We start from the raw sequence: 101,755 nt of genomic DNA, 5'->3' as shown, positions 1-101,755 counted from the left end.
AACAGGACTTGACAATTTCTTCTGCAAATGTGAGATGTTGAGAATTGTCAAAGATGTGTATAAAGGGTAGGGCGTTGCCCTGGGCTATGTGCTTCTGCCCCTTCGGGGCGTGCTGCTTAGACTTTTGACACACCCTCTTTTATTTCCTCGCGAGGGAAAAATTGTTTCCTCGCGTAGTTGCAATTGTCCGTTCGCTCGGCTTTGCCGCTTGCCTTAGCAAGAACTTCCATCCATCGTAGATGGATTAACTTCTTCTTAAATTCCAATAACTCCCATTTATTTACCCTTCACGATGCCAATCATTCGTTCGCGGTCCTTGTAGACATTGCTGTTGGCAGGTGCATTGTACAGATATTTCAGGGCGCGTGCCGCCTGTTGGTCGTTGGCGTTGGGCGCAATGCCCAGTATCTGTGCCACTTCCTTGCGTATGCTCTTTGTCAGTCCGTCGGCAGTTATGGGGCTTTTCCCGTTGTGCCCGATGTTGAGACGGCACGAAAGTATCTCGCCAGTGCGGGGATGAACAGTCTTTTCGGATGTCACGCCTTTCTTGCCAAAGTCGTAAGCCACAACAATAGCCTGCTCAACGGCTTTCGTTTGCTTGCCCAAAGGTTTTGCTGTAAGCCGCTTCTTCACTCCCGCTTTAGCCAAAACCGAGTTCCACGACTCAATGCCTTTTACTACAGCGCCTCGATATTGTTGAGGCATCAGCGAGTCGATGTAGAACACGCACGGAACATTTGTAGCCCATCTCACCACCAACGAATCCTCAATCATAGTGTAAGGATTCTGCGAGTAGTCGTTCAGATGAATAGTCTGGGCTGCAATATCCCTTGCACACAGTCGTATAGGTTCGCCGTTAGTGGGCAGCAGATTGAAGTAGTAGCTCGTCAGCAGCGGTTTGCTGGCATTGGGAAGTATTATCGCCATACTGTTGAACGAGTATTGTTCGGCTTCTGTCTCATACTGTCGTTCTATGCTCATAGCCACGCCGCTGGCAGAAGCGTGTACTTCGGTCAGTCGGCCTGACCCCTCTACGAGCGAGCGTATTGCGCTATACTGCGAGCAGTCGAACCATTCCATGCCGTACTCCACCAATTCGGTTATGTCGACAATGGGATTTCCCTTGTCCGATACAACTGCAGCGCAATACGTTCGTCCTACAGTCGGACCGTTGGAGAGATTGAAAGCCTTGGTCAGCGGGCTGTCGCTATCCAGTATACGGTCGTGATAGAAAGGCTGATTGAGTACTACTGTAGCCGAGTCGGGCACTGAAAGCTTAACGACTCCAATCGATTTCACAGCCCTGTCAATCAGTCCGAATCCGCAGTCGATTTGTCCTCTGAGTTCCATCTCGCGTCCGTCGAGCTGCCGGTCGAACTCCATATACACACGGTTGTCGTGCTGATATATTGGCAGAACGCCCTCGGCGAGCTTCGTTCCGGTCTTGACGAGATTGCTATAGCTTATAGGTTGCGGCTGAGCCATTGCCAAAGTGGCTGTCATAAGCCCCGCTATTATTAATGTATTCTTCATTCCTTTGTTTTGTCTTTAGTACCGTTCCCTATCAGTTTGTTCCACTTGTCTTGTACGTATTTGTTCAGTTCGGCATCGTCGCCAGTTGTGCCAAGCGCCGAAAGCGTACTTTCAATCGACTCGACAAGTTCGTCTTTGGTCATTACATCCTTTGCATCGGCAGGCTGTTTAGCCATAAGTTCCAGTGCGTAACGCATCGAATCCATGCACGATTTGTACAGCTTGTCTATAGACTCTTGTCGGTCGGCGTGTACGGCATCAATGATTTGCCTGTCAAACAGCCATGTCGGTGGCGTGAACACATAGTCTTGCAGAAAGTGCACAGCCTTGCGGCAGTATTCAGCCGACTCCAGTTGCTGTTTGCCGTCAACATAGCGGCAGCCTCCAAGGTGTGCAGTCACGTGTCCTACCCAATGTCCGTAATGCTCAATCATAGCCTTGTAGCGTTCGCGCATAATCTGTTCTTCGACCACAGACTTCGTTTTCCAGATGTCCTTAAGGCTGCACAGGTACTTCAGGTTTTCTATGCCTTGAGTGTTTACAGCCACATGGTCGTTGCCAAGGTCCTCCTGTTGCGATCGGACATCGCGCAGATCGTAGAAAGCGAGTTCCGGATTGTCCTTCTTCTGTTGTTCATACCATCTGCGCCGGTTCTGCTCCTGCTCTTCAGGAGTGTCGCCTGGGAACATGCGGTAGCCCCATTCTATAGCCCAACGGTCGTATGCTCCTATTTGTATACGACGATTGGCGAGCTTCACTTTGTCGCCAGGTCGGAGGGCATAGTTGAATCGCACGTAGTCCATAATTGAACTTCCAATGCCGTGACGCGACAGATATTCGTTGTCGCGCAGATTGTCTATAGACGCATGACTGCTTCCGCTGTGGTTGTGTTCCAGTCCGAGCGAGTGTCCGATTTCGTGGGTTATCACCAGTTTCAGCAGTTCGCATTGCAGCCATTCGGGCAGTATCGGCTTGCGTGCTACGGGGTCTACGGCACCACATTGGACGAAATACCAGTTCTGAACAACCTGTAGCACACTGCTGAACACGCCAACGTGACACGCTGTAATCTCGCCCGAGCGACCCTCGCAGGGCGAAGGGCCGTAAGCGTTAGCCATTCCCGATGTCTTCCATGAGATGTAAGGATAGCGGCTGTCGTACATGCAGAAGTCGGGGTCTTCCTTTGGCGTGGGTGCCAGTCGGGCATCGATGGCGTTCTTGAATCCTGCCTGTTCAAATGCCTGGCGCCACTCTCGCACAGCCTCAATGATACTCTTCTGATACAACTTGGGGAAGTTACGGTCGACATAGAACACTATCGGATTGACAGGTTCTACCAATTCGCCCTTGAAGTATCGCTCGCGGTCTTCTGGACGGATGTCCAGTCGCCAGCGTTTTATTATAGGCATACGTGTCACACGTCCGCTGTCAGCCATGATTCTCTTGCTGATTTCGAAGTATGTCTTGCCGTCGCCACGCTTCATAGGTATAGGAGTCTTGGGCATAAGACTGATGCATACGCCCGTCTTCCAGATGCCTTCGTACGACGGAATAGTCTTGCCGGGAGTAGGGCGGAGCGCAGTCATATTGCGATAGGTGCGCGATATGAGCAGCAATATGCAGTCGTTGCATCCCTTGACGTCTTCTATCGTGTCCCTTTTTGCGTCGCGTGCGCTTATCTTCATGTCGTAATAGGCAGGCTCAAGGGCAAACAGAGTGAAGTTCTTCAGCGTTGTTCCAATCTCGACGAGCGTCATTCCGTTGCTCTCTGCCACTACAGGCAGACTGCGGTAGGTGCGTTCTGTTGGTGTGAGCTTGGCTATACGGCCTATGTCTCCGGCTCGGTCGGTAATGATGAGGCTGTGCTGCGGGTCGGCAATAATCAGTTTGCCGTCACGCTTATGCAGCGCCATATACATCGGACCAATCAAGTCGCCGGCATATCCGTATTTGGTTTCAGATTTGCGGTTGGGACTTTCGGGAGCTTGAAGTATTGTTGTTGTGATGCTGTATTCACGGTCTAACAGCGAGTCGGGTATCGCCCAGTACATATTTCCGTCCGATTCGTACGTGTCGAACATTCCATACGTTATGCGAGGTGGGCTTTTGAAGCAGTTGTCAAACTGATGTTGCCCGCTCGCTGTGAGCGAACAGGCAGACATCAGTAATGCTGTTAGACAGTATTTGTATTTCACTTTCATTCGTTTTTGAGAAGTGCTTATTCGTGATTGTACGAGATGTCAACGATTTTGCCAAACGGATTGGCTGCATCATTGAATATAAATACGCTGCCTTCGGCTCGGTCGACGTCGCCGGCAACGTTGAGTTGCAATTCTGCCATAACGCCCTTTGCGTCGGATGTATTGATTGCAATGCCCAATACCATTCCGAGCGACTCCTCAGAGCTTTCCGAATCGCGGAATTTAAGGCAAGCTATCTTTGCGTTTTGGTCGGCATCGTAGGTGTAGATGGTCTCAATCTTCTGACGGTCGAGGTCTATACGATATACGCTGTTGCCCGCTGCCATGAAGACGAAGTGAGTAGAGTAGGCTGCCGAGGCTGCAAAGCGTGCCGAACTGAGGTCAACGTCGCCTGGCAGTTGTACAGTTGCCTTGCTCTTGCACATCGGATCGTCCCAATCTGCGCTGAAACTGAACACCGTCAGACTGTGTGAGCCGTCGCCCATGACTGCATAAGCGTAGTTGCCGTTGTCGCCTCCGCACACAATGTCGAGCAATTGCAATGAAGAACTGACGTTGTTGGGGTCGAAAGCGTATGTTCCTTCCGCGTCATCGTTGATATCTCTGAACACGAGTGGCTTCACATCTCTCCATGTCGAACCTTTTCTAATATATTGCGAGCTTTGAAATGAAGTCATATAATCCATCATTCCTGAGAAGGCGTTGCCCAAACGGAAACGATGAGTATCCTCGTTGTATGCCAACACATAGCTGCCAAACGTAGCGAAGTGAGTCGGCAAGAAGATAACGTTCTTTGTTCCTTCATTGTTAGCTTGCGTGTCGGATACAGAGTATGGCACACACCATCCGTCGTCGTATGCAAAGTAGGCCTTCGAGTCGGTCACGAACATCTCGCCCTTCTTGTCCATCTTGTAATAAGACAGATTGACAGGCTTGTTGTTCATTGCGTGTTCAAACATTATTTTGTTTGTGCCATACTTCATAGAGAGTGTGCTCGGGTCGTATGTAGCAATCTCGTTGCTTGTAGCAATGGTCAGATTGGCAAATCTTTTTGTACCCATTGGAAATAAACTGGTATTTCCGTATTTGCCTTTTGCAGCAATTGCCAAAGGTTTTCCGTTGAGTGCGAACGACTCACCGGTTTCCGATTTGAACACATCTGAGTATGCGAAGAATCCGTTGGCATCGCCTTCGACAGCGCCAACAACGCTTCGCTGCTCCGGTGTTTCCTGCAATACGAACCAGGCAGGGTTGAGCGGCTTTATAACGGTAACCTTGCCCAGCTCATACCATTTCTGTCCTGTCTCCTCGTTGCTGACGATAAGCATCATGCCGATGCTTTCGGGATTGTTGGGTTCTACCTCAACGTTGCACACTTTGCCCGTAGAATACTTGTCGTAATCTTTGATTTGTTTCGACCCCAACTTCGCGTCAGCCTTCAGACGCAGCCATTCGAAGGTGAGGTTGTCCTCGTTTTGCGCCATAGTCTGCGACAGTTCGGGCGTCAGAGTGACGCTCTGCGCCTCTGTCTTAGGCATACGCACCTTGGCTTCGGGTATTTCTATCTTGATGTCGTTGACGTCGTGATAGTCGTAGTTGCCTTTGTCTTCGTAGCATCCTTGTAGCAATGCCACCGACGCAATGCCCAATATGTATGAATATATCTTTTTCATATTGTTTCGTGTTTATAGTTTATTATTCATCCGGGAAAATATCGTTGCCGTTCTCGTCGAGTATCGGACCGTGCTCACGTTTGTATTCCTCGTAGGCAGCGCCGACCTTCTCCATTGCCTCGTCGTTCTCCTGATCGGTTGTTATCTTGTCGAACGTATATCCCAGCACGTCCATTATGTAGCAGTATTTGGTTACGCTGAAGTCGCCCCAACCCGTCCATGAGTAGTCATACCAGTTGTCTGGTATTTCAATCTTCCAAACGTAGTTCACCTCGGCGTAGCTGTCGCTTACTATGCCTTTAAGGAACTGGTGCTTGGGGTTGTCGTTGTCGAATACAATATTGCAACCGTAGGTCTTGTTGCCGGGCTTGTATGCAGGACGTTTCACCTTGAAATAGAACTTCTGTTCTACTCCGTCAAGCTTGCTGAACGTATATTTGTCGTCTATCAGCAGTTCGAGCGAGTTCTGATATTCGCTGTTGTCGCTCTGCTTGACGCAAAGGTCGCGGCTGGATGTGAGCAAATCGCCCTGTATTCTCACTCGGAAGCTGTCCACACGATACGGGTCGGTCTTCATCTTTACATAGTCGGTGTCGGTGAGTTCGCCGTATACTATACTTTGATTGAAGTTGATGCGTGGCTCCTGGTTGTACATCTCGATTTTCTCTTCAGAGCAACTGATGTAGCTGCAAGCCAAAACAACGGTCGCTATAAATAAAAGTATATGTTTCATAGTTGTTCTTACTTTTTAGAGTTGTTGCCGAATATCTTCTCGTTGTCGGGCAAAGGCATCTGATATTGCTTTGCAGTCATACCATCGACGTTGCATCCGTAGTATCTGCTATAGGCGTGATTCTTGAGGAAGTAGAACAGTTGTCCCTCGGCGAAGTACTCCTTGCGATACTCCTTCATGATTTCGTTGATGCGGCGTGTCTGCTCCTTGTTCTCAGCCGATGCGACGTCTGGCTGGTCATATCCGTTAGTGAATATCTCGTCGCTGTACGAAATGCCGCGTGCGAAGCGTACGGTGTTGAGTGCGTTGACACTTGTCTGAGCGTCGTCGGCACACTCGGCTATGATGTAGTACATCTCCGGAAGACGTATGAGCGGTATGGCATCGGCGCCCTGATAGCCGTATGCGCTGAGCAGCGGAGCTTGATTATACTTCTTGCAGAAGGCGTTGGCATGGCTGTCGTCCCACGAGAATGCCACGATGTTCTGGCGCCAGTCGGAAGTGAATCCCTCGTAAATCTGGTTCATCATCTGCTCGGTCAGTCCGAAACGTCTGTTTGTAGCAGAGTTGTAAGAGTCGAGATCCATCATCATGAAGTTGTTGTCGAGCAATGTAGACAACTCGTGTACGCTGAGTCCGAATATCTGTTCGCCATAGCGTATAGAGTTGTAGTTGGATGCAGTCTGGCTCTTGTAGAGGCTGAATATTTTGGAAGCATCGATCACTTCCTGCGCCTTCTGCACGGCAAGGGGCTTTTCTCCGGCATAGCAATACACACGTGCGAGCATAGCCTTGACAGCATACACGTTCATACGGAACTCGCGGTTGCTGAGGAATGCGGTACGGTCGTTCTCATCGGTGAAGAAGTCGCGTGTGTCGTGAGCTTCGAGCAGCTGCTCGGCAGCCTTCAGGTCGTCTACAATCTTAGCCACAACCTCATTGGCAGGCAACACCGGAGTGGGTTCGGTGTCGAACGTTGTCTTGTAGGGGATGGCAGCATCGGTAGGATGCTGGCTGTAGATGGGGCCGTAGAGACGCAGCAAGTCGAAGTAGAGGAAGGCTCGCAGACCCAGCGCTTCGCCCTTTATCACCTCGTAATAGTGGGGCGATGTGAGCACTTCGCGATGACTCTCCAGTCCGGTCAGCAAATTGTTGATGTTGGAAATGACGTTGTACTGTGCCTCGTAGATGCCGTTGCGCTTGTCGAGGAATAGGTTGTCGTAGTCGAAAACCGTCGACTGATTGAACACGTTCGAATTGTTGCGCTCGGGATAGTCGCTGTACAGACCTGCCATTTCGTCAAGATAGGCGTATGTGAGGTCGCCTGCGTAGAGGCTGGTGGTGCCCATTCGGAGATAGATGCCGGTGAGAATATCCTTGAAACCCGACTCCGACTCGAACATCTTGTCGGCTGGAATATATTGCTTTGGCGATACGTCAAGCCAGTCGTTGCACGAAGACAGGCTTCCCGTCAGCACGGCTATTACCAATATATATATGTATTTCATAATTATTGCGTGTTAGATTGTAATTAGAATGCTACGTTCAGAGAGAATGTGAACTGGCGTGAGAACGGATAGTCGAGACCGCGCTCGCGCTTCACCGACGACAGATAGAACAGGTCCTCCATAGTAAATCCGAGTTTGGCGGAGCTGAGTCCCCAGTTCTTTATGAATCGGGCGTTTTTCGTATCCATGCGATAATAGAACGACAGAGTGCTGCCCTGGAAAACATTCTCGTCCATAACGAATCGCGATGTGGCCTTGGTGCCGGCTCCATGAGGATTGAGTGCGCGGAACATGGCGTGGTCGCCAGGTTTCTGCCATCTGAGTTGGGTGACGCGTCGGTCGGCATTGTATGCCAGGTTGGCGTTCTCCACCTTGTCGACGAGTGTCTGGTTGTACACCTGTCCACCAAATTTGTAGCGGAAACTAACGTCAACGCCCAGACCCATGTAGGTGAACGACGAGTTGATATATCCCTGCCATGTAGGCTCGGTATTGCCGTAGGGCACAGCGTCGGTGCCGCTATAGCCGGCCTGGTTGGTCAGTTCGCCATTGCGCTTGACGAGTATTTCGTCGCCGGTAGCGGGGTCGATGCCCAGCGAAGGCACAACCCAGATGCTCGACATGGAGTATCCCTCCTGGTATCTTGGCAGCGGACTGTCCTTCAGTTCGTTAGTGCTCTTCTCGTTGATGTGGCGCATAGCCTCCGAAATCTCAACAAGCTTGTCCTTGTTGTGCGACCCGTTGAGCGTGACAGTCCAGTAAGCCTGCTTGGCAGGGTTGCGATAAGGTATTGCCGAGAGGCTGATCTCCCAACCCTTATTCTCAATCTTGCCAAGGTTTTCGGGATAGGTTGTAAATCCGAGTGAGGGTGCAAGCGAGATGTTTGTGATAAGGTTGTTGGTCACCTTATTATAATGTTCGATGCGGGCTGTAAGTCGATGGTCGAACAGTCCGAGTTCGAGCGCGAAGTTGGTGTTGCGTGTGGTCTGCCACTTCAGGTTCTCGTTGTGCATGGCGAGGATGTTGGCGCCGGTTCCGTCAGACGACAGATAGGGCAGCAGCAAAGAGTAAGTGTAGTAGCTGTGAGCCTGATAGGGCGAGAAACCCTGCGAACCCGTGGTTCCGTATGTGGCGCGCAGCACGAGGTCGGAAATGAACGACACGTTCTTCATGAAGCTCTCCTTCTTCAAGTCGTAGCGCAAACCGGTCGACCAGAAAGGTGCCCAACGGTTGTTCTTGCCAAACTCTGACGAGCCGTCGAGGCGTATGTTGAAGTCGACAGAATACTTGTACTTGTAAGAGTAGCCGCCGCTGAGTACCCATCCGATAGAGCGGCTTGTGCTCTCGCCACCCGTCACCTTCTCGTTATACTTCTTGCCGAAGAGTATGTCGTCCATGTTGTCGTTAGGAAAACCGGTCACGTAAGCGCCATACGTGTCGGTACTGTTCTCCTGAATGCTCATGCGGGCATTGGATGTGATGTAGTGGTCGTTGAGCTGCTTGTTCCAGCTGGCTGTAAGGTCGACTCCCCAGTTGACCGACTCGTTCTGTGTGCGTCGGTAATCGCCCTTGAGTGTCGGGTCGCTGATATTGTCGAAGTCGGTGTGCTGGGCCGGACGGAATATGTCGTGGTGTCCTACACTCTTCGAGAGCGAGAATGCACCCTCAAGACGCAGGTCCTTGGTAGGAGTGTACTCCACCTTGAACAGCTCGCGCACGCTGAAGTTCTTGCTGCGGTTCTTGCTGTTGAATGTAGTGTTGTAGAGCGGATTGGCATATTGCGACATTCCCATATTGGTGCCGGTGAAGTCGTCCATGTTCTTCTGCAGATTGCCATTCTCGTCGTAGGGTGAGAGATACGGGTTGAGCTTGGTGTACTGGCTGAAGCTGCCATAGTTGGATTCGTCGGCAGTAGAATTGTCGATAGTGATGCTGTTCTTGAGCAACACCTTGTTGAGATGATACTGGAAGTCGAGCATACCGGTGAGCACGTCGCGTCCGCTGTTCTTCATCACACCCGGCGAACTGTTGTAGCCTACGTACATACGGTATCGCAGAGCGTCGTCGCCGCCTTCAAGTGTGACGGTGTGGCGCTGCTGAACCGATGTGCGCAGCGGCTTGCTGAGCCAGTAGGTGTCAACGCCCGAGAGCACGTTCTTCAGCTTCTTCTGGTACAGTTGCCACTTGTCAACGGTTTCGCCACCCTCAATATATACTCCAGCCTTAAGTTCGGCATCGAGCTTTTCCTGTGCGTTCATGAGGTTGTAGCCCGTCAAGTCGGGAGCCTCGATACGCATTTCGCCACCGTAAGTCACCCAGATGCGGCCCGGTTTCGGAGTCTTGCTTTCGATTACTATAACGCCATTGGCAGCACGCGAACCGTAGATGGCTGTGGCAGCTGCGTCCTTCAGAATGACGATAGACTTCACGCGGTCGGGGTCAAGGTCGGCAAGCGTCTGTATGGAGATTTCAAAACCGTCCATGATGAGCAACGGCTGGTTGGCGTAAGTCTCGTACTCGCCCTGCACGGTGAGCACGTCCTGGCTGGTGCCGAGGTCCATATTTGCACCGCCACGCATACGCATGTCGGGCAGGTTGTTAGGATTAGAGCCCGAGAGATTGTTGTCCATTATGTTAAGTCCGGGCGACATGGCGGCAATAGACTTTGCAACGTTGTTGGTACTGAATTTCTTCAAGTCCTCGCCCTTGATAGTTACTGCCGAACCGGTAAATCCTTCCTTCTTACGATTGAACATACCCGTAACCACAACGTCGTCGAGCAGCTTGCTGTCCGACTGCAGCGTCACCTTCATCTGAGCCGAAGGCGATACCGTGGTGGTAGTCATTCCGATGTACGAGATTTTCAGTTTGCTGTCCGATGCGACGTTTGTCAATTCGAAACGTCCCTCGGCGTCAGTCATGGTCTGCAGCTTGCTGCCAGCCACCTGGATGCTGGCGCCAATTACGGGCAGTCCGTCGTCAGCCGACAATACGATACCCTTTACGGATGGAATTGTTTTGCGGACACCATTCTCCACTTTTGCTGCCTGGTTGGCATCGTGCTGTTGCGCCCAAACCGTCTGTGGCGAGTTGGCGCATGCGAGCATAGCCAATGCAGCAACAATCATCTTGCGTTTTCTCATAAGCAAATTAATGGTTTCTGTATTTATAATGTTATTTTATTGTACTTTTGTTGATATTCTCTATCTGTAAAATCCTTGTTTTCAAGTAGTTGTGCAATGCGTTTTCAAAAGGAGTCCTTTTGCATTGCAAAAGTAGCCCTTTTGACCTGTAAAAGGAGTCCTTTTGGAGTGTAAAAGGAGTCCATTTGCAAGCCAAAAGGGCTACATCTGAAATATCACGATATTCTCATCGGTTTTTTTGTCATAAAAATTCACCTTTTTAGGTTTTTGTTTTGCAAAGATATTGATTTTTTTATAATTATGTCACCTAATCTAAAATATTTCTTAAATTAATTTTTCGATTAGCTTATAATTTGTACTTTTGCATTATGATACTACCTATATATACTTACGGTCAGCCCGTGCTTCGCAAAGAGGCGCAGGACATCACCCCAGAATATCCCGAGCTTTCGACGCTCGTGGCCAACATGTTTGAAACTCTTACTGCCAGCGACGGCATCGGTTTGGCAGCTCCACAGATAGGTCTCGACATTCGTCTTGTCGTCATCGACCTTGATGTGCTGAGCGACGATATGCCCGAATACAAGGACTTCCGCCATGTCTATATCAATCCCTACATACTCGAATACGACGAAGATTCGAAGAAGGAGACAATGGAGGAGGGATGCCTGTCGCTGCCGGGAATACACGAGAGCGTGACACGCCCCACACGTATACACGTGAAATATCAGGACGAGAACTTCGTAGAGCACGACGAATGGGTGGACGGCTATCTCGCACGCGTCATGCAGCACGAGTTCGACCATCTCGGTGGCAAGATGTTCATCGACCGCATCTCGCCAATGCGCCGACAGATGGTGCGCGGCAAACTGAAGAATCTGCTGCTCGGACGCTTCCGCTGCGCTTATCGCACCAAGGCCCCCAAGAAGTAAAGGGAGAGTGTGTCAAAACAGAAGTTAGAGGAAGTTTGGGCTTTGCCCGTAGTTAATAGAAGTTCTTGCTAAAGCAAGCGGCAAAGCCGAGCGAGCGGACATATGTATAAATTGCTGAAAGACAAAGCATTTGTCCGTTAACTTCCATTCATCGTAGATGGATTAACTTCTTCTTAACTTCCTCTAACTCCTATTCTGACACGCCCTTATACCAACAATAATCGTATGACCATTTCACGAATAACGAAACTCCTGTTGCATCACAGCAATGCCCGCTCCATAACGTCACACACATGGCGCTATGGAGCGGCACTCGTGGCAACAGTGCTGTTTGTGCTCATGCCCCAGCGCACCTCAGCCCAATTCAATACCGACCGCCTTATGGTGTCGGGACGCAGCGCGCTGTACTATGAAGACTACGTGCTGTCGATACAGTATTTCAATCAGGTGCTCACGGCAAAGCCATATCTCTACGAGCCTTGGTTTTTTCGGGGCCTTGCCAAGTTCTATCTCGACGATTTCGGAGGAGCCGAATCAGACGTGACGCACGCCATAGGGCTCAACCCATATATATATAATATGTATGAGCTGCGTGGACTTTGCCGCATACGACAGAAGAATTACGCTCAGGCAATAGCCGACTATGACGCTGCAATACGCCTCAATCCGCAAAACCAAAGCGCATGGTACAACCGTGTGCTGTGCCGTGTTGAGGGCAAAGACTACAAACGCGCACAGCTCGACCTCGACACCGTCATAGTGAAGTGGAAGAAGTTTGCACCGGCCTATTCGCTCAAGGCACAGGTGTATCTGGCGCAGAAAGACACCACGCAGGCCGACCAATGGCTCGACAGGAGTCTTGAAGTAGACCCGTTCGATGCCGATGCATGGAACACACGTGCCATGATATCGCTCTCAAGAAGCAAGTGGCGCGATGCCGATACATATCTGAGCAAGTCGATACACCTCAAACCCAAGAATGTAGGCAACTACGTCAACCGTGCGCTGGCACGATATAACGTGAACAATCTGCGTGGCGCCATGGCCGACTACGACACGGCGCTCGACCTGGATCCCGACAACTTTCTGGCTCATTACAACCGTGGACTGCTGCGTATGCAGCTGGGCGACGACAACCGCGCTATCACCGACTTCGACTATGTGATACGTATGGAGCCCGACAACGTTCTCGCCATATACAATCGTGCCATCTTGCTCGACAAGACGGGCAATCTGCGTGCTGCCATTCGCGACTATACACGCATGATCAACGAATATCCTAACTTCTGGACGGGTCTGTCGGCACGCGCCAGCTGCTACCGCCGACTCGGCATGACAGCCAAGGCTGAGATGGACGAGTTCCGTATCATGAAGGCACAGATGGACAAGCACCTGGGCATTCAGCCACGATGGAACAACAGCAAGCGCAAGCAGATGCGCCGACGCAGCGAAATCGACCCCAATAAGTACAACCAGATTGTTGTGGCGGACGAGAACAATGCCGAACATGAATACAAAAGCGAATATCGCGGACGTGTGCAGAACCGGGCAACAGGCCTTGACGCACAGCCGATGTTCCACCTGTCGTTTGCACCCATGGTGAGCGACGTTCACACCTATCACGCCTTCGCACAGAAGGTGGAGGCTTTCAACGCCGCACATCCGCAACTGCGACTCTATGTAGTGTGCGGAACGGCTCCTATGGACGAGGCTGCTTCACGACGGATGTTGCAGCGAGTAGACTCGCTCACAGCCGTGGTAGATGCGGCGCGAGGACAGCAAAAGCTTGCAGCCGCACTCGTGCAGAGGGCTGTTGCCGAAACTTTAGCGCAGAACTATGAAGATGCTATCTCCGACCTTGAAGCCAGTCTCGGCATCGACTCTACGTCGGTAGTGGCTCTGTGGCAACGGGCTTATTGCCAGACTATGATGAACGAGTTTGACAAACAGGCACGCAACGCCAAGGGCGACGCTACAGCTGCATCGCTGAAGTCGGCACGTATAATGTCCGATCTCGACCAGGCTATACAGGCAGACAAGGACAATCAGTATCTGTACTACAACCGCGGTTGTACATACATGGCCGAACGTGACTATACACACGCCATCGACGACTTCACACGAGCCATTAACATCGACCACAATCTGGCAGAAGCCTACTACAATCGTGGACTGGCACGTGTGCAGAACGGACTGAAGAGCGAGGGCATAGCCGACCTTAGCAAGGCAGGCGAACTCGGATTATACAAAGCATACAGCGTAATCAAAAAAATATCCAATTCAAAGAAATGATTAGAAAAATCCTTATGCTGGTGCTGATGATTGTCAGCACCGTATTTTATGCTACTGCCGATAGTTATACTCCACGCAAACGAGAGTTCCGCGGAGCTTGGATACAGTGCGTAAACGGACAGTTTATCGGAATGTCGACGCAGAAGATGCAGCAGACGCTAAGCTATCAGCTCGACGAGTTGCAGAAGGATGGAGTCAATGCCATCTTCTTTCAGGTACGTGCCGAGTGCGACGCGCTGTACAAGAGCGACCTCGAACCGTGGAGCCGATTTCTCACTGGCAAGCAGGGTCAGGCTCCTTCGCCTTACTGGGATCCTCTGCAGTGGATGATAGACCAATGTCACAGTCGTGGTATGGAGCTGCATGCGTGGCTCAATCCTTATCGTGCCAAGACCAAGACGACGTCGGCTTTAGCGTCCAATCATGTTGCCATGAGACATCCAGGCAGCGTGTTTGCATACGACGGACTGTTCATTCTGAATCCGGGACAACCCTCTAACCGCGACTATATTATTAAGGTGGTCAACGATATCGTGACGCGTTATGACATCGACGGAATTCATATGGACGACTACTTCTATCCTTATCCGGTGGCAGGACTGCAAATTCCAGACGACCGCGAATTCAAGCAGTACAACAACGGCATTACCGACCGTGCTGATTGGCGTCGCGACAACGTCAACGTATTTATCAAGGAGTGTGGCGAGAGCATACACAAGATAAAGCCTTGGGTTAAGTTTGGCGTGTCACCGTTTGGTATCTACCGCAACAAGCGCGCTGGCGTTGAGGTGGGCAGCAACACAAACGGCACGCAGAACTACGACGACCTCTATGCCGACATCCTACTGTGGGTCAACAATGGTTGGGTAGACTACAGCGTGCCGCAGCTCTATTGGCAGATTGGACACAAGGCAGCCGACTACAAGACGCTCATAGAGTGGTGGGGACGTTATGCTTCTAAGCGCCCGCTGTTTATCGGCGAGGACGTAGAGCGTACTGTTAAGTTTGCCGATATTGACAATCCCAACATCAATCAGATGCCTGCCAAGTTTGCATTACACCAGCAGCAGCCTTACGTTCAGGGCACAGTGCTGTGGTATGCAAAGGCAGCTGTGGACAATGTAGGCAACTATGGCACTATGCTGCGCAACAACTATTGGCGCTATCCGGCTCTGCAACCACGCATGCCGTTCATCGATTCGAAGGCTCCGAAGAAACCTAAGAAGCTGGCAGTGGTATGGACTAATGACGGACCGGTGCTGTTCTGGACCAATCCTAAGGCCAAGAAGTGGGGCGACGAGGTAACGAAGTCGGTGGTATATCGCTTCAAGAAGGGCGAAAAGATTAATCTTGACGACCCGTCGAAGATTGTAGGCATCACGGCCGAAACCATGCTCCGTCTGCCATACGATGGCGGTAAGCAGAAATATACTTATGTAGTTACATCGCTCGATCGCTTGAGCAACGAGAGCAAGGGTGCCAAGAAGAAGGTGCGCTTGTAGTATTTTAAACCCAAAAACAACGGACATTCAAAACGGAAATTATTAATACCAAATATTCTTGTGTTCTTAATAATTGGTTGATTTTTCTGTTTTGAATGTCCGAAATTGTATTTTTCTCCCTTTCCCTTTTGTCATCTTGTTTTTTTTACCTTACTTTGCAAGCAGATAGTAAAGCGAATATATAACAATAATCACTTAACTGTCAGATTGAAGAGATAACAACATAATATATAAAGGTAATAAAAATTAAGTATTCGGAATTATGAAAAAGTTAGCAACACTTTTTGCTGCCGCAATGCTGACGGTGTCAGTTTCGGCACAGACTGTTCAGGAGAGCAAGACATTTGACAATGTTTATCTTGGCATAAACGCTGGTCTTGCAACCAAGACAACCGATCATGCTTCATGGGCAAAGGACCTTACACCCAACTTCGGCGTTCGTCTTGGTCGTAACTTTACTCCGGTATGGGGTCTCGCAGTTGAGAGCAACATCTACTTCAAGACTACAAATGGCTTCACAACTGGCACTTTCGTTAACTTTATGAACACAAGTCTTCTTGGTACAACCAACTTCAGCAACTGGTTTGGCGGATACAAGGGCGAGCCACGTGCGTTTGAGGTCTCAGCTGTTTACGGTCTCGGATGGGGTCACATGTTCACCAACAACCGTGAGGAATTTGGCAAGATGAACAACCTTACTTCAAAGATTGGTCTTGACTTTGCATTCAATCTCGGTCAGCAGAAGGCATGGCAGATATATGTTGAGCCTTCGTTGAACTACGCTCTCAATGGCGATGGCTATCAGGGTGTACAGTATAACATCGACCGCTCTGCATTCCAGCTCAATGTAGGATTGGTTTACAAGTTCAAGAATTCTAACGGCACACACAACTTTGCTATTGCTACAGGCCGCGACCAGTCGGAAATCGATGCACTCAATGCCAAGATCAACAGTCTGCGCAGCGACTTGAACGACCAGGATGCTAAGAACAAGCAGACAATTGCTGACAAGGACAAGCAGATAAGTGACCTGCAGAAGGCTCTTGATGACTGCCAGAACAAGCCAGCTCCTAAGGCTGCTACCGTTACTAATCTTCAGCCTACAGTAATCTTCGGTCAGGGCAAGTCGTCGGTTGACGCTGCTCAGTATGCTCCGATTGAGCTTATCGCCAACTATATGAAGAACCATAAGGACGCTAAGGTAGAAATCAAGGGCTACGCTTCGCCTGAAGGTTCAAAGGAAATCAACGAGAAACTCTCAGTAGCTCGTGCTGAGGCTGTGAAGAACATTCTCGTTAAGCGTTACAAGATTAGCGCCGACCGCCTCACAACTAAGGGTATGGGTGCTACCGACAAGCTCTTCGAGCAGGTAGAATTCAACCGCGTTGCTACATTCAACGACGTTACAAAGGATTAATATCGACGTTATAAAGGACTAATAACGACATTACCGGTTAGCTAATATCGATGCTCTGAATGAGGAATGTCGATGTTATAAAGTAGTGAGTTGATGGCTATGGCAATAATGTCGTGGTTGAATCAATCAATCGGAATTAATCAAGCTACACTTGGATTAATTATTATAGCAAAAACCAAAAGAGGCTATGGCATCAGCGCCATAGCCTCTTTTTATATCTGTCAGATTCTCTTTCGATCAGAACCTGTCGTGCAGTTTCTTCGAAGTCATTTTGTATACCAATGTACCACCATTCATAATGGCAGCGTGGTTGATATAGTTCTTTGAGAGTTTCTTGCCGTTGAGCGTGATGCTTGCAACGTATTTGTTGGCCTCTGACAGTCCGTCGGCTATGACGGTGAATGTCTTTCCGTTCTGCAAGTGAACAGTTATCTTCTTCATCTGAGGTGCTCCGAACACGTATTGGCCGCTCACTGGGTTGACAGGATAGAATCCCATAGCCGAGAGCATATACCATGCTGACATCTGACCGCAGTCGTCGTTGCCGCAAAGACCGTCTACAGTAGGACGATACTGAGTGTCGAATATCTCGCGAATGAGTTCCTGAGTGCGTGACGGACGACCTGCCAATGCATAGAGATAAGCCACGTGATGACTCGGTTCGTTGCCGTGAGCGTACTGTCCGATTAGTCCTGTCACGTCCGAAAGATTACTTTCAAGTTTCAAGGTGAAGAACTGGTCGAGCTTCTTAAGGAAAGGTTTCGGTCCGCCAAACAGCTTGATGAGTCCCGGAATGTCGTGCTGCACCTGCCAGGTGTATTGCCATGCGTTGCCTTCGGTATAATCGCCGCCTATGCTTTCGGAATGTGCGAGGTTGCTCGGGTCGAACGGTGTCTTCCATGTTCCATCTGAAAGGCGCGGACGCATAAACTGTGTTGATTTGTCGAAGAGGTTCTTGTAGAACTGTGAACGACGTGCAAAGTACTGCTCGTCCTGCTTCTTGCCCATAAGTCGAGCCATGTCGTAGGCGCAATAGTCGTCGTACATCGACTCCAATGACGATGAAACCGACTCGGCTTCGGTAAGGTTGGTTGGCAGATAACCGTATTTCATATAGTTTTCCCAGTCGCTCTTGAGCTTGTGCGAAACGGTCTGTGTCTTCTTTATGGCTTGGAAAGCACGTTCGGCATCAAATCCGCGGAAGCCTTTATGATAAGCTTCGGCAACTATAGACACAGCATGGTTTGCCACCATACAGTAGTTCTCCTTGCCCCACAGTCCCCAAATAGGAAGAAATCCCTGCACTTCGGCTTGTTCAACAAGCGAGTTGACCATACCATCAACACGGTCGGGCATTACGATAGTGTAGAACGGGTGAGCTGCACGATAAGTGTCCCAGCACGAGAAGGTAGAGTAGAAGTTGCCGCCTTGTGCCTTTACAACCTTGTCATCAGCGTTGCGGTACATTCCGTCGACATCGGCTATCTGGTTGGGCTGTATCAAAGCGTGATAGAATGAAGTGTAGTAGTTCTGCTTCTGTTCCTCGGTACCGTCAATGTCAATGCGCTTCAGATATGCGTTCCAGTCGTCGTGGGCGGCAGTCTTGACGGCTGCAAAGTCCCAACCCGGCAATTCTGCCTGAAGATTCTTCTTGGCTCCGTCGATGCTTGTAGTAGACATGGCTATCTTCATGAGCAGCTGTTCGCCCTGGTCGATGTCGTCGAATGTAGCAACAATGCGTTCGCCCTTCTCCGTATCGGCAGCCTTGGCAAGAGTAACGTGGCTTGCTACGGGACGGTTGAACTTGATAACGAAGTAGTAGTCTTGCTTCACCCATACGGTATTCTGCACATGTCCTACAAGAGTGTTGGCATCTTCCCAACGGGTTTCGCACAGATTTACCTGCGAGTGATACTGCTTGTCATTCCACGACGGGCCATGTTGCAGGTCGATTAGTACAGATGTAGAGTCGGCTGAGTCGTAGGTGTAGCGGTGGAAAGCCACATGTGGTGTAGCGGTAAGCTCAGCCTTCACCTTGGCATCAGAAAGATACACCGAGTAATAGCCAGGTGTGGCAAATTCCTGTGTCTTCACATAATGCGAGCGGTACTGGTCCCACTGTCGTGTGCGGCTTCCTGTAGACGGCATGACGAGAATGTCGCCAAGATCCATACATCCCGTTCCGTTCAGATGGTCTTGTGTAAAGCCCCATATGATAGAATCGCTGTAGACATACTCGGCACAATAGCGCCATCCCACACCGCCAGTTACCGGACTGGTCTGTATCATTCCGAACGGTCGGCATGCTCCGGGGAATGTGTGTCCGTTGTCGGCATTGCCTACGAATGGGTTGACATACTTGGTGTAGTCAGTCTGTTTGTCGGCAGCATGCACGCCGGTCGATAACAGGCACAATGCTGCAATAGGCAGACTGAATAAGAAGCCTTTTGTTTTGTTCATTGTTTATGATTTATTTAATATAGTTTTTATTTAGGTTAAATGTGGTGATGCAAAGTTAGTGCTTTTTGTTGAAATGGCATAAAAATAGGGTATGCCATTTTCGGCATACCCTTACATATTTATAATAATTAATGTACAAATAAGTATCAGACTCTTTGTTTTCTTGGTATTGGTCTGAACATTGTATAGCGCATTGTTGCATATTTGAATAGCAGGTACATCAAATATCCTACGCACATTCCAGTTATTCCTCCGCATACTACGTCGCCCAAATAGTGTACGCCGAGGTAGATTCGCGAGTAGCTGACTATCATAGCGAGTGAGAACATGAAAATCGTGAAGTAGCGTTTCTTCACAATCTTCGAGCCGAATACAGCCGCTCCGAATGCGTTGGCAGCGTGGCTCGACATGAATCCGTATGAACTGCCGTGATAGTTGTTGACATAGTGCAGCAGACTGGCTATCTGCAAGTTGTGCGACGGACGCAGACGTGCTATCCACGGCTTGAACAATGACGATGCTATCTGGTCGCACAGGGTGATGGTCAAAGCAAGTACAAGTACTGTCAGTACCATCATTCGCCAGTTGCGGGAGTGCTTGAATGTATAATATAGGAAGAACAGAGCTATGGGCACCCAAATAAGGCGCGATGAAAACGTCCAGAATGTAGCGTCGGCAATGTTGCCCATGTTGTTGTTCAGATAAACTGTGGCCGACTTGTCAGCCGAGTCGATTGTTTGAATGATGTCCATAAATGCGCTAAGAAAGTTCTAAAGAGTCTTTTCGGGCGCAAAGGTATAACAATTTTCGCTAAAAGTGTACTATTTAAGAATTGTTTTTTGTTTTATTAGTATAAAAAAGGTTCAAATTGAAAAGGGGTCCTTTTGGGTTGCAAAAGGGCTACATTTGCATTGCAAAAGGAGTCCTTTTAGAAGGCAAAAGGAGTCCTTTTGAAGTCTAAAAGGACTCCTTTTGCAGAGGCGCAATATAAATGCTGTTTTTATATAACATAAAAGTTGGTGAGCCTTATATAAGTTCTCCCTTATGCTCAATGCAGAACCGTTCGCCCAATGCAAAGCCTTCTTCGTACAGGCGTTCAAGTTTGGCGGTGTCCTTTTCCATTCGTGTCACCTCCATCGGTCGTTCGGGACGGATGCATATAATCTTTCCTTCATCCTCAAGTTTTTCCACCAGTTCCAGTTGCTGACGATAAGCCTCAATCCTTCGGCTCAAAGCTACGCGCAGACGTGGGTACTTCTTATATATAAAATGTGGAATCTTGTGGTCGCGTCCGCTCGGTCGGTAGCCCCGGTTGCGTGTCAGCACGAGTACGTTCTTGCTGTGTCCCGTCTCAATGGAGTGCATCACGGGTATAGAATCGACAATGCCGCCGTCGAGCATAGGCGTTCCGTCAACGTTGACAATCTTGCATACGAAAGGCAGCGAGCTTGAAGCGTGGGCTATGTCAGTAAGACGCTGGCGGTCATGATGCTCCTGCAGATATTCGGCACGGCCCGTAAGGCAGTTGGTAGTGACCATCTCGAAGGTGGCGTCGCTGCCGAAGAAGGTATCGTAGTCGTAAGGGATATACTCGTTAGGGAATTTGTCGTAAAGCAATTTGGCATCCAATATGCAACCTTGCGTTACGAAATGGCGCATACCGATATAGTCGTAGCGCGCCAGATAGTCGATATTTGACACGCGGGCACGTCGCGGCTGGTGGCTCATATACGACAGACCATTGCACGCACCTGCCGAAACAGCCACTACATGTTTGAAGTAAAGGTCGTGTTTCATAAAGCCGTCGAGCACGCCACTTGTGAAAACTCCTCGCATGCCACCGCCCTCAAGCACCAGTCCTGTATTACTGTCAATAGTCATAATGTCCCTTTCTTTGATGTTTTTCGTCTGCAAAAGTAGTCAATTTATGCCATATTGCCAATATGTTTGTCACAAAAAATGACAATATGTAAATTTAATCCGAAATGCTGTTATATCTGTATCTTTATCTCATAATAAAACATAAAAAGCCTGTTGCGTTTTGGTTATTCTTTCGAATTTATTAACTTTGCAATGCATTATTATCATATTTGTAACCTAATAGTATAATTATGTTTGACAAGGCAACCTACGTGAACCGCCGCGCCAAGCTTAAGGAGCTTGTAAAGAGTGGCATTATAATACTGTTTGGCAATAACGAGTCGCCGTGTAATTTCCCAGCCAATGGCTATTATCCGTTCCGTCAGGACTCTTCGTTCCTGTATTATTTCGGACTTAACCGTGACGGACTTGTTGGTGTCATCGACATCGACAACGACATCGAGACGCTTGTTGGCAACGACATCGACATAGAAGACATTGTGTGGTATGGCAGTGTTAACAGTGTGCACGATATGGCTGAGAGCGTCGGCGTGAAGAATACTGCGCCCATGAAGAGCCTCAAGACCATATGCAACGATGCCATGCGCCAGAAGCGACGCATCCACTTCCTCCCGCCTTACCGCCACGACATCAAGATACAGATATTCGACCTGCTTGGCGTTCATCCCGTCCAGCAGAAGGAGGCAGCCAGCATGGATCTCATCAAGGCTGTCGTAAAGATGCGCTCTACGAAGGAGGCTCAGGAGATAGAAGAGCTGGAGCGTGCCTCGGTGATTGGCTATAAGATGCACACTACGGCTATGCGTCTGACCAAGCCCGGACTCACCGAGAAGTATGTAGCAGGACATGTTGACGGCACAGCCAATTCTTATGGCGCAATGGTCAGCTTCCCCACCATATTCAGCCAGCATGGCGAGATAATGCACGGAAGTCCGTCGATGGCAGAACTCGAAAGCGGTCGACTCGTATTGTGCGACTGCGGTGGCGAGACCATCAACAACTACTGCTCTGACCATACACGTACATTCCCTGTCAACGGCAAGTTCACACAGCGTCAGCTTGAAATCTACAGCATAGTTGAGGCTTGTCACGACCACGCACTCGACGTAGCCAAACCCGGTGTGAAGTATATGGACGTACACTTCTCGGTGTGCCGCCTTATGACCGATCGCTTGAAGGAACTCGGACTGATGAAGGGCGATACAGAAGAAGCGGTTGCTGCAGGTGCTCATGCCATGTTCCTGCCTCACGGACTCGGTCACATGATGGGTATGGATGTGCACGATATGGAGAGTCTCGACCAGATAAACGTAGGCTTCGACGAAGAAACTCGTCCTCGTCTTGACCAGTTTGGCACCAATTGTCTGCGTATGGGACGCCGCCTTGAGGAAGGTTTCGTCGTAACAGACGAACCTGGTATCTACTTCATTCCGGCACTTATTGACGACTGGAAGGCTTCAGGACACTGCGCCGAATTCCTCAACTTCGACAAGATTGAGGCATACAAGGACTTCGGAGGCATACGTATTGAGGACGACATACTCATCACCAAGGACGGATGCCGATTCCTTGGCGAGCACCGCATACCTTATCATCCAAAGGATGTAGAAGAGTTTATGGCACAGAACAAATAATAATAACGTGCTGAACAAATAATATAAGGTGCCGTACAAATTATTATAAGGTCCGGACCAAATAGTATAAGGTCCGGAACCCTATATATAATAAGGTGTAAAATCAATACTGTAAAATAACAATAATAAAACCAAACAATTCCGAGAAATGAAGAAAATCTTTACTCTCGCCCTTCTCGCTCTCGTAGCAGTAGGCGCAAGTGCAGACACTAAGAAGGATGCTGCACAGAGCAACAAGCCGGTCTTCACGACAATCAAGGCCAATCCTATCACAAGTATCAAGAACCAGAACCGTAGCGGTACATGTTGGGACTACTCAACTCTTTCGTTCTTCGAGGCTGAAATCCTCAAGGCTACAGGCAAGACATACGACCTCTGCGAGTCGTTCGTAGCCAACAAGAACTACATGGATCGTGCCGTTCAGGTAGTACGTTTGCATGGTGACTGCCAGTTTGCGCAGGGTGGCTCGGCTTACGACGTTCTCTATGTACTCAAGAACTATGGTATCTGTCCTGATAATGCAATGCCTTTCCCTGGCTCATTGACTGGCGACTCGCTCTACAACTTCAACGAGTTCTTCTCAATGCTTGAGCCGTATGTAGCCGCTATTTCAAAGAACAAGGCAAAGAAGATTTCTGGCCAATGGAAGGTAGGACTCCAGAGCATCCTCGACGCTTACCTCGGCAAGTGCCCAGAGAAGTTCACTTACAATGGCAAGGAGTACACTCCGAAGTCGTTTGCTGCAAGCCTCGGCCTCAATTTCGACGACTATGTATCAATCACAAGCTTCTCACACAAGCCTTACTATACACAGTATCCGGTAGAAGTGCAGGACAACTGGCGCAATCCGTTGTCATGGAACCTTCCTGTAGAGGATATGGCTCGCATCATTGAGAACGCCGTTAAGACCGGTTACACAGTAGCTTGGGGTGGCGACGTTAGCGAGGATGGCTTCACACGCGACGGTCTGGCTTACTTCTATGACAACAAGGCTATGGAGAGCATGGCTGGTAGCGACATGGCTCATTGGCTCAAGCTGACTCCTGGCAAGCGCATCAGCCTCATCGACTCACTCGGTTGCAAGGTTCCTGAGCTTGCTCCTACAGCAGAGCAGCGCCAGCAGCGTTTCGACAACTGGGAGCTCACCGACGACCACGGTATGCTTATCTACGGTATCGCAAAGGACCAGTATGGCAAGGAATACTATATGGTGAAGAACTCTTGGGGTGAGACTGGCAAGTACAAGGGCATCTGGTACATGACCAAGAACTACATCGTAGCCAACACTATGGACTACTTGGTTAACAAGAAGGCTATCCCTGCCGACATTCTCAAGAAGATGGAGAATGCAAAGAAGAAGCAGACTATTGCCGACTAATAAATATAGAAGTCAAAGCAGCACGCCCCGAAGGGGCAGAAGCACATAGCTCAGGGCAGCGCCTTGGGTAAAAGTATCGCAAATAACAATGCGCCCTGTAAGGGCAAAAGCGTTAATTATCAATGCTTTTGCCTTTACAGGGCGTTTTGCTTTTATCTATATGTACACCCAGGACGCTGCCCCGGGCTATGTGCTTATTGGACTTTCAGCTCGCTTTGTTTATGTTCTCGATACACCATGCGAATGCCTTAGCCGTGCGTTCGGCTTCTTCGCCAAAGTGTCCTCCGTTGTTCCATTCGAGTGTCGTGGCGGTTGTTCCAATCTGTTCGGTAAGCGTGAGGTGTTCATGGCGCACGCAGTCGCCTATGCGAGCCATACATTGGTTGCGGCAATGCTCCTCACGATTGCCCAGACTGACGTAAGCCAACTGTGCGTTGAGGCTACGGTTGTCTGCAAAGTCAGCCCATCCCTTTATCCATAACGAAGGCGATGCAGCTGCTACAGCGCAGAAGGCAGCTGACTGACGTGCTGCCCAAAGTGCAAACAGTCCGCCCAATGAGTAGCCGCCTATTATACATGGCAGTTTGCCGAAACGCTCATGCAGCCATGGCACAAGGCTTTCTTCTATATAAACTAATGTGTCCTGTGCATGCATGCCCACCTCTTCGTTGCGCGACACCGCCTCGTCCTGCCATGGCATGAGTGCCTTAGCCCACTCCACGGTATCGAAGAATACTATGGCAAATCCTTTAGTGGCGGTTGCTGCCAGCACCTTCACCTCTCTGTTTATGCCGTCGTTCTTGGTCTCATGTCGTGCCGACGGCTGTATAAGCAGCACCTCGGGGCGTTCGGTGGCGAAGACATTGCAGTTTAGACCGTCTATGGTAATGTTTTTGTTTTGTATGATTGTAGTCATAATATTAATGTGGTTGTAGCTACAAAATTACTTCTTTTGCTGCTGATGCGAAAATATAGCCAATGGTTTTTCTGTGTTTTTGTTAATTTGTAGTATTTTTGCGATGCTGTGCAACTTATTCAGTCTGCATAGCGTCAAACCATTGTAATTAAAAAAAGAAAAAACTACAGAATATGAAAAAGATATTATTCTCACTTGTAGCAATCATGCTTTTGGGCAGCACGGTGCCCATGGAGGCACAGCGCCACCGACACACTCCGCGCACAACAGTAGTAGACGACACGAAGGCCGACAATGGCATTGAGGCTTATTCCGACACCTCGTCTACAGCCGAACAGTTAGACACAGCTGATTACAGCACTACTGCCGATACCGACGACGTAAACGACAGCAACCGGTATGATCCGAGCAGATTCTCCGACCCGTTCTCATGGTTTGCCTTTCTTGGCACTTCGGGTTTTGTAGGCATACTGATAACCGTACTCTTGATAGGTGTGGTACTCCTGTTTCTCTTCATGCCGCTCATCATCGTATTGCTCATCATACGCTATCTGGTGCGTCGCCACAATGACCGTGTGCGTCTGGCAGAGAAGGCGATGGAGCAGGGACAGCCGCTCGGCGAAAGTGAAATGCCACTCAATAAGAAGTCGCCCGACTATCTGTGGCGTCGTGGAGTGCGCAACGTTTCAATCGGTGCAGGCTTGGCTTTGTTCTTATGGTTTCTCGGTGCCGACAGTCTTGTAGGCATAGGATTGCTTGTGGCGTGTCTCGGTGTGGGCCAGATGTTCATGGTGCGCTATAACTATAACAGTAAGTTCGGACGCAAAAAGGAAGAACCGAACGACGATTTTGGCAATATTGACAGTGACATCACCGATATAGATTTCGGCGACAAGGATAATAAATAAATGAAGCAAAACAACGATCTCTCTCTCGTCTCTCAGGTGGCTGAGTTTCACGACCGTGCGGCTTTCGACCGTTTGGTTGTGAAATATCAGTCGCCGATAAGGCGCTTCTTCTTGCACCAGACATTGGGAGACGTACAGTTGAGCGACGACCTTGCACAGGACACGTTTGTCAAGGCTTATGTCAACATATCGAAGTTTCGCGGACAGGCAGCGTTCTCTACTTGGCTCTATCGCATAGCCTGCAATGTGCTGTACGATTTTCATCGCCGTCTGCGTCCCACCGATGATGTTGACAACTCTATAGAAGCCTCGCGACGTGGTGCCGACCATGCCGACAGCAACGTGAAGCTTGACGTTTACGATGCCTTAAGACGTTTGGGCGACAAGGAGCGCACCTGCGTCACGCTGCAACTTGTCGACGGTTATCCCATTGATGAGATTGCCCAGATAACGGGAATGGCAGTGGGAACGGTCAAGTCGCATCTGTTTCGTGGCAAGGAAAAGCTAACGCGGTTTCTGCGGCAGAACGGTTATGGATAAAGACTTGAATCACAGTGCTTTGTGCTAACGGTTTGCTTGCAGCTTGAAAAGGACTCCTTTTAGCTTGCAAAAGGACCCCTTTTGGAGTGCTAAAGTTGTCCTTTTGGAATGCAAAAGGACTACATTTGAAAAATCATTGAATTCAGACTAACGGAAAGGCTGGCAAAATGGAAAAAGAAAAGGATTTGATAATGAATAATGGTACTGTCGACGAAGAGCTTCTGCGTGGGTTCTTTGCCGGCAGTGTGCGTATGCATATAGCCGACAACGGGTTCTCGCATAGCGTCATGAAGCGTGTGCAGGAAGAGATGCCGGCACGTGGACGCTTCTGGTATAATGTATGGACGGCAGTGTGGATGGTGGTTTGCGTTGTGTCGTTCTTTGCGAGTGGAGGTTTGGGAGTGATGCGCCGATGTCTTGGCAATGTTGCCGACAGTCTACATACGATTGCTTCCGGCTGTCTGCCACAATTGTCGATAGACTCGCTACTGCCACAAACAAATACAGTGGGCACTACCTTACTGATGGTAGTGCTCACTGTATGGGTGCTGAGTTGCGTCATGCTGTACGACTTCTGGGAGTCGCAGAAGAACGCTTAGTTTATATAGAAGTCTTCCTTCTGGTCTTTATTGGCCGAGGAAGGCTTTTTTGTTTTTGCGGGTTGTTTGCTTGGTTTGCCCTCTTTGTCAAACAGTCCGTAGGTGGTTCTAAGCACGGAGAATTCGGTACGGCGGTTGAGCTGGTTGCAAATTTCCTGCTTTGCCTTGTCGAGTTTTTGTATGAATTCCTCGCTGAGCACGTCGCCCTCCTTCAGCCAGTTGTATTTTTCGGTGAGTTTCTTGCGTATGGTCTTGGGTTTCTCCTTGCCATAGCCCACGGGTGTAAGGCGTTCGCGTGCTATGCCTTTGCCCACCAAGTATTGCACCACCGACTCGGCTCGGCGTTGCGACAGGGCCTTGTTGTACGCAGCCGAACCCTTGTAGTCGCAATGGGCGGAGAGTTCGATGGTCACGTTAGGATTCTCTTCGAGTATCTTCACGAGAGTGTCGAGAGCCTGAGCTGATTCTGGACGCAGAGTAGCCTTGTCGAAATCGTAGAATATATTGCTTATCAGCACAGGTGCTGTTATCGATGCGAGCGGAAATTGCAGCACGTATTCGTGCGACTCGCTGCGTTGCGCCACCGCCACCTCTTCCTTATGATTCAGAAAACCTTTGCATGTGGCAAGGAAAATATAGTCGGTGCCGGGTTTCAGTATGCGCTCAAACGAGCCGTCGCCACCCACGCTCAGTTTCTCGTTGGTGCCGTCGCTGCCCACCATATACACCAGTGCAGAGGTCAGTTCGTAGCCGTCTTTTTCGTACACCCATCCCTTCACGCTCTGTATAATCTCAGGATTTTCAAAACTATATATGTGGTCCCATCCGCGGCCGTCGTTGCGGTTTGACGCAAAGAAGCCACGGTTGTGCACACCCTCGAACGTCATACCGAAGTCGTCAGCCTGCGAATTGAGCGGATAGCCGGGATGTTCTATGTGGTATTTGCCGTCCTTGCCAACGGTGGCAATGAATATGTCGAGTCCGCCCATGCCCGGATGGCCGTCGCTTGAGAAGTAAAGGTCGCCGTTGGGGCGGAACGTCGGAAACATCTCGTTGCCCGGAGTATTTATGGGTTCGCCAAGATTCTCCACGCCACCCAGTCCGTTCGATGTCAACCGCACGCGCCAGATGTCCATTCCACCCATTCCTCCAGGCATGTCGCTTACGAAGTACAGCCATTGTCCGTCGGGCGAAATGGCAGGGTGGGCATAGCTCGACAGCGTGTCGGACGTAAGTTTCAGTTCGCTCACCTTGCCCCATGCAGCGTCCGCACGTGCTGAGGTGACAATCTGTGCAAAACGTGGATAGTCGGGATTGCTGGTGCATTGTGTCAGATACATTGTGCCTTGGTCGGGCATAAGGGCACAGGCACCCTCGTCGTAGTCGGTGTTCAGCCCGCCCTCTACGGCTTCGGGCTTGGTCCAATGGCCACGGTCGTCCTTCTGCGATACGAATATGTCGCCTGCCTTGGTGCCAGTGATGCCGCTGAGTTCAGAACCTTGAGCCTCGTTGCGGGTTGAAGTGAAGTACAGGCGGTCGTGCTGGTCGCCTGCAAGAACGGGCGAGTAGTCGGCGCGTCGTGAATTGAATATGTCCATACGCTTCACCTTATAGCGCGAGCCTTCCTTCTTCCATGCGGGTGCTTTCTGTGCCGAAATGAGTCCGTTCTTGGTAAGAATGTCGTCGGGCATCGAGTCGAGCACAATCTTGAACTGCTGCTCCGCCTGACGGTACTGTCCGTTTTTCAGCAACTGTCTGGCGTAAGCCAACCGGTGCTGGGGCGTGGCTTGCTTGTAGCGTATGGCGTTGGCATAGGCAGCAGCAGCCTTCTGCGATGCGTTGATGCGCTCGTTGCACAGTGCCACTTTAAGCGCAATCTGTCCGCGCTGGGTACGTTCCTTAGGCGGAGTCTTGGTGTAAGCCTGCTTGAATTGGTTGGCAGCGTCGTAGTATTCGCCTATGGCAAGATACTTCTCGCCACGCTTCATGTTCTTGTCGGCTCCGCATCCCGTCAGCACAAAAGTCATGACTGCTATGCAGGCTGCCATGGCAATGGCGGTGTATCTGGTTGATGATTTGTGTAATGGTGTGTTCACTTGTATATGTAATAATGTGTGTGATAGTGCATAAACAATAAGTATAACGCAAGTTCAATGTCTTTATTGCTTAAAAAATATAGTGTTTTTGTGGCGTATGCAGTCTTGTTTCAAGAAATAATTAGTACATTTGCAGTTACCAATAACATAAAGAAAAAGTAAATTTACTCGAAATAGAATATAATGAGACTGAAAATAATCGTACTTTTCGTGATTATCTGCGGTGGAACTTACGCCCTTACCAAGTCGTTGAGCATTACGGCTGGTGTGGCAATACTTCTGTATGTGGCAGATAGCTTGCTGGCTGTCTGGGCCGACCGCAAGAACCGCGAGTATTTCAATGGCGATAAAGCCACTACTAACAATTCTGCCGACGAAGCCGAAGGCAGCAATAACAAAGACAACAATGGAGAAACTGACCGAACTATATAATAAGTGGCATGGCTCTATGCCCGAGTCGGCCGAACGCCTGGCTGGTGCAGGCAGCAACCGACAGTACTATCGCTTCACAGCCGAAGACGGAACTACCGTAATAGGCGTTGTTGGCACAAGCCGCGACGAGAATCACGCTTTTGTTTATCTTGCTCGGCATTTCGAGCAACGTCAGTTGCCCGTGCCGCAGGTGTTGGCTGTCAGCGACGACGGACTGCGTTATCTGCAGACCGACCTTGGCTCAGTATCGCTCTTCGATGCCGTGCGTGGCGGACGTGAAGCGGGCGGACGCTACAATCTTGAGGAACAGGAACTGTTGAAGCGAACAATACGCCAGTTGCCCAACATACAGATACGCGGAGCACGCGGACTCGACTGGCAGAACTGCTATCCGCAGCCCGAGTTTGACGAGGACAGCGTTCTGTTCGACCTCAACTACTTCAAGTATTGCTTCCTCAAACCTTCAGGACTCGATTTTCATGAACTGAAGCTTGAGGCAAACTTCCGCCTAATGGCTAAGGATCTCACTTCGGAGCAGGTCGACTCGTTCCTCTATCGCGACTTCCAGGCTCGCAACGTAATGCTCGATGCCGAGGGCAATCCTTACTTCATCGACTTCCAGGGCGGACGTAAGGGTCCTTACTATTACGACCTTGCCTCGTTCCTATGGCAGGCGTCTGCACGCTACAGCAACAAGTTGCGCCGCGAACTCGTATTGGAATATTACGAAGCGCTGAAGTTGTACATCGAGGTGCCAAGCGTGCGTCACTTCGTTACTCGTCTGAGTCTGTTTGTGCTGTTCCGTACTCTGCAGGTGCTCGGAACCTATGGTTTCCGTGGCTACTTCGAGCGCAAGAAGCACTTCATCGAGTCTATTCCGCCAGCTATGGACAATCTGCGCGAATTGCTGAAGATGGGCGAAGACGTGTTCCCCTATCCGTATATGATGGACATGTTGCGCCGACTGACCGAGCTGCCGCAGTATGCGCATATCGAACAGCCAGCCGCATCGCGTGCCGATGGCTACAAGACAGCCGACCGCAACGTGTATGTTGCACATCCGCAAGACGGTCCGGCTACATTCTCCAAGTACGACGGCAAGGGTCCGTTGCGAGTACGTGTATTCAGTTTCTCTTACCGTAAGGGCATTCCTGAGGACAGTTCGGGCAATGGCGGAGGATATGTGTTCGATTGCCGCTCTACACATAATCCCGGACGCTATGAGCCGTACAAGAAGCTCACAGGACTCGACGAACCCGTAATACGATTCCTTGAGGACGACGGCGAGATTCTTACCTTCCTCGAAAGCGTATATAAGTTGGCCGACGCTCATGTACAACGCTATATCGACCGTGGATTTACCGACCTTATGTTCTCGTTCGGATGTACTGGCGGACAGCATCGCAGCGTCTACTCGGCACAGCATCTGGCAGAGCATATACACAACAAATTCGGCATCGAGGTGCACGTATGCCATAGAGAACAAGGCATAGAACAGACGCTGCCGAGCACGTCGAAAGACTGAGTTCGAGCTGCAATCAGAAGACAAAAGCTATATTAATAGCTACATTTATACACAATCCCGTTAAAAAGTTGAGGCAAGCTTTACTTTTTAACGGGATTTTCAGTAACTTTGCATAACAACTTTACATCCTTAAATATATGATGCAAGCAATGATTTTCGCGGCTGGATTGGGCACACGCCTTAAACCGCTCACCGACACAATGCCTAAAGCTCTGGTGAGGGTAGGGGGTGAGCCGCTCATTAAGCGCGTCATCATGAATCTTGCTGCGGCTGGCGTTGACCGTATTGTAGTCAACGTGCATCACTTTGCCGGGCAGATAATCGACTATCTTAAAGACAATGATAACTTCGGACTCGACATCCGCATTTCTGACGAAACTGCCGGACTGCTCGAAACAGGAGGCGGCATAAAGAAGGCAGCACCATTGTTCGACACCACTGATCCTATACTTATTCACAATGTAGATATTCTTAGCAATGTTGATTTGCGGGAGTTCTACCAGATTGCTTCACAAAGTGAAAAAGGAAAAGTGAAAAGTGAAGAATCCGAATGTGGAAGTGAAAAGGGAAAAGTGGAGAACGAAGAGGGAAGAGGGAAGAACGAAGAATCCAATTGTTGTGATGCTGTCGATGCTGTATTGCTTGTCAGTTGGCGTAAGACCAAGCGCTATTTGCTCTTCAATGACGACATGAAGCTCGTGGGATGGACCAACATCGAGACGGGCGAAGTGCGAAGCCCTTATCCCGAACTCAACCCGAAGGAATGCCGAATGTATGCCTTTGCCGGAATACACGCATTGTCGCCACGTCTGCTTAAGATGATGGACGAATTCCCCGACCGATTCGGAATAATCGACTTCTACCTTAAGGCGTGCGCCACGCATAACATAAAAGGTTATGTCAAGGACGACTTGAAGCTGATGGATATTGGCAAACTCGACACTCTTGCACAAGCTGAAGAATTCCTTGAGGAATTACGAGTTACGAATTAGGAGTTTGGAATTACGAGTTCTTGAATTAGGAATTTCGAGTTAAGGGTTTCACCCTAATTAAATATTAATCGTTAATCATTAAACATTAATAATTGAACATTAATCATTAAACAATATAACAAATGCAACAGAAGATTATAATTCTTGATTTCGGTTCGCAGACCACGCAGCTCATCGGCCGCCGTGTACGCGAATTGGACACCTTCTGCGAGATTATGCCTTACAACAAGTTCCCTAAGGACGACCCCAGCGTTATCGGTGTCATCCTCAGCGGAAGCCCTTATTCGGTACACGATAAGGAGGCGTTCAAGGTTGATTTGAGCCAGTTTGTAGGACGCATCCCGGTGCTTGGCATCTGCTATGGCGCACAGTTCATCTCTTACGCCAACGGTGGAAAGGTTGAGGCAGCCGACTCTCGTGAGTACGGACGCGCCAATCTCGAGCACTTCGATGCCGAGAATCCGCTGTTCCACGGATTTGTTGAGAACTCGCAGGTGTGGATGAGCCATGGTGATACCATCACGGCCATCCCAGAAGACTACAAGTGCATCGCATCGACAGCCAATGTCAAGTTTGCTGCTTATGCTTCTACCAAGCAGCCGGTATGGGCTGTTCAGTTCCATCCCGAGGTGTTTCACTCATTGCAGGGTACACAGCTCCTCAAGAACTTCGTAGTAGACATCTGTGGAAGCTGTCAGGACTGGAGCGCCGACTCGTTCGTTGAGACAACCGTAGCTGAACTTAAGGCTCAGCTGGGCGACGACAAGGTAATACTCGGTCTGTCGGGTGGTGTTGACTCAAGCGTTGCCGCTGTACTCCTTAACAAGGCTATCGGCAGCAACCTCACATGTATCTTCGTTGACCACGGAATGTTGCGCAAGAACGAGTTCCGTGATGTAATGGAGGATTACAAGTGTCTCGGTCTGAACGTTATCGGTGTTGACGCATCAGAGAAGTTCTTCAACGACTTGGCTGGTGTAACCGATCCTGAGGAGAAGCGTAAGATTATAGGCCGTGACTTCGTTGAGGTGTTCAACGCTGAGGCTAAGAAACAGACTGGTGCCAAGTGGCTTGCACAGGGCACTATCTATCCTGACCGTATCGAGTCGCTCAACATCACTGGTAAGGTTATCAAGAGCCACCACAACGTAGGCGGTCTGCCTAAGGAGATGAACCTCCAGTTGTGCGAGCCGTTGAAGTGGCTGTTCAAGGACGAGGTTCGTCGTGTAGGTCGCTCAATGGGCATGCCCGAGCACTTGATTACACGTCATCCGTTCCCAGGTCCTGGCTTGGCAGTACGTATTCTTGGCGACATCACTCCCGAGAAGGTACGCATACTTCAGGATGCCGACGACATCTATATCCGCGGTTTGCGCGATTACAAGGTGAAGTTGAGTGGTGAAGACGCACGCCGTGTACTTGCTGCTGGTGTTCCTGCCGATATGCACGACGGTGAGATTGAGGTTTCGCTCTACGATCAGATTTGGCAAGCTGGTACAGTATTGCTCTCTACCGTACGTTCTGTAGGTGTTATGGGCGACGAGCGCACATACGAGCATCCAGTTGCTCTGCGTGCCGTTACATCTACCGACGCTATGACAGCCGACTGGGCACATCTGCCTTACGACTTCATGGCAAAGGTTTCTAACGAGATCATCAACAAGGTACGTGGCGTTAACCGCGTATGCTATGACATCTCGTCAAAGCCACCATCAACAATCGAGTGGGAATAGTTGATATACTTTTCAATCCCTTTGGGAATAAGGAAAAGTTTGAATCAATTCATTTATAATCAATGGTTTACAAGGATAATTGATGTAACTGTCTGTTACTCAGTTATCCTTTTATTTTGCCCGATATTTGAAATATGGACACCACTATGGACACCCGTGGACACCATACAATTTGATTGTGGACACTTAATTATTGCTAAAGGATTTGGCAATAACAGGAGTTAACGGTATCTTTGCAGACGTAAACATTAAACAATTAAAAGTTATCACAATATGGAAGATTTCAAAGTAACGTTTAACTTCAATCTGTTAGTCAAGAAGGCAACAGATGAAATGTGTGCAGTTAGACTGATTGTCCGTTGGGGTAAACCTGTCAAGGAGGTCAAGGTATCAACAGGCATCAAGGCTGCAAAAGCAATGTGGGATAGCAAGTCACAACGTCTGTTTACATCAGATGAAAAATTCACGGTAAGGGCAAACAGGGACGCAAAGAAGACTAACAAGCAATTAGATGAAATTGCCGATTCAATTACATCAATGGTTAAACAGTCAACTTCAAATGACCGCATTTATGATGATACGGATGCAATGAAGAATGAAATTACCGCACGTCTGAATAACCTTCAAGGCAAACAGCAAAAAGAAGAAGACAGACAGAAACAAGGTGCAACGGAATGGATGCTGAAGTACATTGACAGTGACCGCATTGACCCTCACACAATGCGTTATGTCGCTGAAAGAACAAAGATTCATCAACGTACCGTTGTCCACCGTTTCCAAACTTTTTTGACCGATTGCAAGTTGGCAGATAAGTTTGAGACCTTCACATCAAAGGACTTTGAAAAACTTTATACCAATTGGTGCTACAAGATGAAGAACTACAAACAGAACACCGTTATTGCATCATTTGGAGTTCTTAAGCCATTGCTCAATGCTGCAAAGAAAGATGGCATTGAAATAGATGATTCATATTACAAGGAGTTGCAGGGCAAGGGCAAAGATGTAGATAACATCTATTTGACAGAAGAAGAGATAAAGAGGATTTATGACTTGGATATTCCACGTCTTAAAGAGCAAGGTGAAATAGATGAAAAAAGCAACATTGAAGCAACAAGAGACCTTTTCATTATCGCTTGTTGGACAGGTCTGAGACGTTCAGATATAAACAAACTCAATGATGGTGTTTGGCGCGTGAAGGATGGTGAAGACTTGTTATATGTCACAGCCGAGAAAACAAAAAGACAGGTTGTAATACCCCTTCATCCGATGGTCAAGGCGATTTATCAAAAATATAATGGTGTCCTTCCAAAACTTGGAGACAAGGCAAACACCAACAACCATTTGCGGAATCTTGGAAGATTGGCAGGTATAGATGAAATTGTTCCGGTTGTTGAAAACCGTGGAGGCAAGGTCAATACATACCATTACAAGAAATATGAAATGATAGGAATGCACACGGCGAGACGTTCATTTGCGACAATTATGTATTTAAGAGGGATGCCAACAATTGCAATAATGCAGCTTACAGGGCACACAACAGAATCCAATTTCTTGAAATACATTAAGGTGACAGCAGAACAAAATGCAATGATGATTGCAAAGATGATGAAGAAATTTAATTGGTAAGGAAAAAAATAAAGGTGGGCAATAATGTCCACCTTTAATCATATAAAACTAATTTAAAATTTAAATATGAAACTTTTTGAAAGTTACTATCTATATATAAATATTCCCAACATTACAAATATACTACTTTTAATTGTCCTTTTTAACATTTCCGTGCAAAATGTTGTGACATTCACGGCACAGACAAATAAGGTTGTTGGGGGATAACAGTCTTCTCATTGCTTCAGCGTGTGACAATCCATATTCAAACGGTGAAAGTATGTGGTGAACGTCTTCCGTAATTGCATCATTGCAGCGTTGGCAAATTGGATTTTCCATCCTCATATATTGACTTAATGCCTTCCACTGTTTGTTATTATACAATGATTGACGTTGCTTTTTTCTGTCAGATGGTTTTGGTTTAGGTTTGTTTATAAATGGCATCCGTTTTTATATTAATCCATTATTTACACATTGATTTACAGGAATGAACATTGTTGGTATTTTCTTTTTGCTTGGGTTAGCTGAATATTCTATGTCATTTATGTACCAATTCTTTATAGTAACCTTATTCATATTTAATTTATCAAGGTCAAATATATAATATTCCTCATCATTCACTATTGAAATGTAAATCGGTTTTTCACCTAACTTGCAACTTTCAATGATGTTGCAGTACTTTTGAACCGTCAAGGGTAATGTGTCATATTCTTCCATATTTTGCCGTCTTGATTTTATCTCTATATGATAACGGTATAGTTCATTATTATTGTCGGTAAAGTACATCTTTGCATCAAACACACATCCTTTTGCCATCATTGAAAAGTTTGGTTGATAGGATTTGAACAGTCTTGATAATATTTTCACTGTCATTTGATAGTCTTTTAATTCTTGTACATCGGTTTTTTCATTGTCAATGATATTCATTTGGGTTTAGAAATAGAATTATTATTCAATTCATTTTCCGTATCCCAATACTATTCCCAACCTTATGATATCACATTATATAATGTACACGTACATCTATTTATATATACTTGGTATTGTCTGAAATAGACTATCAGCCTTCATTGTCATTGATTCTTGATTTTTCAACGTTGGATAATCCTTTGCATTTTGATTACATTGTTCAATTTGCTGCAATGTATCATTTACCTTTGATATTGAACAGGCATTAATAATCATTGTTGATATGAATGCGATAGCGACAACGGCATCAAGTATAACGTTATATAGTGAATTGTACTGTTTCATTTTTAGTTCCTTTCTTAATTAGTTTCTAATTATAAATATCATTGACATTCCAAAAATACTACTTATAAATGATATTTTTAGAAAAATATGTTAAGAAAAATAAAAAATATGCTTTTTGATGAAAATTTTTTGTGAAATATTGAAACTTTTGTGAAGGAGTAGTATATTTATAATTAGAAATAGATAATAAAGTGAGCGGACGGCCATCCGCAGGTGAAAAGGTTCTTTCTGTAATTTTCATTTCCTTTTCACCGTTCACTTTTTTTAAGATAAAATGAAATTCAGAGTTATAATAAAAAATATATACATAATTAAATGAAGATTACAAAGTCAAAGACTAAGCAGTCAACAGATGAACAAAAGAAAGAAATACGTTCATTTTTGAATGATTATCAATCAATCAACAATGACACAACTATTACAGAAAAAGCAAAGATGGTATTATCAATGCTGTTGTATACAGGCAATGAGCAAGACAAATTCACCGTTGGTTATAATTACATTGAGACTATTACAGGTATATCAAAAAATGGTATTTCTGCTATAATTGGAAGACTTGAGAAGAAAGGTTTTATCTCACGTACTAAAGGTGAAAGGGGTAAGAATAGCGAGTATACTATTAACTATGATACAATGAAATCATACGTTGCTCCAAGTGTACAAGTAACCAAGTGTTCCAAAAAAGTGTCCAAGTGTACAACTTGTACACCTACTTGTACACCTACTTGTACACCTAAAAGCACTGATTTTCAAGTACTTACAAACAAAATAGATGAATTAATACAAGTGTCCAAGTGTACAAGTGAATGGCTTGAAAAGATTTACAACTTGTACTTAAATATAAACATAAACAATAATATAAATTTAAATGATAAAAATGATACTACTGAAGGATATAATATTAAGGACCATAATGAAAAAGAAATTATAACTGAAGATAATCTTGAGATATTAAAAGAAAATGAAATTCTCAATGATGAAATTCCATCTGATTTACCATTCCTTGATGTTGATTCATTTGTTTCAACGGACAATGAAATCTCAAGCAATGAGAATATCTCAGATTCAGACTCAAGTAAAAATGAATTGGAATTTTCAATCTTTGGAAATGATATAATCTCAGAGGATGAGAATGACAATACAACTGTAAAATTCATCAATGGAAAATTTACAGTAGTAAGTGAAACAGAGGATGAAATTAATAGTTCATCCGACGTTGAACAAGATAATGAAATTTTAAATGATTCAAACTCAAGTGATATGACAATGAACAATTCAAGCGATACAATCTCAAACAATGAGAATCTTTCAAACAATGATAATTTTGAAATTTGGGGTAAACTTCAACCGATATACGGAAAGACATCAAACGTTATCACGGAATATCTTTTCACTGAATATGAGAATCTCAATGACTCTAAAAACGTATCAGACGGATATCATCAAGTGAAACAATACATCTCACTTGGCAAGGAACAAATCAATGTCTCAGTCAATCAAACAGGCAGCTTTGGAATACTATCATTCAAGAATAATGTTTATTCCTTCATTGCGTGTAACTCAAACATCATATCAGACTCAAGTGATACCATCTCAGAACGTTGTATTATAACCCCAAATTGCGCCGCCGCTGAAAAGGCATCAAATAACGTTGATACAGCCGTTAAAACGTCACAGGTGGACAACTATACCACCGATGACAAGAAAGTCGCTCCGGTGCAGCCACAAACGGCAAATAAGACGTACACAAATCCCGACACTAACAATCCAAAGGTATGGGAGTACATCAAACTTCATTTGACAATGAAACAAGGTTCACATCTTATGCGTGATGTACTTGATGAATACAAGGAGATTGAAGCAAAGAACATTCATAGCGTTATTGCCTATATGGAAGATATGTGCAAGGCAGTTAGGTCAGCACTTGAGAAAGGTCTTATAAATGAAATGCAGTTCAATGACTTCAAGAGAGTATTTCAAACCCTATCAAAAGGAAAATACAACTATTGGCGCAAGGTATTCTCAACACGTTCACCAAAATCATTGATGAGTAGTGAAATGAAAATGTGGGGTATTCTTGGCAAACCTAAAGTTGTTAATTGTGATGATGAAACAAGCAAGGTGGACAATAATAAGAACTATGAGGATAACGTAATACTTCCGACTCACAAGGATTTTGAGTCAATGAACCTTGATGAGATTAAAAATACCTTGCTGACATTCATTGCAGAGCACCCAAATCTTTCAGATGACAAGAAGGCATACATCAATAACCTTTGTATTGCTTATACCCTTGAACCTCAGTATGTTGCGTGAATTTTGACAGTTAAAAATGGGTTAACTAAAAATTAATCTATTTTTAACTTAAAAAAAGTTTCATAGCTTAACAAATTTTAACTGAAAAAGTATACAACTTAGTGGTTTTTAGCGGTATATTTGCAGTGTGAAAACTAAGCAAGGGGTTTTGGAAAACACTTTTTACTCTTCAAAACAAAAATTAATTAAAATTTAAAAAATTAAAATTATGAGAAAATTTGGAATTTTTACTTTTGTTAACAACGCAGAAACACTGACAGTAAGTAATGAGGTAAAGAACGAGGTAAAGGATATGTTTACTTCAGACGAGTGGAATTTGATGTATGACGTGTTCAACGGTTACTGTTTGGGCGATGAGACAGTCAACGGTTATGAGGGTTATCAGACAAAGGAGATTAAGGAGGCTAACCTAATCAATTCTATTGTTTCAGAATGTATGGATGGAATCAATTACAGCAGACTTGATGATAAATGGGAGGTCGACAAAGACGTTTTTATGAAAAAGCTTGAATCACTAAACTATGACAAGGCATTGGCAGTATATGACATCGTTGATGATTTTTGGAATAAGTAAACAAAACACACATTTTAAATATTTTTTACTTTTTTCTTCGGACTTTTGAAAACTTGATGATATTTATAATTAGAAACTAATTTAAAGATTAACATTATGAAAAAAACAATGACAAACAAGAGTATTGATGAAATTTTGAATCGTGACGATTACACACGTTTGACAAAGGCATTGAAGAATAGAACAGAAGAAATTGCGGTCAAGGTAAGACGCAAGATGAATGATTTAGACCTTGATGAAATGATAATCAACGGCTTTAAGATAGTTGTAAAGAAGTATTCAGCAGACCACGGCCAATATCATTTCGATAATCTGTCAATTAAACAATATTGTCCAGTCGATTATGATGGAGGTTACTATGAATACTTAAGTCTTGAAGATATCAATGAATCGTATTACGCATACGATGATTTCAAATGCAAGATTGAGGGTGCAAGCAACAAACAGGCGCTGAAATTCCTCAATGCAGCTAAGAAGATTTTTGAATATCTTGATGATACAGAGAGTGAACAGGTTAACGATGTAAACAAGGCTCTTGAAGAGACAAAGGATATGTAAAATTTCTCATATTACAATATGTTCTTTAAATTTTTAATTAACTTATGTGAGATTGTGGATATTTTTTACTTGCAATCTCATTTTTCTTCAAACTTTAGGAAACTCGTTGATATTTATAATTAGAAATGAATTAGATGATTACGGAACATATTAAAAGAGTATTATAAAGCCATTATATAAATTTATATTACGCACAATTTTCACTTAAAGAGATAACAGCCGTTGTGAAACGTTTGTTATCTCGCTTTTTTTTTTTACCTATAACTTGATATTTTTCATTGTCAGCATCATATTTATATATAAGTAAGGAAAAGAATATTATGGAAGAGATATGGAAAGAAATAAAAGGGTATGAAGGTTACTATGCAATCAGTAACAAAGGACGGATAAAAAGCCTTGAAAGAATACAAAGAAACGGACACAGATGTCAAGAAAGAATATTGCTTTTGCAGCCTAACAAGAAAAACGGACATCTACAGATTTTGTTACATAAGGATATGACCTATAAAATGTTTTATCTGAAACGTCTTGTTGCCGAGCATTTTGTCGACAATCCAAATCCAAGTGAATTTAAACAAGTTAGACAGATAGATGAAGACAAGACAAATTGCAGGGCAGACAATCTTGAATGGGTTGACAAGGTAACAAGAAAGAAAATAATTGATTGGGATTATCATTATTATGGTTAAGATGGCAAGGAAAAGGACAAACAGGTATACTTTATACAGCAATGAAACACAGGCGTTTATGCTGAATGTTGACAAATTTCTCATTGATAAATACGGTATAATTAAGCCACATTGGGAGGGTCAATTAGATTTGCTTGCATCAAATTATGAACTTTTCATAATGGCAAAGAATAAGGTGAAAGAGGATGGTTTGATGGTGGTCAACAGATTTGGCAATTTGGATAAACATCCGCTTTTGGCTCAGATAAAAGACAGTAACATTCAGTGTTGCAAACTAATAAATGAGTTTGGTTTATCACCTAAAGCAGATTCAAAAATCAAATCAGAATCAAATGATGATGCCGATTATTTAGATTCATTGATAAATGGTTAGGAAAAGAAAAGCAAACGTAATTCCCGATTTTGGAATTACATTTCATCCGTTTGGAGCATATACGGCAAAGGGTAAGCAACTAAAAGCTTGGTTTGGATGGGAATCACAGGTAACACGTTACGGTTATGATGAAGAAAAAGTAAGACAAGCCCTCCAAAATGGAAAAATATATAAAGATTATATATGGAAATATGCAGAAGATTGATTCAAAGTATACAGATTATGCAAGAAAAGTAATAGATAATGAAATTGTTGCAGGTGAGTTAATTAAACTTGCCTGCAAACGTTATATGTCATTCTTTGAGCGTGATGATGTATATTTTGATTGTAAAGCGGTCGACAAGGTTGTTAATTTCATTTCAAAGTTACGGCACAGTACAGGCGCAAGTGCAAATAAACCCTTCATTTTGTCTGATTGGCAGTATTGGATGTTATGTCAGATATACGCTTTCAAATGGAAAAAAGATGGCACAAGAGTAACAAGAACGGTATACATTGAAATCGGAAGAAAAAACGGTAAATCATCATTGATGGCAGCTTTAGCCCTTTATCATTTGGTTGCTGACGGTGAACAAAATGCACAAGTTATATTTGCAGCCAACAGCGCAAAACAAGCGGGATTATGCTTTGAAATGTCATATAATTATTGCACAAGTATTGACCGCAAAGGCAAATTCTTCAAACGTTACCGAGACACCATCAAATTTCCAGCAACTAAATCAAAGTTAGAGGTTGTTTCAGCGGATGCAAACCGATTGGACGGTCTTAATGCCTCCTTCTTTATATGTGACGAGTTACATGAAGCACCAAACGGCAAAGTATGGAATGTTCTTGAATCCTCACAAGGTATGCGTCAACAACCGTTGGCAATAGCGATTACAACCGCAGGATTTAACCGTTCATCCTTCTGTTATTCGATGCGTTCAAATTGTGTTGAAATTTTAAATGATAAAAAGCAAGATGATTCAACATTTACGGCAATATACACAATTGACAAGGATGATGACCCTTTCACTGAGGATGAGACCATAATGGGGAAGGCAAATCCAAATTTGAATGTAACGGTAAAAAAAGATTACCTAATCAATCAGTTGAGAAAGGCAAAGAATAACCCCACCCTACAGACCAATGTACTTACAAAATTATTTAATTGTTGGGTAAGCAGTAGTGAAGAATGGATAAGTTCAGACTATATAATTAAATCATCAGCCACATTTGATTACAAGACATTAATTGATGATTATGTTGCGTACCTTGGAGTTGACCTTGGTGCAACAAGTGACCTTACAGCCGTGAGCGTGATGATACCAACATCAGATAAATTCTATTTCCGTAATTACTATTTTATACCATCCACACAATTGCAGGATAACGTTAATAGAGAGCTTTATAATTTATGGGCAAAACAAGGACATTTGATTGTTACCAACGGCAACGTAACGGATTATGATTACATATTAAACACTATCCTTAAATTGAATGATAAAATAACAATTAATTCAATTGCTTATGACCAATGGAACGCCACACAATGGGCAATTTCCGCAACGGAGGCTGGATTAAACTTGCAACCTTACTCAATGAGTATTGGTAGCCTTAATAGACCAACCAAAGAGTTGGCACGTTTAATTATGATGGGTAAGGTGGTAATATATAACAATCCTATTGACCGTTTTTGTTTTCAAAATGTTGTAATCAAAAGGGACTACAATGACAATGAAAGACCAACAAAGGAAACAAGAGAAAACAAGATTGACGGTGTTTTGGCGATGGTTATGGCCCTGGGCAACTATCTGACAACGGAACATTATGACACGGATATAATGTCATTGCAATACTAACAGACTATTTATAATATGGTATATATAGAATAAAATATGAATTGGAATAATTTTTTTGGACTTGAAAAAAGGAACGTTGACAAGGGTTTGGACTATGTAAGCGCATACAGCGATGGTCTACTTTTTGGCAAGTTGCCAACAAGGTCAAACGCGATGGGTATATCAGCAGTATTTGCAGCAGTGAATTTAATCGCAAATACAATTGCAATGTTACCTGTTATCATTACTTCAAAGGCAGACGGCAAAAAGAACAGGATGGATAATCACAATCTGAATTACATATTTGGAGACCGCAACACGGCAAATTATCTGTCAAAATTCAATCTATTTAAACAGATTATTCAGTCTGTAATCTTGAGAGGTAATGCGTTTTGTTATGTAGAAAGAGCAAATAATGGTGAAGTGATGAACGTCAGATTTTTGGAGGCTTCAGATGTTATCATATATTACAGTAAGGAACGTAATTTATTATATTATGATTGTCCGATAGTCTCAAAGAAACACATTGAACCAATAAATATGTTACACTTTGTCCTTCACAGTTATGATGGAATACAAGGTGTAAGTTTGCTGAATTATGCTGCAAGGACGTTGGGAATTACAAACGCAAGTGAGAACAGCGCAAAGAATTTCTTTGAAAATGGAATGAATGTCAACGGAATTATTAAAGTTAAGACCCCAGTCAATGCAAAACAGAAAGAGGAAATAAAGCAAAGTTGGACAAACACATATGGAAACGGTGGAGGTGGTCTTGCCGTCATTAACGCAAATATGGACTATCAGCAATTGCAGTTAAGTCCTGAAGATTCACAACTTTTATCATCAAGACAGTTCAATGTTAGCGACATTGCAAGATTTTTCAACATTGACCCAAGTTTGATTGGTGGTGATGGAAAAGTTAGTTATTCAAGCCTTGAACAGATTCAACAAGCCTTTTTGTGTCATACACTTCAACCATACATTTCAATGATTGAAAATGAATTGAACCGTAAATTATTGTTGCCAAGTGAGGAATTTCTCAAGATAGAGTTGGAAACAAATGAACTGTTAAGAGTCAACAAACAAGCACAGGCAGACTATTATACAAAGATGGTAAGCAGTGGAATAATGTCAATTAATGAGGTTAGAAATGAACTTGGTTATAACGGCATTGCGGATGGTGATAAACATTTCATTGCATATTCTTCAACTGATAAAAATGAAATTGGAGGAAATGGTGATGACAATAAAAATAATGACAATAACAACAAGGAATAATGATTCAGAGAATAGCAAAAAACGCAGACATTAAATTTTGTGTCTCAGATGATGCAAAAATACAAGATAAATTCATCATCCGTTTTTATACAGTTGACAAAACAAAGGCAATTGTAAGAACGGCAGATAACGTAATTGTTGAAAACGGAAAACGTTATATCAAGTTGAATTGGACAACACTTAAATATCTTGAAAATGGAATACTAAACTATGAGGTCAACAACCTTGATTCAGATGCCGATTACAATGATGGAGTATACAACAGTACATTTACACGTACAACATATTATTATTTATACACTGATTCAAATAGTATTGATACGGTAGAGGAAATTGAACAAAAGGTTGACCAAATAATCTTAGACCTCAATAATGAAAAGAATGACAGGGAAGACGGTGACAGTGAATTGACTTTAAAAATCAATGACCTCAGTGACAGATTAAATGAAGAAATAGCAAGGGCAAAGGCATCTGAAAAGGCAAACAGTGACAAAATAGATAATGAAGCAAACAACCGTGAATCGGCAGATAATGCAATTACAGCATCATTGAATACAGAAACAAGTGAACGCAAGAAGGCAGATTCAACACTAACAGCAACAACAACAAACCTTGATACAAGATTGAAGAATTTGGAGAATCAAGAGATATTGGATTTTGGAACTTATTAATTTAAGTTCCATTTTCCGTGATATTTATAATATATAATAATGTACCCGTACATATATATAATAAGATGGAGAAAAATATTAGAACATATAACACTGAGTTGCGCAAAGTAGACGGTGGAAATGGCAGAATGGTTGAAGGCACTGCAATAGTATTTGGCAAACCTTCACAACCGTTGGGTGAAGCAAAGGTAATTGAATATATAGACAAAGGAGCAGTTACACAAGACGTTATTAATAACAGTGATGTATTTTGTTACTTGAATCACGATGAAACACGTGGAGTGTTGGCACGTTGCCGTTATGGAAAAGGTAGTTTAAAGCTGGATTTGAAAGATGATGGTTTGCACTATTCATTTGAAGCACCACACACACAACTTGGCGATGAACTATTGAATTATTTGGAGAGGGGTGAAATTTATACATCATCTTTTGCATTCCGTACAAAAAAGGCAAGTGATGTATACAGCAGGGATGACCAAGACAGATTAATCCGTCACGTCACTTGTATTACAAACCTTTATGACGTTTCACCTGTCTTTGAACCCGCTTATTTGGACACGTCTTGTTCCTTGAGAAAATTGCAAGATATTCAAGAAACTGACAATAAATTAGATAAAATTTCAAAAGAAATTGATTTTTTGTAAGAAATAAGATATTTATATAATAGTATAACATAAAGAAAAATATGGTTAAATATCATAATTCAGTAGAGATAAAAGACAAGAAGAATCAACTGAAGAAACGTGCACAGGAAATTATAGACACCTGTAAACGTGAGGTCAGAGATTTGACAGATGATGAAACAAGTGAAATTGATTCAATCAAAGAACAGATTAAAGAACTTAATCAGCAGTTGACAGAGCTTGAGGCAAAAATCAAAAACCTCAGATTTGATGATGAGGATGAAGATGAAAAGGTTGATGAACCCATAGAGGATGAACCAACCGAGAATGAAACAGAGAATGAACCATCGGAATGTAATGAACCCGATGATGAAGATAATAAAGAAGACAAAACAAACAAAAGAAATATGAAGAAAAGATTTTCATTGGTGCGCAGCATCAGAAATATTGTAAACAACAGCGCAATGAATGACGTAGACGCAGCAGTAATTGCTGAGGGTAACAAAGAAGCACGTAAGGCAGGAATTAACTTCCAAGGTCAGATACAGTTGCCTTCACAGCGTGCAGCCGTTACAGTAACCGCAGAAGGTGAAGATGTTGTTGCAACTGATTTATTTGACATTCTTAAGCCATTACGTGCAAAGAATGTATTGAGCCAAGCAGGCGCAAAATTTATGTCGGGTTTGGTTGGTAATGTACAGGTTCCTGTAATGTCAAAGAGCAATGTTACTTGGGAAGGTGAAACAGCAGCAGCAAAGGATGGCGCAGGTTCATTCTCACACGTTACACTCAGTCCAAAACGTTTGACCGCATTTGTGGACATCAGCAAACAGATGATAGCTCAGGATTCAGTTGACGTTGAATCTGCAATCCGTGAAGACCTTGTAAATGCCATTAACAGCAAGTTAGAGGAAACCGTTCTCGGTTCAGTTGCAGGCTCAGCAACTCAACCTGCAGGTATCTTTGCAACAATCAAGCCAACCGCAGTTGCAGACTTTGCAGCACTTGTAACTAAAGAGTCAGACGTTGAAGATGCAAACGTTATCGGTGAATGTAAGTATATCCTTTCTAACAAGGCTAAGGCAGCTTTGCGCAGTATGTCAAAAGGTACAAAGTCAACACAACTTGTATATGAAAATGGTTCAGTTGATGGAACTGTAGCCCTTAATACCTCAAACATTGCAGGCAAGAATTACATCTATGGTGACTTCTCAAACCTTGCAATTGGTTCTTGGGGAGGCGTTGACTTAACCGTGGATCCATACACAAAGGCCGCAGATGGTATGATTAGAATTGTTGTTAATATGTACGTTGATGCCCAGGTATTACGTGCAGCCGCTTTTGCAACAGGTACAGTTGGCGCAGCCTAAATAATAATGATATAAAGTAAGTTAAGATGTATCTTCAACTATATCAAATAAAAAAACATCTCAACATTGATGAAGATTTTCACAGTGATGATGAGTATTTAGTTGAATTGGCGCAAGCAGCACAAAACGTTGTTGAAGTACATTTAGACAGACCTTTGAATAGCTTGGAAAATGAGGAGGGTTATATACCTTCCTCACTGACACAAGCAATGTTACTGTTAATCGGTACTTGGTATGCGAGCCGTGAATCTGTTTCATTTGCGAGTAATTCCGTTTTACCTCATTCTTATGATTACATAATAGCACTTTATAAGAACTATAATCGGGAGGTTGAAAAATGATAGCAGGACGTTTAAATGAACCAATTAAAATCTTTCATCCAACGGTTAATTACAATGAGTTTGGTGAAGCAAATGAGGAGTACAAAGAAGTATATACAACAAGGGCAAAGGTAGACCACAACAGTGGTACAAGGACAGTGGAAAACAATGAAATAGTATTTGATTACACTAAGACTTTCAATGTACGTTCATATGTACCTGTTTGCAATGCTGACAGAATAGAATGGCAAGGGAAGATGTACAGAATACTAACAACCCAACAGCGTAGGGAGTACAATGATATAATGATAACAGCCGAGTTACTAAATGAGTGATACAGTAATAATCAACAGTCAACAAGTTGATGATTTGTTGGCCAAGCTGAATGACAAAGACAAAAAAAACAAATGGTTATATGATGCAGTGATGAGCGGTGCAAAGGTACTGCAACAGTCAGCACAACAATCATTCATCAGAAAGGTCGACGGAGCGTCACACAATTCACCTTATTTGAAGGGTAACAAACCGTTTTATGAAGGTGTAAGCGTGAAAGGTGACAAGGCATATTGTGAAGCATCAGTAAGTATAATGAATGACTTCCGTATGAAATTCTTTGAAAAGGGAACAGATGAGCGTCACACAGATTCACGCAAAATTACAGGATATCAAGAAGATGGAAAACACCTCAAAAGGGAAGGCAAGGGTCATTATACAGGTAAGATAACAGCAACATATTTCTTCAGAGAAGCAAGAGACAGCAGTGACAGCGCAATCAATGAAGCAATGATACAATCAATTGATAAATCAATCAAAAACGCAATTAAACAATGAAAAATTTCAAGATAGGTTCAGAAATAAGAAACGTTATACTTTCATCATCAGCAGTAAAAAATGCGGTTGATACAAAAGTATTTCCTTTAATTGCAAACGCAGGGACAACCTTCCCTTTCCTTGTTTACCGTCGCAGTTCTTACAGTCCACAATCTGACAAAGACACATTGACAGAATCGGTATATATTGAAATAGCAATCATATGTAACAACTATGAACAGTCAGTAAGTATTGCAAATGACGTTGCCGATACGTTAATACAATATGAATCAGACACCATTGAAGAAATAAAGGTCACTAATATATCTGAGGAGTTTATTTCAGATTCTTTTGTACAAAAAGTCAATTTACAGATAGATTTAAAATAAAAATTATATAACGTTATAGAAATGAGTAAAATAAAAGGTCAAGAACTTATGTTGTTTTTGGGTGGTAAGTCAATAGCATATGCAACCTCCCACACTTTGGAGATTTCAGCCGAGACATCAGACACATCAAATAAAGATGAAGGCGGTGGTGATTGGGCAAGTTCAGAAGTTTCAAAGCTCAGTTGGACCGCATCATCAGAAAACCTTTTCAGCGCAGATGGCAACGGTGCAAGTTATGACGCATTGTTTGACTATATGATAAAGAAAACCCCAATTGTTGCCGTGTTTGGTTTGAAGTCGGAGACTGCAACAGACGTACCATCTGAAGGATGGACAGCAGCAACAACAGGTACATATACTGGCAAGGTGGTTATTACATCATTGTCAATTAATGCCCCAAATGGCGAGTATGCAACCTACAGCGTACAGTTTACAGGCGTAGGCGAGTTAAAAAAAAAGACAGCATAACAAAACAGTCCGTCAACGCCTCAGATGAGGCATTATCATAATATATTATCCCGATGAGCAAGTAACAATGTTATTTGCTCATTTTCTTTTTAGGTGAATTGATATTTTTCATTACCGTCACAATATTTATATATAAGTAATTTATGAAGGAAAAGGAAATGAATACAATTAAAATCAATGGTGAAGAATATGTAATTAAATACACTATCAGAGCACTTTTTATGTGGGAACAAATCACAGGTAAACCATTTAAAATCAGCACATTACTTGACAATTACATATTTTTCTATTGTATGTTGTTGGCTAATAATAAAGATAAGGTGTTGGACTGGGACGCATATCTTGATGCACTTGACAATGATACAACATTATTCAGGCAAATGACAGAGATAGTGAATAAGGCAGAAGAGGAAAAGAAAGTCTTTGACAATTCATCAGCATCAGACACAACAAATGACGGTGAAAAAAAAAGTTAAGTGTAAGTGAATTGTATGCAATACTTGTACTTGAGTTGCATTTGCCACCATCTTACATATTAGATGAAATGGATTGGTATGAGGTTAATTCATTGCTGAAATACCGTTATTATGCGGTCAAAGAGCAATGGGAACAGACACGTTTAATCACATATATGACAGCGCAAGTGAACAGTAACAAGCACCTCAAAGTTACTGATATCATTACATTCCCTTGGGAAAAAGAAGAAGAGGAAAACACAAGAATAACGGATGATGATGTTAAAAGACTCAAGGCAATGGCGGAAAACTATTTATATAATGAGAAAAAAGAAAGCAAGTAATGGCAGCGGATTATGTAGTAAAACTCACAGGTCAAGATAATTTAAGTGAAACAATAAACAATGTAAAAAAGTCACTTACAGACGTGGGGAGAGAAACAACCCATCTTGATATTATAAGAGATAAATTCAACAAGATACAAAATTCATCAGCACCGCTAAAAAGGCAATTAAGAGATTTAAAAGCGTTAATGAGCCAAATGAATTTGGACGGATTGTCACATACGGAAGTCTTTGAGGAAATGGCAATGTATGCAGGTGAAGTGAAGGACGCAATGGCAGACGCAAATGATGCAATTTCACGGTTTGCGGATGATAATTTCAAACTTGCTGCAATGTCAGAAGGTTTTGGACTAATCACAGGTGCGGTAAGTACTGCAACAGGTGTATTGGGAATGTTTGGTGTTGAAAATGAGAAAGTTGAACAGACAATGTTGAAAGTTCAATCAGCAATCGCAATGGTCAACGGTGTACAGGCAATTGCAACTTCACTGAATAAGGATAGTATAATAATGCACCGTATCAAACAAATAAAACTCGCTGCAACAACTGCAATGACACAATCAAATACAGTTGCAACAGTTGCCAATACCGCTGCAAATGGTGCAAATACGGTGTCAACGGTTGCCAATACAGCAGCAGCAAAGGCGTGGAATGTTGTAAAAGCAGTTAGTAAAGCATTGTTAGGAGATTGGACGGGTCTTGTTTTAGTTGGTGCAACGGCATTAACAGCGTATGCAATTTGTTCAGACAAGGCAACGGATGCAGATGAGGAAAAAGCGGACGCAACAAAGGAGGTGGAAGACGCACAGAAAAACTACAATCAGACAATGACTAACACCTATAGCCAATTAATGACAACATACACAAAATTGAAAAATGAATGGAATAGTCTTGTTAATGAGCATCAAAAAACGGCGTGGATTAAGGAAAATAAATCTCAACTTCATTCACTTGGTATTGAAGTCAATAGTGTTGCGGATGCGGAAAAAGTCTTTAATGGTAACACAAATGCAGTAGTAAATTCATTCATCAGAAGGGCAAGGGCGGCAGCTCAAATGGCAAAAATGACGGAACTCTTCAGAAAACAAATGGAGTTGATTGATAAGCGCAGTCAGGTTCAGACACAAATAAAAGCGGATGCAGCAGCAAATGGAAGGCACGCAAAGGGTGGTGATGAAATAAAAGATGAAACATTCCGTTCATCAAGATATGGAAGCGTTGGAAGTGATGGAAAATGGCGATTCAGTCATCAAGGCGCAAAATTATACAGCGGTACAGACACGTCAACAAACACACAAATACAGTCACTTGATAGACAGATAGATGCAAATAACAGAGAAATAAACAGACTTGCCAACAACATTGGTAAGAATAGTGAACCTTGGACACCTTCAACAGCAGGTAGTTATAGAGGCGGTAAGACAGGTCATAACACAACTACAGGAAATGGCAATAATAACACCACCCCACAACCTGTTGCAGGCTCAATCGGTGATATGGAGAAACAGCTTCAGAAATTACAGTCTGATTTGAAGAACGGTTTTATTCCAAAGTCAGCGGAACAACAGACAATAGACAGTATTACCAACCTCAAGGAAAAGATAGAGAAGGAAAAAATACGTCTTGGATTTGAAGCACCAAAACCATCGGACGCAGAAAAGGCAGCGGAAAAATACAAGGAGAATCTGAAGAAACTGCAAGAAAAACAAGGTGACATAAAGACAACACCTTCACAATCCTCATATGAAAATGCAATCGGTCAGAATGATTACAACACCAAGACCATTGACGGAATAAAGAATCAGATGGACTTTAATGACCAACTAATTAAACAGTTGGAAGACCTCAAAAAGGCTTATGAAGAACTTGGAATGACAGGTGAAACAAGCTATCAAGACATTAATGAACAAATTGGAAAAGTACAGAAGGAACAATCAAACTTGGGTAACAGTGCAAAGGGAATGAAAGAACAAAGTGACAAGTTTGACAAACAGAAGGAAAGTCTACAAGGTCTTGCCGATGTTTCTTCATCAGTCGGTAATGGTTTTTCAACTTTGGGCAATATTTTCAAGCAAACAGGTGATGACGCAACGGCAGCCGCAATGAATGTAATAGGTACAACCGCACAGGCAACAGCCGAGATAATTCCAAACATTATAAAGTTGATTGGTGCAAAGCAAGGTGAAGCAATGGCAAACGGTACAGCATCCGCTTCAGCACTTCCATTCCCATCAAATATTGCTGCAATTGCAAGTATTATTGCAACCGTTGTGTCAACCTTTGCAACTATTATGTCAGCCGTTGGAGCATTTGCCGATGGTGGTATCGTTGGAGGTGGTAATTTGCACGGTGATAAGGTGTTAGCCCGATTGAATGGTGGTGAAATGGTCTTGAATAGAACACAACAAGCAAAGTTATTCAGAACAATTGAAAGCGGAAACATCGGTAATCAATCAGCATCAGTAAGTCAAGTGAATTGGAAAATCAAGGGTTCAGACCTGTATGGAGCACTAACAAACTACAAATCAATCAAATCAAAGCAAGGCAAGAGAATATAAATTAATTAATCCAAGTGACAACACAATCACTTGGATTTTTTTGATATTAATGTCAAATGACAACATATTTATAATATATAATAAGGTAAAAGAGAAATGTATATACACGGAGAATTCCGAGACAAAGATAATAACCGTATAGAGGTTAAAATCCTGAATGGCGATAGGTCAGAAGAAATGGTAATCGGTGAGGATGGTTTATTTTTCACCGATGACCCTGTAACCATCGAGCAAGAAAATGATGATAACTTCAACACAATCATAACAAAATCGGCATCAATCAACCTATTAACTAACAATTACATCGGAGGTGAATTGTTTGCTGACAATGCAAGAAGTGTGAAGGTAGTGATAGAGAAAAATTCAATTGTTCAGTTTATGGGGTACGTTGAACCAAACTCATTCAACCAACCTTATACAAGTCCACTTGATGAGTTTACAATTAATTGCGTGGATTGTCTTGCAACCTTGAGTTATTACAACTATTCAAACACTAAACTATCTAACTATAATGATAAAAAGGCTTCAGCATCAACTGTAACGTTTAAACAGCTCATAACAGATGCACTTGAACCATTCAAGGAATTGGCAACGTTACAGACTGTTATGGTCAATCCAAACATCTATGTAATGGATATCAAGGGAACAACGGCAAGCAGAAAAGCAATGTTATATGATGATTTGTCAGTCAGTGAATTGAACTTTTACGGTGATGATTTTGATGATATATGGACATATGAAGACGTTATAAATGAAGCTTTGCAATATACCAATATGCACATATTGCAGTATAATGGTGACTTTTATATATTTGATTGGGATGGTATCAAGTCACAAATTACAGGATGGTTCAACCTTTCAGACGGTTCAACATATAGGACAACAAGCAAGACAATCAATTTGACAAGTGATATGCACAGTGACAGTGATACCAACATAACTGTCAGTGACGTGTATACACAAGTGCAAGTGAAATGTGATTTGAAAGACCAAGAAGACATAATTGAATCACCGCTTTCATCTGATAGTCTTGTAAGTCCTTGGAGGTCAAAGAACATTTTTATGACTGAATACATTTCAGAAGGTGGAGGCGATAGGGCTTATAATGCCTTTAAAAATATGGTGTTGGGCAATTCAACGGACTATGAACAAGCCAAAAAAATAGATTGGTATTTGCAAGTTGTGGACAATCCAAGTTGGAAAATAGACACGTTCAATGGCTCAACAATACAGGAAACATTGCCAACTACCTGTCCATCGGGAGTGTCTTGGAAAAATCAATATCTGGTACCTAAGTATTTAAAAAACAATTCATTGTCACCCTGTATATTCCGTATGGGGTCAATAGAGCAGAATTACGGAGGTACAAAGGACAATTCACCAAAGTCAAAACTTGATATGTCAAACTATCTGTACATCAGCATCAATGGCAATGAGACAGATACGGAAGCAAATGTAAAACCATCATCATCTGACATTCAGAAACATTCAAAAATGTTGGAGTATGTAGGCAATCAAGGAGGTGGAATGTTTAGCCCAACGGATGATGCAACAACCAATTATTTAGTGTTTAGTGGTAAGATGTTATTGCAGCCGATTCAAAAAGAAACGGACACATTTCAAAACTGTTATGATAACTTGTTATCTAATAAGATGAATGGTTTAATCCCTATTTATTTTGGTAAGACCGTACCATCTGACAATAACAGTGACGGAAGATATTACACAAGAAAATGGTATAAACAATATGAGGATGGTGATGGAGATAGTCAGTATCTGAAGAATGAATTATCATTGCATCCGTGGACAAAGGACAAGGCAAACCACGTTTTTCAGTACAATTACACGGCAGCGTGGGACGGTGACGGTACTGACAAATACAAGAAATTGCCAATTCTTGAATGTGAGTTAATCATCGGTAATAAAAGACTGATTGAAAAGGATATTGACATATACGGTAACAGCACATTTGAATGGGTAACAATAGGCAATGAACCAACGGTAAATGATGAGGATGGACAAAGTTATAAATTGACAACATTCAGTTTAGGAGTTAACCCAAAAATCGGTGATTATATCATCGGTGATGAGTTTAGCCTTCAAAATACAGTAACCTTCAAAATGAACATTGATACAGAAGGAACGGCAATCCCGATAAAGAAAGATGATGCCTTGAGTGGTGCAGTGATATTTAGGATTCTTGGACCAATTAATCTTACTTGGAATGGTATTACAAAGAGACACCCATTATTTTGGATACTTACAAAGTACTATCCAAACACTAAGTTTATATTATCCCATCTTGAGAATATCATCATCAAGGATTTTGAATGTAAGATATACACGGACAATGGAGGCAATGACCAATTAAATGCGGACAATGATTTAATTTACCTTTCAACTGAAAATGAACAGTTCATTAACAAGAAAGATGATATTGAATTTAAATTCATTACACAGTTGTCAAGTGAGGAATGTTTAAGTAAAGGGATAAAAAACACGGTAAACTTAAACAGCATCATCAACAACAATACAAACTTACCGTTGACAACACTGTATAATGGTGTGACCGCTGACACTGCAAAACCTGAAGAACATTTCATTAACTCAGTTTACAAAGAGTATTCAAGACCAAAAATAATGATGGAATCCACTTTGAAAAATGATGTTTGCAATTGGTTATATTTATATAATAGTAAGGTGTTAAGAAAGAAATTCTATACAATAAAGATTAATCAGAATCTCAAGGGCAACACTGCAACAATAACAATGAGGGAAAAGTAAAAGAAAGATGATAAAGATAGATTCATTCATAAAGAAAAACGGTTCAAATTCATCATCATCAAATGGTGGTGGTGGATTTGCCAACGGTACTACAACAACAGTTCAAAAGGAACTTGAAACACATAAAATATGGGGTCAGAATTTCAACGGCACGCAAGACGTTGATGGAGATATGACAGTCAACGGCAATGTTTCAATAAGTGGAAATGTAACGGCAACAAACGGTGCAATAACAAACATTGAAAGTGAAAGTATTACAAATGTTGGAACAATCACAACAGACACCGTTGACGCAGCAAACATAAAGGGCGCAAACGCTAATATTTCAAATCAGTTAAATGTCAAAGATATACTTTCAACTGACATAACAACTGATTATCTAACCGTTACAAAATCAGCTCATTTTTGGGAATTGGTAGTCGACAAAATAAGTTCAACAAAGGGTGCAATTATTGTAAGTCCTGCAAACTGTATAATTGAAGACATTGAAAATAACAATGGAACTTATACATTATATTGGAGAGCGGAAGATAAAGAAACAGGCAAGGCAATAACAAATGATTTTAATGTCAATGACCAAATCATCTGTCAATCTTTCAACGCTGCAAATGATACAGATTTCAATGTGAGTAACAAGTTTTATTGGCGGTTAGTCACAAATGTTGGAAGAACATACAGGGCAGACAGTTTAAGAGGTGGAGAATGTTATTGGAATTATATTCAACTATCTGCAACAGATGGTGATGGTGATTCATTGCCCGAGATTGGTGATAACATTGCGGTGTTGGGTAATAGGACAAATGAAGACAGACAAAACGCAATCATTATTTCATCAACAAATAGTGATTATTTAGATGCTGATATACAGGCACCTTCCATTGTACAATATAAAGGGATAAAATCATATAATTTACAGTCATACCGATATAATGTCATTGCAGCAAACGGAAACACCTTCATAGGTAATTTCAAGGTTGTTGCAAGTGATGGAAGTCTTGGAGACATAGAAAGTGGAAAAGATGGAAAAGGTATAAAGTCAATTGTAACACATTATCTTGCCTCCAATTTATCAAGTGGAATGGGAAAAACAACCGTGTGGGATAGTGGTTCAGTAATACCTCCAACGCTAACAGTAACAAAGCCATATATGTGGCAACAAGCAAAAACAACATACACAGATAACACCTATACACTTTCATTGCCTGTAATGATTGGAGCAAATGGTAAGGATGGACAATCAACACAGTACATTAACATCATTGCTGAATGCGCAACGGAAGATTTCAATGGTGACAATAACACAGGACATAGTTATACATCAAATGTGTATATGGATGGAAAATTATTGGCTTATGGCAGTGTAAGAGGTCACACAATGTTAGTTGTTGACCCAACAACAAAGTCAGTAATTAACACATACCAATATGACACATATTATCCGGACAACGCAACAACGGCAGTTAATAACCTTATAACTAAAATAGATAACGTTGCAAATGACAAAATCATCATCATTACAAGTCATGACGCAACATCTTGCAATCAAAACTTGAGGGATAAATTGTCAAATGACTATAACAGTAACATTCCAAGCAATGCGGAGGTATGGACAAGTGAAAGATACAGTCACGCAATAATAATATTCAAACATTCTAACCGTGAACATCAATGTTTTGAACAGTTCAACCATTTTAAGCCATCATATTTGACAGTATATTATACAAGTGATAATATGTCATTGGCAGGAAAGGATGGAAACAACGGAATAATGGATAAGTTGTCAATGACAAAAGCCCGTGCAACGGTTAACATAAATGATGATTTGTATGTTTTCAATGAGGGCTATGTGAATCACATTGACGGTGATAGAATAACAAGGGTGTCAGACCTGTCAAAATATTATCTGAAAATAATTGATTCAAACGGTAGGACAGTTATAAATACACCATCGGCAGGCGATAACACATTTATATATAATTCACGGTGGCAGCAACAATATAGTGAACAAGAAAACAGAATAACCCATTTCCGTTTGCAACTGTATGATACATCTGACAACCTATTGGATGAAATAACATATAACGTTACGTTTGATGCAGGCGCAGTGTTGACGGTAGGACAAAACGCAATTACATCATCAGTGCAACAGTCAAAGACATACACAGATGGACAAATAAGCACGGTTAAACAGACAGCGGACGGAATAGCATCAAGAGTTACAAAAATAGAAGGTGACTATGTAACAGAAAGTGAAATGAATCAAACTGTAAACAACATTTCATTAAACGTATATGACAATCTGAAGAACAAAACAGGCATTGATGTAACAACAGGAAAGATTGTATTGGATGCCGACAATGTGCAAGTTAAGGGTAATTTTAATCTGACTGATACCTCCAACGGTTTAACGGTCTATGATGCTGCAAATACACCGCTGATAAACTTACAGCCAACACCTATCAGCAAGATTGGAACATTTAAGAATGACCGTTTAATGACAACCAATCTGACAATGACAAGTGTTAGTGGTGGTAGTAGTATAGTAGTGCAGACAAACAAAAGCAGTGCAATCACTTTGAAAAAAGGTGATGTAATTAGACTGTCCAACATACGTTATACCATATATGCAAACGATGGAACAACAATTTATCCGAGAGATTTATATTTAACAGGTGGTGTAAGGATATACAACGGCAAAGGTGAAACAGTGTTGAACAGTTCAGCACAGTTCAACAGAAATAATAATTACGGCACATATCAACTGAATACATCTGTAACATACAGGACAACAGCAGATGATAATTACACAGTGAATCTATTCATAACAACGCCGTCAACTTGGTCAACATCATATACTGTTAGCGGATATGGAAATACAAGGATAGAGACAGGAAGCAATGTGCAAAGCTATATTGGAAGTGATGGAGCGTTTTTCCACAATGCAGCAAACAAGTTGATTTATTCAGCTGAAGATGAATTACGTTTGCAGTTTGGCTATAATGGTGTAAGATGGTCAGATGATACGGAATATTACAACAAGGCTATGGAGGTGTTATGCAACGTCAAATCAAACACGGATGGAACTTATTCACCTTTATACCTACCATTTTACAATTTTACACCTACAACACAATCCTTCACATTCAAATATCAAAGGGTTGTCAATATAGGGTCAAATAAATACGCACATAACATAATGCCGTCAACGGATAAAGGTATATTATTACTTGATACACCCGCAGTTGATAGCAATGGAAATTATCAAGAAACGTGGTTTGTTCTTCCGTCTGAAAGTTTTGGCTCAAGGGATGGTAAAATATTATTCTCATTGCCAATTGGTTACACTGTTAAGATAATAAACAACACAGGCGGCAAGGCAAATGTATTTGTAACACCAAGCGCATCAAACAAGAATGAGGGTGTAATATATACCTCAGAAAATGCAAAGGTTAATTATCTGAAGCTAACAGGCGATAACTCAATGAAAACGTTTATGTATGTTGGAGGCTATGGTACAGAATCGGGTACAACTTGGAGAGTAATAGATTAATATCTATATCATTTTTTCTTTTCCTTTATAAGGTGGGGTGAACAATTCAGTTTATTCCACCTTATTATATATATATATGCAATATTACAGATTAATTAATATTTATATGTATAAGAGTTATTTAATATTACAATATAAGAATGAAACAATATAACAGTAAATGGAATGAATTATGCGTGAAGGACAAGATAGCTTACATTATTGCAATGGTGATGATTGGCAGCGGTATTCTAATAGCCTTTTTATCATTCTTCCTTAATTCATTCAATATCGCGGCAGGTGTACTTATTTATATTGCACAGGCATTTTGCGTTGGTGGTTCAATTGTCGGCGCATCCGCATATTTTAAGTCTAAGTGGATGGAATTTGATACAAGAGCAGACAATGTAATAACATCAAAGATAAATGAGATTGTGAATAAGTTTGAAGGCAAGGACAAAGACAAGGACAAGTAAATCATCTAAATTATATCTTTATTATAGCAAGGGCAGACAACTATCATACAATCAAGGGTTGTTTGTCCTTTTTGTGTTCTATTAAGGTAGTCAAGAAAAGGATATTTATAATTCATTTTTAATACCCTCCCCCTATGTCATTGAAAGACAATAGGTTATGAAAATCGCCCCTAACTTTTCCTTACACGCACGGCAGAATTCAGCCGTTATAATCAGCATATTTATAATTGAAATGTCTGTCTTGGCATCCGTGGACACCTACAGTTGTCCAACTATAAATCATTTAATCTGTAAATATGCAATGTCTTGAGACTCAAGTAGTTAAGTTTGATTTTTGTGGACACCATATATGGACACCAAAACCATATAATAATACATAACTAACTGATAATCAGATACATTTAAAAATACTGTAAAGTTGAGTGGGAGTAAAATCAATCCCAACTGATACATAAATAGGGGGTATCAAAACGGAATTAGTTCCAGTTTTTGATACCCCCCTCTTCTTTTTGGAGTCTTTGTTATGTAAAGATACCTTTGTTGTATAAACGTATTTAGTTTATAAACATATTGCGTTTTGGCATTTTGCTTCCAAAGCGCTTGCGTAGTTTTTCGAACAGCGCCATTGTGTCTTGCGAGAACTTGTGTCCTTTCCATGTACTTGTGTTGGTGATGAACACCCAGCACTCGCCGTCGGGATAGCGCAGTACAAGTGCCGATGTGCCTACAAGCGAACCGGTACGTATCCACGGACGGTTGCGTGGCGTAAAGTTCCAGCCGAGCGAGAACTGATGGTCGGGCATTTCTTGCGTCATCAGTTTCACGGCTTGTGGCGATATTACGTCAGGTACGGTACGGTCGCCGTCGATCGATGCTACCAGTCGGCATAGTTCGGCAGCCGATGCCACCCATGCACCTGCGCCAAGAGCCGTCGTTATGTCGTTCTCGCCATAGCAGCGCACTACCATTCTGCCTGAGTTGTTGAATTCGGGCACCGGTACCGAACTTGAGTGCATATAATATACCGTTTCGTTCTTTCTGCGGTCTTTCAGATAGTTACCCGCTATGTGGAAGTCGTAGCATCCAGCCGGATTGAGCACGTAGCGTTGCATGAAGTTTTCGTAGCTCATGCCCGTGCGCTTCTCGATAATCAGCGACAGCAGCGTATAGCCTATGTTGCAGTAGCGTTGTGCCGTTCCGGGCGTGTAGCCAAGATGTCGGCGCAGCACTATGCGCAGCAGTGTGCGGTGGTCGGGTGGGGTGGTGAGGTGGTTCTGCTGCATTATGTAGCGAGTCGAGAAAATGGCGTCGCCTGCATAATTGGTAAATCCCGCCTTGTGTCTCAACAGCTGTTCGACGGTTATGTCGAAGTATCGTTTGTCGCGTATTGAGTTGACGTAGAACGTGTCGTTGAGTATTCCCTTTGGTCCGAACACCTTGTCGCTAAGGCGTATCTTGCCCATGTCGCGCAGTTTCATTATGCCGGTGGCTGTTACAAGTTTTGATACTGAAGCCATGCGCATGATGTACGACGGCTCCATAGGTATCTGACGGTCCTTGTCGGCATAGCCGAATCCGCGAGCGTACAGCAGCGAGTCGTGGCGCGATATTGCCAGCTGTGCACCGTGTATCTCCCAACGCTTCAGATAGCACTGCATGATAGAGTCCATAGCGTGCAGTTCTGGCTGCGAAGACATGGCATTGGTGAGTGTATCGTTGAGATGCATGCGGTGGTTGGCCTCGTATATAGAGTCCTTCTCTCGGCTTTTGTCGCTTGAGCACGACGAGCATGTGCATCGGCAGATGCTTGATATGATGACAACGATAAAGGTGAGGCATCCCAAGCAGGACAGCCTCACCTTTGTACGATATTGTTTCTTTATTCTATATCCGAACATTTCTGAACATTGGGTATTATGACAATCCTTCGATTTGACCGTTGACGATGTCCATGTTCATGGCAGCTGGAACCTTGGGCAGTCCGGGCATGCGCATGATATTGCCAGCAATGACAACAATCATCTCTGCACCGGCGTTGATGACAATGTCGCGAACGTTAACGTCAAATCCTGATGCTACGCAATACTGCTTGGCATCGGTAGAGAATGAGAACTGTGTCTTGGCGATACATATCGGGAAGTTCTCATAGCCGAGGTCGCGTATCATCTGTAACTTCTTCTTGGCAGGAGCGGCAAACGAGATGCTTGCAGCACCGTAGATGTTCTTGCAGACCTTATCTATCTTAGTCTCGATTGTGTCTTCGTCGTCGTATACGAGGTTCAATGGCTGCGACGGCTTCTGCTCGATAGTGTCTACTACAAGACGTGCCAGATCGGCTGCACCCTCACCACCTTTGGCGTAAGCATCGTTGATGGCAAATCCTACACCGATGCTCTCGCAGTAATCGCGTACGATGTTCTGCTCCTCTTCCACGTCGCCGGCATAGTGATTGAATGCTACGATGACGGTCTGTCCGAACGACTGCATGTTCTTGATATGCTTGTCGAGGTTGGCAAGTCCCTTCTTGAGTCCTTCGCTGTTAGGCTTCTTGATGTCCTCAACTGGTACACCGCCGTGCATCTTCAGGCCCTGAGCCGTTGCCACAACGATAGTGAGCTTAGGCTGCAGTCCGCTCTTGCGGCACTTGATGTCGAAGAACTTCTCGGCTCCAAGGTCGGCACCGAATCCTGCCTCAGTGATGACATATTCACCGAATGTCATAGCCATCTTAGTTGCGAGTATTGAGTTGCATCCGTGTGCAATGTTGGCAAACGGACCGCCGTGTACGAATGCAGCGGTATTCTCTGTGGTCTGAACGAGGTTAGGAGCCAGAGCGTCGCGCAGAAGGATGGTTATGGCTGCAGCCACGCCTAAATCCTTAACAGTGAAAGGCTTGCCCTCAACGGTGTAGCCCAAGAGGATGTTCTCAATGCGACGACGCAGGTCGTCCTCGTCCTTAGCAAGACAGAGAATAGCCATAATCTCTGATGCAGGAGTGATGTCAAATCCCGACTCGCGTACAATGCCATTGGCTTTGCCGCCCATACCGGTTACGATGTCGCGCAGTCCGCGGTCGTTAACGTCGAGTACGCGGTTCCACAATACCTCGCGCAGAGCGAAACCGTTGTCACGGTTCTGGTACATGTAGTTGTCGAGCAGCGCTGTGATAGTATTATGAGCCGAAGTGATAGCGTGAAAGTCGCCTGTGAAGTGCAGGTTAATCTTGTCCATTGGCAACACCTGAGTGTATCCGCCACCACATGCACCGCCCTTCATTCCGAATACCGGACCGAGCGAAGGTTCACGCAGGGCGCAGATAGCGTTCTTGCCGATGTGGTGCATACCAAGTGCCAGACCGATAGTAACGGTAGTCTTGCCGATACCAGCCTTTGTCGGTGTAATGGCTGTAACGAGTATGAGGTTGCTGTTCTTCACACGCTCCTCGTCAATAAGGCGTGTAGGAACCTTAGCCATATAGTGGCCGTAGTGTTCAAGTTCTTTTGCAGGGATGCCATACTTAGAGGCTACTACCTCTATCTCCTCGAGCTTCGTGCTGCGAGCTATTTCGATGTCTGTCATTGTATGTAAAAAATTTGTAGCGTTTCGTGTATAAATTGAGTTGTTTACGAAATATGTAGTATGGAGTGTGAGTGCAAAGGTACGACTAAATAATCAATAATCTGTCATTATTCTCTTGTTTTTGCTCGTTTTTGCTTCGAAACGTCAGGTGAGAGTCCGATGTTATATCAAAATTTTTACATATTCTTTCGTTAGTGCCACGAAACTTAAGTTGTATATATATAAGTGTATTCTCAACTCTCAACCTTTTTTATCCAGCCATAGAGCACCACATTGTCACTACGAACGGCACGGTGAAGTCGGTCACGAAACCGTGGTAGATGCTTAGTGCTACGTAGCGCTGGCCTACAGTCTGTGTGATGATAGGTAGGGTGGTGTCCATTGTCGTTGCGCCACCCGAAGATATAGGAGCCAGCGGACCGAACCGCTTTGCTATCAGCGGAGTAAGCAAAAGGGTTGTCATCTCGCGTATGATGTTGGCAAGCAAGGCTATTGTGCCCAGTTCGGCACCGCGATATTCGGTTATGAAGATGCTCGACAACGAATAATAGGCAAAGCCGCTGTCGATGGCGAGGCAGTCGGTAAGCTGCCGATGGTGCAGTACCGGGCAAATGTCGCTACACATTATTATGTATGCCACCATTGCTCCGAGCCATGAACCTAAGATGGTGGCTACGGGCAGCAGTGCCAGACGAGGGTTGAGACTCTTGATGTCGTTCTTCATATCTGGATTCATTCCTATGCCTAAGCCTACGAAGAGCAACAGGCCGCACAGCGCTACGAAGCTGATGTTGCTGTCCATAGCCCATGATGGCAGACCGCCGCTACGTCCTGCCAATACTCCGAGGATGAAGAATCCTACTACTATCAGACTTCCTTTCATCGCTCCTTGCCTCCTTTCGCTGTCTTCCACAATGCCCATGCCAAAGCACAGCTGCCCAATGTGGCAAATCCTGACAATACCAAAGCCTCCACACCAAGTGTAGGCAAGGCAGAGATAATCTGGTCGTTGCTTCCCACTTCGATGCCAAGCATAAACAGAAGCAGCCATATCAGTCCGGTCGTGGCACGTCCTGCCCACGTGCCAATCGTACTCTTGCGAGTAGCTGATTTAATCCTTGTGCGTACGTTGTAGCCTACAAGTATGCCAAGGAATATAAACAAAATTACTATAAACATTTGTTTTATTGGTTGTTTTTTTACATGAATCCTCCTGCAAAATAGCTTCGCGCTATGAAGTATGAAGGCTCGTAATAAGCCGAACAGTTGTAATAAGGAACAGGCCGTTCTCGGTAATGTCTTCTTCAGGGAAATATATATTCTTCATTTGTTATTGGCTTGAAGCGGTTTCTTATAATAAATAATGTGACGTATATCTGATACGTTCTATTGCTTTCTGCGTGCAGAAGACAATTTGGTGCGTAGGGGTTCTTTTAATTTCTGCAAATCTAATCAAAAAACTCTGTTTTGGCAAATATTTGCGTGCAAATAATGCATGGATTTGTAGGAGTGGAGCAAATGTAGTCCTTTTGCGTTTCAAAACGAATACTTTTGACTTCCAAAAGGAGTCCTTTTGGAGAGTAAAACGAGTCCTTTTGCAAGGCGAAACGAGTCCTTTTGCAGCAGCTTCCTTTTAGTCTCTTCATTACTCATTACTTCATTCTTATTGTTCTGAATTTTGTATTTTTATTAAATCAAAACACCATCAAGTTGTAATCTTCGGGATAATAAACAGTGTTATTATGCACGATATATGGCTTTGGGGCATTTGTAGGTAACGAAACACTTATCTTATTAACAGTATCTTCTATTTGGTTGCTAATCACCCAAGAACTAAAAAAATTCACGCTTGATTTGCAGTTGCCCGAAAAGTCAATCAAATCTATAGTATCATAACCTTCTTCAAAACAATGCTGGTTTATAAATAACAGTGTATCTTGTATCTCTTTGTCCAATTCACAAAACAATGTGTCTTTATAGCTTCTGTTGTTACATGCTCCAGCAAGAAGAACTCCGAGTATAAAGCATAGATATTTCATAAATTCCATTATTTGATTTTTCTTAGTTAGACATTATTATCATGCTAAAAATAAATATAGGCCAGACGAGGAGCAAACATACGCAAGTTATGCAATACCATACTCGTCTGATTCCTGGCGTATCTTTAGCAAACACCTCCCAGTACCTAAGATATTTATCCTTTCTCCATAAGAAAAAGTAATTTATAAAGAGGCAAGGTACTACTGAGACAAGGATAAACGCAGTCTTGCCTAAAGGCAGTAAAGAAACACATGGAAATAATATGGATACGAGATTGAACAAAGTCCATATCAATAGACAAGTAAATCCAATCATGATATAATCCGATACACATATTCCTACAATTTCATTATAAGGTATTCTTGTGTTGTTCCCTTTACGATTTCTGTAAAACTTCAAATAGTAAAACAAACATTCAAAAAATCTGTTTAAAAGGGTTTGCGTTTTCTTATCGCAGTTAAAAATACAATAATATAGCCTATTCCAAAACAATTCCATATACTTCATATAGGCCTCTCTTTCTTTGAATTGGTTCTTTTTGAAATAAAAGAATAAATGGCATACTGGATACAAATGGGCAGGAGATTGAATATCCCCAACCATACAAATACCATGAGACTCAAAGATAAGGCAGCCCCATTGGTTACAACTAAGGAAATAATGCCTATCAAAAGCAACGTCACAAGACTATTCAATATTATTTGTTTTTTCAGCAAAAATTCCTTTCTAACAGATTTTGCCCAAAGCCAAGCAAGCAAAGCCATACTCAAGTTAAACAAGGAAATACAAATCGTAAGCATAATGCCCATAAAATGTCCCAAGTACAAGACCACTGCAGGAATAATATAGGCAACAAATGTAGCCACAAATACTGTGAGCAAATATTTCTTTGTATCTTTATCTCTTAGTTTCATATAATGCCAATTGTGCGTTGGATGGGAGTCCGCCATTCTGTTGTATAGGTTGTGACAATGTCTGATTTCAACCTCTTTACGAGCTTTGGCAAATTATTCTTTCACTTGTTTCTCTATCCCTTTTTTTCGCTGAATCATATGACGAAGCACAGCTATTGCTTCTTCCTTATTTTTGATGCCATACTAAATCCTTTCTATTAAAGTTTTCTTTTGACAAAAATACAATTAATCTTTGTGCTTGCCAAAAGAATCCATAATTATTTAATCATCAATTGTTAAAGCTACGATTCAAATTGTCCATCCCAAAATTTTTTTGATTATATGTTTTTATTTCGTAATTTTGCATTTGCGGACAATCCGAAAGGTTAAATCCGTAAGATTATAGGTATAAGGAAAAAAGAGATGAAACAACTTAAGGAAAATGAAGGCATAGAGCGCAGTTTGTTGCTTGCAATGGCTGTTATAGCAGGATTGACCGTGGCAAATTGCTATTACAATCAGCCTCTTCTGGAGATGATACGTCACGACGTAGGAGTGAGCCAACATGAGGCAAACCTTATAACCGTTGTCACCCAAATAGGCTATGCGCTTGGTTTGTGCTTCCTTATCCCTATGGGCGACCTCTACTCGCGCCGTCGCATAATCGTTGTGAATATGACGGTGGCAGCCATTATGGCAGTCTTAATTGCCGTAGCCCACAATGTGTGGATGATTTGGGGAGCCTCTCTGCTATTGGGAGCCTGCTCCGTAATTCCGCAGTTTTTCATACCTATAGCAGGACAATATTCCGAGAAGGAGAATAAAAGCAGGAATATGGGCGTCGTTCTGTCGGGGCTGCTGACGGGCATACTTGCCTCGAGAGTGGTTAGCGGTTATGTAGGCGAATGGTTGGGCTGGCGCGAAATGTTTTTAATAGCGGCTCTTGTGATGGTGCTGTGCATGGCCATTACGCTCAAGATTATGCCACAGATAAAGAGCAACTATGTCGGCACATACGGGGGCTTGATGGCCAGCGTATTTAATATTGTGAAGAGTAATGGGCGCATACGTCTTTATGCCGTACGTGCCGCCTTCAGCTTTGGCAGCATGATGGCAATTTGGGCGTGCCTCGCCTTTCGGTTGGCACAGGCTCCGTTCTATTCAGGTAGCGAGATGGTGGGAACATTAGGATTGTGCGGCATAGCCGGGGCTATAGCGGCAAGCGGTGTTGGCAAGCTCGTTAACCAATGGGGCATAAGAAAGATGAGCATATATGGAGCCTGCTTGCAGCTCGTGGCGTGGGCTACTGCCTATCTGTTTGGTGACACTTTCATGGGGCTTGTTGTGGCTATCATATTGGTAGACGTAGGTTTGCAATGTCTGCAACTAAGCAATCAAAGCGGCTGTATACAGGAGATGCCTCAAGCTTCCAACAGGGCCAACACCATCTTTATGACAACATATTTTATAGGCGGCTCCTTTGGTACCTATTGTGCCGGATTGGCTTGGACACATCATGGATGGATTGGCGTGTGTGCGGTGGGAGCTATCTTGGCTGCAATCTCGCTCTTCATAACCTGTTTTAATGGGAAGAGAATTTAAAAATAATTGCATTATATGATTTCATTTCAAAGTGACTACAACAACGGTATGTTGCCGGAGATATTAGAGGCTCTTGGCAGGACAAACGATGACAAGACTCCTGGTTATGGCTACGACCATTATACAGAGTCGGCAAAACAGAAGATTCGCAAGGCTGTAGATAACGAGGAGGCTGACGTGTTCTTCCTTGTGGGTGGTACGCAGACCAACACAACGGTCATCGACTCTGTGCTGCTGGGATGTGAGGGCGTTGTTTGTGTGGAGACAGGACATATTGAGGTGCATGAGTCTGGCGCCGTGGAGGCATTCGGACATAAGGTTATCACTCTTCCCTCCGTCGACAGCAAGCTGACTCCTGACACTCTGTCTGCATACATGGACAGATTCTTGGCTGACGAGACGCATCCGCACATGGTGCAACCAGGAATGGTGTATATCTCAATGCCTACTGAGTTTGGAATGGTATACACAAGGACTGAGCTTGAGAATCTGTACGCCACATGCCGGAAATATGATCTGCGTCTGTTTATCGACGGAGCACGACTGGGCTACGGACTGATGTCGGAGGCATGCGACTACGACTTGCCATTCCTCGCCAAGCATTGCGATGTGTTCTATATTGGTGGTACAAAGGTTGGAGCAATGATTGGTGAGGCTGTGGTGTTCACAGGAATGAAGGCTCCCAAATATTTCTTCACTATCGTGAAACGCCACGGAGCTTTGCTCGCCAAAGGCAGAATGCTTGGCATCCAGTTTGACACGTTGTTTACTGACAATCTGTATTTTAAGGTTTCGCAACATGCCATCAATATGGCTGTCCGTATCTGCGATATATTCAAAAAGCATGGCATAGCGATAGCCTACGACTCGCCAACTAATCAGCAGTTCATCGTTCTGCCCAAAAGACTCTACGAAGCACTCTCACAGAAGGTAGCTTTTGAGATATGGGAGAGAAAGAGTGATGAGGAGATTGTCTGTCGTTTCGTCACCAGTTGGGCGACTAAGGAAGAGGAACTGGACGAATTGGACCGAATATTAACAACTTTATGTTGAGCTTGCCGAGATAATGACTGATTGTGGCAGTTTTTATTATATATGCCATCATTGCCCGAGCCATAAACCTAAGATTGTGGCTACGGGCAATATTTGAGTTTTTTTTGTTTGATAAAATTGTTGGCATTTTCTTTCATTCTTATTAGGATTTTTTCTTAAAAATCCACAACATTCCAATATTTATTGCTAACTTTGCAAACTGAAAATTGCAATTCGGATACTTATAAAGTATTCTACGTAGAGAAAACAAATTGTTTTAATAATTTTATGGATTTTATTTTATTAATCACAGTCATCTTGACGGCTGTTGTATTGGTGGTAGGTGCATACGTAGTTGCAAAGCTCGTAGGTCCTCGTTCGTACAACCCGGTTAAGGGTCAGCCTTTTGAGTGTGGTATTCCTACGCGTGGAACCTCTTGGATTCCAGTACACGTGGGCTACTACCTCTTTGCTATCCTTTTCCTGATGTTCGACATTGAGACACTCTTCCTCTACCCCTGGGCAGTGGTTGTCAAGCAGTTTGGAGCCATGGCGCTTGCGAGCGTAGGCTTCTTTATGCTGGTATTGGTATTTGGCCTTGCTTATGCATGGCGGAAAGGAGCATTGGAATGGAAGTAAGAAAACCTGTCATCAAGAGTATCCCTTACGATGAGTTCAAGGACAATGAGGGCCTTGAGAAAATCGTAGACGAACTCCATGAAGGAGGCGTCAACGTAGTGGTTGGCTCGCTCGACCAGGCTATCAACTGGGGCCGTTCCAACTCTTTGTGGTCATTAACATTCGGTACTTCGTGCTGCGGTATTGAGTTTATGGCAGTGGGCTGCGCCCGCTACGACTTCTCACGCTTCGGCTTCGAGGTAACACGTAACTCTCCACGTCAGGCCGACCTTATCATGTGTGCCGGTACCATCACCAACAAGATGGCTCCTGTCTTCAAGCGTCTCTACGACGAGATGGCTGAGCCTAAGTATGTTGTAGCTGTGGGCGGTTGCGCCATCTCGGGCGGTCCGTTCAAAAACTCGTACAACGTGGTGCGTGGCATCTCGGAGATTGTTCCGGTAGACGTTTACGTTCCGGGCTGTCCTCCACGTCCAGAGGCTATCCTCTATGGTATGATGCAGCTTCAGCGTAAGGTGAAGGTAGAGAAGTTCTTCGGTGGTGCCAACCACAAGATGAACAGCGAGGAGAAGGAACTCTCAATGTCGAAGGGCGGTCTGCACGGACTTAGCAACGAGGCTCTCGCAAGCGAGAAGAAGCGCGAGACCATCGTAGTGAACAACGTTCCTGAGGACTTCGACGCTAAGAAAGGTCTAACTGATTAATATAATAAGGTATAAGATATGAAACTTGAAAACATTGAACTCTCATTTGACAATTTCGCAAGTGAGATGTCGAAGCTGAAGAACCAGAAACATTTCGACTACCTTGTTACCATCATCGGCGAGGACTTCGGCGAAGAAGGCTACGGATGTATCTACATCCTTGAGAATACCGACAACAACGAGCGCTGCTCTGTAAAGACCATCGCCAAGAAGGTAGACGGTAGCGACGTTATCCCTACTGTCATCTATCTGTGGAAGTCGGCTGAACTGCTTGAGCGCGAGGTGTTCGACTTCGTAGGCATCAAGTTCCTCGGTCATCCCGACATGCGTCGCCTCTTCCTCCGCACCGACTTCAACGGCTACCCATTGCGCAAGGACTTCGACATGAGCCCTGAGGCAAACCAGTTCCCGTTGACCGACGAGCCTGAGTCAGACTTCACTGTAGAATACTCGCTCAACGCTGACGGCCACCTCGTAGCTACAAAGAAGCGTCTGTTTGACGACGACGACTTCGTAGTGAACATCGGTCCTAACCATCCGTCAACTCACGGTGTGCTCCGCTTGCAGACTGTGCTCGATGGCGAGAAGGTGAAGCGCGTTTATCCTCACCTTGGATATATCCACCGTGGTATTGAGAAAATGTGGGAGGGCATGACCTATCCGCAGACTCTCGCCTTGACCGACCGCTTGAACTATCTCTCGGCTATGATGCACCGCCATGCTCTTGTTGGCGTGATAGAGGAGGGTATGGGCATTGAACTCAGCGACCGTATCCACTATATCCGTACTATCATGGACGAGCTTCAGCGTATCGACTCGCACTTGCTCTACCTCGGCTGTACAGCTCAGGACTTGGGTGCACTGACTGCTTTCCTCTACTGCATGCGCGACCGTGAGCATGTATTGAACGTGATGGAGGAGACAACAGGCGGACGCCTTATTCAGAACTACTACCGCATCGGTGGACTCCAGGCCGACATCGACCCGAAGTTTGTAGAGAACACAAAGAAGCTCTGCAAGTATCTGCGTCCGATGATTCAGGAGTATCTCGACGTATTCGGCGACAACGTTATCACTCACAATCGTCTTGTAGGCGTTGGTCCTATGGGTCTTGAGGATTGTATCAACTACGGCGTGACAGGTCCTGCCGGACGTGCTGCCGGATGGAAGAACGATACTCGTAAGCGTCATCCGTACGACCTCTACGACAAGGTAGAGTGGGAGGAGATAACAATGACTGGTTGCGACTCAATGGATCGTTACTACTGCCACATCAAGGAGCTTTATCAGAGCCTTAACATCATCGAACAGCTTATCGACAATATTCCGGAGGGCGACTTCTACATCAAGCAGAAGCCTATCATTAAGGTGCCCGAGGGACAGTGGTACTTCTCAGTTGAGGGTGCCAGCGGTGAGTTTGGCGTTTATCTCGACTCTAAGGGCGACAAGAGTCCTTACCGTATGAAGATGCGTCCGATGGGCTTGACCCTTACTGGTGCTCTCGATCCGATGCTTCGTGGACAGAAGATTGCCGACTTGATTACAACAGGTGCTGCTATCGACTTCGTTATTCCGGACATCGACAGATAAAAGGAATGTTGAATTTTGAATGTTGAATGTTGAATTGTCGGCTTCGCCGATTAGGAGTTAAGAATTATGAATTGATAGGGTAAATCGCAATTCAATAATTCAAAACTCACAACTCATAATTCAAAATTGCGGCTTGCCGCAACAATTCAAAGTTCAAAACTCAAAAATCAAAATTTAAACAAAATGTTTGACTTTAGTATTGTAACAAACTGGTTCCACAATCTCCTCGCAGTAACCTGCGGACTCGGAGATTTCTGGACAATACTGATCGAGTGCATCCTGGTTGGTGTCTGCATTCTTGCTGGTTATGCCATCCTTGCCATCATCTTGATCTTCATGGAGCGTAAGGTCTGCGCCTACTTCCAGTGCCGTCTTGGCCCGATGCGTGTAGGTCCTTGGGGCGTGTTCCAGGTGTTTGCCGACGTGCTGAAGATGCTCATCAAGGAGATCTTCTCAGTCGACGGTGCCGACAAGGTGCTCTACTATGTTGCTCCGTTCCTCGTGATTATCGCCTCTGTAGGCACATTCTCGTTCCTGCCTTGGAACAATGGTGCCGAGGTGCTCGACTTCAACGTTGGCGTATTCCTCATGTCGGCTATTTCAAGTATCGGCATCGTAGGTATCTTTATGGCAGGTTGGGGTTCTAACAACAAGTACTCAGTAGTTTCGGCTATGCGTGGTGCCGTGCAGCTCATCTCTTACGAAATGTCACTTGCACTTTGCCTTATCACAGCTGTTGTCTTGACAGGTACAATGCAGGTTAGCGGTATCGTTGAGGCTCAGACCGGTGCTTTCGGCTGGCTCATCTTCAAGGGACACATCCCGGCTATCATCGCCTTCCTCGTGTTCCTCGTAGCAGGTAATGCCGAGGCTAACCGTGGCCCGTTCGACTTGGCTGAGGCTGAGTCGGAGCTTACAGCCGGTTATCACACCGAGTATTCGGGTATGGGATTCGGCTTCTACTATCTCGCCGAGTACCTCAACCTCTTCGTAGTTTCAGGCATCGCCACAACAGTATTCCTTGGCGGTTGGGCTCCGTTCAACATCGGCGTTGAGGCCGTTGACGGTATCCTCAACTTCATCCCTGGTATCGTTTGGTTCCTTGGCAAGACATTCGCTGTTGTATGGCTGCTCATGTGGGTGCGCTGGACATTCCCACGTCTGCGTATCGACCAGATACTGAAGCTCGAGTGGAAATACCTCATGCCTTTGTGTCTCATCAACTTGATTCTCATGACAGTAGTTGTGGCATTCGGTTGGCACTTCTAAAAACACATTATTAAAAACAATGGAAGAAAACAAAAAATCATATTTCGGAGAAATCGGAGCTGCTGTGAAGACTCTCGCTGTAGGTATGAAGACCACCTGGAAGGAGTACTTCACACCGAAGAGCACTGAGCAGTATCCCGAGAACCGCAAGACTACGCTTCACATTGCAGCCCGCCACCGCGGACGCCTTGTGATGAACCGCGACGAGAACGGAGCGGTGAAGTGTACTGCTTGTACACTTTGCGAGAAGGCTTGCCCGAACGGCACCATAAAGATTGTATCGCAGATGGTGGAGAACCCGGAGACCGGCAAGAAGAAAAAGCAGCTTGTCGACTACCAGTACGACCTTGGCGACTGCATGTTCTGCGAGCTTTGTGTCAATGCTTGTAACTTCGGTGCCATCAAGTTTGTCAACGATTTCGAGAACTCTGTGTTCGACCGCGAGGCACTCGTGCTTCACCTCGACAAGGAGGACTACAAGGGAGGTTCGCTGCCTAATATCATCGACGGCGGTGCTGACTTCGAAATCGGAACATTTAACACTAAAACCAAATAAGGAGTAAGAAAACAATGGCAAGTTTAGTAATGTTTTGCATCTTGGCAGTGGTCATCCTTGGCTCGGCTGTCATGTGCGTGATGACAAAGCGCATCATGCGTTCTATCACATTCCTGCTTTTCGTGCTCCTTGGAGTGGCAGGTCTCTACTTCCTGCTCGACTACACCTATCTTGGTGCTGCCCAGATTAGCGTTTACGCCGGTGGTATGGTGATGATGTATATCTTCGCCGTGCAGCTCGTAAGCAAGCGCACTCTTCAGGGATTGGTTGAGCACGTTAAGGGTAGCCGCGCTCTCTCAGGTGCATTGCTTTGCATCGTAGGTTTGGTGACTGTAGCTGGCATCCAACTCAAGAACGGCTTCCTGACTCTCGCTGTTGAGGGCGAGGAGGTTCCGATGCAGACCATCGGTGAGGCTCTCCTCGGTTCGGAGAAGTATCAGTATGTATTGCCCTTCGAGTTCATCTCAGTATTCTTGCTGGCATGTATCATAGGTGCAATTGTTGTAGCACGTAAAGAAAAGGAGGACAAGTAATTATGATACCAGTAGAATGTTATTTCGTGCTTAGCGCACTTCTGTTCTTCATCGGCGTGTTCGGTTTCGTCACCCGCCGCAACCTGATAGCAATGCTCGTCTCTATAGAGCTCGTGCTCAACGCTGTCGACTTGAACTTTGCGGCATTCAACCGCCTGCTCTTCCCTGGCGAGTTTGAGGGATTCTTCATGACCCTCTTCTCTATTGGCGTGAGCGCTGCCGAGAGTGCCGTAGCTATCGCGATTATTATCAACGTTTACCGCAATTTCCACAGCGATCAGGTGAACAGTATTGAAAACATGAAATATTAATTTTAGATTATGGATTTTACATATTCAATATGGATTCTTCTGTTGCCGCTGATCAGCTTCCTGGTTATCGGTCTGCCAGAATTCGTGAATAAGAAGTATGCCTGGTCGCACAAGGTAGCCGGACTCATAGGTACCAGTTCGCTCGGACTGGTTACAGTGTTGAGCTACTTCACAGCGTTCAAGTATTTCTCAGCCGACCGTCTTGCCGACGGCACCTTCGCAACCTTCGTTCCGTACAACGTGACATGGTTGCCACTGGGCCATCTGCACTTCGACCTCGGCATCCTGCTCGACCCAATCTCAGTGATGATGCTCATCGTCATCTCTACGGTCAGCCTCATGGTTCACATCTACTCATTCGGCTACATGCACGGTGAGAAGGGATTCCAGCGCTACTACGCTTTCCTCTCACTCTTCACCATGTCAATGCTCGGACTGGTGCTCGCCACCAACATCTTCCAGATGTATATGTTCTGGGAGCTTGTGGGCGTTAGCTCTTACCTCCTCATTGGCTTCTACTACACTCTGAAGGCTGCCGTACATGCTTCGAAGAAGGCGTTTATCGTAACCCGTTTTGCCGATATGTTCTTCCTTATCGGTATTCTCATTTTCGGTTACTACACTGGAAGCTACAACTTCTCGTTCACCGGTACTGAGATTGCTTACGGTTCATGCGCTACAGCCTTCACCGTTGCCGACAACGCTCGCGCTCTTGCTGCTGGTGGTATGATTCTGCCTACAGCTCTTGTGCTGATGTTCATCGGTGGTGCTGGTAAGTCGGCTATGTTCCCGTTGCACATCTGGTTGCCAGATGCTATGGAGGGTCCTACTCCAGTATCTGCACTTATCCACGCTGCCACCATGGTGGTTGCTGGTGTGTTCCAGATTGCACGTCTCTTCCCGGTATGGATTGAGTACGCTCCTCAGGCTCTTGATGTAGTAGTGATTGTTGGTGCTTTCACCGCTTTCTACGCTGCTGCTGTAGCTTGTGCACAGAGCGACATCAAGCGTGTGCTTGCCTTCTCTACAATCTCTCAGATTGCATTTATGATGGTAGCCCTCGGCGTATGTCTGCCAGGTCATCATGGTGCCGCCCTTGACAACCACGCTCAGCTTGGTTATATGGCATCAATGTTCCACTTGTTCACACACGCTATGTTCAAGGCTTGTCTGTTCCTCGGAGCAGGTTGCATCATCCACGCTGTTCACTCTAACGAGATGTCGGCAATGGGTGGATTGCGCAAGTATATGCCTATCACTCACGCTACATTCCTTATCTCTTGTCTCGCCATCGCTGGTATTCCATTCTTCTCGGGCTTCAGCTCTAAGGACGAGATTATCACCGCTTGCTTCGAGTATTCTCCTGTATGCGGCTGGTGGATGACAGGCGTTGCCGCCATGACAGCATTCTATATGTTCCGTCTCTACTACGGCATCTTCTGGGGTACAGAGAACAAGGAGCTCCACGCTCATCACACTCCGCACGAGGCTCCTGCTACAATGACATTCCCGCTCATATTCCTGAGCATCGTCACTGTAGGTGTAGGTGTATTCACCACACTTGGAGGTTTCTGCGACTGGAGCTGGGCAAGCTTCGGCTCAATCGTGAGCGCAGCAGGCACAGCCTACACTGTTCACTTCGACCCGCAGGTTGCAGCCACATCAACAGTGATTGCAATCGTATCTATCGCCCTCGCCACCTATATATATAAAGGTGAGAAGCAGCCTATCGCCGACAAGATGTACGCTACATTCCCGCGTCTGCATCGTTGGGCTTACAAGCGCTTCTACATGGATGAGGTTTATCAGTACGTCACACACAAGATTCTGTTCCGCTACGTAAGCCGCACGGCACAGTGGATTGACGAGAAGATCATCAACGGTCTTATCGACTTCTCTGCTTGGGGTGCCAACGAGGCAGGCGAGACCATACGTCCTTGGCAGAGCGGCGACGTTCGCCAGTATGCCGTTTGGTTCCTTACCGGTACGGTAGCTTTAACATTATTATTACTTTGCTTATAATTAAATTATGAATATATTAAGTTTATTCGTAGTAATCCCTGTCCTGATGTTGCTCGGTCTTTGGATTGCCCGCAACGTCAATCAGGTGCGTGGTGTGATGGTTGCCGGTTCATCCTGCCTCTTGGCACTGAGCGTATGGCTCACACTCCACTTTATCGGCGAGCGCGCAGCAGGCAACACCGAGGAGATGATTCTCCGCGCCACTACGGAATGGTTCCCTGCACTCCACATCAACTATGAGGTGGGTGTTGACGGCATTTCCGTTGTGATGCTTCTGCTTTCGAGCATCATCGTGTTCACAGGTACCTTCGCTTCATGGAAGCTTAAGCCGCTTACCAAGGAGTTCTTCATGTGGTTCACATTGCTCTCAACAGGTGTTTACGGTTTCTTCATCTCGATCGACCTCTTCACCATGTTCATGTTCTATGAGGTAGCCCTCATCCCTATGTACCTCTTGATTGGTTACTGGGGTTCAGGTCGCAAGGAGTATGCAGCCATGAAGCTTACATTGATGCTTATGGGTGGTTCTGCCCTCATCATCCTCGGCTTGGTAGGTATCTACTTCTTCAACGGTGCCTCTACAATGAGCATCCTTGAGATTGCCCACAACAATCACATCCCGACAGCCATTCAGAACGTGTTGTTCCCGTTTGTGTTTATCGGTTTCGGTGTACTTGGTGCTCTGTTCCCGTTCCACACATGGTCACCAATCGGTCACGGTTGTGCCCCTACATCTGTGTCAATGCTCCACGCTGGTGTGCTTATGAAGCTTGGTGGCTACGGTTGCTTCCGTATCGCCATGTTCCTCTTGCCACAGGCTGCTCATGATTTGGCTTGGATATTCCTTATCCTCACCACTATCTCAGTAGTATACGGTGCATTCTCGGCTTGTGTACAGACCGACTTGAAGTTCATCAACGCTTACTCTTCAGTTTCACACTGTGGTCTGGTGCTCTTCGCTCTGTTGATGATGACCCGCGTGTCTTGTACAGGTGCCATCCTTCAGATGCTCTCTCACGGTTTGATGACAGCTCTCTTCTTCGCCCTCATCGGTATGATTTACGGTCGTACACACACACGTGACATCCGTGAGCTTGGCGGTTTGATGAAGATTATGCCGTTCCTCTCAGTAGGTTATGTGATTGCCGGTCTTGCCAACCTCGGTCTGCCGGGCTTCTCTGGCTTTATTGCTGAGATGACAATCTTCAACGGTTCGTTCGAGAATGCCGATACATTCCACCGTTGCTGCACAATCATCGCCATCACATCTATCGTTGTGACAGCTGTGTACATCCTTCGTACTGTAGGCTTCATCCTCTTCGAGAAGGTGAAGAACCCGCACTTCGAGGAACTTACTGACGCTACATGGGACGAGCGCTTTGCAGTATGCTGCCTCATCTTCTGTGTTGCAGGTCTCGGTTCGGCTCCATTATGGGCAAGCCATGTCATCGACAATGCAGTAGCTCCTATCCTTAGCGTAATTCCAACACTTTAATAACCGTTCAGCAGTAAAAAATGGATTATAGTCAGTTTTTTAATATGATACCCGAGGCTGGCCTCATGGCAATCCTCGTGATAGTATTCCTTGCCGACCTCTTCTTGAAAGGCGAGAAGAAACACGCTACATTGAGCATGCTGACATGTGCTTTGTTGGTAGCTCAGGTGGTATTATGCTTCAATGCCCAGCCTGCAGAGGCATTTGCAGGACTCTATACAGCCACAGCAGCTGCTCAGGTGATGAAGGTCATCCTTACAGTCGGAGCGTACATTGTTGTTGTTATGGCTCAGTCGTGGATTGAGCGTGAGGATGTGCTGCGCAAGGAGGGTGAGTTCTACGAGCTCATCATCTCTACATTGCTTGGTATGTACATGATGATTTCATCAGGACATTTCCTTATGTTCTTCCTCGGTTTGGAAATGGCTTCTGTACCTATGGCTTGCCTCGTGGCTTTCGACAAGTATAAGAAGATTTCGGCTGAAGGCGCTGCCAAGTTCATCCTCACCGCTACATTCTCAAGCGGCGTGATGCTCTATGGCATCTCGTTCATCTATGGTGCTTGTGGCACACTCTACTTCGATGATATGGCTGCCAAGATTAGCGCAACACCTTTGACAATCATGGGTCTTGTGTTCTTCTTCAGCGGACTCGGCTTTAAGATTTCGCTCGTACCGTTCCACTTCTGGACAGCTGATACATATCAGGGCGCTCCTACACCAGTGACAGGTTATCTGAGCGTTGTATCTAAGGGTGCTGCAGCCTTTGCCTTGATGACAATCTTGCTGAAGGTGTTCGGTCCGATGGTTGAATACTACGAGACTCTAATGTATATCGTCATCGTTCTCACCATCACCATCGCCAACCTCTTCGCACTTCGTCAGACAGAGCTCAAGCGATTCATGGCATTCAGCTCTATCTCGCAGGCAGGTTACATCATGCTTGCAGCTGTAGGCAATGAGACAATGGGCTTGACAGCCTTGATGTACTACGTGCTTATCTACGTTGCAGCCAACATGGCAGTGTTCACCGTCATCAACGTTGTTGAGACACGTGGCAAGGGCAATACAGAGATGTCTGTGTTCGATGGTTTCTACACCACCAACCCGAAGCTCTCGTTCCTCCTCACTCTCGCTCTCTTCTCATTGGCAGGTATTCCTCCGTTCGCTGGTATGTTCTGTAAGTTCTTCGTGTTCATGGCAGCAGCCCAGCAGGGCTCGAATATCGCCTATGCAGTAGTGTTCCTGGCATTGGTTAACACCGTACCGTCACTCTACTACTACTTGAAGATTGTGAAGTGTATGTACATCAACAAGACAGACACACCGCTCCCCACATTCCAGAGCGACTGCGCTACACGCACAGCTCTCGCTCTCTGCACAGCAGGCGTACTTCTCTTCGGTGTATGCAGCTGCGTTTACGGATGGCTGGTAGCGGCTACAGCGATGTAGAATGTTGAATTATGAGTTTTGAATGTTGAATTGTCGGCTACGCCGATTTTGAATTGTTCAATGTTGAATTAGGAATTCGTAATTGGTAAATTCAAAATGCGCGAAGCGCATAACTCAAAATTCAAAACTCAAAACGACATAACGACAATAGAGACAATGACTGACAACTCATCACAAGAGAATTGCCAACCATTGTTTCTATTGTCGTTTTTGTTTTATTAGACAAAAGAATAGAGGGTGATAGGGATGCTGAAATTATATCATATTGCCCAAAGAAATCATAAGTGAAGATGTTCAATTTGTATAAGGATGGACTTGATCTTGAGACTCTGCGTCATTACTGCATGGAACATGGAGAAGTGCGCTTATTGAAGCGTGGTGAGATATTTGAGGATGCAGGCAATCCGTCAAAATATGTGGCATATGTGGAGCGTGGATGCTTCAAGTATATGGTGAATAACGAAGAGGAAGGTAAAGACTACTGTACTGGTTTTGCCTTCGAAGGAGAGTTTGTGGCTGACTATCCGAATTGTCTTACTGGCAGAAAGTCAGAGTTAACTATTGTGGCTGGAACTACGTGTAAGGTATTCCAAATATTAGGGAAAGAACTGGGGACGTTATTAGATTCTGTAAATGCCAAAGGACTCAAACAGGCTATATCCGATCGTCTTTTTTCTCAAGTTTATGCACAATATCTTGATACCTATCGTATGACAACCAGAGAACGATATAAGCGTTTGCTAATTCGTTGCCCAGAATTAGTTCAAAGCATCAACTTGAAGGATATAGCCTCTTATCTGAAAGTTACACCAACAACTATAAGCAATATACGTAGGGAAATTACTTTCGGGTAGCAAACTCTCAAAACATTTTGAGAGTTTGCCCATATAATGTTTTATAGTCTTAGAATACGTGCTGTTTTTAATGGGCAAGCATTAACTTTGCACAAAAAATTACAGTATGAATATAGTTATAATCGGAGCTACCTCTGGTATTGGTAAAGCTCTTTTTGTGAAGTATGCCAATGCAGATAATCGTATTGGCATTGTAGGTCGGCGAACAAATCTGCTTAATGAATTAAGTCAGCAGTATCCGTCCAAAACCATTGTTTCAAAAGCAGATGTCACAAACTTAAATGAGATAGAACAAGCGATAAATAATCTTCTAAAAGAGTTGGGCCACTTTGACCTTGCGATTGTGTGTGCGGGTGTTGGTGACATTAACGCCACGCTTGACTATGCGATTGAGCGTCTCGCCATTGATACAAATGTTGTTGGTTGGACATATGTTATTGATAGATTGTATTGCATTTTTGAACAACAAGGTTATGGTCATCTTGTAGCTATAACTTCTGCTGGAGGATTGCGAGGCGAATCGGCTGCACCAGCCTATAGCGCAACAAAAGCTTACCAAATTAATTATATGGAAGCAATACGCAAAAAGGCTTTCAGAAACGGTGGTTGCATAACCGTAACAGATGTCAGACCAGGTCTTGTTGATACAGCTATGGCAAAGGGTGAGGGCTTATTCTGGGTGATGCCGGTAGAGAAGGTGGCTAGTCAAATCATTGCAGCAATTAGCAAGAAGAAGTCAAAAGTCTATGTCACTAAACGATGGCACATACTTGCTCTAATATACAGAATCCTGCCCTTTTATATTTTCAAACGATTGTAGCTTCTAACATTTTATAAAAAGATTTTGCTGTTTGGATTTAATGTTGTAGATTTGCAAATTATAGAATATTGGTAAAGACATTAAACTATGGAAACAAAGAAATTAACGAGAGAAGAAGCTCTGAGAAGATTTCAAGCTTCTTTAGAAAAAAAGAAAGCTTTTGTAGCGGAATTGGAGAAGAGTATGCGCGACGAGTATCGCAAAGAAACAGGTAAGGAGGCTAAAAGCTTTAGCGTATTATGATTAATGTTCTTTCTGTAGATAAGATTAATTCAGAGTCTCCGTACCATGTTAGGTTATTTGAAAATGATGGGTCGTATCGTTTTGTTACTGATAATGATGTGATACTTGCTGTCAGTTTTATGTATGATGACATGATAATACAGGAAGGTGCTTATCAACTAATTATTGCTAATCTTAACAATCGTAAGTCTCCACGTGATACAAAGATGAAGGATACAATAATGTCAATAGTTGAAGAGTTCTTTTGTGAAAATCAAGCAGCGTTGCTTTATATATGTTCAACAGGTGACGGAAAGCAGGCTATGCGTAGTCGTTTGTTTGGACATTGGTTTGAAGGGGCACATGCTAAGTTATGCTATTCAACAATGAGTACGTCTTTGGTAGACGCTGACGGTGTGGTTAATGAAGCTACAATAATTGTCAGGAATGACAATCCTGATATGACAAAATTGATTAATGAATTCTCTGAAACAGCTCAGTTATTAAGCCATAAACCATGAAGCTACAACTTAATCACCGCCTCTTCCAATCCGACATCCATGAGCTATGCGCCTTGACCCAAGGCGGGCGTAACAACAGTCTTAAGGAGCAACTTTACCAATTGACGTTGGACGACGACCGCCGTGTAGCAACCAATGCGCTGTGGGTATTCACGCATTTCGCGTTGGCTGATAATGAATGGCTCTATGCCAAGCACGACCAGCTTATTGACCGTTGCTTGAATGAGAAGGATGCTACAAAGCTTCGTCTAATGCTCAATCTGCTTCTTCGCCAACCATTCGATGAAGAAGCCATCCGTACCGATTTCATAGACTTCTGCCTGACGCAACTCGCTGACCCCAAGTCGCCTTATGCCGTTAGAGCGCAATGCATCAAGCTTGCCTACGAGCAAATGCGCTATTGGCCCGAACTGCTTAATGAACTGCGTCAAACGCTTGAAATGATAAGTTGTGAGCCTCTGTCGCCTGGACTGCGCTCGGCATGGCGGCAGGTGATGAAGAGAATAGAAGAATATATGTGTCAGAAGTGTCAGCCTACGCATTAGTTGTAATGAATCAAATAGTTAAGGGCAGATAGATAGCTGATTTGTCAGGATATCTATCAGCTATCTATCAGTTGTCTACCAGTTATCTGTCAGTTCTCCGACGATGGACATGGCGAAGTATACTTGCCGCAAATTAATCGTTCTACGATTTTTATAAGTTCTTGTCAAGTATCATGTCGAGCATTCCCACGTAATAGAACGGAAGATTTATCAGTCGGAAAGTTTTACCGTTTGGAGTAGTCACTTCGTCTATGCCGTATTTGCCGGGCCATATCCTAATGGCGATGTCGGTTGCTTCTGTTGTGTCCATAAACGAATGCAGTGATCGAAGGTGGGCATTAGTACCCGACTTCACCTCGATAGGTACTATAGTGGCGTTATGCTGCCATACGAAATCAACTTCGGCTGTGGCTCCCTTTTTGTCTCTAACCCAGAAATACTGCTCGTTTCTGTAGTTGCGGTCGAGCACAATGCGTAGTTCTTGGGCTACAATCTGTTCTGCAGCATGTCCTTTCCATATATCAAGCAGCGAACTGTTCTGTAAGTATTCGGTCTGTATATCAACCGAGAAATTCATTATTCCAGAGTCGAGCCATATCAGTTTTGGTTGTCGTGTAAGTGCAGGTATTGCTGGAGCCTTCACTGTTGTTATTGGATAGTCGAGACTGAGTAGGAATGCGTTTTGCAGCACTTCAAGCGCCTCATGTACCTCCTTGCTCGTGTAGTTGCTGCCGCCGAAGCGGTTGAACGTAATGGTCTGTCCAGCCTCTGTCCATCCGTGTGTGAGCAAGTGGCGTATCACGTTCACTTGATTGGCGTTCTTTGCATATTTCTCAACATCCTCGTTGTAACCGTTAAGCAATGATCGGTATATTGGCGAAAGCCTTGAGACATCCTCATTTGTGGCATACTCTACAAGAGCCTCTGGCATTCCTCCTACGAGCGTATACCTGTTGAAAAGGGCTATGAGCATATCGTGGTAGATAGGCGAGACGTTTAGCTGGCGTATCATCTCTGCCAAAGGTTCGTTAGCTGTAGCGTTCAAAAATTCGAGGAACGAACATGGGCGTAGCGACATGTATTCCACACGTCCTACCGGAAATGATATGCGTTGCTTTATAAGTGTCTGTAGCCTTGACCCGGCAGCTACGATGTGCAGCCATGGCATTTCTTCGTAGAAATAGCGGAGCAGTCCTACGGCTTTAGGTTCGTTTTGTATCTCGTCAATGAACAGCAATGTGCGTTTGCTTTTGTCTGCAACAATCTTTTTTTGCAGACATATATACTGGAATATTTCAGCTACATTGTCTGATATGCCGAATGCCTTGGCATCGCTACTTTGCTCAAGATTCAACTTTATATAGCAGTCGTACTGCTTGCTGAATTCGTCAATAAGAGTAGTCTTTCCAACCTGTCGTGCTCCGCGTAATACAAGGGGCTTCCTATTCTTGCGTTTGCTCCATTCGGTCAAATCTTCGATTAATAGTCTGTGTATCATAATAGTTATACTATTGATTCGTGTTGCAAAGATACAGTTTTTTTCCTAAAACATAGGCAAAATCAGAGTGAATCTTTCCTAAAACATAGGCAAAATAGAAGTGGAACTTGCCTAAAGTATAGGCAAAGCGTGGTGAAGCGTTCCTAAAATATATGCAGGCGCTACTTCCGTTGCGCTGGAATGGTATAGGCTGAGATGGAGGCATATCTTGATTAGTCAGCATGTCGCTTACTATGTCTATGCCTATGCTCACATTCGCAACAATGTTAGTCGTAGTCTTGTGTCGTCACAGCGTTTGCTGTTGATATAGCATTTCCTTCTCCGTTGTTCCTTCGTTCGTTCTTCGTTCATCCTCCGTAGTGAACTCGATCTACCTCCGTAGTGAACTCGATCTACCTCCGTTAACGAAGCGAAGGCATAATGGAGGTATTACGGAGGCATAACGGAGGTATAACGAAAGCATAATGGAGATGTATCGAAGAGCGAATGAAGAAGGAACGAGGGGAATTATAGTTGAACTCATCGCTTTATAGTTTTTGTTGTCATATAATACGTCACGTAACTATTCAGCTATGCTATGGCATTCGCTGAATAGTTACATTTTAATTCCATAAAGGTACGATTAGAACCGCAATAGAAGAACAAGAGAATGAACTTGCACAGATTTCAATTCCATAAAGGTACGATTAGAACAATGCGCTGCATCATAGGACGTGTCTTGTCGGCATTTCAATTCCATAAAGGTACGATTAGAACTCGATGGTCGGTGTTCACCTTGCCATTCGTCTTATATTTCAATTCCATAAAGGTACGATTAGAACTTCTCTCAAAAGTAAAAGACACGCCGCAGACTCTATTTCAATTCCATAAAGGTACGATTAGAACCCCAGAACGGTTTTTCTTTCAAAGCTCCTGTTCAATTTCAATTCCATAAAGGTACGATTAGAACCAACCTTGACGGTATCTACAACTTCAATCTCACTATTTCAATTCCATAAAGGTACGATTAGAACAAGGCTTTCACTTCCTCTTCAGTCAATCCATCTTCATTTCAATTCCATAAAGGTACGATTAGAACCTGCTGTATCTTCCTTCATTTGTATTTAGAGCCTTATAACTAACCGTAACTTACTATGAACAACCAAACATAAAGTCTTGATTTTCAATACTCTTTGTTTTTTAACACTTTCTGAGTGCTTTTTAGCAGTTCCCGATTTCCTACATATTTTTGCATCGTATTTCTACCGTGGAGAATTTGCGGAGCTTTTATTTTGTCATATCGTGAATGTAGTTGACAAGGGTTTACGAGTGAGTACAATGGATGACATCTTTGAAGTTGATAAGCAAAAAGCGTTATATCGTGGACTGGGTTGACAAAGGTTATCAATGGTTCACTTCCGTTTACTCCATCGCTGGAATACTCAAAGTATGTAGAACATAGCAATATCAAAGAGTATGAGACCGACAAGAAAATGTGAATTGCGAGCAATGGAAGAAAGAACAGCAAATTATCCAGGCTATCGTGACGAGAGCACGATGAAAGTCATCCGCCATGAGTCACTCGGCATCTACATCTACTCCAAGCCTAAGAACCAGCGCGAGCGTGACTACAACGACAACATGACGGAAAAGGCAGAAGCCATCCGTTGCCGTCGTTTTGAGAGTATCGTCAATGAGCGATACGATTTCTTTGACAAAGAAAAGCAGAAGGGTGACTTCTTTGCCTACTTCAAGAAGAAGGCAGAAGAGAAGAACACCAAGTGGGAGAACGTGTACAAGTACTTTGAGAGGTTCGTTGAAGGTAAGTGCACCTTCGGAGAGATCACCGTTGACTTCTGTGTCAAGTTCATGGAGTATCTGCAGACAACACCACAGATACACCGCACTGAAAAGAAACTGCACACCAACACTGCTGCAGGTTATTGGTCAACCGACGCCAAACCGAGTGCAATCAAACTCGTTTGAATTGCCGAGGTGCGAAGAAGGAAGAGTGAAACTCAACCTTCCGTGCAGTACTCCACACTGCCTATCGTGACCGCAAAATCAAGGAGAACCCTAATGGCTTCCTTGACAGAATAGACACGATACCAACGGAGAAGGAACATCTGTCACAGCAAGAGCTTCTATTTTCAAAAGCATCTTATGGACGTTCTAATCTGTAATGAAACTTTGAGTTATTCCATTTTATTTCTGTACCATCGTACACCCCCTTGTAACCTGTTATTATGTCAAATGACTCATTTACAGAACACTTATAAACAGAATCCAATATTCCCCAATTATCAATAATATCAGGAAACAATGCAATGTTCAGTTCATTTGGGTTATCACTTTTGATGCTTTTATATAGAAAGCCATCAATTGATACATTTCGTTTGTTTCCTTCCTCATCTTTTAACTTGTAAAAGATGCGATTTCGTCTCACGTAACTCGCATATAATGCAGTAAAATTATACTTGTTTGCTTCGTTAATAGTAGATGTCAGTTTCTCAGATATCAGAGATAGCAATTTTGTTGTGTCATCATTTCTGACTGAGTCAACATAGTTTATTATTGTAGATGCTTTCTCGTTTGAAGTTAATTCCTCATGATTGAATAATCTATATAAGGTTAAGTCTCTTTTATTGATTATCCATTTTGACATGTAGAATTCTTTATTAGGCTTTATTCCACGTTCTTTTATTGCAGTCTGAGGATATATAGAACCATAAAAGACAGATTCTCCTTTTAAGTTAAGTCTGCTCATTGCGGGTATCAGCTTTTGTGGCTTGTATGAAAACGATGATGGACTTGACTCATCAACATTGTCTTCTACAGGTCTTACTCTGAAGACTGGAAATGAAAAGTCTATAGGTGCTGCCACTATAATTGGGAAGTGCATAAAAAACTTCTCATATTCATCATATTTTGACGATATGATGTTTTCTTCATATCCATCTATTCTTTTTATTACGTCATTTAACTCTTCTGTACACATGATGCTGGATTTTTGAATTACTGTTACTTGATGTGTTGACTATATAAACCTAATGCCATTATAATGTAGGTAAAAAAAATTAGAAAGTGTTTTACCTATGTAACACCAAACTTACAAATCTAATGTTAAAAACACCTCAAGAAGATACTATAAAATACGGACTACCTATTTAGTCTTACTTTCTTTTATCTTTTCTTGTTTGTAAAGCCTTCTCATAGGCACACTCGATGCATAAAGGCCTTTCTCTTTTTTGGTTATTCAAAGAACGTTCATAACTTTTGCCACAACAGGGACATATCCACCAAAATTTCATTCTTGTTCCATTACTAACAGTCCCTGGATTAATATTGTAGTTCTTAGAGCTATCCCAGAATTGAAGCAAATGAGGTCTTTTACATGCAAATGATGATTCATAATTTTTTCCAGTAATTTTAGAATAAATAATACACCTGTCTCTTTCTATATCTACATCAAATGTATTGTCAATTCCTAATTCAGAACATAAGTCGTTAATAAGTTTTTTCCACTCATCATTTGTAGGTGAAACATAGATTGACAAATATTTGTTTGTATGTTTTGGAAGTTCCTTAACTCGGATTAATTTAATCTTGTTTTTTAAACAATATTCATCCTTTTTTTTATCGCTTTGTCTTTTTGACGGGGAACTATGAAATCTATATCCATCATATTCTATCGCAACATTAAGTTTTGGGATATATATATCAAGTTCATATCCATTATGCTTATAATCAGATTTGACTTCAAGAAACTGACCTAAATAAAAAGCTATAGTTTGTTCTGGAAACGAGGTTTTTTGGCTGCATTTAGGACAACCTAATCCTTCGCGAATTTTCTCACTAATCATCTGTCTATAGGAATGTCCAAATGCACATCTAAACCAAACCCGTTTAATGGATCGTTTTGTAACAGCATCAGGTGTTAAATCGCCATTTTTTTTATAATCCCATTGTTTGGCTATTTCTGGATGTGTTACTGTTAGGGGACCAATGGTACTGAGATCTATTTTCTGTTTTGTTTCAACGCTTTTTGAGAAGCTACATTTCCGACATCCATGTACTTTACCATTACTAAACCTTGCACTAGGACTAGTGAACCACTTGTGTCCACATTCTTGACATTTCCACCAATATTTATCCGCAGAGCAACAAGAAACTTGCTCTGGTCGCACAGGAAAGTTCCTTTCGTAGTCCCATTCTGCCGCCATTTCAGGATACTTACTTTTTACGGAGCCTTTATTTCTCAGATTGCTAAGATAAACACGATTTGCTGTTTCTTTCGCTGTGCAGACCTTGCATAATCCCATACTTTTCTTCTGTTCCTTAATTCCTCGTTCATACGAAGCTCCACATTTTTTACATATCCACCATGCTTTTTGTGAACTTTTGTTACTAGTAATCTTAGGATCAAGTGTATTTGACTTATAATCCCATGATTCTAACAACTCCTTTGTGTCATATATTGAAACTGATGTTTTTCGCATGTCTAATGTATGGTTGTAAGATAATAGTTTGAATTGCCTGTGTCTTGTAAATATTCAATTAGTTCCTTGATTACTTTGTATTCTGCTTGGCTGTCTGCCTCAATGTATATCTTAACATCGTTGCTTGCAGTCACTTTTTTGTATGCTTTAATACAAATATCAATGTCTGTTAGTTGTACTGCCCAGATAGAATCGGAAATAGAAACCTTTGAAGGTATCAGTTGTGATGTTTTTATTCTTTCAGATTCATCGGGAATATACACAAGGTAATTACCCACTTCGTTCACTTGAATTACGAATGAATAAGAAATCGAGTCGGGTTGATTTACTCTAACCGGCTCGTTCTTAATATTACTACAATTGTATAAATAAAGTAATGATGCTATAAAAAAGCAAACTTTCTGCATGTCTTATTATCTTGACTTCCTTTTTTCGTAAAGGAGTGTGCCGAGCATACTTGAGTTTTCCAAGAGATAATCACTACTGCGATTGTACTGAAGTTCGGTCTTTCCTCCGTTAGAGTAAGTCAGTATTACAAAACTACCTTTGAGTGACCAACGGAATTTTGAAGATACAGAACCCGTCACAAAAGAACCTGTGTGGTCACTCTTGAAGATATAATACTCACGTGTCTTTGAACAATAGTATGTTCCATTGAGTCCTGTTGCCTTACTACTCTTCTTCTGAGTCACAAGTTCAGTTTTTGTAGAAGAATATACACTATTCTTTGCATTACAGTAAACAGATGTAAATAACAAGGAGAAAAAGATTACAAATAATTTGATGTTCATAATTTCTAAAATGTATTATTATGTTTTTAATAAAAGTCTGTTATACTAATAATTTTTCCATTTCTGAATGTAACATATTTGGGATTAAATTCACGATGCTGAATAACCTCATATGAACCTGTTTGGTCGCTGTAAGAAGCTATTAGTTTTATATAGTCTTTATTGATCGCAACATAGAAAGCTGATTTAGGAAAACCAACATCATACAATCCTTTTGCAATCATAACAGCGGTTCTTTCTCCATACTGCTTTTTCCAGTGTGCATAATCTTCTTCACTACAATATCCTTTAGCTATAACCTTAGCACCTTCCTTACCGTATTTTGGGGTATATTTTGCAATCTTCTTATCTAATTCTTCTTGCTCTTTTGCATTTTTCAAGACCCATGCTTCTTGACGTGCTTTTTCCTCTGATGCAATTTTGAACATTTCATCGTAGTCATATTTTTCTTTAAATGCTAATTTGATCAGTGGTACCTGAATTTCAGTGCCGGATGGATCTGTTAAAATAGCATACAAAGAAGGACATGAATAATCTGTCGCAAATTCATTAGCTAAATCAATTCTAGTACATTTATAAGGAATGTTGCTCTTTACTTTATAAGTATTCTCGCTATTCCTGTACTGAATGCACAGAGCATCTCTTAAGGTCTCATAACTATATTTTGATTTAAGTTCTTGGGCATAATAAAGTGTGTCACCAACGATAGATAACTCACGTTTATTCAGATTTGCCATTTTCTCGTTTAGTAGTTGTTCTTTATTAGAAAAGAACTGAAGGACAGTGTAATTAGAACCATAGGAAGCCCCTCCACTTCCTCTGAAATCAAACATAGGAACAATCAATTGTCCTTCATTGTATCGAAATCTACAGATTGGTTGTTTGAATGCATACCCTTCGACATTTTCAAAAGAAACTTGTTCACAGTAGAAAACAGTACCATATCTTTTTGAGAAGTATTTGGGTAACTTGTTTCCTAAAAAACTCAAATGGTTTGTAAATAATTTCTTATCTAAATCGTCTCTTTTACTATTCTCATAATTGAATGACCGAGTCACTTCTGGATAATTTACTACATTTTGCTGTTGATAATCTTTTTTTATATACTTGTACTGATCATAATAGCAACATGGTATGTCTATACTTGTTGTTCTGGGAATCAAGAAAGACCTGGTAATTATATTATCTTCTTGCTGACAAATATAAGGGATGCGCAAGAACATCTTTTCTCCATCATCTCTTTTGAGAAAGCAGATACAAGTTTTTTTTTCTATCTTTTTTGAGTCTTTATTTTCTATATAATAATCAAGAACTGTAAATGTGTGTTTCTCAATTTCCTCATATGGCGTAAGATTGAATTCGTTCTTTTTAAATCGTAATTTGGGTTTGCAGTTTATCTTTCCATTTCTATAAGCGTCATCGGTAGAATAGAAGCAATCATATCCGTTTGCGCTGTTACGAATAGCATCAGAAATAGGATAGAACATGATAACCTTCCCTTTTGCAGGAGCAAATTGGGCACAAACTCTTAAACTGATGGTTAAAACTAATAGAAGGAATAGAAACTTTCTCATATGCTGTTAATCTTTAAGTTTATGAATTATCATTAAAATAATATCCATATAAAGAAGTGAGACCTCATCGTATCTCATTCACCTGTGAGGCCTTCGACTGCCCAAGCAACAAACAAGATAGATAAAGCCTCACCTTGACTGTATATCGGGTAGTGATATTACAGAGCCAAGGGAGTACTTCCTCTACTTGTCCTGATGCTTTTGCGTGAAGTTGTCGAAGTTTCACAAGGTAGAACAAAGTATGGAATGCACTTCCAAATTATGTCTGCAAACGCTATGATGCGAATGCAGGTTCAAAATTACTAAAAAAATATGGATTTTCAACGGTTTATGGACTTCATGAAGCGAAAAAATATGAAATTTAACGCTATATTGCCATTAAAATGGCAGAATACGGCTGACATTGTGGCAATTCTTGTCGGTTTAAAGCGAGAAACGGTGTCATTAATGTGCCGGAAATGTGCACGAAGGAATTGTGGCACTATGATTGCATTTTTTCCGAAGAGGAAGATGGCAGAAACAGCGTTTCTTGCATTACTCCATACGGAATGGTGCACGAAACGCTGTTTTTGTGTCCTGACGGAACGGGGCGGATGTGGAAACAATGTGTCTGGCTGATTCCAAACAGTATTAGTTAACGGAAACAATGTTGTGGTGGTATCGGCTATATGTCTGGGGCGACGGCGACAGTGTTTCCACATTATTCACTTTCAAATCTTTATCAAACTATGAGTGAAATCGCAACTCTTAGCTTGGAGCGCTTGAACAATGGTGCTCACTTTTTGTTCATTTCGAACGTATTGGCTCGTGCTGAGGCCGATGCGACAATCAAGAGTAAGCTCAGCACACAGATTGTCTCGCTAAAGGCTGCCATGGAGCAGGAGGACGAGGACTTGAAGATTTCGCAAAAAAGTATGCTGACCGATGACATCGCTACAGCCGATGCTTAGCGTGACGGACTTTACAGCGGTTACAAAAAGGCTGTTAATGACTTCAGCAATCTGCCTGTGGAGGACATGGCATAAGCAGCAAAGGTACTGATGCAACACATCAAGGACTATGCCATCGACCCAAAAATGCAACTTGATAAGGAAACGAGACACTAGTGATTATTAAATATAAATATGTCAAAGAAATCTACTTTTGTATGATTTTTCTTGCTCAAAAGTTTGTATTATCAATGATTATTCGTATCTTTGCAGCGTCAGTCCTCGCCAAGCCTCTTAACAATGCTCAAATCGTGCGAGGCGTTTTTTGTTTATAAGCATTTTCAAACCGTTACAGTTTGTAACGTATAGCTTGCAGAATTGAATTTGTATACCAAGCTGGTGGACTTATGCTACTAACGGATGCGCTTCTATCTGAATATATAATATTTTGTAAAAAGTTTATGAAAATTTTGCATAATGCATGATAAGTGTTAATTTTGTAATTGATAAAATGGCATTTGAAATGACGAACTTCGACAAACAGAAACTGACAGAGATTTTACTATACATTTTGAACAAAACAAAAGGGTTAGACTATTACCATGTGTTCAAGGTAATATATTTTGCTAATGTTTCATATTTGGCAAAATATGGATTTCCTATGGTTTCTGACGAATTCTGTGCATTGCCTGATGGACCAGTACCTTCAGTTCTTTATAATTGTATAAAGGGTGACCCACAGTGTGATAAAGAATTGCAAGCAATGATAAACAGTTCCATTTCTAAAGGAACTGACGATGCTTATTATATGCTTGAAGCTAATCGTCAACCAGATGTTGAGTACCTGTCAAAAGCAGATATAGAGGCTTTAGATAAGTCTATCTGTGAGAACGTAAATCTTCCATACGGTGAGCTACGTGCAAAATCACATGGCGAAGAATGGAAACGTGCTTATGCACAGCAGGGACGTAAGGTCATGGATATTATTGGCATGGCAAAAGATGGCATGGCATCTGATGATATGATAGAATATATAAAGGACAATCTATTGGTGGAGGCAGCTTTGTCATGACGAATTTTGGAGATTTATTAGGGAATATGGCTGACAAGTTAGCACAAGACAACCTTAATGTCGGAGATGTTCACTTACTCAACCTTGACCAAAAGAATGGTATTACTCCCAAGGCAGGAGATGCTACACGCAATAAATTCTTTATCATCCTTGGTTTTGATAATGAAGGAAATGTTATTGGTGGATTAGTAATAAACTCAAACATCAATTATAATTTGCCCGCAACAGTTACAGACTATCAGTTGCCGGTAACGGTTGAGCAGTTTTCATATTTGGAGCACAACTCGTTTATAAACTGTTCAAAAAATATTGTGGCAAAGAGAAGTAAATTCAATAAAAGTACTTATCGTGGCGAAATCTCAGATACGGAAATGATGGAGCTGATTTTCAATACCGTAAAAGAGAGTCCAACCGTAAATAAGAAGCAGCTAAGAGAGTTTGGTATTATATAAGATTATTGGCTTTGTTATATGCATTATTTTCGAAGAAGATTTTCCTTTGATTTTCTTTGTCCATCCCATTATTCTTTATACCTTTGCATTCGAAACATCAAGAGCAGTTTAAAATCTGCACCAACCGAGCACGACAGCCACGGTGGTCAAGATACGATGTGGAAATAAGTTTAATTTCAAAAATAAGTCTTTATGAACAATTCATTTTACAACGATTTTGCTGCGCGTTTTGCAGCAACAACACTCACTTCACTTGTTGAATCATTCAATAGTCAGGTAGGAAATCGTGGTTTCAACTCCATGCGTGCAGCCCATGACCGGGCTCTTATTGACGAGCTTGTGCGCCGTGGCATCGACGTGTCGGCAGTATTCGACGGCACCGCCATTTCTTTTGCCCATCATGTTGGGTTGGACAACAACAGTCTGGTAATCAGAAAATAAAATCATTTAGCAGCATCTTAAACTGTTGATGATGCCGTTGAAGATAATACAAAAACGACAATAGAGACAAAGGTCAACAATAACTACTATGCCATATCGCATAAGATTGTTGCCATTTGTCTCTATTGTCGTTTTTATTAGTATGTATTTTCAATTAATGCGTTGCCTTCCACCACGCAGTCTGTTTCTTTGTATTAATGGCAGATGAATTTTGTGACGGGTCGCTAATTGTTAGTCCTGAGAATTCGTTTACTTTCAATTTCTTTCCGTCAGAATCAGAGTAGATATAATCTGTACAACCCTTGTATGGTACAAGTTCGTTCATCAATGAGCTGAATTGTGCCTTTGCGCCTTCATCGTCAGCACACAGCGCATTGACATAACTGCCGAAGTCGAAGTAGACAGTAGGCGTGCGGTGTCCGGCATCAAGGTCCTGCACTTTGCTGTCGGCATCGGTAAGAGTATGCTTTGAATTGATTTGTTTCATCAGTGCCGCCATATCTGCCAAGTATGCACAGTCGGTTACGGCAATAGTGCCGTATGGATTGGAATTAGATTTGTAGAAGTCGATGAAATCCTTTGTCAGCGAAGCATAGTCAGGATTGAGTTTGATGATATGCTTCAATATCTTTTTGTATGGCATACCAGCACTCATCATCTCACTTGTCGATGCAATGAGATATTTGGTGACGTCACGTAGGTCGTATGCCACCTCTACAGCCGACATATAGCAAGCATCGAACAATATGTAGTTCATCGACATGTTTGCGTTCTTTATGCCATCCACCAAGTCAGAAATGTTGATTTGGTATTTGCTTCCGCCAAACCATCTTGTGCTACGGGTGCTTGAAGGCATCCATCCTTCGCCATGACATCCCACAATCATTGAGTATTGAACACTGGCAGGAGCATACTTCTTCACATCATCAAGCAGAGAGCTGATGCCTTCTGCTGTAGTGTATAAGGCATTGTCGTATGTCTTCACTGTGTCGCGTCGGCATTTGCCATTCTCGTAGCCGATGTTGATAAGGTGGCTCTCCTTATAATCTTTCGATATGAAAACAATCAGATGAGTATCGTCCAATCCTTTGTTCTCCTTGATGGCTTCCTCCATATCTTTGATATTGTCGAGCAGAGCACCGTAGAACGGATTTGAATCACCTGTATATGGCATACACACAAACACAGTATTGGCGGCAGTTGTAGGAACGAATGGCTTGGGTGGAGTAGGGCCGTCGGGATCATCGCTACTGCAAGATGCGAGGGTGATGATAGAAATTAGTAGGAAGAAGAAATGTTTAAGCATATAGTAAAAAAGATAAAAAAGCCTCACCCCCAACCCCTCCCCCGCAGGGAGGGGAGTGATATGCTTTGTTAGATAAAGAAATCTACAATAGATGAAATCCATAGTGTATGAAACACCAGAAATGATTTGAGCTACAGAACATACCGCTCCCCTCCCTACGGGGGAGGGGCAGGGGGTGGGGCTTATAATTTATTTATTTCTCAAAGCTGCAAGCGATTCTTTCAGCGCAGCAATCTTCTCTTCAGAGTCGCTCTGCTTCTTGCGCTCCATAGCTACAACAGCCTCGGGAGCGTGAGCAACGAACTTCTCGTTAGAGAGCTTCTTCTTGACACCTGCGAGGAATCCCTCAAGGTGCTTGAGCTGAGCCTCCTGCTTGGCAATCTCTGCCTCAACATCGATCATATCGCCAAGAGGAACTGCAAACTCGTCGGTGCCTACCATGAATGCCGAAGCAGTAGCGTCCTTCTCAGCCACAACATTGATAGCCGAGAGGTTAGCCATCTTGGTGATAACCGATGAGTAAGCCTCGAAGTTGTTCTGACCAACTACCTGCAGCACGAGAGCGTCCTTGTTGGGGATGTTCTTCTGGTTGCGTACTGTACGCACGCCACCTACAATCTGCTTAACGCTTTCGATAGCGTTAGCGATGTTGTTGTCATCCTCGGTAGGAGCGTCGAGCTTCAGTTCGGCACGCATAATCGACTCACCATTGTTGCGGTCGTAGATGTGCTGCCACAGTTCCTCGGTGATGAACGGCATGAACGGATGCAGCATCTTAAGCAGAGTCTCGAAGAAGGCGAGAGTCTGATTGTATGATGTAGCGTCGATAGGTGAGCCATAAGCCGGCTTAACCATCTCAAGATACCAGCTTGAGAACTCGTCCCAGAACAGCTTGTATACAGCCATCAGCGCCTCAGAGATACGATACTTAGAGAAGAGGTCGTTCACCTCGGCATAGGTCTGCTTCAGCTTAGCCTCAAACCACTTGGCTGCAATAGCGTTAGCCTCAGGCTGCTCACCCTCAGCCACCTGCCAGCCCTTAACGAGTCGGAAGGCATTCCATATCTTGTTGTTGAAGTTACGTCCCTGCTCGCAAAGGCTCTCGTCGAAGAGAATGTCGTTGCCTGCAGGAGCCGAAAGCATCATACCCATACGTACGCCGTCGGCACCATATTTCTCGATAAGACCGATTGGGTCGGGCGAGTTGCCGAGACTCTTCGACATCTTGCGGCCCAACTTGTCGCGCACGATACCAGTGAAGTAAACGTTGCGGAAAGGCACATCCTTCATATACTCCTCGCCAGCCATAATCATACGGGCTACCCAGAAGAAGATGATGTCCGGACCTGTTACGAGGTCAGAAGTAGGATAATAGTACTTTATCTCTTCGTTGCCAGGATTGTTGATGCCGTCGAACAGCGAGATAGGCCAGAGCCATGACGAGAACCATGTATCAAGAGCGTCCTCGTCGTGAACGAGCTGGTCGGCTGTGATGTTCTCATAGCCCTCAATCTTGCGAGCCTCTTCAAGAGCTTCCTCCTTAGTGAGTGCTACAACATACTTCTCCTCTTCGCCTTCGACAGTAGGAAGGAAGTAAGCCGGGATGCGATGACCCCACCAGAGCTGACGTGAGATACACCAGTCCTGAATGTTCTCCAGCCAGTTGCGGTATGTTGTTACATATTTTGTCGGGTGGAACTTAATCTTGCCCTCGAGTACTGGAGGCAGAGCGATGTCGGCAAAGTGCTTCATCGAGAGGAACCACTGCTTGCAGAGACGTGGCTCAACGGCAGTGTCCTGATTACGCTCCGAATATCCCACCTTGTTGTCGTAGTCCTCAATCTTCTCCATCAGGCCGGCTGCCTTCAGGTCTTCGGCAATCTGCTTGCGCACATCCATACGGTCCATACCTACGTACATGCCGGCTGCCTCTGAGATAGTTCCGTCGGGATTGAATATGTCGATAGTCTCAAGATTGTGAGTCTTGCCGAGAGCGTAGTCGTTGACATCGTGTGCAGGGGTAACCTTCAAGCAACCGGTACCGAACTCGATGTCAACATAGCGGTCCTCGATAACAGGGATAACACGGTTTACGAGCGGAACGATAACCTTATGTCCGCGCAGCCACTGGTTCTTCGGGTCCTTCGGGTTGACACACATGGCAGTATCGCCCATGATAGTCTCCGGACGTGTGGTGGCAACAACGGCATAGTAGCGGCCGTCGGCATCCTGATGCAGAACCTCACCCTCACAGCCTGTAGGCACAACAGGGTTTGTATCGGCGTCAGCCACATAGTAGCGCAGATTGAACAGATGGCTCTTCTCGTCGCGATAGATCACCTCCTCGGTAGAAAGTACGGTCTGAGCCTTAGGGTCCCAGTTCACCATGCGCAGTCCGCGGTAGATGAGTCCCTTCTTATAGAGGTCGACAAAAACCTTGAGTACGCTCTCCGAGCGCTTCTCGTCCATAGTGAATGCTGTGCGATCCCAGTCGCAGCTTGCTCCAAGACGGCGCAGCTGCTTGAGGATTATGCCACCGTGCTCGTTGGTCCAGTCCCAAGCATGCTCAAGGAACTGCTCGCGAGTAAGGTCGCGCTTCTTGATGCCCTGCTCGGCGAGGCGGTTTACCACCTTAGCCTCAGTAGCGATAGAAGCGTGGTCGGTGCCCGGTACCCAACAAGCGTTCTTGCCTTCCATACGTGCACGACGCACGAGAATGTCCTGTATAGTATTGTTGAGCATGTGCCCCATGTGTAGCACGCCAGTCACGTTAGGCGGCGGTATAACGATAGTGTAGGGCTTACGTCCGTCTGGCTTGCTGCTGAAGAGCTTGTTGTCAAGCCAGTACTGATACCATTTCGACTCCACTGCTTGTGGGTCGTACTTAGATGCTAATTCCATATAGTGTTATATATTATGTTTCTTTTGAACTGCAAAATTAGTAAAAAAGCGTGGGATAACGGCAATTGGCTCAAAATAAAAGTCATATAGCTACTGCTTAACCAATGATTTTTATCTGAACAACATCGTTATCAGTGGTATTGTGAGTATGGATGCCACGGTTGTTATGAATGTAATCTCGGTCATAAGCGACGGGTTGCGTCCATACTTCATGCAGAACATCGTGCCGAATGAGGCTACAGGCATAGCGATGACGACAGTGTTGATGTTGTTGATAATGTCGCTCACACCACATATTTTAAACAGGAAATAAACCGATATGGGGACAACGGCAAGTCGCAAGAATGAAGCCACGTAAACCTTCGGACTGCCTATAATGTCCTTCAGTGGCAGACGTGCCATCGACGAGCCTATTATCATCAGTGCAGCCGGAACGGTGATGTTGCCCACCATTGTTACAGGACGAGCTATTATGTCGGGCGTGTGAATGCCGAAAGCCACAATAAGCGCTGCAATGAAGGCGGCTATCATAGCCGGCGAGAACAGAACTTTTGAGTTAAGACTCTTGATGCTGTATTCGCCCTTTACCAGCATAACTCCTGCCGTGAATATGAAGAAGGTGTTGGGCATATTCAGCAGGGCTGCATAAAATATTGATTTCGGACCGAAGATGGATGAAACTATCGGGTAGCCTATGAATCCTACGTTGGCAAACATCAGTGCAAATCCTATCATGCCTTGTTCGTCACGGTTTTTGCTTACAAGGCGTGGCACCCAGAATCCATATATAAGCAGCAAGATATAAGTCAGGAAACCTACGCCTAACAGAGGCAGAATCAATGTACGGTCGGGCAGTTCATTGCCCATTACCGACGACAGAATCAATGCCGGACAGGTGAGGTCGATAACTATTGACGATAACTTCTGGTCGAATCGGTCGCCCATGTAGCCAAGATTGCACAATGCATAGCCCAGCACAACAATGATGAAAAGTATCACCATTACTTCGATGTTTTCCATATACCTATTGTTTTATTGTCGTCAGATAATCGGCGGCATACATATTATATATGGTGCAAAGTTAGTGAAAGTCTTTCAGAAAAAGCCTGTTTTTATGATGAATGATTTCACTTGCTTTTCAAATGTAGTCCTTTTGGCTTGCAAATGTGGTCCTTTTGCCCTGTAAAAGGAGTCCTTTTGCACACCAAAAGGACTACATTTGAAGGGCAAAAGGACTACATTTTCATTTCTATTGTTTTTGCCGGTGGATTTATTTTTATACTTTTGCATCATTATATTATTATGCAGACAAAACCAATAATAACATGAACACAAAGCATTCACTTCAGAAAGCCTTATCGCTTGTTGCCTTTCTGATGTTGCTTGTTGCTACGACGGCACAAGCCAAGCGAGTAGTTGAGCGGCCTTACTTCTTAGGCTCAAACAATCACAAATTAGAGATTGAGCGTGTGACGCTCGACAAGAAGGCTACCATTATCGACGTGAAAATCTATCAGGCGAGTGGCGATGTAGGCATCGATTCGCATGCCTACATTATGGCAAATGGAGTGAAATATGACTATATAGGCAGCAAGCAGTTGCCTAAGGGAGTATTTGTGAAAGTGCCCGAATGTGGATATGTTGCAGCCACATTGCGCTTTAAACCAATGCCCGAGTCAACAACAGAGTTCGACTTTCGTGAAACAGCCGACAATTCTGGTTGGAACATTTATGGTGTGCGTCTCGATGGCAAACGTCCGCACGCCGATATTCCGCAACACTTACTGCAGCAAGCGCTTGATAAGAACAGCAAGTTGCCATCAACCGATCTTAATCTTGGCAAGACTGTTGTAGCCGTGCGCTTGCTTGGATATAAACCAGAATACAAGACCACGCTTGATATTATTGTGGATAATTGGTTCTCGCCATACCGCATGCCATACGAACATGACTCTATAAGCGTAGATGGCACCTGTCAAGTCAGCGCCAATGCGATATTGCCAACTGTAGCAACAATACGTGTAAACAGAACGGAGATACCATTTCTTGCCGTACCTAATGACACAACAACCGTAACCATCGACCTGCCAACACTTACTCTTGCCGCTACACACCTTTTTGCAACTGATTCTGACGTAAAGAAATATGTGTGGTTTGAGGGCAAACACGCTGCTGTAGATACCGAATTGCAGAGCGTAAAGACAAAGATTGATGTGCTTGGCGTTACATCCTTTGATGATATTTGTGGTATGACACCGTTGCAATACCGCGATTATGTGCAGCAGAGTTATGAACGACTGTTGGCAGCCATCAATTCCAATGCAGCTATTGGCTCCGCCACCCGAACATTGGCGCAGAGCATCCTGTCTATGAATTATGCCTCGGCTCTGTTTGGCTTTAAGAACAATATATCTATGGCCCCAATGATAGCTGGTAAAAGAGGTGTGCCACGTGCCGACATGAGTATCGACACCGTGTCTTACTTCAAGCCATTGGAAAAACTCGCTGTACTTCACTCCAAGAACCAACGATATTATTTTTATCTCAGCGACTTCACGTCTGCCCTTCGTCGTAAATATATATCTGCCGACCCGTTGCTTGACGATATCGCTGTGGGCAAGCGTCTAAGTCGTTCGTTTAATCGCAAGCGTCCTCTCACCGAGCAACAGATGGCAGCGGCTCATGACAGCATAGCTAACGATATGGTGCGCGAATTGCTTTTTGCCAATAACGAAGACTTGAAGTCACAGCTTGCTTCAGCCGACAATATTCTTGCTGAAGTTAAAAAATCAGCCAATCAAAATTCTACATTTAGTATTATTGACATAGACCCCAAGATGTCAGCCGAACAGATATTGCCCACGATTATAAATAAGTATAAAGGCAAACGTCTGCTCATTGATTTCTGGAACACGTGGTGTATGCCGTGCAGAGCTGCAATGTCTACCATTCGTCCATTGAAAGAGCAACTTACTGATGTCGTTTATGTTTATATAGCCGATGCCTCATCGCCTGTAGATAAATGGGGCAAGATGATAAAGACAATAAGTGGTGTGCATGTGCGTTTGACTGAAGAACAGGCTGACGCTCTTGCCAAAATATATAAGTTCTCAGGCATCCCTACGTATTTCGTGGTAAATAAAGAAGGAAAGATAACCTATCAGAAAACAAGCTTTCCTGGAGTGGAGAAGTTGAAAGAAGAACTTGCGTCTGCAATGTATACGGATATAAGCAAGTTGCGAATCACTCCGATTGGCAGATACCGTAGCTATTACACTATGTTCTACCGAGTGTTAGGGGCTACCACTACGGGCAATATGGCATATACGTTGACGATGAAAGACAGTGTAGCAAATTGTGATGAAAGCAGTTTCTGTTATACAATGGCCAACATGCATGGTCCGAACAGCTCATATGGAAATCGCTTTGAAGTATATAAAAAGAATGCAGAAGGATGGGGTAGAATGCCTTTTAAAGGTGGTTTCACTGATCTTGGCTATGAGTTGCCAACAGGTAAGTCTGCAGAAATGGAATTCTCCTCAAATAAGTTTGCCACTCCATTGAAAAATGGTACTTACAAATTATGCAAGAAAGTGCATTTTAATATAAATCCGCATTTTAAGTTGACATCCGACAGTATCGTTCCGACAGCGACTGGCAGTATGAGTGGGGCTTTCGAGTGTCGTGTTCTGCCGTCACGGTCAGACTCTATACGTATGATTGTTATTAACCATACACAGAACACGTGTCGTTTGTCTGGGCTTCCAAGTATTCTTGATGCAAAAACACAAAATCGTCATCCTCTGACGCGATCAGGTACGACGAAAGCTTATGAATGGATGCAGGCTAACGGACTGATAATGCCTGGTGAGGGAATTTTGCTCGTAATTCCGACTTCATGGAATCTGAAGGATATCGGCGACGCATACAAGAGAAGCTATTATGAAAGTGGCAGACTCTCGGAGGGCGTATATAGCGTGTCGACGTTAATGGAGATAGAGTTGGAGGCAGAGTTCAGACTGAAATGAATTAAGCTGATTATGCAATAAACAAAGAGGGTGTGTCAAAAGTCAAACAAAACGGGCTGAAAGCCCCAAAAGCACATAGGAGGGCGTGTCAAAACTCCCAATATAAATAAAAAACTCGTTGTACGTTCTTGTGTGGATGTACAACGAGTTTTTGTTTTTCTACGAAAAGGAGCCTTGTAAACAATTTATATGGCGTTATATGGGTCAAATAAGCCCTCAAATAAGAGAAAAGACCTCCCTTAGTCATTTTTGCCACCATTTTCTTTATATTAAAGGCAATGGCAAAGAAGGCAAAGTCCATTTTGACCTTGTCTA

At 43.8% G+C, this 101,755-nt stretch carries 88 protein-coding genes, 1 pseudogene, 1 CRISPR repeat array and 1 riboswitch; of the genes and pseudogenes, 59 read left to right on the top strand and 30 right to left on the bottom strand.

Going from position 1 to position 101,755, the window contains the following annotated elements; genetic code table 11:
* Positions 1–276: 276 nt before the first annotated feature.
* The 6 genes from I6E49_RS03575 to I6E49_RS03550 are packed head-to-tail and all read right to left on the bottom strand — an operon-like array spanning position 277 to position 10,791.
* Positions 277–1,533: a hypothetical protein gene (locus tag I6E49_RS03575; RefSeq protein WP_235400498.1), complete on the bottom strand. Its 1,257-nt coding sequence runs from the start codon at positions 1,531–1,533 to the stop codon at positions 277–279.
* Positions 1,530–3,734 carry a zinc-dependent metalloprotease gene (locus I6E49_RS03570; protein WP_235400497.1) on the bottom strand — a complete coding sequence of 735 codons (2,205 nt, stop codon included), beginning with the start codon at positions 3,732–3,734 and terminating at the stop codon, positions 1,530–1,532. The genes I6E49_RS03575 and I6E49_RS03570 overlap by 4 nt, the downstream gene beginning before the upstream one ends.
* Before the next feature lie 17 nt (positions 3,735–3,751).
* Complete coding sequence (locus I6E49_RS03565) at positions 3,752–5,407, bottom strand: PKD-like family lipoprotein (protein ID WP_235400495.1); 1,656 nt, start codon at positions 5,405–5,407, stop codon at positions 3,752–3,754.
* Positions 5,408–5,429: 22 nt separating this feature from the next.
* Positions 5,430–6,140, bottom strand: a complete 711-nt coding sequence (locus I6E49_RS03560) for a DUF4843 domain-containing protein (RefSeq protein WP_235400494.1) — start codon at positions 6,138–6,140, stop codon at positions 5,430–5,432.
* 8 nt (positions 6,141–6,148) lie between these two features.
* A complete protein-coding gene (locus I6E49_RS03555; protein WP_369681600.1) occupies positions 6,149–7,651 on the bottom strand; it encodes a RagB/SusD family nutrient uptake outer membrane protein in 1,503 nt (500 codons plus the stop codon).
* A gap of 20 nt (positions 7,652–7,671) precedes the next feature.
* Complete coding sequence (locus tag I6E49_RS03550; RefSeq protein ID WP_235400492.1) at positions 7,672–10,791, bottom strand: SusC/RagA family TonB-linked outer membrane protein; 3,120 nt, start codon at positions 10,789–10,791, stop codon at positions 7,672–7,674.
* A gap of 368 nt (positions 10,792–11,159) precedes the next feature.
* Between I6E49_RS03550 and def the strand changes: the two genes are divergently transcribed.
* The 4 genes from def (at position 11,160) to I6E49_RS03530 (ending at position 16,934) form a co-directional block, all read left to right on the top strand.
* The gene (gene def / locus I6E49_RS03545) at positions 11,160–11,723 is read left to right on the top strand and encodes a peptide deformylase (protein ID WP_235400491.1); all 564 of its coding nucleotides are present in this window, start codon (positions 11,160–11,162) and stop codon (positions 11,721–11,723) included.
* 339 nt (positions 11,724–12,062) lie between these two features.
* A complete protein-coding gene (locus I6E49_RS03540; protein WP_235400501.1) occupies positions 12,063–14,015 on the top strand; it encodes a tetratricopeptide repeat protein in 1,953 nt (650 codons plus the stop codon).
* Positions 14,012–15,517, top strand: a complete 1,506-nt coding sequence (locus I6E49_RS03535; RefSeq protein ID WP_441006957.1) for a glycoside hydrolase family 10 protein — start codon at positions 14,012–14,014, stop codon at positions 15,515–15,517. The genes I6E49_RS03540 and I6E49_RS03535 overlap by 4 nt, the downstream gene beginning before the upstream one ends.
* A 262-nt stretch (positions 15,518–15,779) precedes the next feature.
* A complete protein-coding gene (locus tag I6E49_RS03530) occupies positions 15,780–16,934 on the top strand; it encodes an OmpA family protein (RefSeq protein ID WP_235400490.1) in 1,155 nt (384 codons plus the stop codon).
* Between the two features lie 237 nt (positions 16,935–17,171).
* Here the strand turns inward: I6E49_RS03530 and I6E49_RS03525 are convergent, their stop codons facing one another.
* The 3 genes from I6E49_RS03525 to I6E49_RS03515 all read right to left on the bottom strand — a co-directional run bounded on the left by I6E49_RS03525 (position 17,172) and on the right by I6E49_RS03515 (position 21,275).
* A complete protein-coding gene (locus tag I6E49_RS03525; protein WP_235400489.1) occupies positions 17,172–19,394 on the bottom strand; it encodes a GH92 family glycosyl hydrolase in 2,223 nt (740 codons plus the stop codon).
* A 146-nt stretch (positions 19,395–19,540) separates the two neighbouring features.
* Entirely contained in the window at positions 19,541–20,146 is a 606-nt protein-coding gene (locus tag I6E49_RS03520) for a phosphatase PAP2 family protein (protein ID WP_235400487.1), read from the bottom strand.
* A 274-nt stretch (positions 20,147–20,420) separates the two neighbouring features.
* On the bottom strand, positions 20,421–21,275 hold the full coding sequence (locus I6E49_RS03515) for a patatin-like phospholipase family protein (protein ID WP_235400486.1): 855 nt from the start codon (positions 21,273–21,275) through the stop codon (positions 20,421–20,423).
* Positions 21,276–21,505: 230 nt separating this feature from the next.
* Between I6E49_RS03515 and I6E49_RS03510 the strand changes: the two genes are divergently transcribed.
* Together I6E49_RS03510 and I6E49_RS03505 are read left to right on the top strand one after the other, a co-directional pair.
* On the top strand, positions 21,506–22,909 hold the full coding sequence (locus tag I6E49_RS03510) for an aminopeptidase P family protein (RefSeq protein WP_235400484.1): 1,404 nt from the start codon (positions 21,506–21,508) through the stop codon (positions 22,907–22,909).
* A 148-nt stretch (positions 22,910–23,057) separates the two neighbouring features.
* The gene (locus tag I6E49_RS03505; protein WP_235400482.1) at positions 23,058–24,287 is read left to right on the top strand and encodes an aminopeptidase C; all 1,230 of its coding nucleotides are present in this window, start codon (positions 23,058–23,060) and stop codon (positions 24,285–24,287) included.
* 205 nt (positions 24,288–24,492) lie between these two features.
* On the opposite strand, the gene I6E49_RS03500 is transcribed toward I6E49_RS03505, so the two are convergent.
* Positions 24,493–25,203 carry an alpha/beta hydrolase-fold protein gene (locus I6E49_RS03500; protein WP_235400481.1) on the bottom strand — a complete coding sequence of 237 codons (711 nt, stop codon included), beginning with the start codon at positions 25,201–25,203 and terminating at the stop codon, positions 24,493–24,495.
* A 173-nt stretch (positions 25,204–25,376) separates the two neighbouring features.
* On the opposite strand from I6E49_RS03500, the gene I6E49_RS03495 reads away from it, so the two are divergent.
* From I6E49_RS03495 to I6E49_RS03485, 3 genes are all read left to right on the top strand, one after another.
* A complete protein-coding gene (locus tag I6E49_RS03495) occupies positions 25,377–26,111 on the top strand; it encodes a DUF6249 domain-containing protein (protein WP_235400480.1) in 735 nt (244 codons plus the stop codon).
* On the top strand, positions 26,112–26,651 hold the full coding sequence (locus I6E49_RS03490) for an RNA polymerase sigma factor (RefSeq protein WP_235400479.1): 540 nt from the start codon (positions 26,112–26,114) through the stop codon (positions 26,649–26,651).
* A 167-nt stretch (positions 26,652–26,818) separates the two neighbouring features.
* Positions 26,819–27,250 carry a DUF5056 domain-containing protein gene (locus I6E49_RS03485; RefSeq protein WP_235400478.1) on the top strand — a complete coding sequence of 144 codons (432 nt, stop codon included), beginning with the start codon at positions 26,819–26,821 and terminating at the stop codon, positions 27,248–27,250.
* On the opposite strand, the gene porE is transcribed toward I6E49_RS03485, so the two are convergent.
* Positions 27,247–29,298, bottom strand: a complete 2,052-nt coding sequence (porE, locus tag I6E49_RS03480; RefSeq protein WP_235400499.1) for a PorE family type IX secretion system protein — start codon at positions 29,296–29,298, stop codon at positions 27,247–27,249. The two genes, I6E49_RS03485 and porE, sit on opposite strands and share 4 nt — an antisense overlap.
* A 231-nt stretch (positions 29,299–29,529) precedes the next feature.
* Here porE and I6E49_RS03475 point away from each other — a divergent pair, with 231 nt between their 5' ends.
* The 5 genes from I6E49_RS03475 to I6E49_RS03455 all read left to right on the top strand — a co-directional run bounded on the left by I6E49_RS03475 (position 29,530) and on the right by I6E49_RS03455 (position 35,654).
* On the top strand, positions 29,530–29,778 hold the full coding sequence (locus I6E49_RS03475) for a hypothetical protein (RefSeq protein WP_235400477.1): 249 nt from the start codon (positions 29,530–29,532) through the stop codon (positions 29,776–29,778).
* Positions 29,753–31,303, top strand: a complete 1,551-nt coding sequence (locus tag I6E49_RS03470; RefSeq protein ID WP_235400475.1) for a RapZ C-terminal domain-containing protein — start codon at positions 29,753–29,755, stop codon at positions 31,301–31,303. Before I6E49_RS03475 ends, I6E49_RS03470 begins: the two co-directional genes overlap by 26 nt.
* Positions 31,304–31,440: 137 nt before the next feature.
* Entirely contained in the window at positions 31,441–32,295 is an 855-nt protein-coding gene (locus I6E49_RS03465; protein WP_235400474.1) for a nucleotidyltransferase family protein, read from the top strand.
* A 122-nt stretch (positions 32,296–32,417) separates the two neighbouring features.
* Positions 32,418–34,028, top strand: a complete 1,611-nt coding sequence (gene guaA / locus I6E49_RS03460; RefSeq protein WP_235400473.1) for a glutamine-hydrolyzing GMP synthase — start codon at positions 32,418–32,420, stop codon at positions 34,026–34,028.
* Between the two features lie 273 nt (positions 34,029–34,301).
* Entirely contained in the window at positions 34,302–35,654 is a 1,353-nt protein-coding gene (locus I6E49_RS03455; protein ID WP_235400471.1) for a site-specific integrase, read from the top strand.
* A gap of 429 nt (positions 35,655–36,083) precedes the next feature.
* Here the strand turns inward: I6E49_RS03455 and I6E49_RS03450 are convergent, their stop codons facing one another.
* From I6E49_RS03450 to I6E49_RS03440, 3 genes are all read right to left on the bottom strand, one after another.
* The gene (locus I6E49_RS03450) at positions 36,084–36,560 is read right to left on the bottom strand and encodes a hypothetical protein (protein ID WP_235400470.1); all 477 of its coding nucleotides are present in this window, start codon (positions 36,558–36,560) and stop codon (positions 36,084–36,086) included.
* Between the two features lie 96 nt (positions 36,561–36,656).
* Complete coding sequence (locus I6E49_RS03445) at positions 36,657–36,887, bottom strand: hypothetical protein (RefSeq protein ID WP_235400468.1); 231 nt, start codon at positions 36,885–36,887, stop codon at positions 36,657–36,659.
* Positions 36,888–36,945: 58 nt separating this feature from the next.
* On the bottom strand, positions 36,946–37,128 hold the full coding sequence (locus I6E49_RS03440; RefSeq protein ID WP_235400466.1) for a hypothetical protein: 183 nt from the start codon (positions 37,126–37,128) through the stop codon (positions 36,946–36,948).
* A 74-nt stretch (positions 37,129–37,202) separates the two neighbouring features.
* On the opposite strand from I6E49_RS03440, the gene I6E49_RS03435 reads away from it, so the two are divergent.
* The 22 genes from I6E49_RS03435 to I6E49_RS03330 all read left to right on the top strand — a co-directional run bounded on the left by I6E49_RS03435 (position 37,203) and on the right by I6E49_RS03330 (position 59,292).
* Positions 37,203–39,203 carry a MarR family transcriptional regulator gene (locus tag I6E49_RS03435; RefSeq protein WP_235400464.1) on the top strand — a complete coding sequence of 667 codons (2,001 nt, stop codon included), beginning with the start codon at positions 37,203–37,205 and terminating at the stop codon, positions 39,201–39,203.
* Between the two features lie 208 nt (positions 39,204–39,411).
* Positions 39,412–39,777 carry a hypothetical protein gene (locus I6E49_RS03430; RefSeq protein WP_235400463.1) on the top strand — a complete coding sequence of 122 codons (366 nt, stop codon included), beginning with the start codon at positions 39,412–39,414 and terminating at the stop codon, positions 39,775–39,777.
* A gap of 96 nt (positions 39,778–39,873) precedes the next feature.
* On the top strand, positions 39,874–40,335 hold the full coding sequence (locus tag I6E49_RS03425) for a hypothetical protein (protein WP_235400462.1): 462 nt from the start codon (positions 39,874–39,876) through the stop codon (positions 40,333–40,335).
* A gap of 320 nt (positions 40,336–40,655) precedes the next feature.
* Positions 40,656–41,024: an NUMOD4 domain-containing protein gene (locus I6E49_RS03420; RefSeq protein ID WP_235400460.1), complete on the top strand. Its 369-nt coding sequence runs from the start codon at positions 40,656–40,658 to the stop codon at positions 41,022–41,024.
* A 58-nt stretch (positions 41,025–41,082) separates the two neighbouring features.
* Positions 41,083–41,397 (top strand): P27 family phage terminase small subunit, encoded by a 315-nt coding sequence (locus I6E49_RS03415; RefSeq protein ID WP_235400459.1) that lies wholly within the window; start codon positions 41,083–41,085, stop codon positions 41,395–41,397.
* Entirely contained in the window at positions 41,390–41,602 is a 213-nt protein-coding gene (locus tag I6E49_RS03410; RefSeq protein WP_235400458.1) for a hypothetical protein, read from the top strand. The genes I6E49_RS03415 and I6E49_RS03410 overlap by 8 nt, the downstream gene beginning before the upstream one ends.
* Positions 41,589–43,238, top strand: coding sequence for a terminase large subunit (locus I6E49_RS03405; protein WP_235400456.1), 1,650 nt, complete (start codon positions 41,589–41,591; stop codon positions 43,236–43,238). The genes I6E49_RS03410 and I6E49_RS03405 overlap by 14 nt, the downstream gene beginning before the upstream one ends.
* A 36-nt stretch (positions 43,239–43,274) precedes the next feature.
* Positions 43,275–44,495: a phage portal protein gene (locus I6E49_RS03400; protein ID WP_235400454.1), complete on the top strand. Its 1,221-nt coding sequence runs from the start codon at positions 43,275–43,277 to the stop codon at positions 44,493–44,495.
* Positions 44,495–45,166 (top strand): hypothetical protein, encoded by a 672-nt coding sequence (locus tag I6E49_RS03395; RefSeq protein ID WP_235400453.1) that lies wholly within the window; start codon positions 44,495–44,497, stop codon positions 45,164–45,166. Before I6E49_RS03400 ends, I6E49_RS03395 begins: the two co-directional genes overlap by 1 nt.
* Before the next feature lie 65 nt (positions 45,167–45,231).
* Positions 45,232–45,810 (top strand): HK97 family phage prohead protease, encoded by a 579-nt coding sequence (locus I6E49_RS03390; RefSeq protein WP_235400451.1) that lies wholly within the window; start codon positions 45,232–45,234, stop codon positions 45,808–45,810.
* 41 nt (positions 45,811–45,851) lie between these two features.
* A complete protein-coding gene (locus tag I6E49_RS03385; RefSeq protein WP_235400449.1) occupies positions 45,852–47,159 on the top strand; it encodes a phage major capsid protein in 1,308 nt (435 codons plus the stop codon).
* A gap of 26 nt (positions 47,160–47,185) precedes the next feature.
* Complete coding sequence (locus tag I6E49_RS03380) at positions 47,186–47,500, top strand: head-tail connector protein (RefSeq protein ID WP_235400448.1); 315 nt, start codon at positions 47,186–47,188, stop codon at positions 47,498–47,500.
* Positions 47,497–47,814: a phage head completion protein gene (locus I6E49_RS03375; RefSeq protein ID WP_235400447.1), complete on the top strand. Its 318-nt coding sequence runs from the start codon at positions 47,497–47,499 to the stop codon at positions 47,812–47,814. Before I6E49_RS03380 ends, I6E49_RS03375 begins: the two co-directional genes overlap by 4 nt.
* On the top strand, positions 47,807–48,310 hold the full coding sequence (locus I6E49_RS03370) for a hypothetical protein (protein WP_235400446.1): 504 nt from the start codon (positions 47,807–47,809) through the stop codon (positions 48,308–48,310). The genes I6E49_RS03375 and I6E49_RS03370 overlap by 8 nt, the downstream gene beginning before the upstream one ends.
* A complete protein-coding gene (locus tag I6E49_RS03365; protein WP_235400445.1) occupies positions 48,307–48,678 on the top strand; it encodes a DUF3168 domain-containing protein in 372 nt (123 codons plus the stop codon). Before I6E49_RS03370 ends, I6E49_RS03365 begins: the two co-directional genes overlap by 4 nt.
* 21 nt (positions 48,679–48,699) lie before the next feature.
* Positions 48,700–49,146, top strand: a complete 447-nt coding sequence (locus tag I6E49_RS03360; protein ID WP_235400444.1) for a phage tail tube protein — start codon at positions 48,700–48,702, stop codon at positions 49,144–49,146.
* A gap of 143 nt (positions 49,147–49,289) precedes the next feature.
* Entirely contained in the window at positions 49,290–49,622 is a 333-nt protein-coding gene (locus I6E49_RS03355; RefSeq protein ID WP_235400443.1) for a hypothetical protein, read from the top strand.
* A gap of 68 nt (positions 49,623–49,690) precedes the next feature.
* On the top strand, positions 49,691–49,945 hold the full coding sequence (locus tag I6E49_RS03350) for a hypothetical protein (protein WP_235400441.1): 255 nt from the start codon (positions 49,691–49,693) through the stop codon (positions 49,943–49,945).
* Positions 49,945–52,503 carry a hypothetical protein gene (locus tag I6E49_RS03345; RefSeq protein WP_235400439.1) on the top strand — a complete coding sequence of 853 codons (2,559 nt, stop codon included), beginning with the start codon at positions 49,945–49,947 and terminating at the stop codon, positions 52,501–52,503. The genes I6E49_RS03350 and I6E49_RS03345 overlap by 1 nt, the downstream gene beginning before the upstream one ends.
* A 96-nt stretch (positions 52,504–52,599) precedes the next feature.
* Positions 52,600–55,287, top strand: coding sequence for a hypothetical protein (locus I6E49_RS03340; RefSeq protein WP_235400438.1), 2,688 nt, complete (start codon positions 52,600–52,602; stop codon positions 55,285–55,287).
* A gap of 7 nt (positions 55,288–55,294) precedes the next feature.
* Positions 55,295–58,837 carry an interleukin-like EMT inducer domain-containing protein gene (locus I6E49_RS03335; RefSeq protein ID WP_235400437.1) on the top strand — a complete coding sequence of 1,181 codons (3,543 nt, stop codon included), beginning with the start codon at positions 55,295–55,297 and terminating at the stop codon, positions 58,835–58,837.
* 140 nt (positions 58,838–58,977) lie between these two features.
* Positions 58,978–59,292: a hypothetical protein gene (locus I6E49_RS03330; RefSeq protein ID WP_235400436.1), complete on the top strand. Its 315-nt coding sequence runs from the start codon at positions 58,978–58,980 to the stop codon at positions 59,290–59,292.
* Between the two features lie 554 nt (positions 59,293–59,846).
* On the opposite strand, the gene I6E49_RS03325 is transcribed toward I6E49_RS03330, so the two are convergent.
* From I6E49_RS03325 to I6E49_RS03300, 6 genes are all read right to left on the bottom strand, one after another.
* On the bottom strand, positions 59,847–61,190 hold the full coding sequence (locus I6E49_RS03325) for a serine hydrolase domain-containing protein (RefSeq protein ID WP_235400435.1): 1,344 nt from the start codon (positions 61,188–61,190) through the stop codon (positions 59,847–59,849).
* A gap of 16 nt (positions 61,191–61,206) precedes the next feature.
* Positions 61,207–62,871: a formate--tetrahydrofolate ligase gene (locus I6E49_RS03320; protein WP_235400434.1), complete on the bottom strand. Its 1,665-nt coding sequence runs from the start codon at positions 62,869–62,871 to the stop codon at positions 61,207–61,209.
* Positions 62,872–63,121: 250 nt separating this feature from the next.
* A complete protein-coding gene (locus I6E49_RS03315; protein ID WP_235400433.1) occupies positions 63,122–63,754 on the bottom strand; it encodes a lysine exporter LysO family protein in 633 nt (210 codons plus the stop codon).
* Entirely contained in the window at positions 63,751–64,050 is a 300-nt protein-coding gene (locus I6E49_RS03310) for a LysO family transporter (protein ID WP_235400431.1), read from the bottom strand. Before I6E49_RS03310 ends, I6E49_RS03315 begins: the two co-directional genes overlap by 4 nt.
* A 515-nt stretch (positions 64,051–64,565) precedes the next feature.
* Positions 64,566–64,919 carry a hypothetical protein gene (locus I6E49_RS03305; protein WP_235400429.1) on the bottom strand — a complete coding sequence of 118 codons (354 nt, stop codon included), beginning with the start codon at positions 64,917–64,919 and terminating at the stop codon, positions 64,566–64,568.
* 495 nt (positions 64,920–65,414) lie between these two features.
* Positions 65,415–65,825, bottom strand: coding sequence for a hypothetical protein (locus I6E49_RS03300; protein ID WP_235400427.1), 411 nt, complete (start codon positions 65,823–65,825; stop codon positions 65,415–65,417).
* Between the two features lie 402 nt (positions 65,826–66,227).
* Here I6E49_RS03300 and I6E49_RS03295 point away from each other — a divergent pair, with 402 nt between their 5' ends.
* The 17 genes from I6E49_RS03295 to I6E49_RS03215 all read left to right on the top strand — a co-directional run bounded on the left by I6E49_RS03295 (position 66,228) and on the right by I6E49_RS03215 (position 81,970).
* Positions 66,228–67,406, top strand: coding sequence for an MFS transporter (locus tag I6E49_RS03295; protein ID WP_235400426.1), 1,179 nt, complete (start codon positions 66,228–66,230; stop codon positions 67,404–67,406).
* Positions 67,407–67,421: 15 nt separating this feature from the next.
* Positions 67,422–68,459, top strand: a complete 1,038-nt coding sequence (locus I6E49_RS03290; protein ID WP_235400424.1) for a threonine aldolase family protein — start codon at positions 67,422–67,424, stop codon at positions 68,457–68,459.
* 267 nt (positions 68,460–68,726) lie between these two features.
* Positions 68,727–69,077 carry an NADH-quinone oxidoreductase subunit A gene (locus tag I6E49_RS03285; protein WP_106812768.1) on the top strand — a complete coding sequence of 117 codons (351 nt, stop codon included), beginning with the start codon at positions 68,727–68,729 and terminating at the stop codon, positions 69,075–69,077.
* Positions 69,068–69,781, top strand: a complete 714-nt coding sequence (locus I6E49_RS03280) for an NADH-quinone oxidoreductase subunit B (RefSeq protein WP_235392519.1) — start codon at positions 69,068–69,070, stop codon at positions 69,779–69,781. Before I6E49_RS03285 ends, I6E49_RS03280 begins: the two co-directional genes overlap by 10 nt.
* 18 nt (positions 69,782–69,799) lie before the next feature.
* A complete protein-coding gene (locus I6E49_RS03275) occupies positions 69,800–71,371 on the top strand; it encodes an NADH-quinone oxidoreductase subunit C (RefSeq protein ID WP_235400423.1) in 1,572 nt (523 codons plus the stop codon).
* A gap of 183 nt (positions 71,372–71,554) precedes the next feature.
* A complete protein-coding gene (nuoH, locus tag I6E49_RS03270) occupies positions 71,555–72,640 on the top strand; it encodes an NADH-quinone oxidoreductase subunit NuoH (RefSeq protein WP_235392521.1) in 1,086 nt (361 codons plus the stop codon).
* Between the two features lie 19 nt (positions 72,641–72,659).
* A complete protein-coding gene (locus I6E49_RS03265; protein WP_094880288.1) occupies positions 72,660–73,196 on the top strand; it encodes a NuoI/complex I 23 kDa subunit family protein in 537 nt (178 codons plus the stop codon).
* Between the two features lie 14 nt (positions 73,197–73,210).
* Positions 73,211–73,729, top strand: a complete 519-nt coding sequence (locus tag I6E49_RS03260) for an NADH-quinone oxidoreductase subunit J family protein (protein WP_235400422.1) — start codon at positions 73,211–73,213, stop codon at positions 73,727–73,729.
* Positions 73,730–73,731: 2 nt separating this feature from the next.
* Entirely contained in the window at positions 73,732–74,040 is a 309-nt protein-coding gene (gene nuoK, locus I6E49_RS03255) for an NADH-quinone oxidoreductase subunit NuoK (RefSeq protein ID WP_235400421.1), read from the top strand.
* 9 nt (positions 74,041–74,049) lie between these two features.
* Positions 74,050–76,062, top strand: a complete 2,013-nt coding sequence (nuoL, locus tag I6E49_RS03250; protein WP_235400420.1) for an NADH-quinone oxidoreductase subunit L — start codon at positions 74,050–74,052, stop codon at positions 76,060–76,062.
* 7 nt (positions 76,063–76,069) lie between these two features.
* The gene (locus I6E49_RS03245) at positions 76,070–77,557 is read left to right on the top strand and encodes a complex I subunit 4 family protein (protein WP_235400419.1); all 1,488 of its coding nucleotides are present in this window, start codon (positions 76,070–76,072) and stop codon (positions 77,555–77,557) included.
* Between the two features lie 20 nt (positions 77,558–77,577).
* Complete coding sequence (locus I6E49_RS03240) at positions 77,578–79,008, top strand: NADH-quinone oxidoreductase subunit N (protein WP_235400417.1); 1,431 nt, start codon at positions 77,578–77,580, stop codon at positions 79,006–79,008.
* Positions 79,009–79,352: 344 nt separating this feature from the next.
* Complete coding sequence (locus I6E49_RS03235; protein WP_235400415.1) at positions 79,353–79,862, top strand: Crp/Fnr family transcriptional regulator; 510 nt, start codon at positions 79,353–79,355, stop codon at positions 79,860–79,862.
* Between the two features lie 106 nt (positions 79,863–79,968).
* Positions 79,969–80,682 (top strand): SDR family NAD(P)-dependent oxidoreductase, encoded by a 714-nt coding sequence (locus tag I6E49_RS03230; protein ID WP_235400414.1) that lies wholly within the window; start codon positions 79,969–79,971, stop codon positions 80,680–80,682.
* Between the two features lie 87 nt (positions 80,683–80,769).
* Positions 80,770–80,925 (top strand): hypothetical protein, encoded by a 156-nt coding sequence (locus tag I6E49_RS03225; protein ID WP_235400413.1) that lies wholly within the window; start codon positions 80,770–80,772, stop codon positions 80,923–80,925.
* On the top strand, positions 80,922–81,425 hold the full coding sequence (locus I6E49_RS03220) for a DUF6169 family protein (protein WP_235400412.1): 504 nt from the start codon (positions 80,922–80,924) through the stop codon (positions 81,423–81,425). The genes I6E49_RS03225 and I6E49_RS03220 overlap by 4 nt, the downstream gene beginning before the upstream one ends.
* Positions 81,422–81,970 (top strand): hypothetical protein, encoded by a 549-nt coding sequence (locus tag I6E49_RS03215; RefSeq protein WP_235400411.1) that lies wholly within the window; start codon positions 81,422–81,424, stop codon positions 81,968–81,970. Before I6E49_RS03220 ends, I6E49_RS03215 begins: the two co-directional genes overlap by 4 nt.
* Positions 81,971–82,121: 151 nt before the next feature.
* Here the strand turns inward: I6E49_RS03215 and I6E49_RS03210 are convergent, their stop codons facing one another.
* Positions 82,122–83,468 (bottom strand): ATP-binding protein, encoded by a 1,347-nt coding sequence (locus tag I6E49_RS03210; protein ID WP_235400410.1) that lies wholly within the window; start codon positions 83,466–83,468, stop codon positions 82,122–82,124.
* A gap of 599 nt (positions 83,469–84,067) precedes the next feature.
* Positions 84,068–84,546: a CRISPR direct-repeat array (repeat unit 30 nt; unit sequence ATTTCAATTCCATAAAGGTACGATTAGAAC).
* A gap of 377 nt (positions 84,547–84,923) precedes the next feature.
* Here I6E49_RS03210 and I6E49_RS03205 point away from each other — a divergent pair.
* A pseudogene (locus I6E49_RS03205) lies at positions 84,924–85,594 on the top strand (phage integrase SAM-like domain-containing protein); the annotation flags it as partial.
* Positions 85,595–85,608: 14 nt separating this feature from the next.
* Here I6E49_RS03205 and I6E49_RS03200 read toward each other — a convergent pair.
* The 5 genes from I6E49_RS03200 to I6E49_RS03180 all read right to left on the bottom strand — a co-directional run bounded on the left by I6E49_RS03200 (position 85,609) and on the right by I6E49_RS03180 (position 90,311).
* Positions 85,609–86,445, bottom strand: a complete 837-nt coding sequence (locus tag I6E49_RS03200; RefSeq protein ID WP_235400409.1) for an RES family NAD+ phosphorylase — start codon at positions 86,443–86,445, stop codon at positions 85,609–85,611.
* A 175-nt stretch (positions 86,446–86,620) separates the two neighbouring features.
* A complete protein-coding gene (locus I6E49_RS03195) occupies positions 86,621–87,946 on the bottom strand; it encodes a zinc-ribbon domain-containing protein (RefSeq protein ID WP_235400408.1) in 1,326 nt (441 codons plus the stop codon).
* A 2-nt stretch (positions 87,947–87,948) separates the two neighbouring features.
* Positions 87,949–88,224, bottom strand: coding sequence for a hypothetical protein (locus I6E49_RS03190; RefSeq protein ID WP_235400406.1), 276 nt, complete (start codon positions 88,222–88,224; stop codon positions 87,949–87,951).
* A 135-nt stretch (positions 88,225–88,359) separates the two neighbouring features.
* Positions 88,360–88,638 (bottom strand): hypothetical protein, encoded by a 279-nt coding sequence (locus I6E49_RS03185; protein WP_235400405.1) that lies wholly within the window; start codon positions 88,636–88,638, stop codon positions 88,360–88,362.
* Positions 88,639–88,763: 125 nt separating this feature from the next.
* Positions 88,764–90,311 (bottom strand): hypothetical protein, encoded by a 1,548-nt coding sequence (locus I6E49_RS03180; protein WP_235400404.1) that lies wholly within the window; start codon positions 90,309–90,311, stop codon positions 88,764–88,766.
* A gap of 728 nt (positions 90,312–91,039) precedes the next feature.
* On the opposite strand from I6E49_RS03180, the gene I6E49_RS03175 reads away from it, so the two are divergent.
* The 4 genes from I6E49_RS03175 (at position 91,040) to I6E49_RS03160 (ending at position 93,205) form a co-directional block, all read left to right on the top strand.
* Positions 91,040–91,261, top strand: a complete 222-nt coding sequence (locus tag I6E49_RS03175) for a hypothetical protein (RefSeq protein WP_235400403.1) — start codon at positions 91,040–91,042, stop codon at positions 91,259–91,261.
* A 460-nt stretch (positions 91,262–91,721) separates the two neighbouring features.
* Positions 91,722–92,312 carry a Panacea domain-containing protein gene (locus I6E49_RS03170; protein WP_235400402.1) on the top strand — a complete coding sequence of 197 codons (591 nt, stop codon included), beginning with the start codon at positions 91,722–91,724 and terminating at the stop codon, positions 92,310–92,312.
* 26 nt (positions 92,313–92,338) lie between these two features.
* Positions 92,339–92,764, top strand: coding sequence for a hypothetical protein (locus tag I6E49_RS03165; protein WP_235400401.1), 426 nt, complete (start codon positions 92,339–92,341; stop codon positions 92,762–92,764).
* Positions 92,765–92,853: 89 nt separating this feature from the next.
* A riboswitch (SAM-I-IV-variant riboswitch) is annotated at positions 92,854–92,958 on the top strand.
* Complete coding sequence (locus tag I6E49_RS03160; protein WP_235400400.1) at positions 92,957–93,205, top strand: hypothetical protein; 249 nt, start codon at positions 92,957–92,959, stop codon at positions 93,203–93,205. (Overlaps the previous riboswitch by 2 nt.)
* 154 nt (positions 93,206–93,359) lie before the next feature.
* Here I6E49_RS03160 and I6E49_RS03155 read toward each other — a convergent pair whose 3' ends face one another.
* The 3 genes from I6E49_RS03155 to I6E49_RS03145 form a co-directional block, all read right to left on the bottom strand.
* The gene (locus I6E49_RS03155; RefSeq protein WP_235400398.1) at positions 93,360–94,511 is read right to left on the bottom strand and encodes a clostripain-related cysteine peptidase; all 1,152 of its coding nucleotides are present in this window, start codon (positions 94,509–94,511) and stop codon (positions 93,360–93,362) included.
* Positions 94,512–94,700: 189 nt separating this feature from the next.
* Complete coding sequence (locus I6E49_RS03150; protein WP_235400396.1) at positions 94,701–97,412, bottom strand: valine--tRNA ligase; 2,712 nt, start codon at positions 97,410–97,412, stop codon at positions 94,701–94,703.
* Positions 97,413–97,523: 111 nt separating this feature from the next.
* On the bottom strand, positions 97,524–98,432 hold the full coding sequence (locus I6E49_RS03145) for an AEC family transporter (protein WP_235400395.1): 909 nt from the start codon (positions 98,430–98,432) through the stop codon (positions 97,524–97,526).
* 305 nt (positions 98,433–98,737) lie between these two features.
* Between I6E49_RS03145 and I6E49_RS03140 the strand changes: the two genes are divergently transcribed.
* A complete protein-coding gene (locus I6E49_RS03140; protein WP_235400392.1) occupies positions 98,738–101,440 on the top strand; it encodes a TlpA disulfide reductase family protein in 2,703 nt (900 codons plus the stop codon).
* Positions 101,441–101,528: 88 nt separating this feature from the next.
* Here the strand turns inward: I6E49_RS03140 and I6E49_RS03135 are convergent.
* Positions 101,529–101,755, bottom strand: a 227-nt coding sequence (locus I6E49_RS03135) for a hypothetical protein (protein WP_235400391.1), incomplete at its 5' end; no start/stop codon positions are given.

It is taken from the genome of Leyella stercorea, from assembly GCF_021531655.1.
This window is presented reverse-complemented; position numbering and strand designations above follow the sequence as displayed.

What these genes read in the sequence shown, in the direction of transcription:
- I6E49_RS03575 (WP_235400498.1), bottom strand. Translation starts at nt 1,533, where the DNA reads ATGAAGAATACATTAATAATAGCGGGGCTTATGACAGCCACTTTGGCA.
- I6E49_RS03570 (WP_235400497.1), bottom strand. Translation starts at nt 3,734, where the DNA reads ATGAAAGTGAAATACAAATACTGTCTAACAGCATTACTGATGTCTGCC.
- I6E49_RS03565 (WP_235400495.1), bottom strand. Translation starts at nt 5,407, where the DNA reads ATGAAAAAGATATATTCATACATATTGGGCATTGCGTCGGTGGCATTG.
- I6E49_RS03560 (WP_235400494.1), bottom strand. Translation starts at nt 6,140, where the DNA reads ATGAAACATATACTTTTATTTATAGCGACCGTTGTTTTGGCTTGCAGC.
- I6E49_RS03550 (WP_235400492.1), bottom strand. Translation starts at nt 10,791, where the DNA reads ATGAGAAAACGCAAGATGATTGTTGCTGCATTGGCTATGCTCGCATGC.
- def (WP_235400491.1), top strand. Translation starts at nt 11,160, where the DNA reads ATGATACTACCTATATATACTTACGGTCAGCCCGTGCTTCGCAAAGAG.
- I6E49_RS03540 (WP_235400501.1), top strand. Translation starts at nt 12,063, where the DNA reads ATGCCCCAGCGCACCTCAGCCCAATTCAATACCGACCGCCTTATGGTG.
- I6E49_RS03535 (WP_441006957.1), top strand. Translation starts at nt 14,012, where the DNA reads ATGATTAGAAAAATCCTTATGCTGGTGCTGATGATTGTCAGCACCGTA.
- I6E49_RS03530 (WP_235400490.1), top strand. Translation starts at nt 15,780, where the DNA reads ATGAAAAAGTTAGCAACACTTTTTGCTGCCGCAATGCTGACGGTGTCA.
- I6E49_RS03525 (WP_235400489.1), bottom strand. Translation starts at nt 19,394, where the DNA reads ATGAACAAAACAAAAGGCTTCTTATTCAGTCTGCCTATTGCAGCATTG.
- I6E49_RS03520 (WP_235400487.1), bottom strand. Translation starts at nt 20,146, where the DNA reads ATGGACATCATTCAAACAATCGACTCGGCTGACAAGTCGGCCACAGTT.
- I6E49_RS03515 (WP_235400486.1), bottom strand. Translation starts at nt 21,275, where the DNA reads ATGACTATTGACAGTAATACAGGACTGGTGCTTGAGGGCGGTGGCATG.
- I6E49_RS03510 (WP_235400484.1), top strand. Translation starts at nt 21,506, where the DNA reads ATGTTTGACAAGGCAACCTACGTGAACCGCCGCGCCAAGCTTAAGGAG.
- I6E49_RS03505 (WP_235400482.1), top strand. Translation starts at nt 23,058, where the DNA reads ATGAAGAAAATCTTTACTCTCGCCCTTCTCGCTCTCGTAGCAGTAGGC.
- I6E49_RS03500 (WP_235400481.1), bottom strand. Translation starts at nt 25,203, where the DNA reads ATGACTACAATCATACAAAACAAAAACATTACCATAGACGGTCTAAAC.
- I6E49_RS03495 (WP_235400480.1), top strand. Translation starts at nt 25,377, where the DNA reads ATGAAAAAGATATTATTCTCACTTGTAGCAATCATGCTTTTGGGCAGC.
- I6E49_RS03490 (WP_235400479.1), top strand. Translation starts at nt 26,112, where the DNA reads ATGAAGCAAAACAACGATCTCTCTCTCGTCTCTCAGGTGGCTGAGTTT.
- I6E49_RS03485 (WP_235400478.1), top strand. Translation starts at nt 26,819, where the DNA reads ATGGAAAAAGAAAAGGATTTGATAATGAATAATGGTACTGTCGACGAA.
- porE (WP_235400499.1), bottom strand. Translation starts at nt 29,298, where the DNA reads ATGGCAGCCTGCATAGCAGTCATGACTTTTGTGCTGACGGGATGCGGA.
- I6E49_RS03475 (WP_235400477.1), top strand. Translation starts at nt 29,530, where the DNA reads ATGAGACTGAAAATAATCGTACTTTTCGTGATTATCTGCGGTGGAACT.
- I6E49_RS03470 (WP_235400475.1), top strand. Translation starts at nt 29,753, where the DNA reads ATGGAGAAACTGACCGAACTATATAATAAGTGGCATGGCTCTATGCCC.
- I6E49_RS03465 (WP_235400474.1), top strand. Translation starts at nt 31,441, where the DNA reads ATGATGCAAGCAATGATTTTCGCGGCTGGATTGGGCACACGCCTTAAA.
- guaA (WP_235400473.1), top strand. Translation starts at nt 32,418, where the DNA reads ATGCAACAGAAGATTATAATTCTTGATTTCGGTTCGCAGACCACGCAG.
- I6E49_RS03455 (WP_235400471.1), top strand. Translation starts at nt 34,302, where the DNA reads ATGGAAGATTTCAAAGTAACGTTTAACTTCAATCTGTTAGTCAAGAAG.
- I6E49_RS03450 (WP_235400470.1), bottom strand. Translation starts at nt 36,560, where the DNA reads ATGAATATCATTGACAATGAAAAAACCGATGTACAAGAATTAAAAGAC.
- I6E49_RS03445 (WP_235400468.1), bottom strand. Translation starts at nt 36,887, where the DNA reads ATGAAACAGTACAATTCACTATATAACGTTATACTTGATGCCGTTGTC.
- I6E49_RS03440 (WP_235400466.1), bottom strand. Translation starts at nt 37,128, where the DNA reads ATGAAAATTACAGAAAGAACCTTTTCACCTGCGGATGGCCGTCCGCTC.
- I6E49_RS03435 (WP_235400464.1), top strand. Translation starts at nt 37,203, where the DNA reads ATGAAGATTACAAAGTCAAAGACTAAGCAGTCAACAGATGAACAAAAG.
- I6E49_RS03430 (WP_235400463.1), top strand. Translation starts at nt 39,412, where the DNA reads ATGAGAAAATTTGGAATTTTTACTTTTGTTAACAACGCAGAAACACTG.
- I6E49_RS03425 (WP_235400462.1), top strand. Translation starts at nt 39,874, where the DNA reads ATGAAAAAAACAATGACAAACAAGAGTATTGATGAAATTTTGAATCGT.
- I6E49_RS03420 (WP_235400460.1), top strand. Translation starts at nt 40,656, where the DNA reads ATGGAAGAGATATGGAAAGAAATAAAAGGGTATGAAGGTTACTATGCA.
- I6E49_RS03415 (WP_235400459.1), top strand. Translation starts at nt 41,083, where the DNA reads ATGCTGAATGTTGACAAATTTCTCATTGATAAATACGGTATAATTAAG.
- I6E49_RS03410 (WP_235400458.1), top strand. Translation starts at nt 41,390, where the DNA reads ATGGTTAGGAAAAGAAAAGCAAACGTAATTCCCGATTTTGGAATTACA.
- I6E49_RS03405 (WP_235400456.1), top strand. Translation starts at nt 41,589, where the DNA reads ATGCAGAAGATTGATTCAAAGTATACAGATTATGCAAGAAAAGTAATA.
- I6E49_RS03400 (WP_235400454.1), top strand. Translation starts at nt 43,275, where the DNA reads ATGAATTGGAATAATTTTTTTGGACTTGAAAAAAGGAACGTTGACAAG.
- I6E49_RS03395 (WP_235400453.1), top strand. Translation starts at nt 44,495, where the DNA reads ATGATTCAGAGAATAGCAAAAAACGCAGACATTAAATTTTGTGTCTCA.
- I6E49_RS03390 (WP_235400451.1), top strand. Translation starts at nt 45,232, where the DNA reads ATGGAGAAAAATATTAGAACATATAACACTGAGTTGCGCAAAGTAGAC.
- I6E49_RS03385 (WP_235400449.1), top strand. Translation starts at nt 45,852, where the DNA reads ATGGTTAAATATCATAATTCAGTAGAGATAAAAGACAAGAAGAATCAA.
- I6E49_RS03380 (WP_235400448.1), top strand. Translation starts at nt 47,186, where the DNA reads ATGTATCTTCAACTATATCAAATAAAAAAACATCTCAACATTGATGAA.
- I6E49_RS03375 (WP_235400447.1), top strand. Translation starts at nt 47,497, where the DNA reads ATGATAGCAGGACGTTTAAATGAACCAATTAAAATCTTTCATCCAACG.
- I6E49_RS03370 (WP_235400446.1), top strand. Translation starts at nt 47,807, where the DNA reads ATGAGTGATACAGTAATAATCAACAGTCAACAAGTTGATGATTTGTTG.
- I6E49_RS03365 (WP_235400445.1), top strand. Translation starts at nt 48,307, where the DNA reads ATGAAAAATTTCAAGATAGGTTCAGAAATAAGAAACGTTATACTTTCA.
- I6E49_RS03360 (WP_235400444.1), top strand. Translation starts at nt 48,700, where the DNA reads ATGAGTAAAATAAAAGGTCAAGAACTTATGTTGTTTTTGGGTGGTAAG.
- I6E49_RS03355 (WP_235400443.1), top strand. Translation starts at nt 49,290, where the DNA reads ATGAAGGAAAAGGAAATGAATACAATTAAAATCAATGGTGAAGAATAT.
- I6E49_RS03350 (WP_235400441.1), top strand. Translation starts at nt 49,691, where the DNA reads ATGGATTGGTATGAGGTTAATTCATTGCTGAAATACCGTTATTATGCG.
- I6E49_RS03345 (WP_235400439.1), top strand. Translation starts at nt 49,945, where the DNA reads ATGGCAGCGGATTATGTAGTAAAACTCACAGGTCAAGATAATTTAAGT.
- I6E49_RS03340 (WP_235400438.1), top strand. Translation starts at nt 52,600, where the DNA reads ATGTATATACACGGAGAATTCCGAGACAAAGATAATAACCGTATAGAG.
- I6E49_RS03335 (WP_235400437.1), top strand. Translation starts at nt 55,295, where the DNA reads ATGATAAAGATAGATTCATTCATAAAGAAAAACGGTTCAAATTCATCA.
- I6E49_RS03330 (WP_235400436.1), top strand. Translation starts at nt 58,978, where the DNA reads ATGAAACAATATAACAGTAAATGGAATGAATTATGCGTGAAGGACAAG.
- I6E49_RS03325 (WP_235400435.1), bottom strand. Translation starts at nt 61,190, where the DNA reads ATGTTCGGATATAGAATAAAGAAACAATATCGTACAAAGGTGAGGCTG.
- I6E49_RS03320 (WP_235400434.1), bottom strand. Translation starts at nt 62,871, where the DNA reads ATGACAGACATCGAAATAGCTCGCAGCACGAAGCTCGAGGAGATAGAG.
- I6E49_RS03315 (WP_235400433.1), bottom strand. Translation starts at nt 63,754, where the DNA reads ATGAAAGGAAGTCTGATAGTAGTAGGATTCTTCATCCTCGGAGTATTG.
- I6E49_RS03310 (WP_235400431.1), bottom strand. Translation starts at nt 64,050, where the DNA reads ATGTTTATAGTAATTTTGTTTATATTCCTTGGCATACTTGTAGGCTAC.
- I6E49_RS03305 (WP_235400429.1), bottom strand. Translation starts at nt 64,919, where the DNA reads ATGGAATTTATGAAATATCTATGCTTTATACTCGGAGTTCTTCTTGCT.
- I6E49_RS03300 (WP_235400427.1), bottom strand. Translation starts at nt 65,825, where the DNA reads ATGAAACTAAGAGATAAAGATACAAAGAAATATTTGCTCACAGTATTT.
- I6E49_RS03295 (WP_235400426.1), top strand. Translation starts at nt 66,228, where the DNA reads ATGAAACAACTTAAGGAAAATGAAGGCATAGAGCGCAGTTTGTTGCTT.
- I6E49_RS03290 (WP_235400424.1), top strand. Translation starts at nt 67,422, where the DNA reads ATGATTTCATTTCAAAGTGACTACAACAACGGTATGTTGCCGGAGATA.
- I6E49_RS03285 (WP_106812768.1), top strand. Translation starts at nt 68,727, where the DNA reads ATGGATTTTATTTTATTAATCACAGTCATCTTGACGGCTGTTGTATTG.
- I6E49_RS03280 (WP_235392519.1), top strand. Translation starts at nt 69,068, where the DNA reads ATGGAAGTAAGAAAACCTGTCATCAAGAGTATCCCTTACGATGAGTTC.
- I6E49_RS03275 (WP_235400423.1), top strand. Translation starts at nt 69,800, where the DNA reads ATGAAACTTGAAAACATTGAACTCTCATTTGACAATTTCGCAAGTGAG.
- nuoH (WP_235392521.1), top strand. Translation starts at nt 71,555, where the DNA reads ATGTTTGACTTTAGTATTGTAACAAACTGGTTCCACAATCTCCTCGCA.
- I6E49_RS03265 (WP_094880288.1), top strand. Translation starts at nt 72,660, where the DNA reads ATGGAAGAAAACAAAAAATCATATTTCGGAGAAATCGGAGCTGCTGTG.
- I6E49_RS03260 (WP_235400422.1), top strand. Translation starts at nt 73,211, where the DNA reads ATGGCAAGTTTAGTAATGTTTTGCATCTTGGCAGTGGTCATCCTTGGC.
- nuoK (WP_235400421.1), top strand. Translation starts at nt 73,732, where the DNA reads ATGATACCAGTAGAATGTTATTTCGTGCTTAGCGCACTTCTGTTCTTC.
- nuoL (WP_235400420.1), top strand. Translation starts at nt 74,050, where the DNA reads ATGGATTTTACATATTCAATATGGATTCTTCTGTTGCCGCTGATCAGC.
- I6E49_RS03245 (WP_235400419.1), top strand. Translation starts at nt 76,070, where the DNA reads ATGAATATATTAAGTTTATTCGTAGTAATCCCTGTCCTGATGTTGCTC.
- I6E49_RS03240 (WP_235400417.1), top strand. Translation starts at nt 77,578, where the DNA reads ATGGATTATAGTCAGTTTTTTAATATGATACCCGAGGCTGGCCTCATG.
- I6E49_RS03235 (WP_235400415.1), top strand. Translation starts at nt 79,353, where the DNA reads ATGGAACATGGAGAAGTGCGCTTATTGAAGCGTGGTGAGATATTTGAG.
- I6E49_RS03230 (WP_235400414.1), top strand. Translation starts at nt 79,969, where the DNA reads ATGAATATAGTTATAATCGGAGCTACCTCTGGTATTGGTAAAGCTCTT.
- I6E49_RS03225 (WP_235400413.1), top strand. Translation starts at nt 80,770, where the DNA reads ATGGAAACAAAGAAATTAACGAGAGAAGAAGCTCTGAGAAGATTTCAA.
- I6E49_RS03220 (WP_235400412.1), top strand. Translation starts at nt 80,922, where the DNA reads ATGATTAATGTTCTTTCTGTAGATAAGATTAATTCAGAGTCTCCGTAC.
- I6E49_RS03215 (WP_235400411.1), top strand. Translation starts at nt 81,422, where the DNA reads ATGAAGCTACAACTTAATCACCGCCTCTTCCAATCCGACATCCATGAG.
- I6E49_RS03210 (WP_235400410.1), bottom strand. Translation starts at nt 83,468, where the DNA reads ATGATACACAGACTATTAATCGAAGATTTGACCGAATGGAGCAAACGC.
- I6E49_RS03200 (WP_235400409.1), bottom strand. Translation starts at nt 86,445, where the DNA reads ATGTGTACAGAAGAGTTAAATGACGTAATAAAAAGAATAGATGGATAT.
- I6E49_RS03195 (WP_235400408.1), bottom strand. Translation starts at nt 87,946, where the DNA reads ATGCGAAAAACATCAGTTTCAATATATGACACAAAGGAGTTGTTAGAA.
- I6E49_RS03180 (WP_235400404.1), bottom strand. Translation starts at nt 90,311, where the DNA reads ATGAGAAAGTTTCTATTCCTTCTATTAGTTTTAACCATCAGTTTAAGA.
- I6E49_RS03175 (WP_235400403.1), top strand. Translation starts at nt 91,040, where the DNA reads ATGAGTGAAATCGCAACTCTTAGCTTGGAGCGCTTGAACAATGGTGCT.
- I6E49_RS03170 (WP_235400402.1), top strand. Translation starts at nt 91,722, where the DNA reads ATGATAAGTGTTAATTTTGTAATTGATAAAATGGCATTTGAAATGACG.
- I6E49_RS03165 (WP_235400401.1), top strand. Translation starts at nt 92,339, where the DNA reads ATGGCTGACAAGTTAGCACAAGACAACCTTAATGTCGGAGATGTTCAC.
- I6E49_RS03160 (WP_235400400.1), top strand. Translation starts at nt 92,957, where the DNA reads ATGAACAATTCATTTTACAACGATTTTGCTGCGCGTTTTGCAGCAACA.
- I6E49_RS03155 (WP_235400398.1), bottom strand. Translation starts at nt 94,511, where the DNA reads ATGCTTAAACATTTCTTCTTCCTACTAATTTCTATCATCACCCTCGCA.
- I6E49_RS03150 (WP_235400396.1), bottom strand. Translation starts at nt 97,412, where the DNA reads ATGGAATTAGCATCTAAGTACGACCCACAAGCAGTGGAGTCGAAATGG.
- I6E49_RS03145 (WP_235400395.1), bottom strand. Translation starts at nt 98,432, where the DNA reads ATGGAAAACATCGAAGTAATGGTGATACTTTTCATCATTGTTGTGCTG.
- I6E49_RS03140 (WP_235400392.1), top strand. Translation starts at nt 98,738, where the DNA reads ATGAACACAAAGCATTCACTTCAGAAAGCCTTATCGCTTGTTGCCTTT.